At 43.7% G+C, this 114,045-nt stretch carries 113 protein-coding genes, 2 tRNA genes, 1 other RNA gene and 2 pseudogenes (2 of these 118 running past the window's edge); 63 read left to right on the top strand and 55 right to left on the bottom strand.

What is annotated here, in order from left to right; genetic code table 11:
- Positions 1–172, bottom strand: partial view of a class I SAM-dependent methyltransferase gene (locus PBT90_RS15015; protein ID WP_264811398.1) — the 5' end (the start) only. Its footprint begins 593 nt before the window's first position; only the first 172 of its 765 coding nucleotides appear in the window; it begins with the start codon at positions 170–172; the stop codon falls past the left edge of the window.
- A gap of 177 nt (positions 173–349) precedes the next feature.
- On the opposite strand from PBT90_RS15015, the gene PBT90_RS15010 reads away from it, so the two are divergent.
- The gene (locus tag PBT90_RS15010) at positions 350–1,846 is read left to right on the top strand and encodes a TolC family protein (RefSeq protein WP_264811397.1); all 1,497 of its coding nucleotides are present in this window, start codon (positions 350–352) and stop codon (positions 1,844–1,846) included.
- Here PBT90_RS15010 and PBT90_RS15005 read toward each other — a convergent pair.
- The 9 genes from PBT90_RS15005 to PBT90_RS14965 form a co-directional block, all read right to left on the bottom strand.
- Positions 1,843–2,187: a hypothetical protein gene (locus PBT90_RS15005; RefSeq protein WP_264811396.1), complete on the bottom strand. Its 345-nt coding sequence runs from the start codon at positions 2,185–2,187 to the stop codon at positions 1,843–1,845. The two genes, PBT90_RS15010 and PBT90_RS15005, sit on opposite strands and share 4 nt — an antisense overlap.
- A gap of 64 nt (positions 2,188–2,251) precedes the next feature.
- Positions 2,252–2,425, bottom strand: coding sequence for an Arc family DNA-binding protein (locus PBT90_RS15000; protein ID WP_264811395.1), 174 nt, complete (start codon positions 2,423–2,425; stop codon positions 2,252–2,254).
- Positions 2,426–2,427: 2 nt separating this feature from the next.
- Positions 2,428–2,916, bottom strand: a complete 489-nt coding sequence (locus PBT90_RS14995; protein WP_264811394.1) for a hypothetical protein — start codon at positions 2,914–2,916, stop codon at positions 2,428–2,430.
- Between the two features lie 2 nt (positions 2,917–2,918).
- Positions 2,919–3,770 carry an SPFH domain-containing protein gene (locus PBT90_RS14990; RefSeq protein ID WP_270129869.1) on the bottom strand — a complete coding sequence of 284 codons (852 nt, stop codon included), beginning with the start codon at positions 3,768–3,770 and terminating at the stop codon, positions 2,919–2,921.
- 120 nt (positions 3,771–3,890) lie between these two features.
- Positions 3,891–4,847: a signal recognition particle-docking protein FtsY gene (gene ftsY / locus PBT90_RS14985; RefSeq protein ID WP_264811392.1), complete on the bottom strand. Its 957-nt coding sequence runs from the start codon at positions 4,845–4,847 to the stop codon at positions 3,891–3,893.
- A 91-nt stretch (positions 4,848–4,938) separates the two neighbouring features.
- Positions 4,939–5,091, bottom strand: coding sequence for a DUF4295 domain-containing protein (locus PBT90_RS14980; protein ID WP_264811391.1), 153 nt, complete (start codon positions 5,089–5,091; stop codon positions 4,939–4,941).
- Positions 5,092–5,129: 38 nt separating this feature from the next.
- A complete protein-coding gene (gene rpmG, locus PBT90_RS14975) occupies positions 5,130–5,312 on the bottom strand; it encodes a 50S ribosomal protein L33 (RefSeq protein WP_264811390.1) in 183 nt (60 codons plus the stop codon).
- 31 nt (positions 5,313–5,343) lie between these two features.
- Positions 5,344–5,586, bottom strand: a complete 243-nt coding sequence (rpmB, locus tag PBT90_RS14970; protein ID WP_264811389.1) for a 50S ribosomal protein L28 — start codon at positions 5,584–5,586, stop codon at positions 5,344–5,346.
- Between the two features lie 102 nt (positions 5,587–5,688).
- Positions 5,689–5,811: a DUF5522 domain-containing protein gene (locus PBT90_RS14965; RefSeq protein WP_264811462.1), complete on the bottom strand. Its 123-nt coding sequence runs from the start codon at positions 5,809–5,811 to the stop codon at positions 5,689–5,691.
- A 110-nt stretch (positions 5,812–5,921) separates the two neighbouring features.
- Here PBT90_RS14965 and rocD point away from each other — a divergent pair, with 110 nt between their 5' ends.
- The 6 genes from rocD to PBT90_RS14935 all read left to right on the top strand — a co-directional run bounded on the left by rocD (position 5,922) and on the right by PBT90_RS14935 (position 12,570).
- Positions 5,922–7,157, top strand: coding sequence for an ornithine--oxo-acid transaminase (gene rocD / locus PBT90_RS14960; protein ID WP_264811388.1), 1,236 nt, complete (start codon positions 5,922–5,924; stop codon positions 7,155–7,157).
- 114 nt (positions 7,158–7,271) lie between these two features.
- On the top strand, positions 7,272–7,922 hold the full coding sequence (locus PBT90_RS14955; RefSeq protein ID WP_264811387.1) for an HAD family hydrolase: 651 nt from the start codon (positions 7,272–7,274) through the stop codon (positions 7,920–7,922).
- Positions 7,923–7,928: 6 nt separating this feature from the next.
- Entirely contained in the window at positions 7,929–8,900 is a 972-nt protein-coding gene (gene hemB / locus PBT90_RS14950) for a porphobilinogen synthase (protein WP_270129865.1), read from the top strand.
- A gap of 520 nt (positions 8,901–9,420) precedes the next feature.
- Positions 9,421–10,716 (top strand): ammonium transporter, encoded by a 1,296-nt coding sequence (locus PBT90_RS14945; RefSeq protein ID WP_264811460.1) that lies wholly within the window; start codon positions 9,421–9,423, stop codon positions 10,714–10,716.
- Positions 10,717–10,812: 96 nt separating this feature from the next.
- A complete protein-coding gene (locus PBT90_RS14940) occupies positions 10,813–11,994 on the top strand; it encodes a porin (protein ID WP_264811385.1) in 1,182 nt (393 codons plus the stop codon).
- A 291-nt stretch (positions 11,995–12,285) separates the two neighbouring features.
- Entirely contained in the window at positions 12,286–12,570 is a 285-nt protein-coding gene (locus PBT90_RS14935; protein ID WP_264811384.1) for a hypothetical protein, read from the top strand.
- A 58-nt stretch (positions 12,571–12,628) separates the two neighbouring features.
- On the opposite strand, the gene PBT90_RS14930 is transcribed toward PBT90_RS14935, so the two are convergent.
- On the bottom strand, positions 12,629–13,003 hold the full coding sequence (locus PBT90_RS14930) for a co-chaperone GroES (RefSeq protein ID WP_264811383.1): 375 nt from the start codon (positions 13,001–13,003) through the stop codon (positions 12,629–12,631).
- A gap of 127 nt (positions 13,004–13,130) precedes the next feature.
- On the bottom strand, positions 13,131–15,059 hold the full coding sequence (gene dnaK / locus PBT90_RS14925; protein WP_264811382.1) for a molecular chaperone DnaK: 1,929 nt from the start codon (positions 15,057–15,059) through the stop codon (positions 13,131–13,133).
- Positions 15,060–15,495: 436 nt separating this feature from the next.
- Between dnaK and PBT90_RS14920 the strand changes: the two genes are divergently transcribed.
- Positions 15,496–16,308 carry an MOSC domain-containing protein gene (locus PBT90_RS14920; protein ID WP_264811381.1) on the top strand — a complete coding sequence of 271 codons (813 nt, stop codon included), beginning with the start codon at positions 15,496–15,498 and terminating at the stop codon, positions 16,306–16,308.
- A gap of 23 nt (positions 16,309–16,331) precedes the next feature.
- Here PBT90_RS14920 and hemE read toward each other — a convergent pair whose 3' ends face one another.
- From hemE to truA, 6 genes are all read right to left on the bottom strand, one after another.
- Complete coding sequence (gene hemE, locus PBT90_RS14915; RefSeq protein WP_264811380.1) at positions 16,332–17,354, bottom strand: uroporphyrinogen decarboxylase; 1,023 nt, start codon at positions 17,352–17,354, stop codon at positions 16,332–16,334.
- Positions 17,355–17,597: 243 nt separating this feature from the next.
- The gene (locus PBT90_RS14910; RefSeq protein ID WP_264811379.1) at positions 17,598–18,125 is read right to left on the bottom strand and encodes a hypothetical protein; all 528 of its coding nucleotides are present in this window, start codon (positions 18,123–18,125) and stop codon (positions 17,598–17,600) included.
- An 80-nt stretch (positions 18,126–18,205) separates the two neighbouring features.
- Positions 18,206–18,721 (bottom strand): hypothetical protein, encoded by a 516-nt coding sequence (locus PBT90_RS14905; protein WP_264811378.1) that lies wholly within the window; start codon positions 18,719–18,721, stop codon positions 18,206–18,208.
- 121 nt (positions 18,722–18,842) lie between these two features.
- The gene (locus PBT90_RS14900) at positions 18,843–19,421 is read right to left on the bottom strand and encodes a hypothetical protein (RefSeq protein WP_264811377.1); all 579 of its coding nucleotides are present in this window, start codon (positions 19,419–19,421) and stop codon (positions 18,843–18,845) included.
- A gap of 36 nt (positions 19,422–19,457) precedes the next feature.
- Positions 19,458–21,230, bottom strand: coding sequence for an ABC transporter ATP-binding protein (locus PBT90_RS14895; protein WP_264811376.1), 1,773 nt, complete (start codon positions 21,228–21,230; stop codon positions 19,458–19,460).
- Positions 21,231–21,237: 7 nt separating this feature from the next.
- Positions 21,238–21,996, bottom strand: a complete 759-nt coding sequence (truA, locus tag PBT90_RS14890) for a tRNA pseudouridine(38-40) synthase TruA (protein WP_264811375.1) — start codon at positions 21,994–21,996, stop codon at positions 21,238–21,240.
- Positions 21,997–22,098: 102 nt separating this feature from the next.
- On the opposite strand from truA, the gene PBT90_RS14885 reads away from it, so the two are divergent.
- Positions 22,099–22,575, top strand: coding sequence for a DUF4293 domain-containing protein (locus tag PBT90_RS14885; protein WP_264811374.1), 477 nt, complete (start codon positions 22,099–22,101; stop codon positions 22,573–22,575).
- A gap of 171 nt (positions 22,576–22,746) precedes the next feature.
- Here the strand turns inward: PBT90_RS14885 and PBT90_RS14880 are convergent, their stop codons facing one another.
- From PBT90_RS14880 to PBT90_RS14870, 3 genes are read right to left on the bottom strand one after another with little or no spacing between them, the layout of a single operon-like run.
- Positions 22,747–23,505: a hypothetical protein gene (locus PBT90_RS14880; protein ID WP_264811373.1), complete on the bottom strand. Its 759-nt coding sequence runs from the start codon at positions 23,503–23,505 to the stop codon at positions 22,747–22,749.
- A 31-nt stretch (positions 23,506–23,536) separates the two neighbouring features.
- The gene (locus PBT90_RS14875; protein WP_264811372.1) at positions 23,537–24,223 is read right to left on the bottom strand and encodes a hypothetical protein; all 687 of its coding nucleotides are present in this window, start codon (positions 24,221–24,223) and stop codon (positions 23,537–23,539) included.
- Positions 24,220–24,750, bottom strand: coding sequence for an RNA polymerase sigma factor (locus PBT90_RS14870; protein WP_264811371.1), 531 nt, complete (start codon positions 24,748–24,750; stop codon positions 24,220–24,222). Before PBT90_RS14870 ends, PBT90_RS14875 begins: the two co-directional genes overlap by 4 nt.
- Before the next feature lie 158 nt (positions 24,751–24,908).
- Here PBT90_RS14870 and PBT90_RS14865 point away from each other — a divergent pair, with 158 nt between their 5' ends.
- Positions 24,909–26,015 carry a trans-sulfuration enzyme family protein gene (locus PBT90_RS14865; protein ID WP_264811370.1) on the top strand — a complete coding sequence of 369 codons (1,107 nt, stop codon included), beginning with the start codon at positions 24,909–24,911 and terminating at the stop codon, positions 26,013–26,015.
- A 1-nt stretch (position 26,016) separates the two neighbouring features.
- Here PBT90_RS14865 and PBT90_RS14860 read toward each other — a convergent pair whose 3' ends face one another.
- From PBT90_RS14860 to PBT90_RS14830, 7 genes are all read right to left on the bottom strand, one after another.
- A complete protein-coding gene (locus PBT90_RS14860; RefSeq protein ID WP_264811369.1) occupies positions 26,017–26,532 on the bottom strand; it encodes a VOC family protein in 516 nt (171 codons plus the stop codon).
- A gap of 144 nt (positions 26,533–26,676) precedes the next feature.
- Positions 26,677–27,411: an MBL fold metallo-hydrolase gene (locus PBT90_RS14855; RefSeq protein ID WP_264811368.1), complete on the bottom strand. Its 735-nt coding sequence runs from the start codon at positions 27,409–27,411 to the stop codon at positions 26,677–26,679.
- Between the two features lie 58 nt (positions 27,412–27,469).
- Positions 27,470–27,916 carry a DUF2214 family protein gene (locus PBT90_RS14850; protein ID WP_264811367.1) on the bottom strand — a complete coding sequence of 149 codons (447 nt, stop codon included), beginning with the start codon at positions 27,914–27,916 and terminating at the stop codon, positions 27,470–27,472.
- 290 nt (positions 27,917–28,206) lie between these two features.
- Positions 28,207–29,745 carry a YifB family Mg chelatase-like AAA ATPase gene (locus PBT90_RS14845; protein WP_264811366.1) on the bottom strand — a complete coding sequence of 513 codons (1,539 nt, stop codon included), beginning with the start codon at positions 29,743–29,745 and terminating at the stop codon, positions 28,207–28,209.
- 277 nt (positions 29,746–30,022) lie between these two features.
- Positions 30,023–30,388 carry a hypothetical protein gene (locus tag PBT90_RS14840; protein ID WP_264811365.1) on the bottom strand — a complete coding sequence of 122 codons (366 nt, stop codon included), beginning with the start codon at positions 30,386–30,388 and terminating at the stop codon, positions 30,023–30,025.
- Between the two features lie 29 nt (positions 30,389–30,417).
- Entirely contained in the window at positions 30,418–32,250 is a 1,833-nt protein-coding gene (locus tag PBT90_RS14835; protein ID WP_264811364.1) for an ABC transporter ATP-binding protein, read from the bottom strand.
- 60 nt (positions 32,251–32,310) lie between these two features.
- The gene (locus PBT90_RS14830; RefSeq protein WP_270129853.1) at positions 32,311–34,011 is read right to left on the bottom strand and encodes a hypothetical protein; all 1,701 of its coding nucleotides are present in this window, start codon (positions 34,009–34,011) and stop codon (positions 32,311–32,313) included.
- Between the two features lie 361 nt (positions 34,012–34,372).
- Here PBT90_RS14830 and PBT90_RS14825 point away from each other — a divergent pair, with 361 nt between their 5' ends.
- From PBT90_RS14825 to PBT90_RS14780, 10 genes are all read left to right on the top strand, one after another.
- On the top strand, positions 34,373–34,621 hold the full coding sequence (locus tag PBT90_RS14825; protein WP_264811362.1) for a type B 50S ribosomal protein L31: 249 nt from the start codon (positions 34,373–34,375) through the stop codon (positions 34,619–34,621).
- A gap of 69 nt (positions 34,622–34,690) precedes the next feature.
- Positions 34,691–35,887, top strand: coding sequence for a GlmU family protein (locus PBT90_RS14820; RefSeq protein ID WP_270129851.1), 1,197 nt, complete (start codon positions 34,691–34,693; stop codon positions 35,885–35,887).
- Between the two features lie 11 nt (positions 35,888–35,898).
- Positions 35,899–37,035 carry a DNA polymerase III subunit gene (locus tag PBT90_RS14815; RefSeq protein ID WP_264811360.1) on the top strand — a complete coding sequence of 379 codons (1,137 nt, stop codon included), beginning with the start codon at positions 35,899–35,901 and terminating at the stop codon, positions 37,033–37,035.
- A 1-nt stretch (position 37,036) separates the two neighbouring features.
- Complete coding sequence (locus PBT90_RS14810; protein WP_264811359.1) at positions 37,037–37,480, top strand: ATP-dependent zinc protease family protein; 444 nt, start codon at positions 37,037–37,039, stop codon at positions 37,478–37,480.
- Between the two features lie 175 nt (positions 37,481–37,655).
- The gene (gene rimK, locus PBT90_RS14805) at positions 37,656–38,561 is read left to right on the top strand and encodes a 30S ribosomal protein S6--L-glutamate ligase (protein WP_264811358.1); all 906 of its coding nucleotides are present in this window, start codon (positions 37,656–37,658) and stop codon (positions 38,559–38,561) included.
- Positions 38,558–39,487: a hydroxymethylbilane synthase gene (gene hemC, locus PBT90_RS14800; protein ID WP_264811357.1), complete on the top strand. Its 930-nt coding sequence runs from the start codon at positions 38,558–38,560 to the stop codon at positions 39,485–39,487. The genes rimK and hemC overlap by 4 nt, the downstream gene beginning before the upstream one ends.
- Complete coding sequence (locus PBT90_RS14795; protein ID WP_264811356.1) at positions 39,484–40,326, top strand: peptidylprolyl isomerase; 843 nt, start codon at positions 39,484–39,486, stop codon at positions 40,324–40,326. The genes hemC and PBT90_RS14795 overlap by 4 nt, the downstream gene beginning before the upstream one ends.
- Positions 40,298–41,233 carry an SDR family oxidoreductase gene (locus tag PBT90_RS14790; protein WP_264811355.1) on the top strand — a complete coding sequence of 312 codons (936 nt, stop codon included), beginning with the start codon at positions 40,298–40,300 and terminating at the stop codon, positions 41,231–41,233. The genes PBT90_RS14795 and PBT90_RS14790 overlap by 29 nt, the downstream gene beginning before the upstream one ends.
- Positions 41,234–41,276: 43 nt before the next feature.
- Positions 41,277–42,662 carry a sodium-dependent transporter gene (locus tag PBT90_RS14785; protein ID WP_264811354.1) on the top strand — a complete coding sequence of 462 codons (1,386 nt, stop codon included), beginning with the start codon at positions 41,277–41,279 and terminating at the stop codon, positions 42,660–42,662.
- Positions 42,663–43,114: 452 nt separating this feature from the next.
- Entirely contained in the window at positions 43,115–43,705 is a 591-nt protein-coding gene (locus PBT90_RS14780) for a porin family protein (protein ID WP_264811353.1), read from the top strand.
- A 61-nt stretch (positions 43,706–43,766) separates the two neighbouring features.
- Here the strand turns inward: PBT90_RS14780 and PBT90_RS14775 are convergent, their stop codons facing one another.
- The 7 genes from PBT90_RS14775 to PBT90_RS14745 all read right to left on the bottom strand — a co-directional run bounded on the left by PBT90_RS14775 (position 43,767) and on the right by PBT90_RS14745 (position 51,866).
- Positions 43,767–44,945, bottom strand: a complete 1,179-nt coding sequence (locus PBT90_RS14775) for a hypothetical protein (protein WP_264811352.1) — start codon at positions 44,943–44,945, stop codon at positions 43,767–43,769.
- Complete coding sequence (locus PBT90_RS14770; RefSeq protein ID WP_264811351.1) at positions 44,942–46,081, bottom strand: hypothetical protein; 1,140 nt, start codon at positions 46,079–46,081, stop codon at positions 44,942–44,944. The genes PBT90_RS14775 and PBT90_RS14770 overlap by 4 nt, the downstream gene beginning before the upstream one ends.
- Positions 46,078–47,214 carry a hypothetical protein gene (locus PBT90_RS14765; RefSeq protein WP_264811350.1) on the bottom strand — a complete coding sequence of 379 codons (1,137 nt, stop codon included), beginning with the start codon at positions 47,212–47,214 and terminating at the stop codon, positions 46,078–46,080. The genes PBT90_RS14770 and PBT90_RS14765 overlap by 4 nt, the downstream gene beginning before the upstream one ends.
- Entirely contained in the window at positions 47,211–48,404 is a 1,194-nt protein-coding gene (locus PBT90_RS14760) for a hypothetical protein (protein ID WP_264811349.1), read from the bottom strand. Before PBT90_RS14760 ends, PBT90_RS14765 begins: the two co-directional genes overlap by 4 nt.
- A gap of 185 nt (positions 48,405–48,589) precedes the next feature.
- Positions 48,590–49,300, bottom strand: a complete 711-nt coding sequence (locus PBT90_RS14755; protein WP_264811348.1) for a gluconate 2-dehydrogenase subunit 3 family protein — start codon at positions 49,298–49,300, stop codon at positions 48,590–48,592.
- A 3-nt stretch (positions 49,301–49,303) separates the two neighbouring features.
- Positions 49,304–51,049, bottom strand: a complete 1,746-nt coding sequence (locus tag PBT90_RS14750; protein WP_264811347.1) for a GMC family oxidoreductase — start codon at positions 51,047–51,049, stop codon at positions 49,304–49,306.
- Positions 51,050–51,176: 127 nt separating this feature from the next.
- Positions 51,177–51,866, bottom strand: a complete 690-nt coding sequence (locus PBT90_RS14745; protein WP_270129843.1) for an arylesterase — start codon at positions 51,864–51,866, stop codon at positions 51,177–51,179.
- Between the two features lie 205 nt (positions 51,867–52,071).
- Between PBT90_RS14745 and PBT90_RS14740 the strand changes: the two genes are divergently transcribed.
- From PBT90_RS14740 to PBT90_RS14730, 3 genes are read left to right on the top strand one after another with little or no spacing between them, the layout of a single operon-like run.
- Entirely contained in the window at positions 52,072–52,749 is a 678-nt protein-coding gene (locus PBT90_RS14740) for an ABC transporter ATP-binding protein (protein ID WP_264811345.1), read from the top strand.
- The gene (locus PBT90_RS14735) at positions 52,742–55,264 is read left to right on the top strand and encodes an ABC transporter permease (protein WP_264811344.1); all 2,523 of its coding nucleotides are present in this window, start codon (positions 52,742–52,744) and stop codon (positions 55,262–55,264) included. The genes PBT90_RS14740 and PBT90_RS14735 overlap by 8 nt, the downstream gene beginning before the upstream one ends.
- 48 nt (positions 55,265–55,312) lie before the next feature.
- Positions 55,313–55,714, top strand: coding sequence for a hypothetical protein (locus PBT90_RS14730; protein WP_264811343.1), 402 nt, complete (start codon positions 55,313–55,315; stop codon positions 55,712–55,714).
- A gap of 107 nt (positions 55,715–55,821) precedes the next feature.
- Here the strand turns inward: PBT90_RS14730 and PBT90_RS14725 are convergent.
- From PBT90_RS14725 to PBT90_RS14715, 3 genes are all read right to left on the bottom strand, one after another.
- Positions 55,822–55,903 (bottom strand) — tRNA-Leu (locus PBT90_RS14725).
- 89 nt (positions 55,904–55,992) lie between these two features.
- Positions 55,993–56,292, bottom strand: a complete 300-nt coding sequence (locus tag PBT90_RS14720) for a putative quinol monooxygenase (protein ID WP_264811342.1) — start codon at positions 56,290–56,292, stop codon at positions 55,993–55,995.
- On the bottom strand, positions 56,292–57,062 hold the full coding sequence (locus PBT90_RS14715; RefSeq protein WP_264811341.1) for an SAM hydrolase/SAM-dependent halogenase family protein: 771 nt from the start codon (positions 57,060–57,062) through the stop codon (positions 56,292–56,294). Before PBT90_RS14715 ends, PBT90_RS14720 begins: the two co-directional genes overlap by 1 nt.
- A 108-nt stretch (positions 57,063–57,170) precedes the next feature.
- Here PBT90_RS14715 and PBT90_RS14710 point away from each other — a divergent pair, with 108 nt between their 5' ends.
- The 12 genes from PBT90_RS14710 to PBT90_RS14655 all read left to right on the top strand — a co-directional run bounded on the left by PBT90_RS14710 (position 57,171) and on the right by PBT90_RS14655 (position 68,578).
- Positions 57,171–58,160 carry a PhoH family protein gene (locus PBT90_RS14710; protein ID WP_264811340.1) on the top strand — a complete coding sequence of 330 codons (990 nt, stop codon included), beginning with the start codon at positions 57,171–57,173 and terminating at the stop codon, positions 58,158–58,160.
- Positions 58,129–58,563 (top strand): GNAT family N-acetyltransferase, encoded by a 435-nt coding sequence (locus PBT90_RS14705; protein ID WP_264811339.1) that lies wholly within the window; start codon positions 58,129–58,131, stop codon positions 58,561–58,563. Before PBT90_RS14710 ends, PBT90_RS14705 begins: the two co-directional genes overlap by 32 nt.
- A 35-nt stretch (positions 58,564–58,598) precedes the next feature.
- A complete protein-coding gene (locus PBT90_RS14700; RefSeq protein WP_264811338.1) occupies positions 58,599–59,171 on the top strand; it encodes a DUF3575 domain-containing protein in 573 nt (190 codons plus the stop codon).
- Between the two features lie 106 nt (positions 59,172–59,277).
- Positions 59,278–61,209, top strand: a complete 1,932-nt coding sequence (locus PBT90_RS14695; RefSeq protein WP_270129838.1) for a ComEC/Rec2 family competence protein — start codon at positions 59,278–59,280, stop codon at positions 61,207–61,209.
- A 60-nt stretch (positions 61,210–61,269) separates the two neighbouring features.
- On the top strand, positions 61,270–62,046 hold the full coding sequence (locus PBT90_RS14690) for an enoyl-CoA hydratase/isomerase family protein (protein ID WP_264811336.1): 777 nt from the start codon (positions 61,270–61,272) through the stop codon (positions 62,044–62,046).
- Positions 62,047–63,969: a RecQ family ATP-dependent DNA helicase gene (locus PBT90_RS14685; protein WP_264811335.1), complete on the top strand. Its 1,923-nt coding sequence runs from the start codon at positions 62,047–62,049 to the stop codon at positions 63,967–63,969.
- Positions 63,962–64,570 carry a hypothetical protein gene (locus PBT90_RS14680; protein WP_264811334.1) on the top strand — a complete coding sequence of 203 codons (609 nt, stop codon included), beginning with the start codon at positions 63,962–63,964 and terminating at the stop codon, positions 64,568–64,570. The genes PBT90_RS14685 and PBT90_RS14680 overlap by 8 nt, the downstream gene beginning before the upstream one ends.
- Positions 64,557–65,108 (top strand): NUDIX hydrolase, encoded by a 552-nt coding sequence (locus PBT90_RS14675; protein WP_264811333.1) that lies wholly within the window; start codon positions 64,557–64,559, stop codon positions 65,106–65,108. The genes PBT90_RS14680 and PBT90_RS14675 overlap by 14 nt, the downstream gene beginning before the upstream one ends.
- Positions 65,108–65,539, top strand: coding sequence for an acyl-CoA thioesterase (locus PBT90_RS14670; RefSeq protein WP_264811332.1), 432 nt, complete (start codon positions 65,108–65,110; stop codon positions 65,537–65,539). The genes PBT90_RS14675 and PBT90_RS14670 overlap by 1 nt, the downstream gene beginning before the upstream one ends.
- A gap of 41 nt (positions 65,540–65,580) precedes the next feature.
- Positions 65,581–66,288 (top strand): tetratricopeptide repeat protein, encoded by a 708-nt coding sequence (locus PBT90_RS14665; protein ID WP_396127646.1) that lies wholly within the window; start codon positions 65,581–65,583, stop codon positions 66,286–66,288.
- A complete protein-coding gene (locus PBT90_RS14660; protein WP_270129834.1) occupies positions 66,289–67,254 on the top strand; it encodes an L-threonylcarbamoyladenylate synthase in 966 nt (321 codons plus the stop codon). It abuts the gene before it with no gap.
- Between the two features lie 124 nt (positions 67,255–67,378).
- Positions 67,379–68,578, top strand: a complete 1,200-nt coding sequence (locus PBT90_RS14655) for a phosphoglycerate kinase (RefSeq protein ID WP_264811330.1) — start codon at positions 67,379–67,381, stop codon at positions 68,576–68,578.
- Positions 68,579–68,649: 71 nt separating this feature from the next.
- Here PBT90_RS14655 and PBT90_RS14650 read toward each other — a convergent pair whose 3' ends face one another.
- Positions 68,650–69,510 (bottom strand): endonuclease/exonuclease/phosphatase family protein, encoded by an 861-nt coding sequence (locus PBT90_RS14650; protein ID WP_264811329.1) that lies wholly within the window; start codon positions 69,508–69,510, stop codon positions 68,650–68,652.
- 198 nt (positions 69,511–69,708) lie between these two features.
- On the opposite strand from PBT90_RS14650, the gene PBT90_RS14645 reads away from it, so the two are divergent.
- Positions 69,709–70,602, top strand: a complete 894-nt coding sequence (locus PBT90_RS14645) for a flavin reductase family protein (protein ID WP_264811328.1) — start codon at positions 69,709–69,711, stop codon at positions 70,600–70,602.
- A 42-nt stretch (positions 70,603–70,644) separates the two neighbouring features.
- Positions 70,645–71,721, top strand: coding sequence for an outer membrane protein assembly factor (locus tag PBT90_RS14640; protein ID WP_264811327.1), 1,077 nt, complete (start codon positions 70,645–70,647; stop codon positions 71,719–71,721).
- 98 nt (positions 71,722–71,819) lie between these two features.
- Here the strand turns inward: PBT90_RS14640 and sppA are convergent, their stop codons facing one another.
- Complete coding sequence (sppA, locus tag PBT90_RS14635) at positions 71,820–73,586, bottom strand: signal peptide peptidase SppA (RefSeq protein WP_264811326.1); 1,767 nt, start codon at positions 73,584–73,586, stop codon at positions 71,820–71,822.
- Between the two features lie 163 nt (positions 73,587–73,749).
- On the opposite strand from sppA, the gene folK reads away from it, so the two are divergent.
- Positions 73,750–74,253 (top strand): 2-amino-4-hydroxy-6-hydroxymethyldihydropteridine diphosphokinase, encoded by a 504-nt coding sequence (gene folK / locus PBT90_RS14630; RefSeq protein ID WP_270129830.1) that lies wholly within the window; start codon positions 73,750–73,752, stop codon positions 74,251–74,253.
- A 22-nt stretch (positions 74,254–74,275) separates the two neighbouring features.
- Here folK and PBT90_RS14625 read toward each other — a convergent pair whose 3' ends face one another.
- The 5 genes from PBT90_RS14625 to PBT90_RS14605 all read right to left on the bottom strand — a co-directional run bounded on the left by PBT90_RS14625 (position 74,276) and on the right by PBT90_RS14605 (position 79,450).
- A complete protein-coding gene (locus PBT90_RS14625) occupies positions 74,276–74,482 on the bottom strand; it encodes a helix-turn-helix domain-containing protein (protein ID WP_264811324.1) in 207 nt (68 codons plus the stop codon).
- Positions 74,483–74,484: 2 nt separating this feature from the next.
- Positions 74,485–75,045: a DUF2975 domain-containing protein gene (locus tag PBT90_RS14620; protein ID WP_270129827.1), complete on the bottom strand. Its 561-nt coding sequence runs from the start codon at positions 75,043–75,045 to the stop codon at positions 74,485–74,487.
- A 246-nt stretch (positions 75,046–75,291) separates the two neighbouring features.
- A complete protein-coding gene (fabD, locus tag PBT90_RS14615; protein ID WP_264811322.1) occupies positions 75,292–76,167 on the bottom strand; it encodes an ACP S-malonyltransferase in 876 nt (291 codons plus the stop codon).
- Positions 76,168–76,235: 68 nt separating this feature from the next.
- Entirely contained in the window at positions 76,236–76,676 is a 441-nt protein-coding gene (locus PBT90_RS14610; protein ID WP_270129824.1) for a thiol-disulfide oxidoreductase DCC family protein, read from the bottom strand.
- Complete coding sequence (locus PBT90_RS14605) at positions 76,673–79,450, bottom strand: gliding motility-associated C-terminal domain-containing protein (protein WP_264811320.1); 2,778 nt, start codon at positions 79,448–79,450, stop codon at positions 76,673–76,675. Before PBT90_RS14605 ends, PBT90_RS14610 begins: the two co-directional genes overlap by 4 nt.
- A 302-nt stretch (positions 79,451–79,752) precedes the next feature.
- On the opposite strand from PBT90_RS14605, the gene PBT90_RS14600 reads away from it, so the two are divergent.
- The 8 genes from PBT90_RS14600 (at position 79,753) to PBT90_RS14565 (ending at position 88,437) form a co-directional block, all read left to right on the top strand.
- Positions 79,753–80,433: a succinate dehydrogenase cytochrome b subunit gene (locus PBT90_RS14600; protein WP_264811319.1), complete on the top strand. Its 681-nt coding sequence runs from the start codon at positions 79,753–79,755 to the stop codon at positions 80,431–80,433.
- Positions 80,434–80,445: 12 nt separating this feature from the next.
- On the top strand, positions 80,446–82,380 hold the full coding sequence (locus PBT90_RS14595) for a fumarate reductase/succinate dehydrogenase flavoprotein subunit (protein WP_264811318.1): 1,935 nt from the start codon (positions 80,446–80,448) through the stop codon (positions 82,378–82,380).
- A 27-nt stretch (positions 82,381–82,407) separates the two neighbouring features.
- Positions 82,408–83,157: a succinate dehydrogenase/fumarate reductase iron-sulfur subunit gene (locus tag PBT90_RS14590; protein ID WP_264811317.1), complete on the top strand. Its 750-nt coding sequence runs from the start codon at positions 82,408–82,410 to the stop codon at positions 83,155–83,157.
- A gap of 269 nt (positions 83,158–83,426) precedes the next feature.
- Positions 83,427–84,530: a lipid II:glycine glycyltransferase FemX gene (locus PBT90_RS14585; protein WP_270129820.1), complete on the top strand. Its 1,104-nt coding sequence runs from the start codon at positions 83,427–83,429 to the stop codon at positions 84,528–84,530.
- A 296-nt stretch (positions 84,531–84,826) separates the two neighbouring features.
- Positions 84,827–86,263 carry a sodium:solute symporter family protein gene (locus PBT90_RS14580; RefSeq protein ID WP_264811315.1) on the top strand — a complete coding sequence of 479 codons (1,437 nt, stop codon included), beginning with the start codon at positions 84,827–84,829 and terminating at the stop codon, positions 86,261–86,263.
- Positions 86,260–86,700: a GNAT family N-acetyltransferase gene (locus tag PBT90_RS14575; RefSeq protein WP_264811314.1), complete on the top strand. Its 441-nt coding sequence runs from the start codon at positions 86,260–86,262 to the stop codon at positions 86,698–86,700. The genes PBT90_RS14580 and PBT90_RS14575 overlap by 4 nt, the downstream gene beginning before the upstream one ends.
- A gap of 1 nt (position 86,701) precedes the next feature.
- Positions 86,702–87,784, top strand: coding sequence for an alanine/ornithine racemase family PLP-dependent enzyme (locus PBT90_RS14570; RefSeq protein WP_264811313.1), 1,083 nt, complete (start codon positions 86,702–86,704; stop codon positions 87,782–87,784).
- 59 nt (positions 87,785–87,843) lie between these two features.
- Positions 87,844–88,437, top strand: a complete 594-nt coding sequence (locus PBT90_RS14565; RefSeq protein ID WP_270129817.1) for a porin family protein — start codon at positions 87,844–87,846, stop codon at positions 88,435–88,437.
- A 227-nt stretch (positions 88,438–88,664) separates the two neighbouring features.
- Here the strand turns inward: PBT90_RS14565 and PBT90_RS14560 are convergent, their stop codons facing one another.
- The 3 genes from PBT90_RS14560 to PBT90_RS14550 all read right to left on the bottom strand — a co-directional run bounded on the left by PBT90_RS14560 (position 88,665) and on the right by PBT90_RS14550 (position 91,686).
- Positions 88,665–89,756, bottom strand: a complete 1,092-nt coding sequence (locus tag PBT90_RS14560) for an SO2930 family diheme c-type cytochrome (protein ID WP_270129815.1) — start codon at positions 89,754–89,756, stop codon at positions 88,665–88,667.
- A complete protein-coding gene (locus PBT90_RS14555; protein ID WP_264811310.1) occupies positions 89,756–91,048 on the bottom strand; it encodes a parallel beta-helix domain-containing protein in 1,293 nt (430 codons plus the stop codon). Before PBT90_RS14555 ends, PBT90_RS14560 begins: the two co-directional genes overlap by 1 nt.
- Positions 91,049–91,122: 74 nt before the next feature.
- Positions 91,123–91,686: a Crp/Fnr family transcriptional regulator gene (locus PBT90_RS14550; RefSeq protein WP_264811309.1), complete on the bottom strand. Its 564-nt coding sequence runs from the start codon at positions 91,684–91,686 to the stop codon at positions 91,123–91,125.
- Positions 91,687–91,851: 165 nt separating this feature from the next.
- Here PBT90_RS14550 and PBT90_RS14545 point away from each other — a divergent pair, with 165 nt between their 5' ends.
- Positions 91,852–92,403: a porin family protein gene (locus PBT90_RS14545; RefSeq protein ID WP_264811308.1), complete on the top strand. Its 552-nt coding sequence runs from the start codon at positions 91,852–91,854 to the stop codon at positions 92,401–92,403.
- Between the two features lie 47 nt (positions 92,404–92,450).
- Here PBT90_RS14545 and ruvC read toward each other — a convergent pair whose 3' ends face one another.
- Complete coding sequence (gene ruvC / locus PBT90_RS14540; protein ID WP_264811307.1) at positions 92,451–93,026, bottom strand: crossover junction endodeoxyribonuclease RuvC; 576 nt, start codon at positions 93,024–93,026, stop codon at positions 92,451–92,453.
- Between the two features lie 21 nt (positions 93,027–93,047).
- Here ruvC and PBT90_RS14535 point away from each other — a divergent pair, with 21 nt between their 5' ends.
- From PBT90_RS14535 to PBT90_RS14500, 8 genes are all read left to right on the top strand, one after another.
- On the top strand, positions 93,048–94,175 hold the full coding sequence (locus PBT90_RS14535; protein ID WP_264811306.1) for a glycosyltransferase: 1,128 nt from the start codon (positions 93,048–93,050) through the stop codon (positions 94,173–94,175).
- Positions 94,176–94,178: 3 nt separating this feature from the next.
- Positions 94,179–94,430 carry a hypothetical protein gene (locus PBT90_RS14530; RefSeq protein WP_264811305.1) on the top strand — a complete coding sequence of 84 codons (252 nt, stop codon included), beginning with the start codon at positions 94,179–94,181 and terminating at the stop codon, positions 94,428–94,430.
- 2 nt (positions 94,431–94,432) lie between these two features.
- Positions 94,433–95,644 (top strand): PP2C family protein-serine/threonine phosphatase, encoded by a 1,212-nt coding sequence (locus PBT90_RS14525; protein WP_264811304.1) that lies wholly within the window; start codon positions 94,433–94,435, stop codon positions 95,642–95,644.
- A gap of 1 nt (position 95,645) precedes the next feature.
- Entirely contained in the window at positions 95,646–96,272 is a 627-nt protein-coding gene (locus PBT90_RS14520) for a polysaccharide deacetylase family protein (RefSeq protein ID WP_270129810.1), read from the top strand.
- The gene (locus PBT90_RS14515) at positions 96,269–97,375 is read left to right on the top strand and encodes a glycosyltransferase (protein WP_270129808.1); all 1,107 of its coding nucleotides are present in this window, start codon (positions 96,269–96,271) and stop codon (positions 97,373–97,375) included. Before PBT90_RS14520 ends, PBT90_RS14515 begins: the two co-directional genes overlap by 4 nt.
- Complete coding sequence (locus PBT90_RS14510) at positions 97,375–98,151, top strand: TatD family hydrolase (protein ID WP_270133184.1); 777 nt, start codon at positions 97,375–97,377, stop codon at positions 98,149–98,151. Before PBT90_RS14515 ends, PBT90_RS14510 begins: the two co-directional genes overlap by 1 nt.
- Positions 98,148–99,215 (top strand): asparaginase, encoded by a 1,068-nt coding sequence (locus tag PBT90_RS14505; protein ID WP_264811301.1) that lies wholly within the window; start codon positions 98,148–98,150, stop codon positions 99,213–99,215. The genes PBT90_RS14510 and PBT90_RS14505 overlap by 4 nt, the downstream gene beginning before the upstream one ends.
- 94 nt (positions 99,216–99,309) lie before the next feature.
- Positions 99,310–99,396, top strand: a tRNA-Ser gene (locus PBT90_RS14500).
- A gap of 547 nt (positions 99,397–99,943) precedes the next feature.
- Here PBT90_RS14500 and PBT90_RS14495 read toward each other — a convergent pair.
- From PBT90_RS14495 to PBT90_RS14485, 3 genes and pseudogenes are all read right to left on the bottom strand, one after another.
- Positions 99,944–101,077 carry a Fic family protein gene (locus tag PBT90_RS14495; protein ID WP_270129806.1) on the bottom strand — a complete coding sequence of 378 codons (1,134 nt, stop codon included), beginning with the start codon at positions 101,075–101,077 and terminating at the stop codon, positions 99,944–99,946.
- 1,207 nt (positions 101,078–102,284) lie between these two features.
- A pseudogene (locus PBT90_RS14490) lies at positions 102,285–103,187 on the bottom strand (IS3 family transposase).
- Complete coding sequence (locus PBT90_RS14485) at positions 103,112–103,633, bottom strand: transposase (RefSeq protein ID WP_264807667.1); 522 nt, start codon at positions 103,631–103,633, stop codon at positions 103,112–103,114. The pseudogene PBT90_RS14490 and the gene PBT90_RS14485 overlap by 76 nt, the downstream one beginning before the upstream one ends.
- A 660-nt stretch (positions 103,634–104,293) precedes the next feature.
- On the opposite strand from PBT90_RS14485, the gene PBT90_RS14480 reads away from it, so the two are divergent.
- The 6 genes and pseudogenes from PBT90_RS14480 (at position 104,294) to PBT90_RS20470 (ending at position 109,466) form a co-directional block, all read left to right on the top strand.
- Positions 104,294–104,824, top strand: a complete 531-nt coding sequence (locus tag PBT90_RS14480; protein ID WP_270129804.1) for a hypothetical protein — start codon at positions 104,294–104,296, stop codon at positions 104,822–104,824.
- A 4-nt stretch (positions 104,825–104,828) separates the two neighbouring features.
- Positions 104,829–106,073, top strand: coding sequence for a DUF4407 domain-containing protein (locus tag PBT90_RS14475; RefSeq protein ID WP_270129802.1), 1,245 nt, complete (start codon positions 104,829–104,831; stop codon positions 106,071–106,073).
- Position 106,074: 1 nt separating this feature from the next.
- Positions 106,075–107,031 (top strand): DUF4407 domain-containing protein, encoded by a 957-nt coding sequence (locus tag PBT90_RS14470; protein WP_270129800.1) that lies wholly within the window; start codon positions 106,075–106,077, stop codon positions 107,029–107,031.
- Positions 107,024–108,664: a hypothetical protein gene (locus tag PBT90_RS14465; protein WP_270129798.1), complete on the top strand. Its 1,641-nt coding sequence runs from the start codon at positions 107,024–107,026 to the stop codon at positions 108,662–108,664. Before PBT90_RS14470 ends, PBT90_RS14465 begins: the two co-directional genes overlap by 8 nt.
- Before the next feature lie 2 nt (positions 108,665–108,666).
- Positions 108,667–109,167, top strand: a complete 501-nt coding sequence (locus tag PBT90_RS14460) for a hypothetical protein (protein ID WP_270129796.1) — start codon at positions 108,667–108,669, stop codon at positions 109,165–109,167.
- Positions 109,127–109,466, top strand: a pseudogene (locus tag PBT90_RS20470) (DUF6804 family protein). The gene PBT90_RS14460 and the pseudogene PBT90_RS20470 overlap by 41 nt, the downstream one beginning before the upstream one ends.
- A 371-nt stretch (positions 109,467–109,837) precedes the next feature.
- On the opposite strand, the gene ssrA reads toward PBT90_RS20470, so the two are convergent.
- Positions 109,838–110,238, bottom strand: a transfer-messenger RNA (tmRNA) gene (ssrA, locus tag PBT90_RS14455).
- A gap of 287 nt (positions 110,239–110,525) precedes the next feature.
- Between ssrA and PBT90_RS14450 the strand changes: the two genes are divergently transcribed.
- Positions 110,526–111,671 (top strand): DNA polymerase III subunit gamma/tau, encoded by a 1,146-nt coding sequence (locus PBT90_RS14450; RefSeq protein WP_270129794.1) that lies wholly within the window; start codon positions 110,526–110,528, stop codon positions 111,669–111,671.
- A 155-nt stretch (positions 111,672–111,826) separates the two neighbouring features.
- The gene (locus PBT90_RS14445) at positions 111,827–112,252 is read left to right on the top strand and encodes a hypothetical protein (protein ID WP_270129792.1); all 426 of its coding nucleotides are present in this window, start codon (positions 111,827–111,829) and stop codon (positions 112,250–112,252) included.
- On the opposite strand, the gene PBT90_RS14440 is transcribed toward PBT90_RS14445, so the two are convergent.
- Positions 112,249–113,238 (bottom strand): DUF3078 domain-containing protein, encoded by a 990-nt coding sequence (locus PBT90_RS14440; protein WP_264811295.1) that lies wholly within the window; start codon positions 113,236–113,238, stop codon positions 112,249–112,251. The genes PBT90_RS14445 and PBT90_RS14440 overlap by 4 nt on opposite strands.
- 25 nt (positions 113,239–113,263) lie before the next feature.
- On the bottom strand, positions 113,264–114,045 hold the end of the coding sequence (locus PBT90_RS14435) for a lytic transglycosylase domain-containing protein (RefSeq protein ID WP_270129789.1). Its footprint extends 811 nt past the window's final position; the window shows 782 of its 1,593 coding nt (coding positions 812–1,593); the start codon falls outside the window, past its right edge — the gene reads right to left on this strand; the stop codon is at positions 113,264–113,266.

The raw sequence follows: 114,045 nt of genomic DNA, 5'->3' as shown, positions 1-114,045 counted from the left end.
CCCGGGCAATTCTCCCATAAGGAAGAAATTTTCTGTAAGAGTGATTGCAGACAGGGCATTTTACCTGGTCTCCGGAGTTTAGCTTCGAAAAGACCTTCATCACCAATGGACTTACCCGTTGCAAAAGTGGACGAGGCACAAAGCGAATAACAAAACTAATAATTGACTTCATGGGTGGTTTTTAATCGAGGTGCAAGTTAAGTAAAGGCGCAAAATGGAGCGAGGATATTAGAATCTTTTCCATTTTTAGATTTTTTAGGATTACAAATGCAATAGTTCACTTGAAAGTGCAGAATCAATCACTATTTTAGTTCATCAGTAGGTTTTATAAATTTTAATTCAACCAATCATGAATATTAGCAAGCTGCTATTTTTAAAGTCTTTTTTGATTTTTAGCATGGCCATGGTAATCAGCCTTGAAATGAATGCCCAGGAAATCCCTACCTACTCCTTACAGGAAATGGTGCAAAGAGCTAAAGATCGCTCCCCGGCTGCCCTACGAGCCAAGACAAGAAGAGAAAACCGGTATTGGCAGTACCGGCTGTTCAGGTCAAATTATAATCCGCAACTCCGGCTTACCGGTACCATTCCGCAGTTTTATCAAGAGTTTAATAACATTACCCAGCCGGACGGTTCTATAGAATTCATAGAAGTGAAGCAAAACCTGATGGATGTAGGTCTGGGGTTAGAGCAGGTGATTGCCCCTACAGGAGGCGTGGTTTCGGTGAATACTTCCACGAATAGATTTGATAATTTCCTGGCCAATCCCGGTGATCCTCAGACCAGGTACTCCGGGGTTCCAGTGAATGTGGCCCTGCAACAGCCCCTTTTTGCCTACAATCCATACAAATGGGATAAGAAAATCGAACCCCTGCTTTATGAGGAAAGTAAGCGCGAGTACGTACAGGAAATGGAAGAGCTATCCATCTACGTTACGCAGATGTACTTTGATTATCTGATCGCACAAGTAAATTATGATATCGCTTCTGTCAATCTTAAGAATACCAAGGATATTTTTGAGGTAGAAAAGAAGAGAAATGAAATAGGAGTGACACCTGAGGATGACCTTCTTCAAGTAGAACTGCAGGTGCTTACTGCGCAGCAGGAAATGGCAGAGGCGCAGTTGGCATTGGAAAATGCAGCCTTTACGATGAATTCATTTATTGGACTGAATCAATCCTCAAGGCTTAACTTATTGTCACCAACAGATATTCCTGACTTAGAAGTGGATGTAGAGCAAGCGATCCAGCTGGCTTTTCAGAATCGCTCCGAAGTGGTGACATTTGATCGGCAAAAAATTGAAGCTGAAGCGAATGTGGCCCAGGCAAGAGGGCAACGTTTTCAGGCACAATTGAATGCGAGTTATGGGTATAACAATGCCGCTTTTAATTTCACTGATATTTACAATAATCCAAATACGCAGGCTTTGGTAAGTCTGGGGCTTTCAGTTCCAATATTGGACTGGGGTAGGAACAAGGCCAGAATGTCCCAAGCTATGGCCAATCAAGAATTAATAAACTACACCGTGGAGCAGGAAAGGATAACTTTTGAACAGGAAATATTTACGAAAGTGAAGAACTTTCTGATGATCAAAGACCGGTTAAATGTGACGCAGGTTTCTGCAGATGTCGCCCAGCGGAGGTATGATATAGCACTGCAGCGCTATCAAACAGGGAATGTGACTATAACCAATCTGAATATTGCCCAAAATGAAAAAGACGCGAACAAACGCGCCTTTTATTCCTCGCTTAGAGATTATTGGGTGGCTTATTACGAGCTGAGATCACTTACGCTTTATGATTTTGAAAATGAGCAATTGCTCTATATTCCTGAAGAAGCTGACTAGGAGTTTTCAGCGATATACTCTTCTAGCTTAGCAATTTTCTTGTCTAGCTTTTCGATGGACTTAGTTTGCTTATTTAGCTTTTTGGTCATCTTTTCTACATCATTTGGAGAGAGTTTGCCAGATGCGTTGTCGCTATCGAATTTCGCTCTCATTTTGTCATGCTTCTCGATTTCCTTTTGACGCTTGGACTTATACTTCTCCAGCTTCTCTTTTGATTTTTCAACCTTTTCTTGAGTTTTGATATCCACCTCAGTGTTGATTACTTCTTGCGCAAGGGCTTCAGAAGGTGAGAGATAGGCAATACCGCAAAGGAGGAAAACTGCTAAGATTAATTTTTTCATAATTTTTAGTGGTTTATTCTATAAAGGTATGAAATTTAATACTTGAGTCCAGTTGATACAGAGATTATTCCGTTTTGTCGGGATTGTGCTTGGGAAGTCTGCCTGACTTTTTTAAAGCTTCCCGGATGATCCACTCCAGCTGTCCATTGGTGCTGCGAAATTCATCAGCAGCCCATTTTTCCAGTGCCTTCATCATATTTTCATCCAGCCGCAGCGCAAATGCTTTCTTTTTAGGCATAATTATTCCTCCATCCAATTTTCCATGAATGCCTGCATCTCCTTGGCTTTCATAGTTCCTATTCTTATTTTTTTCTTTTCGCCTACATCCAAAAGTAGGCCTTCAGTCCCCAAGACCGTGTATGCCTTGGTTGTTTTATTCCCTTTTAACCCCCATCCTCCATAGTCCATGATGGGTTGATATTCGGACACTTCCCAGCGCTTGACCTGGGCTCTGCTGTATTTCCGCCACTTTCTAATAAATGGCATGTAGCGAAAAGAGATTCCTTGATTATCTATCCTTGTCTCCAATTTAATATTGAAAATCAACGACAATGTGAGAGCCATTGCCCCCAAAACTACGCCAAGAGCTATTGCCATCTCCTGTTTTTCTTCACTGGTGAAATACAAAACCACTAGTAAGATCAGCGTCGGGGCTTCTACTAGTAGGATAAAGTACATCACCCAGGTACCTGCATAGCTTTGGCTTTCTTTAAAGACTCTGTTTGCCATGTTTATTGATTGAGTGTTCCTACGTTCAGTACAGGGCTGGCACTCTTGTCCGAGCAGAGGACGACCATAAGGTTTGAGACCATCACTGCTTTTTTCTCTTCATCGAAATCTACGATACCTTTGATTTTGAGGTCTTCCAGCGCCATATCCACCATTCCGACGGCTCCTTCTACGATTTTCTGCCTTGCGGCTACTATAGCAGTTGCCTGTTGTCTTTGGAGCATAGCAGAAGCTATTTCAGAAGAATAGGCCAAGTGCGAAATTCTGGCTTCTATGACTTTAATCCCGGCATGATGGAGACGTTCGCTGATTTCTTGCTCTAGCGAATGATTGACGTCTTCAACTCCAGAACGTAACGTGATTTCGGCTTCCTCATCTTCAAAATTGTCATAGGGGTATAAACCTGTCATTTTTCTGATAGCAGCATCCGACTGCAGGTGAACAAAATTTTCGTAGTCATCCACGTCAAAGGTAGCCTTGAATGTATCTTCTACCTGCCAAACTACTATAGTGCCAATGAGAACAGGATTACCGATTTTGTCATTCACCTTGACTGGCTTGTTTTCAAAGTTTCTTACTCGTAGTGAGATCTTCTTCTTGGTCATAAAGGGGTTCACCCAATAAAAGCCATTGGCCTTTACACTTCCTTTGTAATCTCCAAAAAGCAACAACACCATAGCTTTGTTGGGTTCTACAATGAAAAAGCCGGCAGCACATACCAATGCCGTTACCACAGATAAAATACCAACTAGTATCAGTAGTTGTTTGATAAAAAGTGCGACTGCAAAAACAATTAGTCCTAGTACAAACAGGATCATGAAGTATCCTGACATGGGTTTAATGATCTTTTCCATATTATTATGATGTTAAAATGATATCAATATAATTTACGATATTTTATTTGACTTTGTTGCTTTGAGCAAAAAAAAATGCCGTGATGCAGGTCACGGCATTGCAAATCGGCAGTTTTACTTTCATTTTTTGGTGAAAAGCGAATCCACAAATTCTTTTCTATTGAAGATCTGAAGGTCTGTCATTTTTTCACCCACACCAATGTATTTGACAGGAACTTTGAGTTGGTCTGAGATACCGATGACTACTCCGCCTTTTGCAGTTCCATCGAGTTTGGTGATAGCTAGAGAGGTGATTTCGGTCACTTTCGTGAATTCCTTTGCTTGGATAAAGGCGTTTTGCCCTGTAGATCCATCCAGTACAAGTAGGATTTCGTGGGGAGCGTCAGGAATGAATTTCTGCATGACCCTTTTTATTTTGCCCAGCTCATTCATCAAGTTGACTTTGGTGTGCAGTCGGCCAGCTGTATCGATGATAACTACGTCAGCATTGGAGTCCACTCCCTTTTTTACTGCATCAAAAGCTACAGATGCTGGGTCGGTATTCATTCCATGAGAAATCACGGGTACATTTACCCTTTTTCCCCATAGAATAAGCTGGTCAACAGCTGCAGCTCTAAAAGTATCGGCTGCGCCCAAGATTACAGATTTCCCGGCAGACTGGAACATGTTTGCCAGTTTTCCTATGGTAGTTGTTTTTCCCACCCCATTCACTCCTACCACCATGATAACATATGGTTTTTTGCCTTCAGGTAGGTCAAAATCCAAATGATCTTCGGAGTTGTTTTCTTTGAGCAAAGATGCGATTTCTTCTTTTAGGATGATATCCAGCTCGGTAGTATTGACGTACTTGTCACGCGCTACTCTTTCTTCTATCCTTTGAATGATCTTGATCGTGGTATCTACTCCTACGTCTGAGGTGATGAGTACTTCCTCGAGTTCATCGAGGACTTCATCATCTACCTTAGACTTTCCAACTACTGCTTTGCTGAGTTTGGAGAATATATTTTCGCTTGATTTCTGTAGGCCTTGATCAAGACTTTCTTTTTTGTCCTTCGAAAAGAAACCAAAGATTCCCATGTGTGTTAGTTTTAAAAGTGGAATATAACGAAAAAGTCCCTGCTGACCGATGGACAGAGGGACTTGAATACCTTAATGTTGCGAAAGCAACTTATTTTTTCAAAGTTTCCTGTACCATTGGGGCAGGAACCATCTCTTCTCTAAAGGTGTAAGCTCCGGTTTTTTCAGATCTTACTGCCTTGATTACTTTGGCGTAAGACACGCCACCTTCTTTTTTCAGGGTTGCTACTACTTTCTTAGCCATGGTCTTGTCGTTTTAAGCGGAAGTTATTCCGAGCTAAATTACTTAATTTCTTTATGAACAGTCATTTTCTTCAAAATTGGGTTGAATTTCTTCAATTCCAATCTTTCAGTCGTATTCTTTCTATTCTTTGTAGTGATGTATCTTGAAGTACCTGGCATACCAGAGTCTTTATGCTCCGTGCATTCCATAATCACTTGTACTCTATTGCCTTTCTTAGCCATCTTTAAATTGATTTAAGGGTCGTGACTTTGATTATCTGATTACAATCATCCCGTTATCCTGCGCCTTTTTCAAAACTGCAGTGATCCCGTTCTTATTGATAGTCTTCAATGCCTTAGAACAAACTTTCAAGGTGATCCATGCATCTTCCTCTGGCACGTAGAATGTCTTCTTATGAAGATTTGGGTAGAATCTACGCTTAGATTTATTGTTTGCATGGGATACGTTGTTACCTACTCGAGGTCTTTTTCCGGTAATGTCACAAACTTTTGCCATGGTATTTATAGTAAAATTGTATGCGTTTCTGTAATGAGTCTGCAAATATCGGAACTTTTTGCTAATTAACAACAATGCCTTTCAAAAATATTCCCTTTTGTATCAAGGTTTTGGATAAGGACAGTGCTTACATCCATTTCCACAGCAGTAGCCCCGCTTTAAGTGGTATTTTTCTGTGAAAACCATCAGCCCATTTTCCATAAAATAGTAATCATCTCCACTCATTGCCGCACTTGATCTCGGCTTCTTACGTTCTTTCATGGTTCGGACAGAGTCAATTGTTATATTTGAACAAATCGATTCCTTATTATATAGTATACAAAAATACACAAAACATGCAGACAATTAGTTCCAGTGCCCAAGCAATCGAGTTGGAAAACCAATACGGGGCGCACAACTATCATCCTTTGCCGGTAGTGCTCGCCCGTGGGGAAGGCGTTTATCTTTGGGATGTGGAAGGAAAGCGTTATTTCGATTTTTTGTCTGCCTATTCGGCCGTCAATCAGGGGCACTGTCACCCCAGGATCAAAAATGCGCTGATAGAGCAAGCTGGTTTATTGACTTTGACTTCCAGGGCTTTTCATAATGATATTTTGGGGCCTTTTGAAAAGTACATTTCTGAATATTTTGGATTTGACAAGATGCTGCCAATGAACACCGGGGCGGAAGGAGTGGAGACTGCACTCAAGCTTGCCAGAAAATGGGGGTATGAAAAGAAGGGTGTAGATACTAACCGTGCGAAAATCGTAGTCGCAGAGAATAATTTCCATGGCCGGACTACCACTATTATTTCCTTTTCGAATGATGAGAATGCCCGCAAAAATTTTGGCCCGTACACTGCGGGTTTTGTGAAAATCCCGTATGATGATGTATATGCACTAAAGACTGTGCTGGAAGATCCGGATGTGGTTGCTTTTTTGGTGGAGCCTATCCAGGGAGAAGCTGGGGTATATGTGCCTAGCGAAAATTACCTAAAAGAAGCCAAAGCTGCCTGTGAAGCAAAGAACGTTTTGTTCATTGCGGATGAGATTCAGACGGGAATCGCCAGAACAGGTCGCCTGCTCGCGGTGGATCATGAAGAGGTACGGCCGGACATCTTGATTTTGGGTAAAGCAGTGTCTGGTGGATTCTATCCTGTTTCCTTAGTATTGGCTGATGACCATATTATGAACGTGATCAAGCCGGGCCAGCACGGGTCTACTTTTGGGGGAAATCCCTTGGGGGCCAAAGTGGCTATGGCTGCGCTGGAAGTGGTCAGAGATGAGCGCTTAGCAGAAAATGCCGCTAAGTTAGGAGAGGTGTTTCGGCTGAGAATGCAGAAACTGGTAGAGAAGTACGATGTAGTGAGGCTGGTGAGGGGAAAAGGTTTGCTGAATGCTGTGGTGATCAACGATACCGAAGATAGCAGTACTGCCTGGGATATCTGCGTGGCCTTGAAGGAGAATGGGCTTTTGGCAAAGCCTACGCATGGAAATATTATTCGATTCGCGCCTCCTTTGGTGATGACCGAAGAGCAACTTCATGAATGCTGTGATATCATTGAGCAGACCATTTCAGCTTTTTCTAACTAGGTGGGGAAAATGTACGGTTAAATAATTGAAACCCTTCTGAGTCATGGAACTTGGAAGGGTTTTTTAGTGTCTTATGCTTAATTTTGCATTTTCAAAAAGAAAACTAAACAACGCATGTTACAAGCTGTAATTTTTGATATGGATGGCGTGATCTGCCATACCAATCCCTTTCACTCTATTGCCTTCCAGCAGTTTTTTGCGAAGCGTAATCTCAATCCCTCAGAAGCGGAATATGCAGCGCATATGTATGGTAAAAATAATGGCTACATTTTAAGTCACTTTCTAGGTAGGAAAATAGAAGGAGAGGAGCTTGCGCAGCTCGAAGATGAGAAAGAAGGTCTGTTCAGGGAGATTTATAAATCTGAGGTGAATGCAATAGATGGGTTTATGGGGTTTTTCGACTTGCTCAAAAAGGAGGGGCTAGCTACAGCCGTGGCTACCTCGGCGCCTCGTGCCAACCTTGATCTTATTATAGGCACGTTGAAAATAGGGGGGCAAATGCAGTCTCAGTTGGCTTCTGAAGACGTGTCCAAGCATAAGCCAGATCCAGAGGTTTATTTGAAAACTGCTGCAAAGTTAGGGGTGGATCCTGAAAACTGCGTGGTGTTTGAGGACTCCTATTCGGGTGCAAGCGCTGGTTTGAATGCCGGAATGAAAGTGGTGGGAGTGTTATCCAGCCACACTGAGGATGAACTTCCAGCTTGTGATTTGTATATTAAAAACTATGAAGGGTTGGTTTTGGATCAACTCAGAAATTTATTCTAACAAGAAATGCTAAGAAGACCCAGAAGAAATAGAAAATCAGAAGCAATCAGGAACTTAGTGGAGGAGACTAGTCTTTCTGTGAAAGACCTTATTTTTCCTATGTTTTTGATCGATGGACAACGCAAAAAAATAGAGGTCAGCTCCATGCCTGGGATATACAGGTTTTCCATTGACGAAATGCTGAAAGAAATGGAAGCCTGTGTGAAGCTTGGAATCATGTCTTTTGATGTGTTTCCGGCTTATCCGGAAGAGTTGAAGGATGCAGTCGCCAGCGAAAGTTATAATCCGGATACGTTTTACCTCAAAGCCCTGCGGGCAATCAAGAAAGAGTTTCCTGAGGTCTGTCTAATGTCAGATGTAGCGATGGATCCTTATAGCAGTGATGGGCATGATGGTATCGTGAAGGATGGTAAAATCATTAACGATGAAACTTTAGAAGTCCTGTCTAGGATGGCTTTGGCACAGGCCGATGCCGGTGTGGACATCATTGGTCCTTCGGATATGATGGACGGGAGAGTGGGGTATATCCGAAGCCAGTTGGATGAGTATGGTCATCAAGATGTTTCGATTATGTCCTATACGGCCAAATATGCCAGTGCGTTTTATGGGCCCTTTAGGGATGCGTTGGATTCAGCTCCGAAGTTTGGAGATAAGAAAACCTATCAAATGAATCCGGCGAATATTCAGGAGGCAATTATTGAAGCTGATCTGGATACAGAGGAAGGCGCTGACTTTTTGATGGTGAAGCCTGCTTTGTCATACCTGGATGTGATAAGAGTATTGGATCAGGAGTTTCCGCTGCCTATCGCCGCGTATAATGTGTCTGGGGAATATAGTATGGTGAAAGCAGCAGTGGAGAAAGGATGGTTAGAAAACGACCGGGCCGTTCATGAAATTCTACTCAGTATCAAAAGAGCAGGGGCTAAGGTGATTTTGACCTATTTTGCCAAAGAATATGCGGAAACATGGGGTAGGTAGTATTTGCTCTCAGTATTATCATAAAAAGCCGGTTTATTCCGGCTTTTTTTTGTTTCAAGGTTTTTTTCAAGGTCTAATTCTAAAATTTGATTGCATTTTTTTGATTGGTAGTCTGTAATAAAATCAATTTTTTGAAAATTTATATTTTTCATAATTCTTTGCTATTTGTTTCGAAATAGGAAAAATTCAAAAAATCAGAATATAATTTTTTTACACTCCTGATTTCGGGACATGAGTTTTGTTGCCTGCTGTGGATCGAATAGATCAGCGAATATTATAGATATGAACCAAATAATATTTTTAGAATCAATAAGTTTAAAAAACACCCTATTTTTCTTAAAAATTTGTAGAAAATGCAAAAAATGGATCTAAAATGACATTAAAAACTCTATCAAAATGTGAAAATCGCAAAAATGGATTTGTTTTTTTATCAATAATATAATTACATTCGGATCAAGTAATAGCTATCAGACCTATTGTAAATTTTGTTAAACGATAAAAAATTTATGTTTCACCTATGATGTATTTCGCAACCCTGTTGGCCCAAGATGCGGCCGCTACTATGGACCTATCAGCTCAGATTTCTCAAAATCTGATGACTACAAACAACGTCTGGATGATGTTGTCTACTGCACTTGTTTTTATTATGCACTTGGGATTTGCCGGTGTTGAGGCTGGTTTCGGTCAAGCCAAGAACACTGTCAACATTTTGTTTAAAAACACCATTACTCCGATTTTGGGTATTCTGTCCTATGCTTTTGTAGGATTCTATTTAATGTATCCAGGCTTTGAGACTCCAGGATGGTTTGGGTTTGATGCTGCTGGCTGGAGTATGTTTTGGTTTTCTCCCGGAGATGCCGACGTCTCCACAGGCTATGCAGATGGAGGCTATACCTATTGGACTGACTTTCTGTTTCAGGCCATGTTTGCCGCTACCGCAGCTACAATAGTTTCAGGAGCTATAGCTGAGCGTGTAAAGTTGTGGGCTTACCTGGTGTTTACGCTAATTTATGTGGGTATAGTATACCCGTTGATCGGAAGTTGGAAATGGGGTGGTGGTGCTCTAGACGCCATGGGCTTCTATGATTTTGCAGGAAGTACCTTGGTACACTCCGTAGGTGGCTGGGGGGCGTTGGCCGGTGTGATTCTGGTAGGGCCTAGAATCGGAAAGTATGTCAATGGTAAAACTGTAGACAAGCCTGGCTCAAGTGTACCTTTGGCGGTAATCGGGGTATTCCTGCTTTGGTTAGGCTGGTTTGGGTTTAATGGGGGCTCAGTGCTTTCTGCGGATCCGGCTCTTGTTTCCTTTGTTTTGGTGACTACTTCACTGGCTGCCTGCGCTGGCGGACTGGGTGGCTTCCTGGCCGGAAATCTTGTATTTAAGCGATTGGATCTAGGTATGGTTTTGAATGGGATTCTAGCCGGTTTGGTGGGGATTACCGCTGGGGCCGACGTGATCAATCCTTTAGCTGCTGTATTTGTGGGTTTTGTGGCTGGTATATTAGTAGTGTACTCAGCTGTACTTCTGGATAAACTTCACTTAGACGATGTAGTAGGTGCTGTGTCTGTACACTTGACTTGTGGTGTTTGGGGTACTTTGGCTGTAGGTATTTTCTCTACCAACCCTGATCACACCTTTTTTACCCAGCTCATAGGGGTGGCCATTTGCGGAGCGGTAGCTTTCTCTGCTGCCTTTATCATATTTCTTGTATTGAAAAAGACTATAGGAATTCGTGTGTCTGAGGAGCATGAACGAAATGGTCTTGACTCTCATGAGCATGGTATACGTGGTTATACCATTGTTTACGACGAGTAATCTTCTACAGCTCTTTCCTACCAGAGTATCGGTAGAAGATACTCTGGTGGGTTTTTAATTACTAAAACCAATTTTAAACCTATACCTAATTAAATCATGAAAAAAATTCAACTATTATTAATTGCATTGCTTGTTTTTGGCAGTGTGAGTGCCTTTGCTCAAGAAGTGATTATTATTGAGGAAGAAGAGCCGTCAAGACTGACTTTTTCAGGTTCAGTAGATGCTTATTTTAGAACTAACTTTAACGGCCCGAATAAGGGTGATAATTTCCAAGCTCCTGCAACTTCCTTTGCTAATCTTCCGGGATTTTCTCTGGGTATGGCCAATATCATCGCGACCTATCAAGGTGAAAAAGTAGGTGCTGTGGCAGATTTGGTCTTTGGTCCTAGAGGAGAAGATGCGGTTTTCGGATCTCCTATGTACGGAGGGGGAATGGCCGGTAGTTCTCAAATTGTAAACCAATTGTACGTTTACTGGAATGTGTCAGATGCTGTGACTTTGACTATGGGTAATTTCAATACCTTTTTGGGTTATGAAGTGATCTCTCCAACAGCCAACTTTAACTATTCTACTTCTTACATGTTTTCTTATGGACCGTTTTCGCACACTGGTCTGAAGGCTGATTTCGCCTTATCCGATAACTGGTCTTTGATGGCGGCAGTGATGAATCCGACAGATATGACTGAGTTCAATTTGGCTGGTACTTACACCTTAGGTGCACAGTTAGGGTATTCTACAGATGCAGGAGGGGCTTATTTGAACTTTGTGTATGGGGATCAGGATGGTAAGCTTGAAGATGATGGCACGTTGATCACGGATCAATATTCTAACGGGCAAACTTTTCAAGTGGATTTGACTGCTGGATTTGATGTTTCGGATGCTATCTATCTTGGTTTGAATACTACCTATAACACCACTGCGGCTGGAGAAATTTATTCTGGTTCATCTGTTCAAGATGCCAGTGGCGATGGTGGTGGATTTTTAGGATTTGCCGGCTATCTGCAGGCTACTACTTCGGAGATGTTCTCAATTGGTCTTCGTGGAGAATACTTCAGTGTATTCAATGGTGGTCTTGATGGTGTGGTAGGATTGAATGCAGAAGGTGATGGCAGTGTGTTTGCTGCGACGCTTTCAGGGAACGTAAGAGTTCATAAAAACCTGACTTTAATTCCTGAGTTAAGAATGGATGCTATGAGCGATGAATTCTTCACAGACAATGATATGAATGCAAGCAAAAATTTGTCATCCTTTATGCTGGCAGCGGTTTTTGCTTTCTAAAAATATAAACAGGGTCTATTGTTAATTTAAAAGCCGGGTTGATTTTCAGCCCGGTTTTTTATTTGTTGCATATTTTTTTGTGAAAACTAGTTTCTAGGATAGCTTTTTTGAGCAAAAAGTCTGTATGAATTGATTTTTTAAGTTTTAAAAAACACCGAATAAAATAAGTTATTTGTAAATTTGGAAAATTAAATTTTATCATTTGTCAATTAATAGAAATTAAATACTGATTTTTTGTAACCTTTTCTTTTCTCTCAAGTATAGGTATGTGAGTGTTAAAATATACTTGTTATGAAGAAATCAGTTTTATTAGTCGCAGTTATGTTGTCCGCTTCAGTAGCCTTTTCCCAGTCTACTTTGAAAGGACCTAAAGCAAAAAACGCTACTCCAAGTGAGCGAGTGGCACATGCATCTCCCATCAAGTTTAAGGTTGAGCCTGCAGCCGTTCAAGGCCCAGAAGCTAAAAACAAGAAAGTATGGGAGTCAGAAAAAGTAGAGACCAAGACGGTGTATGTCAGAAGAGAACAACCTCTTAAAGGTCCAAAAGCCAAGAATAAAAAAGTGTGGGAAGATTAATCCTATTCTTTAAATGCGTAATATGTAAAAGCCCGGATTTATTCCGGGCTTTATTGTTTTAAAGGTCTTGCTCTCTTTCCAGCATTAAGATGGAAGCTTGCGGGACTATAAAGTATTTTTCATTTTCATAAATCACCTCGTGAGCACCAGAAAGTAAGAAAATGGCTAAGTCACCTTCTTTGGCTTGCAAGGGGATATATTTAACCTGCTCCTCTTTTTCTAGCCAAGGCTCCTGATCTTCTGAAGCCATAGGGATAGGATATCCAGGTCCTGTTTTGATGATGTATCCCTGCTGTACTTTTTCTTTCTCCTGCACTCCAGGTGGAAGGTAAAGTCCTGAACCTGTCTTTTCACTGGGCTTCTTTAATCGGATCAAAACTCGGTCACCTACCACAATGAGGTTTTTCAATTTGTTATTTGCAGTTAGTTGCATTGCCGGTGATTTCTTGGTTGATGAAAGAAAAGCCAAGAATCCAGATACTTTGTCCTTTTCCTTGGCTTTGCAAATTAAAACGGCACCCGTATTACTACAGATGCCGTTTGAGTTGGTTTAATTCAACTTATTTCTTGTCTTCTTCGCTGACTTCTTCATAGTCCACGTCAGACACACCATCGCCAGACTCCTCTGCACCTGCATTGGCTCCAGCTTCTGGACCTGCTCCTGGAGCACCTTGTCCTGCGCCGGCAGCATTATACATTTCAGTGGAAGCAGCTTCCCAAGCTTTGTTCAATCCTTCCATTGCGGAATCAATTCCTTCTAGGTTTTGGGACTGATGAGCTGTTTTAAGGGTTTCAAGCGCTTCAGTGATAGCTGTTTTATTTCCTTCGGAAAGCTTGTCACCGTATTCTTTCAACTGCTTTTCAGTCTGGAACACTAGGCTGTCTGCCTGGTTTAGCTTTTCGATTTTCTCCTTTTCAGCTTTGTCAGTGGCAGCATTTGCTTCTGCCTCCTTCTTCATTCTGTCGATTTCTTCCTGTGAAAGCCCGGAAGATGCCTCAATCTTGATTTTCTGCTCTTTACCAGTTCCTTTGTCCTTCGCGGATACATTTAGGATACCGTTGGCATCGATGTCAAATGTAACTTCGATTTGAGGAACACCTCTCTGTGCTGGTGGAATGTCAGAAAGCTGGAATCTACCAATCGTTCTGTTGTCCTTTGCCATTGGTCTTTCACCTTGCAGTACATGGATATCTACTGCCGGCTGGTTATCCGCGGCTGTAGAGAAAGTCTCAGACTTTTTAGTAGGAATAGTAGTGTTTGACTCGATCAATTTAGTGAATACTCCACCCATAGTTTCTATACCTAGAGAGAGCGGAGTTACGTCCAAAAGAAGGACGTCCTTCACCTCACCGGTCAATACACCACCTTGGATGGCAGCTCCTATCGCTACAACCTCATCTGGGTTTACACCTTTAGAAGGCTTCTTACCAAAGAATTTCTCAACTTCTTCCTGGATTTTCGGTATTCTAGTGGATCCACCTACCAAGATTACTTCGTCGATGTCAGAAGGGCTAAGGCCTGCATCTTGCAAAGCTTTTTTACACGGCTCCATGGATCTTCTTACCAAGTCCTCAGAAAGTTGCTCAAACTTAGATCTGCTCAAGGTTCTTACCAAGTGCTTTGGCCCTGACTGAGTAGCCGTAATGTAAGGAAGGTTGATCTCTGTAGATGAAGAGCTGGAAAGTTCGATTTTTGCTTTTTCAGCTGCTTCCTTCAATCTCTGCAGCGCCATAGGGTCTTGTCTCAGGTCAATCTGCTCCTCGCCTTTGAACTCATCTGCGAGCCAGTTGATGATCACTTGATCGAAGTCATCACCTCCTAGGTGCACGTCACCATTGGTGGATTTTACTTCGAATACTCCGTCACCAAGTTCCAAAACTGAGATATCAAATGTACCACCACCAAGGTCATACACCGCGATCTTCATGTCTTGATCTTTTTTGTCCATACCGTAAGCCAAAGCTGCTGCGGTAGGCTCATTGATGATTCTTTTAACATCTAGGCCAGCGATTTGGCCGGCCTCTTTAGTGGCTTGACGCTCAGAGTCATTAAAGTATGCGGGTACAGTGATCACAGCTTCTGTCACTGCCTGTCCTACGAAATCTTCTGCAGTACTCTTCATTTTCTGAAGAATCATGGCAGAAAGTTCCTGGGGAGTGTAAGATCTGTCACCGATTTTGATGGCTACGGTATCATTTGCTCCTTTTTCTACTTTATATGAGGCGTGTTTTTTCTCTTCAGATATTTCAGAGAATTTTTTACCCATAAACCTCTTTACAGATGAAATGGTATTTGCTGGGTTGGTGATGGCCTGTCTTTTAGCCGGGTCACCTACTTTTCTTTCTCCGTTTCCGTTGTCAAGGAAGGCTACAATAGAAGGGGTAGTTCTTCTTCCTTCACTGTTTTGGATGACTACAGGTTCGTTACCTTCCATTACTGCTACGCAGGAGTTGGTGGTACCCAAGTCAATGCCGATAATTTTTCCCATGATTATATGATTTTAAGTTATTTCGAATAGATACATCTCCCTTTCTTCAAGGGATGTGCCATCAGAGAATTCAGCTGTTTTTGTGTCACATTGTCAGAAAACTTGACAGGATTTTCTTTCACTGATCGCTGAATTGTCACGGATTCTGAAATCCTGCCTTTTGGGTTGACATTTTTTCGGGAAATATGGCCAGCTCTTGCAACCTATTCCTGACCTGATGCATCTATAGTGTAGAATGAAGAATTTTTTCAAGGGAAATATGAAAGAAAGATACCGATGGCTCTGCGCTATTATGCTTGGGGTTGCGCTACTCACGCTTAATAATGAATTGGAAATCGTGCCCACCTGCTGGAAATATTTCGAAGGGCTGATTCAATTACTTTGATTTGTCCTGAGATCAAAGTGTTTTTTCGGCTAAGCTCCCTATTTTTAGAGCATGACAAACTCACTCAGCATTCAGGATATTTACGTCTATCCCATCAAGTCGCTTGGAGGGATCAGACTTGCTAAGGCTACTGTGGAGGAGCGTGGTTTTAAGTATGACAGAAGGTGGATGCTAGTAGATCAAAAGGGTGTATTTCTATCCCAGCGGACTACGGCTAGCTTAGCATTATTGCGCGTCAGATTAGAAAGTGAGGGGTTAACCGTCTTTCCGGTTTCTAATTCTACAGATCAGATCCACATTCCATTTGATCAGGTGGGTGAGGAACTCGCTGTACAAGTTTGGGACGATGAGATGCTGGCCAAAACGGTCTGTAAGCAAGCTGATGATTGGTTTAGCCGGATATTGGGGAAAGAAGTCAGACTAGTGAAAATGCCAGAATCTACGGTAAGGAAAGTAGATCCCAAGTATGCCCCAAACGGGGAGGCTGTAAGCTTTGCTGATGGGATGCCTTATTTAATGATCGGGCAAAATTCACTAGATGACCTGAACCAAAGACTGGAGGAAGAGATAGAAATGAATCGCTTTCGGCCAAATATTGTTTTTTCCGGAGGGGAACCATTTATGGAGGATACATGGGATGAAATCCAGATTGGAGATGTCACCTTTCAGGTGGTGAAGCCCTGCGCAAGATGTGTGATGATCACCATTGCGCAGGAGACCGGTGTCAAAGGTAAAGAGCCTTTAAAAACCCTGGCTACTTATAGGGCTACGGGTAAGAAAGTTCTCTTCGGACAGAATATGCTGGCTTTGAGCTCGGGTGAGTTAAAGGTAGGGGATAAACTCGTACCTATGTCCTATAAATAAAAAAGGAGCCCGAGGCCCCTTTTTTATTTAAAGTTTTTCACAGTTTGTATAAATACCTTCACCTTCTCAGGGTCTATGTCCGGATAGACTCCATGACCAAGGTTGGCGATATGAGGTGTGCCACGAAACTCTTCCATCATAGCCTCGGTAGCCTTTCGCACTTGCTCTTCTGAGCCATAAAGTGCTGCTGGATCTAGATTTCCCTGCAAAGTTTTGCCTTTTCCGATTAACTTTCTGGATTCAGCAATTCCCATGTTCCAGTCCAATCCTATGGTTTCGCAATTCAATTTGCTCATTTCCTCACGTGCGAAAAATGCGCCTTTGGCAAAAACAGTCTTAGGAACGGAAGTGATTGCATCACAGATTTGGGCAATGTAAGGCAGGGAGAACTCTGAATATTGCTTTGGTCCTAATATTCCGGCCCAACTGTCGAAAACCTGAATTAATTGAGCTCCAGCTTCGATCTGGGCATTTAGATAGTTGATCGTGCTCTCAGTGATCATCTGAAGCAGTTGGTGCGAAAATGCCGGTTGGGTATATAGCATTTCTCTGGCTTTTGAAAAAGTTTTGCTTCCATGGCCTTCTACCATGTAGGAGAAAATGGTCCAGGGGGCACCGGCAAAGCCTATCAAAGGAACTCTGCCATTCAGTGTTTTTTTGGTGATGGAGATGGCATCGGTTACATATCTAAGTTCAGATCCATCTGATACATGCAGTTTTTTCAGATCTGCCTCAGACTTCACGGTTTCAGGAAATAGAGGGCCTCGTTTTTCTACCATTTCATAAGGAAGCCCCATAGCTTCGGGTATTACCAGGATGTCTGAGAAAATAATTGCTGCATCTACTCCCAGCAAGTCAACCGGCTGAATGGTCACTTCTGCAGCAAGTTCGGGGGTTTGCGCCAGCTCTATAAAGCCACTGACGCTTTCACGGACTTTGCGGTACTCGGGCAGGATGCGGCCGGCCTGACGCATCAGCCATACCGGTGTTCTTTCTACAACTTCGCCTTTTGCGGCGCGAAGTAAGAGGTCGTTTTTCAAATGCATGCTGCAAAGATAAGTGTCAAATTAGTTTTGGCTCGGAAAATACGGACATAAAAAATACTCGTGATCCCGATTGCTTCGCAAATGGGTATGAAAGAAACATCTCCTGCGAATGAGATCTGCGTGAAATCAGCGTCTTTTTCTGCGCTGATCTGCGGGAAGCCAAAAGACTTTAAGAAAAAAAACTGGACCTGTTCAAATCACAGATCCAGTTTGCGGTAATCAGTTGGTTTAGGGTAATGTTTATTATTTTGAAGAATCTAATCTTAGGAAATCAGCATCTTCTATGTCCAGCATTTTCATGGTAGCCTCATAGTCGGAGAAATCTATTCTAGCAGCAGGGAAATCCGAAGGGACCACCACCACTCTGAAAATCTGCCCATCTGTCCAGTCAGGACCTAATAGCTCATAATCAATTGGCCCATCCATGAAAATGGAGAAATCATCCAAGGTGAAATCGAAGTTATAGATGAGCACTCCTTCCTGGAAGAAGAAGTTTTGAGGTAGCATGGTCCAAATATCCCTTCCATCATCTACACCTGCCAGGCGATAGACCAGTATTACATCGCTTTCAACATTGGCAGCAGGAAACTGAAAGAGGTCTGAGTGGTTGTTTTCAGGAGTAAAATCAATTTCTACTTCATAGGTGGTGCCCAGAATATTCACTCCATCTTCACCCGGGATTCCCTGAGGACCTTCTGGACCCATCGGGCCTTCGCAGGCTTGGAAAGTGAATAAACCGACCAAGGCTAAAACTGCTGTAATTTTTCTCATAGTGATAGTGTTTTAAGGTTGGTACACCTGCTTTCACGAATTGTGCCAGAAATAGGTTAGTTAATTATCCTTAACAAATACTATTCGATAGGGGCTATCACCTGCACTTCACTAGCTGAGATGATTCTATCAATGAAAATACCGCTCAGTTTCAGTTCATTTTCCGCTGCAAAGGACTGTAGTTTTTCTTTGATGCTTTCAGGGCTTGGCATTACCCAGCGGTTACTTTGGATGGTAGCCAAAAGGTATTTGGACTGGGTAAACTTACGGGTCTCCATATCCTCCAGAGGAAGCTGTTTGTTGATCCCCACAAAAACCACCATGGTATCATGCTTGCCGGCAGGCTCTATCTCGTAGATAGTATGTAGGTAGCTACCTGGGTTTAGACTTTTCTGCACCTCCAATTCCTGGAAGTTAGCGGCCAGTTGTTCGTCGCGTGGGATTCCTCTGAATGTTCTGCCGATGAGGGTTTCCGGTTGCCTTTCTATCAACTCTATTTTTATCGGATTATTTCCGCCCAGGAAGTCAAAAATCAAATACCCCACCACTACTAATCCCGCGAGGATACCGGATGCAATAAGTACTCGTTTTTTCATCTGTTTATCGTTTGGGTTTTTACGGCCTTAAGCTACCCCGTGGCTAGGGATACGGGATGGGATCTCCGGTAGCTTAAAATCATCACATTAGGTGCGGCCTTTGAGATGTTCGGTTTTTTGGCTAGAAAATATACCTTACACCTATTCCGCCTTGACCTTTGATATGGCCTATTCTGTCGATTAGCTCAAGGAAAAATCCGGCTTCGCCAAATACGGAGATAGGTACATCATCAAAATAGTATTCTGCACCTATAAATGCCTCGGGACCAAAGTCTCCATTAGTTCTATTGTCCTGAGCCTGGGTGGAGGACTGTCCATCCGTGTATGTGTAGGTGACTTTGGTACTTCTAAACTGTACGCCTGCCCCTCCATATGCCAACATGTAACCGCTTTCTATATTGAAAACATCTGTAATATCCTCATGATATGCGGCTCTGACATTGATGGAAATGCCTTTTTTGGCTGTATGGGAAATGTAAAAGGCATTTGAAGTAGGGAGGTTAGATTCGAATTCCTTTTGGTAATAGCTGGCTCCATTTACCCCTGCGCTGCCTATCATGCCTTCAATGGATATGTTGTCATCTAAGAAGTCTTTGAAAGTCACTGAAAAAGGTTCGCCTAGACGTATGCCTATGCCTCTTTCCTGCGCAAAACTCAAGAATGGTAAACAAACAAAGAGTAGAATTAATCTGTACTTCACTTTAATCTGGTTTTATTATGATAGTATTTGATTGGCCTAGATCGCCATGGTTTTGAGCTGCATCTGATGCAGCTGGGTGTAGTGTCCGCCCTGCTCAAGCAAGGATTCATGAGTGCCGATTTCTACGATCTCACCTTTGTGAAGAACGATGATTTTGTCGGCCTTTTGGATGGTAGATAGTCTATGGGCTATCACAATGGAAGTTCTGCCTGTCATCATTGTTTCAATGGATTCCTGGATCAGTTCTTCGGTTTCGGTATCCACTGATGAGGTAGCCTCATCCAAAATGATGATTTCTGGATTATAGACCATGGCCCGCACAAAAGAGATCAACTGCCTTTGGCCCACAGAAAGTGTCGCCCCTCTTTCCATTACATTATAGTCCAATCCACCAGGGAGCCTTTCGATGAATCGTTTGGCTCCTGCCAGCTCAGCTGCGTACATGACCTGCTCTCTGCTAATGTCAGGATTTCCAAGTGTGATGTTATAGAATATGGTATTGGAGAATAGGAACACATCCTGTAGTACAACGCCGATATGCTTGCGCAAAGTATCCAGTTCAAAGTCTTTGATGTCGTGGCCATCAATGGTGATTTGGCCTTTGTTGATTTCATAAAATCTCGAGATCAAATTGATGATGGAGGATTTACCGGCTCCAGTGGCACCTACCAGTGCTACCGTCTCTCCTGGCTTCACTTCAAAGCTGATGTCTTTTAGTACATAGTCCTCATCTACGTAGGCAAACCAGACATTTTCCACTTTGATGTTGCCCTTTACTTTTTCAGGTTTAAAATTACCTTCATTGGCTATGTGCTCACTGCTTTCCAGCAATTTGAAAATTCGGGACGAGCTCACTACGCCCATTTGCAGGGTGTTGAACCTATCAGCAATCATTCTGATCGGACGGAAAAACAACTGCAAATACATAATGAAGGAGATCAAGACTCCTATCTGGATTTCCATGCCCAACACGCCCACAGCTCCATACCAGACTACTAGCCCAATGCCCATGGCCTGGATGATTTCCGCTACTGGGAAGTAAATGGAATAATACAGAACCGAACGTATATGCGCTCTTCGGTGCTCCTTATTGATGTCCTTAAACTTTTCAAACTCCCTGTCTTCCCGGTTGAAAATCTGCACGATATTCATTCCGGTGATGTGCTCCTGGAGGAAGGAGTTTAGATTGGAAACGGCGTTTCTTACGTCATTGAAGGTGACTTTGATTTTCTCTTTGAAAATATAAGTGGAAATCACCATCAGGGGGAGCGTACACAAGCTTACCAAGGTGAGTTTCCAGTCAATGTAAAACATGACCCCTAGAATAGTCACCAGCTGGAGCAGGTCACCAATGATGGCAGCCAGTCCTTCTGAAAATACATTCGCCAGGGTCTCTATATCTGAAACGTTTCTGGTGACCAGCCGCCCAATCGGCGTATTGTCAAAGAATTTCAGGCGGAGCTTGAGCAGATGTTTGTAGAGTTTCACCCGGATATCCCTGATGATCACCTGGCCTATCCAGCCCGAATAGAACGTGTGCGCCCACTGCACTAATGCTTGAAGGATCATTAAGCCTACGAGCAGGTAGATGATTCGCAGCAAACCTGCGCCATCACCCACCGTGACATAATCATCGATCGCCACCTGGATAAAGTATGGCCGTGTAGGTGCCAGTACAGCAAGTGCAATCGTCAGAAAGACAAGAAAGTAAAACTGGGCTTTATAAGGCTTCACAAAGCCATAGAGCTGCTTGAGGACTTTCGAATCAACGATTTCTCCGGAGGATGTTTTTTCTTTTTCTAGGCTCAAGTGTCTGTTAATCTAAATAAATGTCTGCTGGATATTCGATTTTGCTAAAAAATAGTCCTTTCGCTGGAGCTGATTTTCCGGCTTTTTTTCTATCCTTCGATACGATTATTTGCTCTAGGTCTTCAGCGGTTTTTCTTCCTAGCCCCACATCCATAAGTGTTCCCACGATCGCTCTTACCATTCCACGCAAAAATCGGTTTGCAGTTATATGAAATTGCAATTCCCCGTCTTTTTGTTCCCAACTGGCATGGATTATTTTGCAGCGAAAATGCTTGACCTCGGTATGGACTTTGCTAAAGCATTCAAAATCCTCATGTTTTAACAAGATCCGTGCAGCTTGGTTCATCAAATCCACATTTGGCTGGAAATAATTCATCCAGGCAAAATCTTCCAAAAAGGGACTTTTCTGTAAAATCACCCTGTAAATATAAGAGCGCTTTACGGCGTCAAATCTAGCATGAGCATCCGACCTCACTTCACGAATGCCTGAAATGGCGATGTCCTTAGGCAAAATCCCATTGATAGCTCTAAGAAATCGCTGGTAATCCAAAGCAGCGTCTGTATCAAAGTGGCAAACCTGCATGCTGGCATGAACTCCGGTGTCTGTTCTGCCACTGCCCATGATGCCTACTGGGTGACGGAAGTAAGTCTCCAATGATTTTTCCAACACTTCTTGGACAGAAATTGCATTGTTCTGGATTTGCCAGCCATGATAATGGGTCCCTTTGTAGCTCAATTCCAGGAAATATCTTTTGCTCATGGTCATACGGGTGCAAAGATACTATTCCCGGTCAAAACTTGGCTAGAATCCTACAATCCTTGGTAATGAACTTATAAGGCCTTTTCTTTGCGGAAAAATTAATTAGAAATGATTCAGCGCGTACAATCAATATTCCTGCTTTTGGTGGCCATAGCCATGGGACTGACTTTGGGAATGCCCCTTTGGGTGCAGGAGCTTGCCAGCTCTGGTGAAACCTGGAAGCTTGATGCTTTATTTATGAACCAAATGGATGCATCCGGTGAAGTTTTGAGTTCAAGTTCTCACTGGTACATTGCTGCCATAGCTGCGTTTGTAGGACTATTGGCGATCATTTCCATATTCCAATACCGTAATCGTGCCCGTCAGATGATGATCAATATGGTCAATTCCTTGTTTATGGTAGCTTTGGTCGCTATTGTTTTTTTGACAACGAACGGAGTGAACAAAGAAATAGGTGCAGTGGACAATGGTTCCTACGAGATCGGATTTTGGGCTATTTTAGCCGCAATGGTCTGTAATATGCTGGCCAATCGCTTTATTAGAAAGGACGAAGCCTTGATCAAATCCGTGGATAGAATCAGATAGTTTTTAGATTATGGAGTCTAGATACAAGAATCAAGACTAAATTCTAAAGTCATTGCTAGCAACGAAGAAGCATGGCAATCTACTTGAAACACAACCTAAAAGAGCCAGCAAATCGCTGGCTCTTTTAGGTTGTTCACCTGCTTCTCCAGAAGCTGGCTATTGTTAAATATCCTACCAAAATCGTATTCCCACCGTAGGGTAGAAGGTTTTGAAGTTCTCTGTGCTGATTACCCCAACTTGTATGGAGATGTTTTTGCTGAGTTTTCGATTGTAATAGGCTTGCATCGTGGTGCCACTGAAAAGCTGGCTCTTGTTCTCGTTGATCAAATAACCCACCCCAAAAGTGTTTCTTCTTGGTCCTGATAGATTGCCAAATTCCCAGGCAAATTCCACATTGGCGAACCAGTTGCTATTGACTTTGATGTTGTTTTCCACTCGTTCGGGAAAATATACGGTATTGGTGATGGATCCTCCCAGTGAGAAATTGCGCCAGTTGAGGTGAGTTCTGAAGCCAACCACCGGAGTGAAATCACCACCGGTAAAGTCTAACCCTACCGGAAATGTCATTTCCAGACTGTGTACATAGGGGACATATTTTTTCTCGATCTTGTATTTCACATTCTTTAAAGCCGTAGGCTGGAAATTTTCGGCTATTCTGTAAGAGCGCGTGGTAAACTCAGGAAAGTCCGTTGCCCTGCGCAGCAGCGGCTCAAATTCCTCCGTCAACTCATCGGCTGTGAATTCTGTATTGTTAAAGTACAGCACAAGTGCACTTTCATTGGGAAGATCGAAGACCAGGGTGTCAGTCACCGGCCAGTCCCGGTCTAGCCATTCCTGAAGATTGCTTGAAAGTTCATTTTCTACATCCTGGGCCATGGTTTGAAATGTGCATAGCAATGCCAGGAAAGGAACTAGTAGTAGTCGTTTCATGATAGGAGTTAGTTATAAAATGTTTGTTGAATTAGTCTTTTTGAAACTTGATTTTGATCGAGTTATTGGTGGTATTCGCTCGGCTCAACTGAGCATTTGGGAGGTTTTCTGGAGACGGCGATCCAAAATTGGTTTTGAATTTCACACGTTCTTGAAGCCCCCAGGAAATCGCTACCTTATGATAGGTCTTCTGCGGTTCCACCTCAGGAGTTGGGGGAATGATGATGTCAGCGACCAGATTTTTTTCAATGCTTAAATCACTTACTCTCAAGGGTGGGACTTCTATAGGATCTGTACTTGCACGATTTATACTTTTTTGTTTCGGCTTTTCCTCCCCGGAGGCTAGCACTTGTTTTGGTTCTGGCGTTGGTTTCTCAGTTTCTGGCTGAGGAGGATTTTCGGTTTCTGGTATTTCTACAGCTGTAGTATTGGTGTCATTTGCTGTGATCAGTGGAACTTCCGATTCTTTTTCGCCCAGCTGTAGATATGCTGTCCCGGCAATCACCACGATGAGCGCGATGGCAGCCGCTGCCAATCCATATTTCCAAAGCGAAACCACAGGTTTTCTTTGATCCAACTCCTGCTCGATATCACTCCACAGCTCAGCCTTAGGTTCTCTTATGGGAAGATTTGCAGCATGCATTTTTACTTGGGAGTCAAAGTCCTTTTGCTTCTGGATTTTGCTCCACAAATCTGGTTTTGGGCTATATTCCTTCATGCCTGAAGCAGTTTAGTGATCCTTTTTTTTAATAGAGTTTTCGCATAATTTAACTGGGACTTCGAGGTGCTTTCCGAAATGCCCAATAGCTGTGCAGACTCCTTGTGGCTGTATCCTTCGACCGACACGATCAGGAAAACAGACCTCGCACCATTTGGCAAACTTTGAATAGCCTGATCCAGTAACTCTGCATCAAACCAAGCATCAAATTCTTCACTGGGTTCTAGATTCCTTTCGTCGATTTCTTCGAAGTGAATCTTCTTTTTGTGTTGTTGTATTGCTTTTCGGACAGTGATGGTTTTCATCCAGCCTAGCAGTGCTTCCGGATGTTTGAGTGTATGGAGTTTTTGAAAGATCTCCACATAGGAATCCTGGAGTGCATCATTGGCTTCATCTTCATCGCTTATGATCCGGTAGCAGGTAGAGTAGAGCATTTCTTTAGTCAATTCAAAAAGCCGGAACTGAGCGGTTCTGTCTCCTTGGAGGATGTTTTTGATCAGGTTGGTGTCTAGCTTTTGATTGTTCATGAAATATGCTTTCTAAAAGAGTATGATCAGACCCGAAAGGTTGGAATGGGGTAAAAGTTTTTTATGCTGTAGGCATTATACAAAATCTTTTCCGGCTAGGTGAAAATAATAGTAATTTCAGGCTTAGCATTTTGGAAGCATTAACATCACTTGATATTATGAAGTTAGAAACCTTAGCCATTCACGGTGGAAATATTGTCAGCGACAAGGAAAAGCCGGTGATCCAGCCCATCACTTTGAGTACTACCTTTGTCCACCAGCCCGAGTCGATGATCTATGCCAGGGCCAATAACCCAAACCGCCATGCGCTTGAGCAACTATTGGCTGGCTTGGAAAAAGGAGCAGATGCAGCGGCTTTTTCTTCCGGAAATGCAGCCGGCGTTTCGGTTTTTCAAGCTCTCGACCCTGGATCTCACTTGATCGCTCCGGATGATATGTATCACGGATTGAAAAATGCGATAGAAACTATTTTTAAAGGAATTCTGGAGGCCACTTTTGTGGATATGACCGATTTGGATGCAGTGGAGCAAGCTTTTCAGCCCAATACCAAATTGGTCTGGGTAGAGACTCCCTCAAACCCACTTTTGAAGATCACAGATATACGTGCTGTCGCAAAACTGGCAAAAGCCAAAGGAGCCATACTTGCCTGTGACAACACTTTTGCCACCCCGGTTTTCCAAAACCCTATAGCGCAGGGTGCGGATATAGTGATGCATTCCAGTACCAAGTATTTTGGCGGACACTCGGACATCATGGGTGGAGCACTGATTACGAAAGTGCAGGATGAGTTTTGGGAGAAAGTAAAGAATGTACAGATAGGTGGTGGAGCGGTACCTACTCCCATGGACTGTTACTACCTGTGCAGAAGTATCAAAACTTTGCCCTATAGGATGAAAGGCCATGCCGAACATGCGATGGTATTGGCAAATTTCCTCGATGGGCACCAGGCGGTAGAAAAAGTGTACTATCCGGGATTGAAAGCCCATCCAGGCCATGATATAGCCGCAGCTCAAATGACTGGTTTTGGCGGAATAGTTTCTTTTCTGGTCAAAAGTGGAGCGGACGCTGCGGACGTGGTGATCTCCAAGCTCAGGTATTTTACCAATGCTACCAGTTTGGGAGGGGTAGAAAGCTTGATCGAACGTAGGGCTGCAAGTGAGGGGCCTGACACATTGACCCCGCAAAACCTCATTCGTGTATCCGTGGGGTTAGAGCATTTGGATGACTTGCTGGAAGATTTAGAGCGGGCTTTAGCCGCAAGCTAAATCAATGCTTATCCCATCCATCCATTGCTTTTCGGTGAGCGGAGCCGGGCACTGCACCTATGAATTCAATAGGAACTCCGTCGAGATCTTTGGTGGTGCCTATATGAATGCCTGTCAGCGAACTGACTCTTGGCCCATTGGCATCTAAACCAAAATCCCTGAGTTGCTTCAGCAGGGATTCTGTGCCACTGGTTTCTAAGCCAAAATGATCCAATCCAGCTGGTCGAGATGGGGATGCCGGCACTAGTTCTATAAATGTGGTTTTACTTACCTGAAAGTATGACCAGGCAGGGTTTCCCTCTTCGTCTTTGAATTCGATTGCTAAAGGAAAGCCAAGCGTGTCTCTGTAGTAACTTGCGGATTTTTCGAAATCTTCTGTGGCTATTGCAATGTGGTTGATGCCAAGGATTTCTCCTTTCTCTATGGGCTGTAGTTTTTTGCCTAAAGTGATGCCGACTGTCAGCCCGATGAAAAGCATGACAAATGCGACCAGGAGAAATTGACTTGAGCGTTTCATGGACGATGATTTTGGGTTGGTATTGCAGTGGAATATAAAGAAAACTTCCCAATACTCGCCCGTTCACCACCCTGTCGCCTATTGGCCTGAAAAGTATCCTCCCAAAGTAGATTAGCGCGTTTCTTTGGCAGGATAGGAGCGCATTTATTGATACCAGTTTCTCAGACGAACCTCCACATCCGGGGCTGCTTCATTTACCAAGGCTTTGAATTTATCAATGTCATTAAGCCCGTCTGTTCCTCGGTAATGATAGGGGTAAACTATCTCAGGTTTGAATTCGACAACAGCGCTGGCAGCTTGGTCCACATCCATGGTATAGGGTAAATTCATGCAGACAAATGCGATAGCTATTTGCTGAAGGGAGCGCATCTCGGCAATGTCTTCCGTGTCTCCTGAGATGTAAACTTTTTTACCTCCCAAATCGAGCACATAGCCATTTCCTCGGCCTTTTGGATGTCTGGAGTCAGAGGTTTCCGGTAGATTATACATGGGAATAGCTTCAGTTTGTATCCCATTGATGGTTTTGGTTTGGCCATTTGCCATCACTTCTACTTTCATTCCAGTGCCTGCCGTGAGTTGATCTGCTACAGCCTGGGGAGCGACTATAGTGGCTGCTGATAAATCCAACCCATCTAGAGTTTGCTGGTTTAAGTGATCACCATGAATATCTGTGATGAAAACCAAAGTTGGCTTTTTTTGCTTGCTGAAAAGCTCAGCTCCTCCATAGGGGTCCACATAGATGACCTCATTTACATGCTCCAGGACTAAAGTGCCATGGGTAATCGGGGTAATGGTGATGTCGCCGTCATTGGTTGGGATTTTGTCTTGACCAAAGACATCAATTGAAATCAGGATGAGGAGGAGGGTGAAGTATTTCATTTTGAGTGGATTAATGTGTTAGAAGTTAATGAATTGCTTCGCAAAAGAAAATTTAATCTTACCCAAAGTAGCCGATTCCTTTTGCCATCAATCCCGCCAAAAGAGGAATGATAAACAATAACAACAGTTCTAACCTGAGCAGCATAAAGATTGTTTTTGGGATTTGGATAACTTCCTCCGGGTTGCCTTTTCTGTTTTTGATGAAAAAGACGGTGGGGTAAATCGACAAAAAGCCTATGCTGGCGAACAGGGAAATTTTGATATGAAAAATGAAATTGAGCGTGTAGTATTCCGAAGGTTTCCCATACCCTCCTAGCCAAAGCGTAAGCCCTACAGCCAAAAGCGTGAGAGCTGCCATTCCATAAACCCCGTCGATGGTTGCCAATCGCTTGATTTCTTTTCGTGTCAGTTCTTTTTTCAGTAAGAGGTGCTCAGAGACCAATGATCCCACAATTGCAAAAATGCTGATAAAATGAAGGTAACGTAGAATGATTTCTGGGGTCATAAAAATGTTTTTTAAGGACCGTACCTAAAGGCACGGCTGGTTCATGATGAATTCTATTTCTACCCATAGTGAGTCCCTGACGGGACCAAGTAACTAGATGGGATAAAAGCTGGGTTGATAAGGTCGGATTGCTTGTTTAGGATCATTTCCAAAACGGTTTCACTATTCTAATAGCCCCTTTAGGGGCATACTATGGGTAGCATATTTGGTTATAAATTTTTTTGGCTGTGCCTTTTGGTACAGCTCTGTTCATATTCTTTAAAATTCAAACTTTAAATTTTAAACTTTTCTCACCCGGCCCAGCCTTCTCGATCTAGACTCCTATACTGTATCGCTTCAGCCAGGTGCTCCACTTTTATATCTTCACTTCCTGAGATGTCAGCGATTGTTCTAGCTACTTTCAAAATCCTGTCATAGGCTCTGGCAGATAAGCCCAAGCGCTCCATCGCAGTTTTTAGCAGGGTTTTGCCTGCTTCGTTAATCTGGCAGATTTGCTTTACCATATGTGAAGGCATCATGGCGTTACAGAAAACCTCCGGGTTGTCTTTGAACCGCTCTTTTTGGCGTTCTCGTCCTTTGATGACTCTCTCTCGGATCTCCTTACTTGATTCTGATTTCCGGGTGGAGGTCATTTCATCAAATTTTACTGGAGTCACTTCTACATGTAAATCTATACGATCCAGAAGAGGTCCTGAAACTTTGTTCAAATAGCGCTGTACGATGCCTGGGCCACAGACACATTCCTTTTCTGGATGATTGTAGTAGCCGCAGGGGCAGGGGTTCATGCTGGCAATCAGCATAAAATTTGCAGGGAAATCCACTGAAACTTTCGCTCTGGAAATGGTGACACGTCGTTCCTCCAGCGGTTGGCGCATCACCTCCAGTACGGTGCGTTTAAATTCCGGCAATTCATCCAAAAACAATACACCGTTATGAGCCAGCGATATCTCTCCAGGCTGAGGGTTTCCACCTCCTCCCACTAAGGCTACATCACTAATGGTGTGATGAGGTGAGCGAAAAGGGCGGTTTGCGAGTAAGGATCCGTTTTTACCCAGCTTTCCGGCTACCGAATGAATCTTGGTGGACTCTAGCGCTTCTACCAGGGTGAGAGGAGGAAGTATGGAGGGGAGACGTTTGGCAAGCATGGTTTTGCCGGCACCTGGAGGACCTATCATGATTACATTATGTCCACCGGCGGCGGCGATTTCCATTGCGCGCTTGATGTTTTCCTGACCCTGTACATCGGCAAAATCAAACTCGATATCATCTAAAGAATGATAAAAGATTTCTCTAGTATCGGTAACCAGCGGATCGATCTGCAATTCTCCGGATAGGAAATCTGCTGCCTGCTGTATAGTCTCCACCCCTATGATGTCTAAATTATTGACAATTGAAGCTTCTTTGGCGTTTTCCAAGGGAAGTATGAAACCCTTAAATCCTTTTTTTCGGGCTTCTATCGCGATCGGCAAAACGCCTTTGATCGGTCGGAGATTGCCGTCAAGTGAGAGTTCGCCCATGATCACATAATCGCTCAGTGCCGGAAATTCTACCTGTTCTGAAGCCTGGAGAATTCCCATTGCAATAGGTAAATCATAGGCCGAGCCTTCCTTGCGCACATCTGCAGGAGCGAGATTGATGACTACTTTTTGCCGGGGCATTCTGAAACTGTAATATTTCAAAGCGCTCTCTACCCGCTGCTGAGATTCTTTGACTGCAGAGTCTGGAAGTCCCACCATGAAAAAACTGGTGCCTTGACCAACATTTACTTCGATGGTGATGATGTTTGCGTCTACGCCTGAAACGGCACTTCCAAAAGTTTTTGCTACCATAATGTATGAAAAAAGGAAACCGAATTGGTTTCCTTAATATAAGGTTTTCAGAAAATTTAAGTCTTAAAATCACCTGAAAATTTGTCTTTCTGCATCACTGAGGCTTAGGCTTTACCTTTTCAGCATGTAATTTTCATACCCCAATGGGGACAAGGGAGCTTCACAAGTTGAGGTGAAAACATTCCCTATGGAAGAAATCTTCGGCGATTAGCTGATCCTTTTTTTGCATGGATCTGTGGGATGTACTAGGACTTACCATACCCAAAACGAAATGGGATTACGTGATGTTTTGTCTAGGAGGAAGGTTGCTTTGATCGCTATCGGATGGTTTTGCTGGATTGGCAGGTCTAGGACTATCCGGAGTTCTAGGGTGCTCAAAGTCATAGATTTTTGCTTTGAGGCCATTCATGTCATGTTCCATTTTTTTGATGGTACCTGAGAGGCTGTTGTAGGCTGCATAGCTACTTCCCCAAGCCGCCAAAAACAAGATCAGACCTATGAGTGTGATGGTCACCATAGTGTCTGAAGTGATTTCTTCCATGCCAAAGATTCCTCCTAGCGTATCAAAAGCAATGAAGAAAATTAGAAAAGCACCAAAATAGACCAGCAGGACTATTTGAAGGATTTGGTGAAGTTTTTTCATAAGTCTTAAAATTAGTTTTAACGAATATACTAAACGGACTGAATACTAGAAAGCTTCTGGTATAAGCCTTCTGTCTGCATCAATTCATTGTGGGTTCCACGCTGCACAATTTTACCCTGCTCAATGACCAGGATCTCGTCGGCATGCTGGATGGTGCTGAGTCTGTGGGCGATCACCAGGGTGGTTCTGTTACTCATCAGTTTGGTGAGGGCTTCCTGCACCAAGTGCTCGGATTCTGAGTCTAAGGCAGAAGTGGCCTCATCCAAAATCAATATAGGAGGGTTTTTCAATACTGCCCTGGCTATGCTCAGGCGCTGACGCTGACCTCCCGAAAGTTTAGAACCTCGTTCGCCTATGGAAGTTTGGTAGCCTGACTCCATTTTTTCAATGAATTCATGGGCGTTGGCAATTTTGGCGGCTTCTATCACCTGCTCCTCTGAGGCATGATCCAGTCCAAAAGCAATATTGTTAAAGACCGTATCATTAAATAGAATCGACTCCTGTGTCACTATGCCCATGAGACTTCGCAAATCTTTGAGATCAAAGGATTTCAAGTTTTTTCCATCCAATAAAATCTCTCCTTCGCTGGGATCATAAAACCTGGGGACCAAATCCGCTAAAGTGGATTTTCCTCCACCTGAAGGCCCTACCAGGGCAATAGTCTTGCCTTTACTCAAGGTGAAATTGATGTCTTTTAGCACTAAGCTATCCTGATAAGCAAAACTCACCTGATTGACTTCCAGTGCTTTGTCAAAACTGCCTAAGTCTATGGGGTTTTGCGGAGCAGAAATTTCTGTAGGCGTATCTACTACGGTGAAAATACGCTCAGCAGAAGCTATCCCTCTTTGAATACTGCTTACAGCACGGGAGATTTCTTTTGCTGGGTTCAGTACCTGCGTGAAAATGATGATATAGGTGATGAAGTCGGATGCATCCAGGTCGGAATTTCCGCTGAGAACCAAACTGCCACCGTAAACTAATATTCCGGCCACTACGAAGACTCCCAGAAACTGTGAAATAGGTGAGGCTAGCTCATTTTTCCGGGCCATGTTCACATTTACTCCTGCATAGTAATCTGTTTCTGTGTCAAATTTTGACTTCATAAAACCCTCGGCATTGAAGGCTTTGATTACCCGCATTCCGCCTAAAGTCTCGTCGAGAATATTGACTATCCTGCCTAGGGACTGTTGACTTTGCACGGCTTTCTTTTTCAATCTTCGGGTGATTCCACCTATGATGGCGCCGGAGATGGGAATGATGAGGATCGTAAATAGAGTCAGCTTGACCGACATGAAAAACAATACCGTGAAGTAAAGGATGATCGTGGCAGGTTCGCGGAAAACCACGCGGAGGGATTGTACTATGGTGTTTTCTACTTCCTGTACGTCATTGGTCATTTTTGACATCAGGTCTCCCTTCCTCTCATTAGAAAAATACCCTATATGTAGGCTGCTCACCTGCTCGAATACATCCATGCGCATTCGCTTGATGACCGTGGCGCGGACTTTAGCCAGAACCACCCCGGCGAGATAAGTGAAGAGGTTGGATAAGAAAACCGAAACCACAATGATGGCACAGACATAATATAAGGTGCCCATTTTGCCATGTTCCTCAGCGATTTGAAGAAAATTGTAATTGAAAAGGTGAGTGAAATACTCTATGGAAAAGCTGAACTCAGGTTTGCTTGCATAAAGAGCTAAGGACTCTGGATCCACTTGCTCGAAGATCACGTCAAACAAGGGCTTTAATAAAGTGAAATTCAGCAAGCCAAAGACTATGGAAAAGAAAGCGTAGAATATATATACGGGCACGAATTTTCCGTAAGGCTTGGCATAGGAAAGAATTCGTAAATAGGTCTTCATAAACTAAAATACATAGAATAATCCCGCAAGTTACGCAAAATTGCCAGTGCGGGTTCCTTTTTAGTAATTGTAATCAGGACGGATGAAGTTCCAGCGGAATGCCAACTGTAGGTAATTGCTGGTCTCGGGACTGTCCAGATCTTGTGCAGTTCTTTGGCGGAAAGTGTGCGAGGCGTCTATAAAGAAGTTGTGCTTCAGCATATAGCTGGCGTTCAGGTTCGTTTGCACAAATTTGTTTTCAATGCCTTGCCCAATTTCATTGCCAAACAATCCTGTGGGGCTTCCTTCTAGTCTGTTTTTAAGCACATCGCCTCCCCAGTTGGTCGCCTCGTCTGGATCTGCACCGTATAGCTGATACAGGCCTTGGAATGTCAGGCTGAGTTTCGGGATGGGTTGATAGCGGAGTATCCCCAATATTTCCCGGAAATTTGCCCCTCGTGGATGCGTGAGCGGCGTTCGCCAGTTGCTGTAAGATTGATAGTCTTTTTTCTCCTGAAAGGTATAGGGTCTGGCTGAGTTGAATTCCAACTGTAAATCCAGATTCGAAAGATTGAAAGCGTTGATGTATTTGTAACCGGCCTGTATGCCGTATTTGTTTCGCTTGGAGCCCTTCCCGTCTTGGCCGAAAAACTCCGAGAACACAAATTCATCCAAAGCAAACTGGCCGTAAAGCTGCATGCCGGGGTGAAAATTCCACTTTCCATCTATTCCCAGCATGACTTTGTCCGGGGTTCCTAGAGACTGCTCCACCCAGCGGTAAAAGACGATAGGGTTGAAATAATTGAAATCCACTTTATCAGTCATTACAGACTCAAAGAACCCAAGATTCAGGTTTTTGCCTATGTTGAACCCCAGACGGTGAAAGGAAAACCACTTTTGCGGATATCTTCCGTCTGTAGGCCTTCCTCTATCGTAATCTACATCTGCGGTCATTTGCGTCCAGATATTGGTCAGCTGGAACTTCCAAACTCTAGTGTTGAACTTGACAAACATGTAGGGATTGGAAAAATCAGAGAGTAAGAAAGAGCGATACCCCTCACCGATAAAGTTTCGGTCATGGCCAACTTCCACTTCTATGTGTTTGGTGATATTATAGCTCACATGGCCCAGTGCAGAGAAATAACTGTAGCCTTCTCCATTGTATTCTTTCCAAAAGCCCTCTCCCGGCACTGCCCCGTTGTGCTCCGCATAGGTTTTGACCCAGCTTGGGAAAAAAGCTTCGGAGGTGGTAAAGTAGGTGTAGAAGCCTACTTTTTTGTCTATAGATCCTCTTAAAACCACTCCCCTCGAAAGGCGATTTGGGTTTTGCTCAAAGTCAGGTTCCAGACCACCGTTGAGATAAATCACCGGACTTACGTGAATATCAAACTCCTCACTATAATAGTGTGCAAAATCTCCAGGTCTACGGTAAAGGCCTTTTAGAAATGGCTTCTTAGATTCTGGTGTTTCTCTGCTCACAAATTCCCAGTTGTCCTGACTGAGATAAGCGATGTTAAACTGATCAGACCTGGAGCGGATCACCGGATCGTCTGCGATGCTGTCCAGGTAGGCGGCCACATCATCTCTACGATAGGGTTTGGTGGCCGATCGATACACGGGGTTATTCTGACCGCGCAATATATCGTAGCGGTCTAAGAGGTGGTAATAGTCTCTATTGTATGGGATATAGCTTCCTTGGGCATTAGCCAAAAATGGAGTCAAAACTGCGGCTGCTGCAAGGAATAGCTTCAGCAGTCTGGATTGGGCGTAAGAATTTTGCATCGGCTAAATCTAAAAAACATTCATGAAAATGAAGTTCATATCAGGTGAAAGAGAGTTGAAAATAATGGAGAAGAATTAGTTTCGTTCAGGTAATATGGGTTTTTTCAGGCCGAAAAAGATTTCGATGGAACCAGGGAAAGGCTAGCTTAGTCTAAACTCCGCATACACATTAGCAATTCTATTCACTGTCTTCCTAACGAAATCTAATGCAAAATTCGGGTTAAATTTAGGGCTTGGAAAGCTTGTTTTGGTTTTTGCTGATCGATTGAGAAAGAAATACTTGATAAAGATTTTGCGGATAATCTGAAAAAGGGTAACTTTGTGCCTCATTTGAAAAAGGTACTATATAACTAGCAATAATATGAAAGCTGATATCCATCCAAACTACAGAGAGGTCGTATTCCACGATACATCTAGCGAGTTTAAGTTTCTGACCAAGTCAACTATCGAAACAAGCGAGACTATCACTTGGGAAGATGGAAATGAATATCCTTTGTATAAGATCGAGGTGAGCTCTCAGTCTCATCCATTCTATACAGGTAAGAAAATGATGCTTGATACTGCGGGTCGAGTGGAGAAATTCAACAGAAGATACGCGAAGAAGAAGTAATTCTCTGCTATCTCAGGCTAAAAAGTCTCCCGGAGCATGGATTCCGGGAGACTTTTTTATTTTTGCCTCATGGACTCGATTTTGTTGTTTGATGACCCGGCTATCCGTGGTTCATTGCTGCCTTTTACTTTTACCAGACCGGTGGCAGAAATCCGTGTGGGAATTTTGAAGATTTCAGAAAAATGGGAGAAAATCACCCAATCCTCTGTTTCTTTTCTGACCCAGGATTATTTGCAAAGTAAATTTCCTAGGAAAAGTGGAAAAGCCCTCGCTATCAATGGGGCATTGCTGCCAGATGAAATGCTACTGTCTAGGCTGAAAAACCTGGACAAAGACGAGGCTTTGTACTTTGGCAAAACCCTCCTTGCTACTTACATAGGCGAGACGGAAAAGAATTTGGATTTTGCCCGAGACAAAAAAATCATTCAACTGCAGGCGGAGCCTTCCTTGCTGCTGAAGCCTTGGAATATATTTCAACTCAATGGAGCTGAAATTAAGAAGGACTTTGCTGTGCTGACCAAAGGGAGGCAATCAGCAAAAATCACTGATCCATTTACCAGGGTGTATGCTCCAGAAAATGTCTTCGTAGAGGAAGGGGCCGTTATCAGAGCGGCTGTTCTGAATGCAGAAAATGGCCCTATCTATATTGGCAGAAATACCGAAATCCAAGAAGGCACCCTCATTCGTGGTCCCTTTGCCCTGTGCGAAGGATCTACCCTCAATATGGGGGCTAAAATCAAAGGAGATACCACCGTGGGCCCGCAGAGCAAAGTGGGCGGAGAGGTGTCTAATTCAGTGATTTTTGGCTACAGTAACAAAGGCCATGAAGGTTTTCTGGGCAATTCGGTAGTGGGGGAGTGGTGTAATATGGGAGCAGATACCAATACCAGTAACCTGAAGAATAATTATGCGCCGGTGAAGCTTTGGGATTATACCAAAGGGGGGTATGCCTCTACCGGTCTGCAGTTTTGTGGGCTGATGATGGGGGATCACTCTAAGTGTGGGATCAATACCATGTTCAACACGGGAACGGTAGTCAGTGTAGGTGCCAATATTTTCGGAGATGGATTCCCACGCAATTTCGTTCCTTCCTTTTCCTGGGGCGGGGCTGGGCCGGTTTCTACTTATTTGTTTCCCAAGTTTCTGGAAACAGCAAAGGCGGTAATGGGGAGAAGAGGTCAGGAACTGACTGCTGTGGATGAGGAAATTTTAGCTACTATTTTCGATTTGACAAAAAACTATAGAATTTGGGAAACTTCATCCTGATCAATTAATTCATGCAATTCGCAGCTATACCGGGATTACCCGAGACCAAGGAAAATCTGATCAATGCAGTAAAGAACAACCATCTGGCGCACGCTTTACTTTTTCATGGGCCGGAAGGGTCAGCCAGCTTGACTATGGCCTTGGCTCTGTGCACTTATTTGTATTGTGAAAATCCCACAGAAAGCGATTCCTGCGGGAACTGTCCATCCTGCCAGCGGATGAGCAGGCTGGTGATGCCAGATCTGAATTTCGCCTTTCCGACTATCGCCAAAGCGAAAGAGGACGACAAGGAAGAAGATGAAAAGGTGGACCTGATGAGCAATTGGAGGAAGTTTGCCATGGATCAGCCCTATGGAAATGTCCATGACTTTATTTATTTCAATAAGTTTGAGAAAAAGCAACTGAACATCTCCAAGGGGGCGGCGAGGAAAATCATCCAAACACTTTCTCTAAAGTCCTTTGAAGGTGGCTATAAAATCATGTTGATCTGGGCTGCGGAATTTCTGCACCCATCAGCAGCTAATGCCTTGCTGAAAATCATAGAAGAACCTCAGCCCAAAACGCTTTTTATTCTGGTTACTTCCCAGGCAGACCAGCTGCTGACTACCATTCTGTCCAGAACTCAGAAAGTTTTGATCCGAGGGTTTTCAGATGAGGAGATCCAAGAGCACCTTTCAGTAACGAACCTCTGTGACTCCGAGTCTGCGGGTCAAATAGCCATGCTGGCTGATGGAAATATGCGGGAGGCTTTTCGCTTAGTGGAGCAAGTAGAGGACTTGCAAGTAAAAAAAATCCGGGAGTGGTTTCTGTTTTGCTACAAAGCAGATTTTCAAAGCCTTTTCAGTCTGGCAGATGATTTTCACAAGTCGGATAAGGAAGCTCAAAAGTCCCTTTTGCTTACAGGCCTGAATGTGGTCAGGGAGATTTTGCTCAAAAACGTGGGGCTGGATCAACTGCTTCGTACCCAAAATGAAGATCGCAAGTTTGTGGATAATATCAGTGGCAAAGTGCTCAAGGAAGACCATCTAGGAGTGCTGTATGAGACTTTTAATGAAGCTCACTATTTTCTGGAGCGAAATGGCAATGCAAAGTTTATTTTCACAGACCTTTCGATGAAAGTCACTAGATTAATGGCAAGTATCAGTTGATATGGAAAAGAAAATCATAGGCAGACGGGAGAAAATCTCACTTCCGGATCTAGAGCTAAATCTGGTTTGGGCGAAAATCGATACAGGCGCTTACACCAGTAGTCTTCATGCAGAAAACCTACAGCTGATAGAAAAGGACGGTAAAAAGCTGCTGAGTTTTCAGGCGCTGCTTCCGGGGCACAAGGCTTTTACCGGAGAAACTGTGACCTTTGAAGAATTCAGGGAGAAGAAAGTGAAAAATTCATTTGGCCAGGCCGAGGTTCGTTACCTGATCGAAACTACCTTTGAGCTTGCGGGTGAAAGCTATACGGCAGAATTTACCCTGTCTGATCGATCCAATATGAGAAATGCGATTTTGCTGGGTCGGAAGATTCTGAAGAACCGTTTTCTGGTGGATGTGGCTGGACATAACTTGGCCAAGCCGTACCGCAGCCTCGTTAAGTAACTCCACACCATTACTGAGGATTCAGAAAAACATTAAAAAGACCGACGGTTTAGCATGAAATCAACTCGCCTCAAAGCTTCCATAATCCTTGACAGACCATGATTGTTTTACTCGTTAAAGATACATCAGCTCGCCCCGACTAAACCGGGTAAGCCCTTCATTCAACTCCAGACACATGAAAATCGCCATACTTTCCCGGAATCCAAACCTCTATTCTACCAAGCGTCTGCTAGAAGCTATCCAGAAAGCCGGACATGAGGCACTTATAGTTAATCACAGTATTTGCGATCTGATCATTGAGCAGGATGGCCCTTCCATTATCTATAAAGGGGAAAAACTGACTGATGTAGATGCAATCATCCCGAGAATAGGCGCTTCGGTGACGTTTTATGGCACGGCTGTAGTCCGTCAATTTGAGCTGATGGGCGCATTTTCCGCAGTGAATTCCCAGGCTATAGTGCGAAGTAGAGATAAACTGAGAAGTCTACAGATCCTTTCAAGCGCGGGGCTGGGCATGCCAAAGACTGCTTTCACTAATTTTTCAAAAGGTGGAGAAAAGCAAATCATCGAGCATGTGGGCGGAGCACCTTTGATTATTAAGTTGCTGGAAGGAACTCAAGGTCTGGGGGTGGTTTTGGCAGAAACCAGAAAAGCGAGTCAATCGGTGATTGAAGCTTTTCATGGGTTGAAAGCAAGGATCATCGTGCAGGAATTTATCAAAGAAGCCAAAGGGGCAGATATTCGGGCATTTATAGTGAATGGGAAAGTAGTGGGCGCCATGAAAAGGCAGGGAGCCGAGGGAGAGTTTCGGTCCAATCTCCACCGTGGAGGAAAAGCCACGATTATCAAATTGAGCCGGGCGGAGAAGCAAGCAGCACTTGGTGCCGCCAAAGCACTCGGACTGGATGTAGCCGGCGTGGATATGCTGCAGTCTGCGCGAGGTCCTCTCATACTGGAAGTGAACAGCTCTCCTGGGCTGGAAGGAATAGAGAAGGCTACCGGCGTGGATATCGCGGGAGCAATAGTGAAATTTATCGAAGAAGGGGTGAATAAACGCCCAGTAAAGATTTCAAATCAATGAGTGAATTAGTGAGAATAGGAACCCGCGGAAGTAAGCTTGCGCTTTGGCAGGCTTACCATGTGGAGGAGTTGTTGAGGCAGGCTGGTCTTCAGACGGAGATTGTCCTGATCGATACCAAAGGTGATCAGGTACTGGATGTCTCCATAGCTAAAATCGGGAGTAAAGGGGTCTTTACCCAGGAACTGGAAGATCAGCTCTCTGACGGAAGAATAGACATCGCTGTGCACAGCGCAAAGGATATGCAATCTAACCTCCCTGAAGGATTTGAAATTATCGCCTTCACGGAACGGGAAAAAGTAAACGATGTACTGGTGTCTCACAAAGGTTCTGTGTCTCTGGATGGGCCTGTGGTGCTGGGGACCTCTTCTACGCGCCGAGTGGCGACCCTGAAGCATTTTTATCCTCAGGTGAAGACTGTGGAGGTGCGCGGTAATTTACAGACCAGAATCCGAAAAATGGAAGAGGGGCTTTGCGATGCACTTGTTCTTGCCTTTGCCGGTGCCCATAGGATGAACTATGACTCTATGATTGTGCAGGAGCTTGACCTCGATGAATTCACACCTGCCGTGGGCCAGGGATCTGTAGCTATAGAAGTTTCTCTAAACATAGATGAATCCTTAAAGCAAAAAATTATTGCCGCATGCGACCATGAAGAGACTTCCTATCGCCTTCGGGCAGAGCGAGCCTACTTGCGGATATTGGAAGGTGGTTGCAGCATTCCTGTATTTGCTTTGGCCACGCTAGCAGATGATGAGCTGACGCTAAAAGGAGGGATAGTGAGCTTGGATGGGAAAGAGCGCATATCCATCACCGTATCTGGGCCAAAGGAACAAGCCGAACAGCTAGGCAAGCAGTTGGCACAAGAGGTTTTTGCCGCAGGCGGAAAAGAGATTTTAGATCAAATTAAAAGCACCCTGAATAAATGAGGTTTGTAAAGATATTCACAGTTGTTTTACTCGCTGCCGTGATGCTAGGCTGTGCCGGTGGCAAAGACTATTTGGTGACCATAGAGACCAGTCATGGGGACATAGTGGCCGTGCTATTTGATGATACTCCGGCTCACAAGTCCAATTTCATAGCGCTAGCGGAGGCTGGGAGATTTGACTCTACGGAGTTTCACCGGGTAATCAAAGATTTCATGGTGCAGGGTGGCGATGTTTTTTCTAAGGAGAACCTTCCCCCGCAGGACTGGCCTACTTTGCCCGCTGAGATTCTGCCAAATCACTACCATAAAAGAGGGATGATTGCCGCTGCCCGTCAAGGAAATGGGATCAATCCCGAGCGAAGGTCGAATGGTTCACAATTTTATATTGTGCTGGGCAAAGTTTACAATGAACTGGAGCTGACAACGGACATGGAGGCCTTGCAAAAGGCTTTTATGAAATACATGGAGCTTGGAAGCCAGGATGACCTGAAAAGTGAATACGTCCGGCTTTACAACGAGCAAAAATATGACAGCCTCACCACCTTGTTGCTGTCTAAGCGAGACGAACTGGAGCAGTCACTTAACGTCAATTTGACCAAGAAATTCACCCCAGAGCAAATAGAAGTCTATACCACAGTGGGGGGTACACCGCATTTGGATAAGGAATACACTGTGTTTGGCGAGGTGATCCAGGGATTAGAAGTGGCGGAAGAAATTTCCGAATTGCCAACTCAGCGTGAAAAGCCGGTGCAACCGGTTTACATGAATGTGACCGTAGAGAAAATGTCCAGAAATAAAATCGAAAAAGACTATGGCTACAGCTATCCAGAGGGACAGTAAAAAGACCGTTTTTATCACTGGGGCAAATGGTTTGCTCGGTCAGAAACTGGTAAATCAACTGCTGGGAAATGATCAATTTTATATTGTGGCCAGTGGGAGAGGAGCCTGTCGCCTACCCGGTGAAGGCTTCGAATACATCTCGTTGGATATCTCGGATGAAGCTGAGGTCCAAAAGGTGATAGCTCATGCTGCTCCTGATATCATTATTCATGGGGCTGCGATGACTCATGTGGATGAGTGTGAGCTGAACCAGGAAGCCTGCTACGATGCCAACGTGAATGCTACCGCATACTTGGTCAAGGCTGCAGAAGCTTGCCAAGCGCATTTTATCTTTGTTTCCACCGATTTTATTTTCTCGGGAGAAGAAGGTCCTCTGGACGAAAGCGGTATTCCCGCCCCAGTCAATTACTATGGTGAGAGCAAACTCCTGGGTGAGAAAATGGTGATGAGATCCAAAACAAAATGGGCAATAGCCAGGACTGTATTGGTATTTGGGATTGCGCATGATTTAAGCAGGAGCAATATTGTGCTATGGGTTAAATCATCCTTGGAAGCTGGCAAAACCATTCAGGTGGTGGATGATCAGTACAGAACGCCCACTCTGGCAGAGGATTTGGCGGCAGGTTGTATTCTAATAGCCGAGCAAGGGGCAGAAGGGGTTTTCAATATCTCCGGGCCTGATTTTCTGACACCCTATGAGATGGCCAATACAGTGGCGGACTTTTTTGGGCTTAACAAGGATTTAATCAAAAGAGCAGATTCCACTACCTTTACCCAGCCGGCAAAACGCCCGCTGAAAACGGGCTTTATTATCAAGAAAGCGCAGGAACAGCTTGGTTTTGAGCCGAAAACTTTCCGAACGGCAATTGGTATTTTAGCAAAACAAATTATCTTAGCCCGGTCTTAAAAAGCAGTTTATACACCCTTATAATTTAACATTAAAATAATTTATGGCAGTTAGCAACGATACCGAGGAAAGAGGACAATGGGGCTCTAGTCTGGGTTTTATCATGGCCGCAGCAGGATCCGCAGTAGGCTTGGGAAACATCTGGAGATTCCCTTATTTGGTCGGTGAGTATGGTGGAGGAGCATTTGTATTTGTATATATATGTTGTGTCCTTTTGATTGCTTTGCCATTGCTGTTTAATGAAATAGCACTCGGTAGAAAGTCCGGTAAAAACCCAATTGGGGCAGTGCGTGAAACTGGAGGAAATGGCTTCTGGCAGTCCGCAGGCGTGCTTTGTGTGGTGGTTTGTTTCTTTGTATTTAGTTACTACTCGGTGATTGCAGGATGGACTGTAGGTTATATTTTTACTGAAATCATTAATATTCCTATTGATTTTGTGGAGTTTGTCAAGACTCCTATGTATGTCATTCCATTGACTTTTGTGTTTATCTTAATGACCATTCTCATTGTATTGGGTGGGGTTTCAGGTGGTATTGAGAAGGCATCTAAGTTTTTGATGCCGGTGCTCTTTATCATTATTATATTTATCGCAGGTAGATCGGTGACTTTGGAAGGAGCTTCCGCAGGTATTGAGTATTACCTCAAGCCTGATTTTGCTAAAATCAATGGAGCAGTAATGCTTCAGGCCTTAGGTCAAGCGTTCTTTTCCATGTCTGTAGGTTGGGGTTTGATGATTACATTCGGATCTTATTTGCCTAAGAAGTCCAACATTATCCAGTCTGGTGGGTGGATAGCTGGAATGGATACCTCAGTAGCACTTTTAGGTGGATTGATGATTTTCCCGGCCTTGTTTGCTTTGCTTCCGGGCAAAGATCCGGCTGCCGGTCCAGCTTTGGTGTTTGATGTATTGCCAAAAGTTTTTGATGCCATGCCAGGTGGAAATATCATCGGTGGATTGTTTTTCATTCTCTTGATGGTGGCCGCACTTACTTCCACTATTTCTATGCTTGAAGTTCCGGTTTCCTATCTGATAGATGATAAAAAGTGGGGCAGAAAGCGTGCAACTTGGACAGTAGGTCTAGCTGCTATGGCGCTGTCAGTGCCTTCTGCTCTTTCGCAGATCCCAGGTACTTTCTTTGCTAATCTCCATATCAATTTCTTTGGCAATAGACTAGAAGGGTTCTTTGGAATCATGGACTTCATATTCGGTACTTTTGCGGTGATCGTGATCTGTTTGATGCTGGCTTTGTACACTGGATGGGCTTCTAAGCTTTCGGATTATGCAGACGAACTAGCCTCGGGTGCACCGGCATTCAAAGGCCCTTTCCGTGCGGGTTGGATGTTCTTTATCAAATATGTTTGCCCGATTGTGATCATACTTTTGATCCTGAATATGCTTGGTGTAATGGGCTTTGAGCAAGCGGCATAAATAAAGCCTCATTAAAAACATAATAGTTATACTAAAGGAAGTCTTCGGGCTTCCTTTTTTTGTTTAGTGCTTTAGTATTTCCCGCTTACGTGCCCAGAAAAGGCGGCAGTTTCACGCGGGTTTCACGTTTTGAATTAGTGTACTTTGTTTTCCTTTTTTGTCCGGAAAGTGGATTGAAAGGTATAGGCATTTGGCTTGGGTGCTGAGGAGACTTGTCTCACTGAGCGGAGCCATAGTCCAAGCTGATTTTCTATGCGTATTTCCCTCTGCCCTACGCAGCGTAAGCCGACAGTTTCCCACTGATCACTGCAACTGAATTTCTGCGACTACACGCTGATAACTTTTAACATCAAACCCTAGCCTATTTTTAAATTTCTTCAGTTGGCAAGGGAATTGCTAATTTTTCTTAATTGCTAGCGTTACACTTTATACTAAACCAATAACTAGATGCCATGAAAAAGCTACTTCTCTCAGTTTTCCTCCTCAGTATGACCCTGTCGGCCTATTCTCAGGGATTTTCTATCGGGCCAAAAGTAGGACTCAGCCAGACCAAGTTGGATCTGAAAAGCGATGATTTTAAAAACGGAGATTCCAAATTTGGGTACCATGTGGGCTTGTTTGCCCGGGTAGGACTAGGGCCGCTTTACCTGCAGCCAGAGGTATTGTACACCCAGACACAAGGTCAGTTTAGTTTTGACCCGGAGGATCAGCCGATCCGGGATTATGAAGCGGATTTCAATAGGGTGGATATTCCGGTAATGGTGGGTTTGAAAATGTTCAAACTGCTGAGGATACAGGCTGGACCCATAGCTAGCATTAATGTCAACTCAGAACTGAAGGATGCAGGACAGACCGTTCAGAATGTGGATTTTGAAGATGCTACTATTGGTTATCAGGCTGGGCTGGGATTGGATATAGGCAATCTGATCATCGATGCCAAGTACGAAAGCTCACTCAACAAGATCAGTAGTAGTGTAGGTAATTTCAGCACGGACCAGCGGATCAACCAGTGGATTTTATCGGTAGGATTTAAACTATTCTAAAGCCCATGCTGTCCAAATAAAGCCCGATTGAGTTATTTCAATCGGGCTTTGTTTTGCCTAATCATTTCTGAACGAGTCGGGTTTTATAAATGACCGAATAGTCGTTTTCTGCTGCGGAGAAGTTCAGTGAAAACCAGATTTCCTCCTTGGAGACATATTTATCCAGTTGTCCTAGAAGTGCAGGTTTAGTGATGGGGTTACTCAGCGCAGTACCATCAAAAATCACCAGGCCTCCTTGGTTTACTTTACCCAGTTCATCCCATTGTTTGTCCATGTCTCCACCGGCTTTGTCCACGGCTTCATCATATTCTGCCCCTGTCAATCCTGAGAGATAGTCTATTATAAAATGCTGATTTTCCATGGCAATTATCTTGTTGATAGTTCCAGCATAAAGTTCGCTGATATTGATGTTGTCGTCTACCTGGTCACTTTTCGGTTCATTTTCTACGAAGTTTTTTATGGGTATGAATTTAGTGGAGCCCAAAGTGGATAAATCGGCAAGTGGATAGGCGAAAATTTTCGGTTCATGTCTGTAAGTGATGTACAAACTGTCATCTGCAATGGAGAAAGTAGGATAGGTTGAGTAGAATTTGTAAGCTTTCTCTGTACTACTGAATTTGGATGTGGAAGGGAATTTAATCTCTGGGCTAAATTCCTCTGACTCCAGATTGAGTACTTCTATGTGGTTTGATTTTTCTTGATAGGCTATGCCATGAGGTCCGAACTCGTCTGAACCTCTTCCGGGAAGGTTGAGGTATATTTCATCGTCATGGATTATTAAATTGTCTGCTCCAGTGATGATAATTTGAGCTCTAGGAGAAAACCCGGGTTCATATTTTTTTTGTAAAATGCCTTGACTATTGTATCTATAAACTCCGCCTGTAGTAGGAGTCAGGAACTCCTCGTTATTCAAAAACTTACTTTTTCCATATAGATTTTCTTTATACTGGTTAGGGCCTTCGCCGCTTAGTTTGTATTGATGAAGTATCTCACCTGCGGCATTTGCCAGAAGTAAGGTATCGGTATTTTGATCTCTGAGTAGATAAGATTGTCCATCTGGGCTGATGTCCATTAATGCCAGATTGCCTAGGTGATCCACCACTAGGGAATCATAAATCTCAAATTCTAGGGATTGCTCTGCGAGCGGTGTAGAGGGGCTTGTTTCCTCTTTTTCTCCGGAGCAGGCGGCTATGCTTAGTGCTAGTGTAGGTATGAGAAAAAGCTTGGTTTGTGTTTTCATTTCTGTACGAGTTTCAGTTTATAAAAAGTCAAGTAATCCTGTTCTTCACCAAGATATTCGTCATTTCGCAGGGCAAAAAACGCTTGGGTAGGATCTTCCATGGCAAAGATTTTATCAACTTTTTTAGGAATCAGGATTTCGTTTGACCAGCCTTTTTCTTCGTCATAAACCTTGAAATTAGATTGGTTCAGCGCTATCAGTTTTGGGAAATCCTCGGGGAAATTGAATTGGTTTGCGGTGAAGACTTCTTCCGATATTCCTTCCGAATAATGCACTACCACATATTTTTGATCTGCAAATACCCCGAAAATATTGCCCTCGACCAATTTTTCATAGCCATAGTTTTCTGTTTTATCTTTAAGTTCTGGTGCTTCGATAAATTTAGTCGGGTTAATATCTAAAGTCTCCGTGTGCTTCCCAGAATCTAGTAGGTTGAATCTGTGGATTTTGGGCTCATTGTTGAAATACAGCAGTAGGTCATCACCAGACAGTGTAAATGAGATTGCTGGTCTTTCGTAAAGCAGTCCTGAACTGAATTTTGAAGTGCTTGGGGTACGGATTAACGGGCTGCTTTCACCAGTCGTTGGATTTAACTTTTCGAGCAAAAAATTCTCACTTAGATAAGTTTCTGTGTAGGGACTGACCTCATCTCTACCTGGAAAGTGAAAGATGATGTTTTCCTGCCAAAACTCAAATGATTTCTCATCCATCAAACCTCCAAATGATTGGGAAGGAAAGGGTAGTTCTATGTTTCTTTTGACAGAAAGGTCTTCATTTAATTCTAAATATGGGCCTCTATAGTGGCCGATGTAGGGGTTCCCACCTGGGTGCAATTTGACAGTGGAAACATAGGAGATTGAATTAGGGCCGTCTTTAGGATAGGTGTGGGTGGCCAGCACTTGTCCTTCGTAATCAATTTTGACCAGAGTATTGGCCGTGTAGTCATAGAGCAAACCTATCCCCCCTCTGAAATCCCCGGTGGATATATCTCCTAAATAATCCACTTGGATAGAATCCAGAATCTGCAATTCCCATTCATGGGAGCTTTCCGATTGTATTTCCGATTTGTTTTGTGGGGCGGAGCAGGCAATAATTCCCAAAATGAGTAAGGAAAATATGAAGCATTGTTTTTTCATTTCTGTACCAGTTTAAGTTTGTAAAAAGTGAGATAATCTTGTTCTTCGCCTAGCCATTCGTCATTACGCAGGGCGTAGAAAGGCTGGGCGAGAGATTCAATATTGAGGATTTGGTCAATTTTATTCGGTATGGTTATTTCATTGGACCAGACGGAATCAGTATTCATGAACTTCAAAATATGCCTTTGGAATTCACCATATTTGGGAAAGTTTTTAGGGAGTTTTAATTCATTCTGAGTAAAAATATCTTCACTTATCCCTTCTGTGTAAGTAACAAAAATGGCATCGTGGCGAGGATAAAATCCTGAAATTCGTCCATCTAACATTCGACTTCCAGAAATGTACTCGTAAGCCTTGGTATGTTCTCCATTATCGAGGAATACTGATGGAGAAAAAGTAAAAGTTCTCACGTATCTGAAACCATCTGCCATATCATAGCTATGTATTAATGGTTCATTGTTTAATACTAGATATAGATGGTCGCCCACTATACCGAACCGTAAATGTGCTCTTTCATAATATTTATCAGTGGTATATCGGGAAGTGGTAGGTAGTTTTATAATCGGCTCTGCGACACCTGTTGTGAGGTTTAGTTTTTCTAATAGAAAATGATCTCTGAAAAAAAATGGGTCATATTGATCTGCTCCGTCCCTTCCCGGATACCATGCGATGAGGTGGTCATTCCAGGGTTCAAAGTTTCTACCGAAAGACATTCCATCATTCGAAATAGACAAGAAAGGCATATCGACTTGTCTTTTAAGTGTTAAATCAGGATTGAATTCATAAAGCCAGCTTAAGAAACTCATCCCATATAGTTTTCCAAATTCGTCATAGCGCAGGGTGGTGGGATAAATTACTGCTCCGGGACCTTCACTGGGGTAGGATTGCTGATGTAGAATTTTTCCGTTTTCACTAAATTCTACCAGGCTATTTTTTTTAAAATCAAAAATCACTCCTTTCCCATTTCTAAATTCGCCTCCATCTACACTTCCCAAATAATCCACCCGTATGGAGTCCATAATCTGCAATTCCCATTCGTTGGAATTCCTTGCTGCGGAAGTTTCAGAATTGTCTGAGGAAGTACAGGATCCTAGGGTGGAAAGAATTACAATTGCTATGAATCCATATCTCATCTCTCCACCAGTTTCATTTTATATACTCTCAAAAAATCCTCTTCTACATCTGGATCGGGGGTTTTTTGAAACCATGCAAAACCTCCACCGCTGGCATAGGTCCTGCCACCGGTTAGGTCAGGCTGAGTGACATGACCTAAGTAGCTTAGATCGGATAATTGATAAATCAAGGTGCCCTTAGGGACCTCAGACTCTATTTTTTGGTACATGGCGCGGGCTTCTTCCTCATTTCCACTGGTCCATAGTGCTTCTGCTTCCTGGGACTTTGCCGGCTCTATACCCGCATAATAATTCAGAAGAATCAGATCATCTAAAATATGGATGTTCCTGAAGGCAGCAGTACCACCCCGGATTTCTATATGACCTTCCTGAAATTCCGCTCTGTCTTTTCCTTCCGGAAGAATAAACCCCGGAATATCCAGCTGGATCACCGTGTCTAGCGCTGCTAGTTCAGGGCGGAGTTGATAAACGTAAAGTTTTGGGTCTCCACCATGCACAATGTAAAGTTTGCCATCCTTTGCCTCATATGCGGGAGCGTAGTCACTTTGTATGTAACCTTTGCCATTTAGGAAGTGACTCCCTTCCTCAAAAGGGATCAGCTCAGTCATGGTTTCTGCATCCGGATCTACCAGTTCTATGGCCCTGTAGGTATCATAGAACTCCTGCTCCCCTGGAAATGAATTGCGTGGGCGCACAGAGATAGGGATGAGGTATTCTTTGCCATCAAGGGTGGCAGTTTCTACGGATTTGCCAATGAAAGTCATGGATCCTGCACCTCCCAATGATTCCGGGTGAGGGATTTTCTGTTGCATCTCTCCCTCTAAATCGTAAATAAACAGGCCGTTCATGCCGAAAACGGCAACTTGCTCACCTCTGAAAAAACCAGGTCTTTCTAACATAAATCCATAAGCATCCGGTGTGTCTTCTACCTTAGAAAAGCTATGGTTTAGATTTCCTTCTGAATCTGTGATCAGAATTTTGGAACTCGGCTGGTCAAAAAACACCAGTTTGCTGCCATCTGGGCTGACATCGGTTAGCATGGGATTGCCCAGAAAGTCCAAATCCAGGGAATCAGCAATTACCCATTCGTAAGTTTTGGCAGCTTCAGAGACTTGTTCCTTGTTTTCTGAACAAGCCCAGCTAACTAGAAGTAAAGCTATGGTGAGTAGTTTAGAGAAGTGTTCTTTCATGTGTTTATAATTTTTTTTTAAGGTCACATGGAATCTTCGCATGAATTATAATCATCTCTCTGTGTGTCGCTTCGGGTCATGCTTGATTTCATAAGAGTAGGCTAGGAGCTAAAGCTTAATAAGATAGTGGAATATAAAAACAGGCACAAAAAAACCCGGACAGATTGACCGGGTTTTTAATTTATTTAACCGATGAGGTTTCCTTCATCATCCCACTGGGCTATGGTGCCCCTATCTTCTGGTTTGAGATAAATTGGGATATATTTTTCTTCCAGCTTGAAACCATGCTTGTCCATTACATTTTGAGGTACTCCATCCCATGCATTAGGTCTATTCCCTAGGTACCCGATGTAGTCCCAGCCTGCCTGCGTAGAAAAGTATCCGGAGCAAACCAGGTTTCGTAACATATTGAACCAGCGTACGGCTCCCTCATACTCAGGTGTGGCTTTGTCCGGCCAGGCCACTAGGTCTACGATCGCTATGACCTGATCCTGTGACAGTTCATTGAAAGGTTTCCCGAATTTCTCATTGGCTTCAAAGTCCAGCCACATCAGCCCGCCTCTCATCCGGGTTTGATTTCCCGGCTGGTCGTTCATCATAAAGTCTATGAAGTCCGTCACCTTCAGTGCTGTGGCAGCCGGAGATTCCTCGTCTGCCGGGCAGATGATATCCGCTAAGGTGTCTACCTTTTTTCTTTCTTCATCTGTGAAGAAGTTTTCTGCCAGCAGTTCTGCATCACGGATTTTTTCAGCTTCAGTTCTGTTACCTGGAGTTCCTCCTCCGCCTATGATGGGCTCGTGAGCGAGGCTGGTCTGCTCAGGTTCGCATCCGGTCATTAACATACCCGCTCCCAAGGAGCCAGTAAAGAGTAGTTTTAGGTTTTCTCTTCTGTTCATGGCTTAGATGTTTTTTTGTTTCAATTGATCCACAATGTACTCTGAGGTTCTCCAGGAAAGTGCCAGGATAGTCCAGGTCGGGTTCTTGTCTGCCTGAGATACAAATGAACCGGCATCCACTACGAAGAGGTTTTTGCAGTCGTGAGCCTGACAGTTCGAGTTCAATACAGAGCCATCAGGACTAGTGCCCATTCGAGTGGTTCCCACTTCGTGAATGATCCTTCCAGGAGCGTGAAGTCCGTAATTGGACTCAGGTCCAGGTTTAGAACCGAGCAGTATTGCCCCGGCATTGGTCAGGATTTCTTCGAAAGTATCGTGCATGTGCTTGGCTTGCTTCAGTTCCTGATCTGTCCAGTTGTAGTTAAATCTCAAAACCGGGATACCGTATTTGTCCACGGTGCCATTTGGATCGATCTCGCAGTAATTTTCATATCTAGGTACACTCTCGCCTCTACCGGACATACCGAGCGTAGATCCATAGATTCTACGAATGTCTTTTTTCAAACCTACACCATAGCCTCCATTAGGACTAGGGTTGCCAAATTCATCTTTCAGGTATTTTCTCATCGTATCCATACCTCCGCCGGCACCATAGGATGGCTGTCCCATTCCGCCCCAGTACTCGATATGGTACCCTCTGGCAAAGTCCAGTTTCTTATTGTCCAGCCACCAAGGGGTGTACATGTGCATTCCGCCCACACCGTCTTCATTGTACCGCTCTCGATCGAATAACTCTGGAAGAATCCCCATTCTGTCCGCTCCTGTAGAGTCGTGAAGGTATCTGCCTAGTGCTCCGGAGTCCCCGCCGATTCCATTCGGATGGGTGTTAGACTTGGAGTTCATCATGATACGTGCAGATTCACAGGCAGAGGCACCTAGCACTACCACTCTTGATTTCAGCTTGTATTCTTTCATATCCATTTTGGAAACGAAAGAAACACCAGTTGCTTTTCCAGTCTCGTCTGTAGTGACTTTTCTTACCATAGAGTAGGTGAAAAGATCGACTTTGCCTTTTTTCATTGCAGGATGCAATAGACAGGTGCCAGATGAGAAATCGGCATAAGCTTGGCAAGCTCGGTTACACTGCGCACAGAAGAAGCAGGTGCCGCGCTCGTTATTGATAGGACGGGTAAGCATGGAAAGTCTGCCCGGGATCATGGGCATTCCGGCTTTATCCGCTCCTTTTTTTAAGAATAGCTCGTGCAGTCTGGGCTTGGGAGGAGGTAGGAAAAACCCGTCTGGTTCATTGAAAATACCTTCTTTTGAACCGAAAACCCCGATCAGTTTATCTACTTTATCATAGTAGGGCTTTAGGTCATCATATCCTATCGGCCAGTTGTCTCCTAGGCCATCAATACTCGCTCTTTTGAAATCATTGGGACCAAATCTCAGGGAGATCCTTCCCCAGTGGTTGGTTCTCCCGCCGACCATTCTGGACCGGAACCAGTCAAACTTAGTACCGTCCTTACGAGTGTAAGGTTCACCCTCAATGTCCCATCCACCAATAGCTTGATCAAAATCACCAAAAGGGCGGACCTGCGTACCTGCTCCTCTCCGTGGAGATTCCCATGGCGGCCGCAACTGGGTCCTGTCTTCCTCTTTCGCTGGATCAAAATCTCCTCCTGCCTCGACTACGGCTACTGATAGTCCAGCTTCCGAAAGGATCTTGGAGGCCATGCCTCCTCCTGCTCCAGAACCTACGATGATCACGTCATAGGAATCCGGAGTTTCTTTTATCTGAAAGCTCATTTTTGAAATTTTTAATGAAGTTTAAAAATTACTTCAATTTTTTCGGAAATGAAATTTCAAATCCACAATGATGGATTATTTTCAATAAGCGGTGGAAAAGTTTGAAAATTCAGAATGGTTCTAAGCGTTACACCTTCTCTTTGAGGTATGTCCAGACTGTCTCAGAAACAATTTTGTGCCCTTCTTCAGTGGGGTGAATGCCGTCAGGAAGATTTAGTTCCTTGATCCCGCCTACATTTTCTAGTAAGAAAGGTATAAGAGTGACGTTTTGCTCTTGGGCTACTTCTGGATAGATCTCCGCAAATCTCGTAGAATATTCCGGGCCCATATTGGGCGGTATCTGCATGCCGGCCAGTATGATTTCCGTGTCGGGATACTTTTCCTGCACCTTATCTATGATTATCCCTAGATTCTTTTTGGTTTCGCTGATAGCTATGCCCCTTAGACCGTCATTTCCTCCAAGTTCCAATACAAAAATATCCGGCTTGTCCTCTAGAAACCAATCAAGTCTGCTGACACCTCCTGCAGTAGTTTCACCACTCAGTCCGCCGTTGATGACCTTGTATTCCTTGCCCAAACTATCCAGACGGTCCTGAATGAGCCCTGGGAATGCCAGATCCTGCTCTATTCCGTAGCCTGCGGTGAGGCTATTGCCAAAGAAAAGAATGATCTTCTCGTCCGTTTCAGGGGTAGCTTCTGCCTCTTTGCTGGCCTGAGCCTGGGTAGTTTCGGTTTTTTTCTCGGCACAGGAAGATGCGGAAATAACCAGTGCCAGCAGGAAAGTGAAATGATAAAGAGCTTTGAAATTCAACTTCATGTTCTTTGGTTAGGTATGATGTAAAACTATATACCCAAATGGATTTCCGGGCAAAAGGTTCGCTGAAATTAAGCTTATTGGGGTATTTTGCCGCTATTCTAAAAGAATTTGCTGCTTTCTCTGGGGATCACTATCTTCAAATCAACCAATGCAAGGGTTTCTCGTTAAGCCTTTTCAAACCCTTTATCGTCTCCCAACACAACACATGAATATTTTATCAGTTTCAAACCTGAGTAAGGTTTACCAGAGTGGCAGTAGAAAGCTTACTGTCCTAGACGAAGTTAATTTTGATATCAAAGCCGGAGAAATCATCTCCATAGTCGGCCCCTCCGGAAGTGGCAAGACGACTTTACTCGGACTTTGCGCAGGCTTGGACTCAGCCAGTACCGGAAAAGTAAGCCTGAATGGCGCTAATCTCCAGACAATGAATGAGGATGAACGGGCGGCCGTGAGAAATCAAAATGTCGGGTTTATTTTCCAGAATTTCCAATTGTTACCCACTTTGACGGCTCTGGAAAATGTGATGGTTCCCCTGGAATTGAAAAAAAGGAAGGATGCCCGGGCAAAAGCACAGGAACTTTTAGAAAAAGTGGGGCTAGGCAATCGTGGCACGCACTATCCCACACAGCTTTCAGGTGGGGAACAACAGCGGGTCTCCATTGCAAGGGCTTTTGCCAACGAACCCAAAATCCTTTTCGCAGATGAACCAACTGGGAATTTGGATACGGAGACCGGGGAGATGATTGAGAAGTTGATTTTTGACCTCAATAAGGAACAGGGCACTACCTTGGTTTTGGTGACCCACGACTTAGAATTGGCTGCCAAAACCCAGCGCATCATTCATATCAAAGGCGGTAAAATACAGGAGGGTGAACATGCCTGATTTCGGATGGATTATGAAGATGGCTTTCCGGGATTTCCGGAAAAACATCTCAAGGCTTTTGCTCTTTGTCAGCAGTATAGTAGTGGGGATTGCTGCTTTGGTGGCGATCAGCAGTTTTGGGGAAAATCTGACCAAAGATATAGATAATCAGGCCAAAGAGCTTTTGGGGGCTGATTTGGTTTTGGAAAACAATCAGGCTTTGGGTGACCAGCCTGTGGATTCTATCGCAATCCAAGCTGCTTCCGAAGTGAACTTTGCCTCTATGGTGGCTTATCCTAAGACTGGAGCGAGTAGATTGACGCAAGTCAGGGCTTTGGAAGGTAATTTTCCGTTTTATGGATTTTTAGAAACTATCCCAGCTTCGGGTGATGCGGATTTCCGAAGTGGAGGCAAAAAAGCTTTGGTGGAAAAAGCGCTTTTGGCGCAGTTTGGCGCAGAGGTAGGTGACCAGATCAAAGTGGGGAAGGTGGTTTTTACGGTCAGCGGAGAGCTTCAGGCAGTGCCGGGACAGACTGGGATCACGGCTACAGTAGCCCCGGCAGTGTACATTCCTATGGAATACCTGGAGGAAACCGGCTTGGTCCAGTATGGTAGTCGGGTAAATTATAACCGATACTATCAGTTTGAGCCAGGGACCAATGTGGATGAGCTAATCAAACCGTTTGAAGAGCAGTGGGAAATCGATCGTGTCGATGCTGATACGGTGGAAGATCAAAAAAGATCCACGGGTAGGTCTTTCGGGAATATGTCTAATTTTTTAAGCCTGGTGGCGTTTATTGCCCTGCTGCTGGGCTGTGTGGGTGTTGCCAGTGCAGTCAATGTTTTTGTCAAGGAAAAATTGGCTTCGGTGGCAGTGTTAAGATGTCTGGGTGTTTCTTCCAGAGATGTGTTGTTTATCTATCTCGCTGAGATCAAAATCATGGGATTGGTCGGTGCGATATTGGGGGCGTTCTTGGGGACGCTTTTGCAATATGTGCTTCCGGCAGTGTTTGCAGACTTTTTGCCGGTGGAGGTGAGTTTTGGGATTTCTTGGCTTTCGGTGGGTTTTGGAGTGATTACTGGGCTTTTTGTGTCGGTTTTGTTTGCGCTTTTGCCACTGCTGAAAGTTCGAAATGTGTCCCCAATGGCTACACTAAGACCGGAGACAGCCGATACAACTTTGCTCAGAGATCCGCTTCGCTGGCTGGTAATTTTGGCAATTTTGGGTTTCATCTGGGGATTTAGTTTTTACTTGTTGGATCGGGTTGATTTTGCTTTTGGTTTCACCGCTTTTGTGGTGTTTGCATTTGGGATTTTGTGGGGAGTGGCGCAGGCAATAATTTGGGCAGTTCGTAAGTTTCTTCCCATTTCTTTTTCCTATCCGCTTCGTCAGTCTTTGGCTAATCTTTATAGGCCAAACAACCAGACTGTTTCGTTGATAGCGACCATAGGATTGGGTACAGCGATGATTTCTACTCTGTTTTTCCTCCAAAACCAATTGCTTGAAGAGGCGAGATTTGCAGATAAGGAAGACCAGCCTAACATGCTGATGTTTGATATTCAGACAGCCCAACTGGCCGAGGTGAAGGGAAAGATAGAGTCCAGAGACTTGCCGATCATGCAGGAAGTACCTATAGTAACTATGAATCTGGGAGCTATCAATGGAATCGATAAGCAGGCCAATGAGGAGTTGCCAGATGAAGAGGATTATTCTAGGTGGATCTATAATCGTGAATTTAGAGTGACCTACCGGGATACGTTGATTTCGTCTGAGACCTTGCGAGAGGGAGAATTGATCCCCGTGGGGGCAAGAGGTGATAGTATTTTTGTCAGTTTCGAAAAGGGTTTTGCCGAAGGCAATGGCTTGAAAATCGGTGATGAAATTGAATTTAATGTACAGGGAAGGCCGATAAAAACGTATATCGGCAGTTTTCGAGATGTGAAATTCAATCAGGTTTCTACCAATTTCTTGGTGTTGTTTCCTACTGGAGTTTTGGAGCAGGCTCCAAAGTTTCACGTGCTGATCACCAAAACGAAAAATGACCGGGAAGCTGCTGATGTGCAGGCCGAGATTGTACGTCAGTTTCCTAATATTTCCATCATCAACCTGGGGACTATAGTAGCGACCTTGGAAGAGATTCTGGGTAAAATCAGCTTTGTGATTCAGTTTATGGCGTTTTTTAGTATTGCTACTGGGGTGCTTGTACTGATCAGCTCGTTGATTATCTCCAAATACCAGCGCATGCGTGAAAGTATCCTACTTCGGACCTTGGGGGCTAGCTCGGCAATTGTAAGTAAAATCAATACCCTGGAATATTTCTTTTTGGGGAGTCTCGCTTCCTTATCCGGGATCCTGCTTTCGTTTGGGGCTACCTGGCTGCTGAGTGAGTTTGTGTTCAATATTCCATTTAGAGGAGCTTGGCTGGAGGCCCTGGTGCTTTATGTGGCGATTACCTTGCTGACCATAGTACTGGGTTGGCTGAATGGGAGAAAAATCATCAATCAGGTACCGATGGAGATTTTGAGGGGGAATTAAAGGCTGAAATTAGAAATCTGTATTAATAAAATATAGGGCTTAGCAGAAATGGAGAAAGAAAACTGGGCTATTCGCTTATTTTTTGGTGTTTTAATTCTGGCTTTGGGAATTTGGTTAGAAAAAAGAAGAGATAAAAAAACTAAAAAATGGTATCATGGAGGGTATATAGACCTTCAGTACAAGTGGGGAATTTGGACCATAATTGGTTGTGGTCAAATTTTAATTTGGCAAGGAGCTATGATTTTGTTTGGGATTAATTGGGTTCCAATAGTAGGTGTATATATCTTATTTGGAGGAGGTTATTATTTATTTCGGTCTTTAAATTCTTATCATGAAGTTTCCTGGTATAATCGGATAATAAGAAATAAAGGCTCTGCAATTGGCCTTATGCTATTCGGGATTCTTCTTGTTGTTTTAGGATCTTACCTAAGAAAATTTACAAGTAATTAAATTAGAGATGTAAAAAATTGCAGGGCTCGCAGGGATGTGGGCCTTTTTTATGGAGGACTAATCTTTGTGGATAAAAAGAAAAAGCCCGCTTTTCAGCGAGCTTTTTGTACCCAGGGCCGGAGTCGAACCGGCACGCCCGAAGGCATTGGTGTTTGAGACCAACGCGTCTACCAATTCCGCCACCTGGGCTTTTGGTAAGTCTGGTCTTTTACCGGACTTGGCTCCGTCACTTCCGTAACGGGATGCAAATATGAGTAAAGATTTTTTTTTCTACAAACTCAATTTCCCACTTCCCGGATCTTTTTTGAACTCCAAGCCTCAGCCTTTTCTGAAAATAAGGTTTTGGTATAGCTCCAAATTGATTTAAAAAGCTCAGAATCACGATATTGATTGAGATGTGCCTCGCTTTCCCAATGACTGTAGGTAGTGAAAATATTTTTTTTGTGTTCATCCTGCCAGAGCTCCAAATGCCTGCATCCCGGGAAATTTCGAATAGCATCCTTGTTAGTATCAAAATTTGCTATGAAATCATCCACGCTTTCCTGATGGAAAGTCATTCTTACGATTCGGATCAGCATCAGCTTGCAAAATTCACATATACCACGCTATCGTATTTCAAGCCCAGTAGATTCCCTCCATGCCCATGGTAAATGCCGATTTCCAGTAGATTCAAGCTGTTGAAAAACGCAAAGCAGTCTCCGGGCTCGACCTCATCATAGCCGGTCTGAAGTCGGCTCACAGACTCTCTGCCAAATTCAATAGAAAAGGTACCTGGATTCAGTTGGTCAAATACCTCCTTGCGTATGTTGGTGATGAGGTTTCCATAGACATCTACCTTGAGCACATGGCCTATGATGTTTTGTCGAGTAGCTTTTGGTTGCCGTGACATCAGCTTCCTGAAATTGCTCAGCGGACCACCGAAGTCATGAATGGCCGCTCCACTGGCTACTTTGGCTGCTATGGGTGCCAAAATATCCTTGGCAGGGAAAGTGGAATCTTTTACATGTATGTCAGCAAACTGCACCAAAATCCCCGGATCATGATCTGCGAGCAAACTTAAAATCCCATTATTTGGGCCTATGAAAATATGTTCTTCCAGCTTGACACCGATATAGCCTTGCGTGATGCTTCCAGTGGTGTTCATGGCCACTAGGTGCACCGTGCCTTTGGGAAAATCCCTGAAAGTGGACCTTAACACGAAGGCTGCGTGTGCCAGATCGAATGTTTCGATTTTATGAGAAATGTCGATGATATTCAGCTGCGGATTGATGGAAAGCATTTTGGCTTTTACCGCCGGTACGTAGTAATCTGTGTCCCCAAAATCTGAGAGGAAGGTAACCAATGCCATAGAAGCAAGTCAATTAAAATTTATGTACTTTTGTTTTGTAGGGATTTGAACAAAAATAGAAATTTTATTCTTCTACCTTCAAGGATATTCTAATCAATAAAAAAGAGTTTGGTCGAAAAAGTAATCACCTTAGAAAACGTTCCCTTGGCAGAATTTTTAGGCGAAGCCAATGAGAACATTAGGCAGATAGCCGCTGCCTTTCCACAAAGCAAAATCATATCCAGAGGCAATGAAATCCGGATTAAGGGTGGAGCGCCTGAGATTTTGAGGATTAATGATGTGCTTAATCTGCTGTTGGAGCATATCGATAGATTTGGTCACCTCACGCCAGAAAATGTCAAAGATTATCTAGAGGTCGAGGGAGAGCCTTTCGAGGAGCAAACAAGAGACCAGGTCATAGTTTTTGGAAACAAAGGATTGGTCATCAAACCCAAGTCTTCCAATCAACGCAAGCTGGTAGAATCTGCTTTAAGCAATGACCTGGTATTTGCCCTCGGGCCTGCAGGTACAGGGAAAACCTATATCGCTGTGGCTCTAGCTGTGCGGGCTTTGAAAAACCGGGAAGTCAAGCGCATCATCATTACCCGTCCTGCTGTAGAAGCCGGGGAAAACCTGGGTTTTCTACCAGGCGACCTACAGGAAAAACTGGATCCATACCTGAGGCCAATTTATGATGCCTTGCAGGATATGGTGCCCGCTGAAAAGCTTAAGTATTACCAGGAAACCCGAGTGATTGAAATTGCACCTTTGGCATATATGCGCGGAAGGACACTGCACGATGCTTTTGTACTCTTGGATGAAGCGCAGAATACCACCAGTGAGCAGATTAAGATGTTTCTTACACGAATGGGGCCAAACTCCAAAGTGATCATCACCGGAGATCAAACGCAGGTGGACTTGCCGGTGAGGCAAAAAAGTGGCTTGTCCGAAGCGCTGAAGATTTTAAAGAATGTAAAGGGCATAGGTATAGTCAACCTCAGTGGGAAAGATGTGATCAGGCACAAACTCGTAAAGTCTATCATAGAAGCATACGAAAAAGACCAATACCAAAAAGAACAGATCAAAAATGAGTCTTCAAGTAGAAAAAATAACTCGTAACGACCAGCTGAAATCAGCCTACTGGATTCGGGAGCAGGTTTTTGTACTGGAGCAGGGGGTGAATCCCTTGGAAGAATATGATGATCACGAAAGTGAATCCATACATTTTCTCGCTTGCTTGAATGAGGAGCCGGTAGGCACAGCGAGGTGGAGATTCACCCCAAATGGAGTTAAATTAGAACGTTTTGCAGTACTTGAAAAAGCCAGAGGGAAGGGAGTGGGACAGGCCCTGGTCGCAGCGGTATTGAAAGATGTCAGTACGGATTCCCAAGCAGCTTCGAAAATAAAATACCTGCATGCCCAATTGAGCGCTGTTCCTTTGTATGCAAAGTTTGGCTTTAAAAAAGTAGGTGATATATTTGAAGAGTGTAATATTAAACACTATAAAATGCAATTGGCGTAACTATTGATGCGTTATTGAAAACTAAATCCGGAAATATGAAAAAATCAATTTTTACTCTAAGTCTCATCTTGGGCCTGATAGGTTCGGGATATGCGCAGGAAGTGATTTCCAGCAGCGGGAATCCTACCTCCACCATTGGTCCCAATACCAATGAAGTACATGTCAATTTTGTTACCTTGATATGGTTTGGATCTTTGGAAGTAGGGTATGAGCGATACCTGAGCAATGACCATTCCCTGGAATTCAAAGGCTTTATCAATGATCGCTTTGGCTTTAACAATGAAAGAAATGGTAAAAAGTATAAAACCAATTCCGTTCAGGCTTCCATGAATTTCTATTTCGGAGATGATGGGAAAGGTAGATTCTTCCTTTATCCACTTGCCAAATTCAGGTTTGGAGATTTCGAAGAGGAAGAAGGAGGTGAGGTAGTCACCACAGATATGAGCGCATTTATTCTAGGAGCTGGAGCAGGTTACAAGTGGGAACTCTCAGAGAACTTCTCCTTCGGTCCTTTTGCTAGTATATCTCGAAACTTTAGTGATGATGTGTCGGATAGGTTTTCAGGGATTGAGTTCAATGCAGGCTTTAATCTAGGCTATAGATTCTAATCACACTTTACTATAAGACTATGGAGCCCCTTTTTGGGGCTCTTTTTTTTTAAAAAAAGAAGATTTCAGTTAGAAATTCAGTATTTTAAACTTCAGTTTTTTCACTATGAAGTTTGCTGACTTTCCATTTTTACGCTATCTGCTATTCCTTTTGCTGGGTATTTTTATAGCCAGAGACATTCCTCTGCCCAGTCTATGGATTATCCTGCTGATGCTGGGCCTGACTTGGCTTACCTATTTTTTATTGGTGCTGCAAGGAAGAAAGTTAAGAGGAATGGCGTACCAAAGTTTTGTGGCCTACCTGGCTTTAATGCTTACTGGGATGTTTCTGGTACAGCATAAGACCTCTCAAAAGCCCGATGTATACCTGCTGGCGAATGCAGAGCAATACCTCGCTGAAGTCACCCAGTATGATCAGACCAAGCCCAATTCCTCAGAAAATCTATTGCAGGTCAAGTCAGTCTTCTCTAAGGGCAAATGGCATGATGCTTCCGCAAAAGTGATTGTGTATCATCAAGGAGATTCCTTAATGCCGGGGGAGCTGATTTGGGTGAATCAGGCGCCAGACCGGGTTGACCATCCTCGCAATCCGGGAGAGTTTAATTATGCAGCCTATTTGGAGCGAAAAGGAATCTATTTTCGGCAGTTCATAGGCATGGACTTTCAGGTGATTTCCACAGTTGCCGATAGAGATTGGAAGTATGCACTTACACATCTTCGGCATAAGATGGCCGTGATGCTCAAGTCCAAAATCCCCAATGAACGATCTGCTCAGATAGCTTTGGCGCTGCTGTTGGGGCAGAAAAATGAGCTGGATCCAAGGATTCGTGAGGCATATACACAGGCCGGAGTGATGCACATATTGGCAGTTTCAGGTTTGCATGTAGGAATTATCTACGCATTATTCCTTTTGATTCTGAAACCATTGAAGTTGAAAAAAGCCCAGTCAAGGCTGTTTCTTTTTGGTGTGATCTGCTTGATCTGGGGTTACGCCTTCCTTACTGGGCTTTCTCCATCGGTGGTCAGAGCTTCCACGATGTTTACCTTGCTTACGCTGGGCCAGATGCGGGAGCGAAAGCCTTCGATTTACAACATACTGGCTTTTTCTGCCATGCTCATGATCGTATCCAATCCAGATGTGATCTACGAAGTAGGTTTTCAATTGTCCTATTTGGCTGTCTTAGGCATTGTGATGCTTTATCCTTTGATTTTAAATTTATGGCTGCCTAGGTCCAAGGTGGTAGATTACTTTTGGAAGGCTGCTGCTGTGAGTATAGCTGCTCAGTTGGCCACATTTCCACTTTCAGTATTCTATTTTCATACCTTTCCAGTATATTTTCTACTCGGAAACCTTTTGATTTTACCGCTGGCTTTTGTGATAATGCAGGTGGGTGTTCCCTTGATGATTTTGGGATGGATACCCAAAGTGGGCGATGTCTTAGGTGGGGGATTGAGTTTATTGATTTGGTTGCAAAACTGGCTGGCCGGATTTATCCAAAGCATTCCGGGAGGGAAAATTGACCGGCTTACGATTAGCATGCCAGCAATGATCTTGGTCTGGAGCCTGATTATTATGGTGGCTTTTTGGGAGCGTGAAAGCAGAAAACAGCTGGTGTGGCTGGTGCTGGTCTTGTTTTTTTGCTGGGGCGGAAATAGGGCGATACGCTCCCTGAGGAAGCCAGTAGAGCAACTGATCGTCTATCAGGGAAGCTCCGGACTATTGCTTGATTATGCCTACAGCGATCAGGTGTTTTCCTGGAACGAAGGCCTGGAAGGAGATGAGATCAGCTATTCAGTAGATCCCTTTAGAGTGGCTAACCACTGGCCATTGATGCCAGCATCTCTAGCGGCTCGTGCCTTTGCTCCCGGGCAAATTGAATTGATCGGTACTGGATTGGTATTAGACCAAAAAAAGAAAAACCTGAGGTTTTTAAAATCCCCTAATTCAGTGGAGATTTGGGGAGAAAAAGGCTGGGAAAAAGTTTCACTTTCTGATTCTGTTTCCATGGATTCACTTGCCTACAGAATTCTTTTCTGACTTAGGTTTTGCAAAGCCTTTTCTAGCAAGTAAATTGATCCCTTACCATTAAACTGCCCAATGACCCAAGCTGTTTTCACAGAAGTAGCCGAAAGAATAGGATACATTACCTTAAATCGACCCGATAAACGCAATGCACTCGGGCCAGAGTTGATTCTTGCTTTACATGAAGCGTTTTTAGCCATGCGAGCAAATGATTCCGTAAAAGTGATTGTACTGAAATCCACTGGCAAAGCCTTTTGTGCAGGAGCGGATTTAGGCTATCTCCAGCAGCTTCAGGATTTTTCTTATGAGGAAAACCTAGAAGACAGTAAGCGCTTGATGGAGCTTTTTAAGTTAATATATGATTTGCCCAAGGTGGTGATCGCTCAGGTCCAAGGCCATGCTTTGGCAGGTGGGTGTGGTTTGGTTACGGTTTGCGACTTTGCTTTTGCGGTGCCTGATGCACTTTTTGGTTATACAGAAGTACGGATTGGATTTGTGCCTGCTTTGGTTTCTGTCTTTTTGCAGGAGCAAATCGGGGCAGCCAAAACACAAGAGTTGCTCCTGTCCGGAGAGCTGATCAATTCTTCAAAAGCAGCCGAACTTGGCTTGATTACTTCAGTAGAACCCACAGAATTCCTGGAGAAATCCGTGCATGATTTTGCGCAAAAACTACTAGTACAAAACTCAGGGTTTTCAATGGCAGAGACCAAGTCTTTTTTGCGCAGCCAAAATGAGCAGTCGCGGGCAGCCGCACTCAGCAGCGCTGCGGAATTAAATGCAAAAGCCAGAGCTCATGCGGATTGCAAAAAAGGCATAGCCGCCTTTCTTTCTAAAAACACACCTAACTGGTAAATGCAAACCCGGGCTACACAGATCCTTCAGGAGGTTTTTGGGCATGCGGCTTTTCGCCCGGTGCAGGAGCAGATCATCGAGTCAGTTTTGACGGGGAAGGACACGCTGGCTGTCATGCCCACGGGAGGGGGGAAATCACTGTGCTATCAAATTCCTGCTTTGGTCCACGAGGGGATCTGTTTGGTGGTGAGTCCGCTGATAGCCTTGATGAAAGACCAAGTGGATGGCCTACAAAAAAAGGGTATTAAAGCCGCAGCGGTTTTTTCAGGAATGAGCCGGCGAGAGATTGATCTTACGCTGGACAATTGCATTTATGGGGATTATAAGTTTTTGTATGTATCTCCCGAGCGATTGAAATCCGACCTTTTTATTGAACGTTTTCGTCAGATGAAGGTGAATCTGATAGCTGTGGACGAGGCGCACTGCATTTCTCAGTGGGGATACGATTTCCGTCCCCCTTACTTGGAAATAGCCGAGATCAGAAAGTATCACCCTGGGGTCTCAGTTTTGGCTTTGACCGCTTCCGCAACTCCGCAGGTTTGTGCAGATATTCTGGAAAAGCTGGAAATGAAAAATCCAGCCGAATTCCATAAAAGTTTTGCCAGGAAAAACCTGAGCTACAGCGTACGACAAGTGGAAAACAAACTGGAAAAAGGCATAGAGATACTTTCCCGGATTGATGGCACTGCGATCTGGTACGTCAGAAACCGACAGGCTACGCATCAAATCGCCAGAGCTTTGACCCAAATAGGGATACCTGCCTCTGCCTATCATGCAGGGCTCTCCATGCAGGACAGATCCATGCGCCAGGAAGCTTGGATGAAAAATGAAGTTCGGGTGATGGTCAGCACCAATGCTTTTGGGATGGGTATAGATAAGCCGGATGTGCGGGTGGTGCTGCACAGTGACCTGCCCGAAAACCTGGAGAATTACTATCAGGAAGCTGGGCGGGCAGGTAGAGATACACAAAAAGCCTACGCGGTGCTGATGGCAAATCAGCAGGACTTTGAAAAGGTGCTGGACCGGGCGGCATTGGTCTATGCTCCACTGGATTTTGTAAAGCGGGTGTATCAATGTCTCGCCAATTACTTTCGTATAGCCGTGGGGAGCAATATGCTCAGTAGCTTTGATTTTGAATGGAGTGAATTTGCCAATACCTATGATTTGGGTGTTTTGGAGACTTTTTATACGTTGAAATTGCTGGAAGAAGAAGGGTTTATAGGCTTGAGCGAAAGCTATTACTCACCCTCGAAAATCCATTTTCTGGTGGATCCATCCAAGTTATATGAAATACAAATCGCCTATGCTAAGCTGGATCCTCTAGTGAAGATCATCATGCGTACCTATGGGGGAAATGTCTTTTCGGATTATATCAAAATCCAAGAGGCTAAAATCGCCAAAGCTTTAGGCATAGCTGAGCAAGCGGTGATTTCCGGATTGAAAAAACTGGAAGAGCTGGAAGTGATGGTTTATGATCAGCGAAAAGATAAACCCCAAATCACCTTTTTGACTCCAAGATATGATGCAGGCAAATTGCCGTTGAATTTTAAGCGGATAGAGTTACGCAGGGAGCTGACTTTGGAGAAGGCCAAAAGAATGGTGGAGTATGCGGATCAGGCCACACTTTGCCGCACGCAGTACATTCAGGAATACTTCGGAGAGGAGACAGATGAGGACTGCGGAGTGTGCGATGTTTGCATTGCAAAGCGAAAAAATGCCCATCCAAACGCCACCGAAGAAAAGCTGAAACAGAAGTTTCTGGAAACTTTAAAGGCAAACGAGGGGTTGACTAAAGAGCAATTGTTTGCTGAACTCCGCCTTCCGGCTTCCGCTCAAAACCTGGGTTATCTGCGAAAATTGGAAGACCAGGGATTTATCACCTTACTGCCAAATGGCACACTAACCACCTCCGGACATGAGTAACTTTCTAGATGATTTGTTTGCTAAGATTTTCAATACATCTGGAAATACCCCCGTCAATCATAAGGAGAATATTGTGCTAAAAGATGTAGATCGGGAGAAAGTGAGGGGTTGGATGCAAACGGAAGAATTCAGGGAGCTTGTAGCTAAAATCTATAAAAGCTATCATTTCAAAAAAGCTCAAATTGAAGAAAAACCGCAGGTGCACATCTTTGATTCGATCTATGCAAAAGGCTTTGCGATCAGTTACGATGAACCCTTGAATGAGGAAACATTTTCTTTACTTTTCTTGGCTTTTGCCCAGCGAGTTTTAGCTTTGAGTTATAGGCAGGTGAGTTTCGACCGAAAGATGGAAGAGATCAATGGAAAAGTGAAGGTGACAGAGAAGTTCTACTTCAAGCCACCACTCAAAGCACTGGAAGAGGGGGAGTTGATTTCCCAGCTTTATGGACGAATCTCCGTAGAGAAAATCCTAACCGACAATCAGCCCAGTTACCTCAAGGTCTTGGCGACATTCTATTCGGATAGATTATACCAAGACCCCAAACCGTACGATCAGTTTCTAGATTTATTATTTGACGCAACTACAGATGGACAGAAGTAACTTAAAAGAGCAGCTACAGAAGTACCGCACACCGTATGAGGAAGAGGCTTGTTTTATCCCCGGTTTTTTGGAACTGACGGAGGATCCTCTGGCATATAGGAGGGAGCGTCTGGAAGGTCACTTTACTGCTTCTGCCTGGATAGTGAACCGTAAGCGAACCCACACCTTGCTGACATTGCACCGAAAGTTGGGCAGATGGCTGCAGCTTGGAGGACACGCAGATGGGGATGAAGACCTGCTGGCTGTGGCTATGAAGGAAGCTCAGGAGGAAAGTGGGCTGAAAAGTCTCTCTTTCGTAGATCAGACCATTTTTGACCTGGATAAGCATATCATCCCTGAGCGCCCGCATGTGCCAGAGCATTTTCATTACGATGTGAGGTATATTTTGGAAGCAGATCTCAAAGAGCCCTTGATCAAAAGTGATGAAAGTATTTCCTTGGCTTGGGTGGCTTTTGATTCGGTACAGGATGTGATCGGGTACAATCCTTCCATTCTCAGAATGTTGGAGAAAACCAGTAAATCAGAAATTCTACTTTAATGAAGCCGATAGATCCGGCGCAGCTTCAGCGCGATATTAATTTTTCTTTGCCTATACAGGTGAGATTCTCGGATATAGACGGGTATCTTCATGTCAATAATGGCGTTTATTTCAATTACTTCGAACATGCCAGAGCAGTATTTCTCCATGAGACTTGCAACTGGGATGTGATGGAGACCGGTTGTGTAGTTGGCAGGATAGAGATAGATTATTTTCGACCTATACATCTGGAAGATGAGGTCAATGCCTTGGTGCATTGTACCAAAATCGGGAATTCATCCTTCCATCTCGAGCAATTTTTAATCGGCAAAACTAAGCGTGGTGCAGCCTACACTTTTGCAAAATGTGTATGTGTGATGGTGACCGTGGACATGAAAAGCATGAGTACAGTGCCAGAAATCTATAGGGCAAAACTTCAGCCCAAATCCTGATAAAAAGGACTCAATTCCTATCTTTGCGCAAAATATTAGCTGTGAGAAAACTTTGGATAATTACCTCGCTGATGGCGGGATTGGTGGGCTGTAGCCCAAGTGAAGATGAATTGCTTCAGGCAGGAATCCAGAAGATGGATACCCAAAACTGGAAGGAAGCGATCACCTACTTTGATCGTGTGATAGAAATCAACCCCGCAAACGGGAAAGCACTGAATGCCAAAGGTGCTGCTCTTTTTCAAGAGGAGAAATATTCCGAGGCAGTTCCTGTGTTTACCGCAGCTATAGATGCGGATTCAGCCAGTTATAAGGCTTGGTTCAATCGTGGCAATGCCAACCTCAAGCTCGAGAATTTCAAGGATGCCGTTTCGGATTACAATATGGCCAGCATGCTGGATCCTACGCAAACGGATATTTATTACAATAGAGGCCTGGCTTTACTGGGGATGGAGGAATACGAAGATGCCTTGCTGGACTTCGATCAGGCTATTCGGGTGGAGCCCAATCAAGCTTTGGTTCACTTCAATCGTGGCAAGGCGCTTCTAGGTAATAATGATCCATTGAATGCTATGAAAGCACTGACTGATGCCATTAATCTAGATGGTCAAAATGGCGCTGCGCATTACCTATTGGGAGTGACCCGAATGTCTGCTTTGGGAGAAAAAGAAGAAGGCTGCGCTGACCTGAAAATGGCGCTTTCCTTGGGATATACAGAGGCTAAAACCTGGCTGGACGATTTTTGCGAATAAATGGCGCTCATAGGTAAGGACATAGCGTATGCAAAGCAAGTATTGGATAGTGGTGAGCTAGTCGCTATTCCTACAGAAACTGTTTACGGATTGGCGGGAAATGCCCTAGATGCCAAAGCTGTCGCTTCCATTTTTGAGACCAAGAATCGTCCATCCTTTGATCCATTGATTATTCATGTGGCCTCGGTCACGGCAGTAGAACAATACGTCAGCACATTTCCCGAAAAGCTAAAAGCCTTGGCAGATAAATTCTGGCCTGGGCCTTTGACCTTACTTTTGTCCAGAAAGGAAATGGTGCCTGACTTAGTAACTTCCGGTTTGCCGAGAGTTGCGGTGCGCGTACCTGACCACTCCTTGACTAGGTCACTTTTGTCTGAGCTGGATTACCCTTTGGCAGCGCCCAGTGCCAATCCTTTTGGCTACATCAGTCCTACTCAGCCAGCTCATGTACAGCTTCAGCTAGGAGACAAAATAAATTATATCCTTGATGGGGGAGCCTGCAAGGTGGGCTTAGAAAGTACGATCGTGGGGATGGAAGGTGAAGATGTAGTTATTTACAGACTTGGAGGACTTGAGGTTTCGGAAATAGAGCAAGTAGTCGGAAGCGTGAAAATCCAAGACCACAGCTCTTCCAATCCTCAGTCTCCTGGTTTGTTGGAAAGTCACTATGCGCCTCGAAAGCCATTTTTACTGGGCAACTTGCAGGAACTGATTTCTCGCTGCCGGTATGAGCAAAGAGACTTTGCGGTACTGAGTTTCGATCAGGAATTTCAAGAACTACCCAAGGAGAGGCAGATTGCCTTGAGTCCAACTGGGGACTTACGTGAAGCTGCCGCGAATCTTTTTGCGGCCATGAGGAAATTAGACCAAAGTGATGCAGCTGTGATTTTGGCAGAAAAAATGCCGGCAAAAGGATTAGGATTAGCGATCAATGACAGGCTGAAACGTGCCGCAGCCCAGGGTTGATTTAGGCTGAATTAACTATTCTTCTGAAATAGATCATCGCTGAAAGTCGATTTTTGATATAATCTTTGATAAATTCACCCAGATTTTTAACAATCAATTTTATCAATAGCTATTAACCTCGCTTATGAATCCTAGAATCAAAAATGTAGATAACCTCAGTTTTGAGGGAAAAAAGGCACTTGTTCGTGTTGATTTTAATGTTCCACTGGACGATCGATTGAATGTCACTGACGACACCAGGATCCAGGCGGCATTGCCTACCATCAATAAAATCCTGAATGACGGAGGGGCTGCCATTCTCATGTCCCACTTAGGTCGCCCTAAGGGAGGCCCTGAAGATAAATTTTCTCTGAAGAATATTGTATTGGCTTTGGAGAAAGCATTGGGCAGAAAGGTGATTTTCGCGCCTGACTGCATAGGCAAAGAAGCCGAAATGCTGGCGGAAGCCTTGAAGCCAGGAGAAGTATTGCTTTTGGAAAACTTGAGATTCCATCCTGAGGAGACTAAAGGGGACAAGGACTTTGCAGAGAAGCTTTCCCGCCTAGGTGATATCTATGTGAACGATGCCTTCGGTACGGCGCACCGAGCTCATGCTTCTACAGCGGTGGTGGCTGAGTTCTTTGCAGACAAAGTTTGTGGTTACTTGATGCTTTCTGAATTGAAAAATGCAGACAAAGTCTTGGGTAATCCTGAGCGTCCCTATACAGCCATTATGGGCGGTGCCAAAATCGCAGATAAAATATTGATCATAGAGCAGTTACTGAACAAGGTGGATACCTTGATCATCGGCGGGGGCATGTCCTATACCTTTGCCAAAGCTCAGGGAGGTACCATTGGGGATTCCCTTTTGGAAGAGGACAAGCTTGATTTCGTATTGGAACTGATGGAAACAGCCAAAGCTAAAGGTGTGAAACTGGTCCTTCCGGTTGACACTGTGATTTCAAAAGCTTTTGCAAATGACGCAGAACAAGGTCTGGCGAATAAGGGTGAAATTCCTGACGGCTGGATGGGCTTGGATATCGGGCCAAAAACCAGGGAGCTTTTCGCTGCCGAAATCATGAATTCTAAAACTGTACTTTGGAATGGACCTATGGGAGTTTTCGAAATGTCTTCCTTTGACAAGGGAACCAAGGCCATCGCTGAGGCAGTAGTGGCAGCGACTAAAGCTGGAGCATTCTCGCTTATAGGTGGAGGAGATTCAGCTGCTGCAGTGAATAAATTCGGGTATACAGCGGATGTTTCCTTTGTGTCCACCGGTGGAGGAGCTTTGCTAGAGCACATGGAGGGTAAGGTGCTTCCAGGTGTAGCTGCTTTGGTACCTTAATCACTACTTTGATATACCAAAAAGGGCTGGCTAAAGTAATTTAGCCAGCCCTTTTTGGTTTTGAGGTTGTATCATTTCCACTCCACTTCCACCATTACAGGAAAGTGATCAGAAGGATATTTTTTACCGTAATTGTCTGAAAGGATGCCATGTCTGATGACTTTTAGTTTTCCTTTGACAAAGATGTGATCAATGATACCTTCTGGCATTCTTTCCCAATCAAACCCTGTAAATGTCCCGGAAGGTCCATATGCTGGGATTTCAGAAATCAACCTAGCATCTTTCCAGTCTGGATTGGAAGTGATGGTAGTATATGCCGCATTTTCTGGTGTGACATTGAAATCACCCATCAAAATGGCCGGCGCATTTTCCTCGTTGATTTCAGCTACTTTTTGCATGACTAGCTTGCTGCTTTCCTCTCTCGCCTGCTGACCTCTATGGTCGTAGTGAATGTTGAACACGTAAAAAGTCTCCCCTTTTTCGTCTTTGAATTTTCCCCAGGTGCAGATTCGATTCAGAGCGGCATCCCAGCCTTTGCTCGGCTGATCGGGAGTAGGGGAAAGCCAAAAAGTACCTTCATCCAATAGCTTGAATTTTTTCTTATCGTACAAGATCGCCGCATATTCCCCCTTCTCGGTTCCATCATCCCTGCCTACGCCAATGTAATCGAACCCAAGGGAAGCGCTAAGGTCATTCAATTGATTATGTAATGCCTCTTGGACTCCCACTAGCTCGATTTGATGAAACTGAATGAGACCGCTTACATGGGGTAATCTGTCCTGCCAAAGATTACCTCCGTCATTTTGATTGGCGTAGCGAATGTTAAAGGTGGCGAAATTGTGCGTCTGTGCCTGCGCCAATCCGTGGAAGCCAAGTGCCAAAATAGCCAGGATCAGGCAGATTTTGAGGGTGTTGGATTTTGGTTTTTTCATGCTGAATTAACTTATTCTAGAAAAATGGGTTAAGAATTTAAAATTGAATCCTAATTTCATCAATTGAAGTCACGTCCTGCTGGGCAGTCATGGGTAATACCACTCCATGAACAATGATTATCAATTTGCAAGACTCCCCGATCTGTCTCTGCGGGTCTGGAGAAGCTAGTTGACAAATAAGAAAAAAAATACATGCAGATGAAAACCTTCTATCCTAAAGAGCACACATCGCTGGAATTTTATGGGCTGCTTCAGGGAGCTGTGGCACCTAGGCCTATCGCCTTTGTAAGCACCATAGACCGAGCCGGAAATGTAAATCTAAGTCCATTTAGCTTTTTCAATTTATTCAGTTCCCAGCCGCCTATTCTGATTTTTTCTCCTTTGAGGAGGATGAGAAATAATACCACCAAGGATACCCTGGAAAATGTGCTCGAAGTACCCGAAGCAGTGATTCATGTGGTTCATTACGGGATGGTGGAGCAGATGTCTCTGGCCAGCACTGAGTACGACAAAGGAGTAAATGAATTTGAAAAAGCAGGATTCACCGCAGTGAAATCCCATGAAGTCAAACCTCCAAGGATACTCGAAGCGCATGTGGCATTTGAGTGCAAGGTGAATGAAGTAAAAGCCCTTGGTGATAGCGGTGGTGCCGGAAACCTGGTGATCTGTGAGGTGCTGGCAGCTCATGTAAATGAGGATATTTTGGATGAGGCGGGTGTGATTGACCCCAGAAAACTGGATGCTGTGGCGCGACTGGGAGGCAACTGGTACAGTAGAGCAAGTGGAGATTCACTATTTCAGATACCCAAACCACTGAGAAATCTAGGGATAGGGATAGACCAGATTCCTGAAGCCATCCGGAACAGCACGATTTTAAGTGGGAATAATCTCGGTCGCCTAGGTAATGTGGAAACGCTGCCTACTCGGGACCAGATAGAGGAGTTTGGGCGGGGAGCTGAGATTCAGGAGATGCGTGTGCGTTTTCAGCACGATATGGATTCTATGCTGGACCATCTACATCTTTTGGCCAAGGAAGCGCTAGATGAAGGAGATGTCCACAGAGCTTGGCTGATTTTACTGCAGGCTACCTGATTTTATGACTATTTTAGTAAATGCAGCAAAGCTGTTTTGAAAATGATTTTTAGAAGAAAGGCAATTTTAGTATTACTGGGTATCTGCGTCTCTACCGTATTATTTGCGCAGCAAAAAGAGAGCTCAACTGATAGCACACAGGTGGAGAATAAGGTGGATTTTAATGTGATGCCATTTTTGAGCTACAATAGGAATCTGAAATTTATGCTAGGAGCGATTCCTATGGGTATGTATAGACTCGATAAGAATGATACGATCTCTCCCAAGTCCCTTTCTGGGTTGTCGGCAGTTTACACCACTAATGGCTCCTATTTTCTGGCTTTATTCAATAAGCTATACTTGAAAGAAGATACTTGGAGGATTCAGCTATTTGCCCTGAATGGCGATCAGAACTCTCAGTTTTTTATGGATGATTTTGAAGGGCCGGGGTTTTACGATTATGGCACCAAGACCTCTGTGGTCAGTGCAGGTGTGCAGCGCAAAATTATACCTAACTTATTTTTGGGCCTCACTTATACCTATGCGCATTACTACACAGAATATGAGGATGACGTGCAACCACCATCTACCACCGAGACGAATGGCCTGCAGTTGAATGCACTCTTTGATAGTCGAGATGCAGTTTATTATCCCACTGGAGGAAATAAAATTAGACTTCGCTGGATCGCTTTTCCAGAGTGGTTTGGGAATGATGTGAATGCAAATAAAATCCTTTCAGAGTACAATAAGTTCATTTCTATGTCCAATGGGGCGGATGTTCTGGCTCTGAGATTTTCGGGGAAGTTTGGTTTAGGGGATATCGCATTTGAGCAGCAAGTTACCATAGGGGGAAATGACATTCGTGGATACTCGGAAGGCAAATACAGGGGAGATGGATTGGTGGCCTTGCAAGGGGAGTACCGCTATAATTTCGGTGAGCGAATGGGATTGGTAGGATTTGCAGGGCTAGCGACTATTTATGGCTCGGATACCGAAAGTTTCAACTGGGGGTTCTATCCAGGAGCTGGGGTAGGATATAGGTATAGAGCCTTCAAAACCGTGAAGTTCAACATAGGCCTAGACGCCGCAGTGGGCAAGGATGATTGGGGAATTTACTTCCGAATAGGTGAGGCATTTTAACCTGGATTTTACATCAAATTTTGCTAATGCATTTTTCGGGTTTATTGATTTAACGCAGTAACAGTCTAAGCAAAAAAAAGCGGCCAAAGCCGCTTTTGTTATTTGATGATGAATTCCTGAGGCATCCTAGCTTGGATTCCTTCGTAAGCTTTTAACTTTTCAAGTTGCTGATAGAGTTGGTAGTTTGAGCCTAATTCGGACTGTAGGATTTTCAAACTGACTTTATCTCCAAGATCGTCCATGATGGCTTCAAACCAAGGCTTTTGGGAGGGGTAATACACGACTCGGTAATCATCCCCGGCATTGATCCGTGCAGCAGCCAGCTCAATGGTGGTTTCCAGTCCGCCCAACACGTCCACCAGGCCTCTTTCTTTGGCCTGATTTCCCGTCCAAACTCTCCCGGAAGCCACTTCTTTTACTGCTTCCGCCGACATGCCACGGCCTTCTGATACGCGGGAGATAAAAGTTTCGTACCCATCTTCTATTGTGTTTTGAATAATGTTTCGCTCCACCTCAGTAAGTGGTCGGGTCATATTCATAAAATCTGAGAGTTCCCCGGTTTTCACCACATCAGTAGTGATTCCTAGCTTGTCATTCAGTAATTCTTGCGTGTTGAACATCATCCCGAAAATACCTATGGATCCGGTAATGGTATTAGGCTGAGCCACGATGGTATCTGCCGGAGCGGAGATGTAATAGCCCCCGGAAGCTGCCACTTCTCCCATGGATACATATACCGGTTTCACCTTTTTGGCTTCGGTCATCTCTCTCCAGATCACTTCGGATGCCACCACTGATCCTCCCGGTGAGTTCACACGAAGCACTATGGCTTTGATATTATCATCTCTTCGGGCTTTACGTATTTCCTTGGCAAACTTATCTGAGCTGATAACTCCGTCTGCACTTCCGCCTACGATTTCCCCCTCAGCAATGATCACGGCAATTCTATTGGAAGAGGTAATGTTTTTGGATTTTACCGTCTTGTTCAGGTCGGTGACGTTGATGGATTTGATGTCATCGTCTTCATCCAAACCCAGTTTTTCGCGAAGCTTGGCATGCACCTGGTCCAGATAGACCAGTTCAGTGGCCAGGCCATACTTGACAGCATCTTCCGGCTTGCGCACCAGCATCTCATTGTTGATTTTGGCCAAGCTATCAAAAGCAATTCCTCTGGATTCTGAGACTGCCTGAAGGGCAAATAGATTCATATCATCCAAAAATGACTGTGTTTGCAATCTGGCTTCAGGGCTGTTTTTTTCCAGAATAAATGGTTCCACAGCGGACTTAAACTCTCCTACACGGAAAATTTCTGGCTCTACGCCTATTTTTTCAAAAAGTCCTTTAAAGAAAATTCCTACAGAGGAAAAACCGTTGAAATCAATTCCACCCAGCGGGTTCAAATAAATTTCATCCGCCACAGAGGCAACATAATAGCCTCCCTCGGTATAGGCCTCATCGTAAGCCATGATGAACTTGCCAGAAGTTTTGAAGTCTTCTAAAGCCTCTCGGAGCTCCAATAAACTTGCCTGCCCAGCGATTACCAGCCCGGTGTTTAAATAGATGCCTTGTACGTTATCATCGGTTTTGGCTGCCTGGATGGCCTTCTTTAGATTGATCAGGCCTGCGGTAAATTCCTGGCCAAAAGGATTGCCAAGCATGGATAGGTCGAGGTCATCTTCTGTGGTTCGCTCTACGATGGTTCTTCCGTTCAGATCTATATGTAATATGCTGTTTTCACTTACCTTCACCTCATCCGTGCTGGATGCAGCCAGCATCCCGATGATGCCAAACATGATGAGAAATGACAAGACGGTGAATACAAATAGGCCGACGATGACCGCCAGTACATTTCCTAAGAATTTCATGTGTTGATAATTGTTTTTTAAAGGTCAATACCTGTCCCGATACCTCGGGATGGAATCTCGCATTTCCTGTACTCATCACGGTGTGTGAATTTTCAGGTATGCTCGATTTCATAAGTTGGATAATTTGGGGCTAAAATAACTTATTTTGGGCGATGTTTACAAAATGAATACTATCCGGCCTATGACTGAAAATGCCGTTTTGATTCTGGGGGGCAATAGAGGAGCACGAGAGGAGCTTTTAAAGGCTGCAGTAGAGGCAGTTGGCGCTAGCAATACCATAGTGAAGCAATCTAAAATATATGAGACTGCTGCTTGGGGAGGTGTTGCCAAAGGCCCATTTCTAAATCAGGTGATAGAAATTAAAACAAAACTGAGAGCCGAAGAACTTTTAGAGCTAATCCAGCATATCGAGAAGCGCCTAGGGCGAAAACGGGCAGAACCATGGGGGGATAGAACCATGGACATCGATATTCTTTTTTTTGGCAAAACCATTATAGCTACAGACCTGCTTCAGGTTCCTCATCCCTTTATTTCACAAAGAAAATTTGTACTTATCCCCCTAGCTGAGATATTGCCGGATTTCATGCATCCGGTTTTGGGCAAAAGTAGCCAGGAGATGCTCAGGGAATGTGAGGATAAAAGCCAGGTGAAGGAGTATGAAAGATAACACCCCGTTTCTGAAAGAGGGCTTATTCGGCTGTATATTCCAAGATATCTCCAGGCTGACAGTTTAGCACTTCGCAGATGGCTTCCAGGGTACTAAAGCGTATGGCTTTGGCCTTTCCTGTTTTCAGGATGGAAAGATTGGAAAGTGTTACCCCTACTTTCTCGGAGAGTTCATTGAGCGACATTTTACGTTTTGCCATCATCACATCTAAATTTACGATTATGGGCATGGTTAAATGGTTAATTCATTTTCAGTTTGGATTTCCACACCTTTTTTGACTAGCTGCGCGATGACCAGCAGAATAAGAGCCAAGAACAGCCAAACGTCACTTCCGGCGATATGCAAGGCACTCAGATCGGCCGAAGCTAAGGCATTTTGACTGGATAGCCATTCGGCATACTTAAAACCAGCATGGGAGAAAAAACCTATTCCTAAGGACAAGTAAGCGAGATTTAAAATGAATCTTCTGATAGCTAGGCTAAAGGGTTTTTGCAGATTCAGTGTTTTTTCTGAAAAGAGCTTTACGATCAGGTAAAACATCGTGGATTTGAGTATCATCACTATACACATGAGGAGCACCATCGCCAGAAAATGTCCAGAATCCAGATCGAGTAGACTTGCTAAGTATTCTTTTCCTTGCCAAAAATTGCTTACGCCGGCAGGATTTATGAAAAGGGTGATGATAGAATTGACTATGACAGCTCCGGCTTCTATGCAGAGCCCTATGAAGATGATCCATGCCAGGACCTGTAGCATCAGCAGGGTATGATGGGTAGTGATTTTGATTTCCATGATTAGCATTTGTTTACATGACATTGTAAATATCAATTAAAATTTATTGATAAACAATAAAAATATCTTGTAAAAAGTAAAATGCTGGAAGCCCTGATTGGAGGTTGGGTTAAAAAGAAGAGGCTGTTTCCAAAGTACGGGGTCTCACCTAGAGAGAAGTCGAATTGTGGCCTAGATTACAGGTAATGGCCTTCGGCTCCGATCAGTCAGACAGCGAGTAACTTTTTGAGACAGCCTCTTAGGGTTTTATAGGCCAGAAACTTCTGCTGGCGGGTGGATTTTTTTCACTAGGCCTTGGAGTACTTTCCCAGGACCACATTCTACGAATTCAGTTGCGCCGTCTGCGACCATGTTTTGTACTGATTGGGTCCATTTGACCGGAGCAGTGAGCTGAGCGATCAGGTTTGCTTTGATGGCTGCTACCGCTGTCACCGCTGTGGTGCTTACATTTTGGTATACAGGGCAGCTTGGGGTGTTGAACTCAGTAGCTTCTATAGCCTTTTGTAGTTTCTCCCTAGCCGGCTCCATTAGCGGAGAGTGAAAAGCACCGCCTACGGGCAGTGGCAGGGCTCGTTTTGCGCCAGCTGCTTTCATCTGCTCACAGGCTATTTCTATGCCTTTGTTCGAGCCGGAAATGACCAGCTGACCCGGGCAATTATAGTTTGCCGGCACGACTACTTCCGCCTTGATCCCTGCACAGATTTCTTCTACTTTTTCATCTGCCAGTCCCAAGATTGCAGCCATGGTGGAGGGGTTGATTTCACAGGCTTCCTGCATAGCTAGCGCTCGCTGATACACTAGCTTGAGTCCATCCTCAAAAGCTAAGGTTCCATTGGCTACCAAAGCAGAAAGTTCACCAAGCGAGTGTCCCGCGACCATGTCCGGTGCAAAATCCGGAGTGGTTTTGGCCAGGATGACTGAGTGTAGAAAAACTGCAGGTTGGGTCACATTTGTTTGTTTCAGCTCCTCTGCGGTGCCGTCAAACATGATGTCTGTGATTCTAAATCCTAGGATTTCATTGGCCTGCTCAAATAATTCCTTAGCCTTTGGGTTTTCTTCGTAAAGTGCTTTTCCCATTCCAGGAAACTGGGCGCCTTGGCCCGGAAAAACAAATGCCTTCATTAAGTGGGTTTTATTTTGTTCGGGACAAATATAAGTCTTTTCCCCAAGAGGAATTGATCTAGGTCAAATCAAGGGAGTCTAAGGCCGGTAGCAGGAAGGGTTTGCGCTGAAAGAAACTTGGCTTGCTCCTCAGCAGAAGGCAGTCTACAGGTGTTTTTCTTGCCAAACCACTTGTACCTGTTTTGACCTATCCAGTTGTAAATCGGGTCCCGGAGGGCTTTTGGCAAAAAAATCAAAGGGTAAAGTGCAGGCCAAAGCCCGGAAAGTTTTCTGCTGATTTTAAGTGCAGCTGTACTTTTGAAGTAGATTTCCCCTTTTTCTAATAAAACCAGGGAATCGAGGTAATCCTCTTTTACATCAAATCTGGAGAGGATTTTTTTACTGAAATCGTCCTGTAATGCGCCCACCAGAAAGTGATCTTTGGGATCTCTTTGGATCACAAAATCTATGGATGCATTACAGAGGTTACAGACTCCATCAAAGAATATGATGGATTTTGCTTGTGTCATTTCAGGATTTGTATGGTTCCTTTCAGGCTTTCCTGCTGCTGGGCTGGATCCAGGACGTCAAAAGAAACCGAACCCGAATAATAGTAGGTGCCCGCAGGTAGTTCATTGCCATTTTTGTCCCTTCCGTCCCAGCGGATGTACACGTCATTTTCTGCGGATTCCAAGCTGTTATAGCTGAATACTTCAACTCCCCATCTGTTGACAATGAAGATTTCCACTCCGGTCACGAAGCGAGGACACTGCGCAAAAGGATTGTCAAAAGCCATGAAGGTGTCATTGGTGCCGTCACCGTTTGGCGTGAAGGCATTTGGCAGGTTATAGTTCGGGCAGTTTTCTACACAGACGATGTTACTTGGCTCACTTTCATTGCCCGATCGGTCTATAGCTGTGATGTAATAGCAGCCTCTGTAAGTGGTCAGGTCAGTGATAGTAGTCGATAGTTCCAGAGAAGAAAGCTCTGCGATCAGTTCAAATTGGCCTTCTTCACCATCTGATGTATAGTATAATTTATACCCGCTCAATTCATCATCACATTCACCTGAGAAATCAGGTGTCCAGCTGAGCTCATGCTCAAAAGAGTTCGTGTTACAAGGCATTCCTGCCAAGTATTCCTCGCACATTGGCCCCTCAAAAGTCAATACAGGTGGACATGGCAATCTGTTGTCATCTGGTTTCGCACAGACGATCTGGGATTTGTTTTCCAAAGGATACTCCAAACCATCCACATTGTAAGCGCCTTTGGTGATTACATAGTAGCAGTAGCTTACTTCTTTTTCTAAAGGAACCCCATTGAAGGAACCATCATCCAAAAAGGTGAATCCATCTTGGGTAACATCTACCTCTGCTATTAAGACGAAATTGTCCTCATCGGCAGCGTCGGCATCTGTTCTGTTTCTGTAAACCTCATGCTTGTATTGGGAAATGGAGTTGTTCCAAGGCACGGTGAAATCCCAGTTCAGTTCAATAGCTTCATTGATAATGGTTGGCTCCAGCCACACCGAGGATGCCTTGGAGGAAGTGTCAATTTTAGTGTTTCTGTCGAGTAGAACCACATCGTAATTGTACACCAATGCATCAGTATTCAATCCGGTGTCTGTGAAAAGTGTATCTGAAGTGACTCCCAAAGAAACTTGATCGGAATTACCAGTAAACCCTGTGCTTCGCAAAAGTTCATAGGTATATGGTCCGGGGAATTGTACCTGATCTATATCGTATGGAGGCGTCCACTTGATGAAAATTTCACCATCTTCTGTATCGGTTTCTTCTATGCTCACATTGGTGATGATAGGCACGTCTACATCTATGGTCACACAGATTTCCTGAGATACTATGCTTTCACCAAGCCTTGGCTCTGGGAATGCCGCTACCAATCTATAGCAATAGGTATTGCCTGGCGCTAGGCCCGCTCCTCCATTTTCGTCCAAGAAGTCGAAGGTTTGCAAATCTGTGGTGCCAATGAGTTCATATCCTGCCCGTATTCCAGTCTCGCAGCTGTCGGGCTCGTAGGGATCAGAATTGATTCTTCTCCATACCTGCATTTCACTTGCCGAATTGCCGCAGACATAAGGATCCCAGTTTAATTCTACGGACCTACCCGGCATTTGCTCGATCTCATTAAAGACCGGTGGAGGGCCGACTACTTTGATTCTCCAGGTTTTGATGTCCACCAGTGCAGGACCAGAGCTAGGCTGATCTGTTATACGCACTCTCACCTCGTATTCCCTTGCTCTCACATGGTTACATACAGTCTGCCAGTTAAAGTTTACAATTCCCGGTGTTGGCTGATATTCAGCTTCCGGAGAATAGCTGCCCGGGGAGGTGGTGATCTCTACAGGCTCACCAAATACCTCTATTTTAATAGGATCTCCATCCGGGTCCTGTCCTTGGATCACCTCTTCTATCAGTGTACCGGCTTCCACACAGAGATCTGGCGGCAGAATGAGTTCTGGGCGTCTATTATTTGAGTTTTCAATGATGATCTGCATATCACGGACCACCCAGCCGATTAGCTCCCATTCCCCATTGATTTTCCGGTATTCTTTGATCCGAAAGGCCACATTAAACTGTCCGGCAGTCCCGGGCGCATCCCACACCAGATCTCCGGTGACTGGGTCTAAGGTCAAAAAGGCAGGCGTACTGCCATCTTCCTGGCTAAAGCTAAATTCATCATCAGCTGGACTTCTATAGTTATTTACCGGACGCTCAAAAGCCTGCTTGGGTATATCCATTTCATAGGCCAAGCTGTCGCCATCTGGATCGTATGCACCAGGATTATGGATGTAGCGTACATTTACGGCTCCATTGTCCACAGGAGGGATAGTCAAAACAGGGGAGTTGTTCACCCCATAAAAAGGGTCAATGGTGATCGTGGTTTCTACATAAAAGGGAGTATCCACTGAATTGTCCATATTCAGCGTCCTGTCATTTCTGTTGAATTCTTGGAAACGTATGGTATAAGTTCCTGGGCCCTGAAATACATGACGGATAACATAGGTGTTTTTCTCAATAAGGTTACCCAAATCTTCGACTAATTTAAAATCACTTTCGGTTTGCAGTTCTGTTTCCCTACCGTCGCCAAAATTGATTATACCAGGGCCAAAGATGACACTGGATCGGGTGTCTGTATATCCTACTACAGTAATCTCGTATTCAAGCGTCTGTACATTGACTCGCTCTGCTATGATTTCCCCAGCTCGAATGTGCGTCGCCCAGACCTCAGTTATTCCAGCCAGTAGGAAAAATAAAAAAAGTCCAAGGGTTATTTTAAGCTTCATATTGATCAGGTTCTATGATACAAGGTAAAACAGAATGTACGGATTTATCCACTATAAAGATTTTACTTCTGGTTTTCCTTTTACTAAATAAACGGAAGTAACTCGAAAATTCATCCAAATTAAAACAATAATTCCTAGGTAATTGTTAAAACACGGCTTAACAAGCCCTATAAAGCCTAAAGTTATTTAGAACGACTTAAAATAAGACAAGTGCTTTTGAATGGATTGTTTGCTACTAGTTCCAAATGTAAATTTGGCGGTATTAATCAAAGATTTCGTTTTAAACTAATCGCAAAAATTGTATGAGCTGGGTTACAAAAACCTTGAGTAGCACAATAGGCAGGAAACTGATCATGGCGCTGACCGGACTTTTCCTGATCCTGTTTTTGACAGGTCACGTTTCGGGTAATTTATTGTTGTTCAAAAATGACGGAGGTGAGGCATTTAACATTTATGCCAAATTCATGACCACCAATCCCGCAGTGAAGCTTCTTTCTTACTTGACCTATATTTCCATTATCGGTCACGTGATCTTTTCTATCTGGCTTTCCAGAAGAAATAAGGCTGCACGTCCTGTAGGCTATGGAGTGTCCACTCCGCCATCTACCACCTTATCCTCTAGAAATATGGGGATCCTGGGTACCATTATCCTGATCTTCATCGTGGTTCACATGCAGAGCTTTTGGGCTCAGATGCACTGGGGGGATCTGCCAATGGTAAGCTATGACGGTGAGCAGTATAAGGATTTGTACAGCATAGTGACCTTTGCTTTTCAGAATGAACTGATGGTGATAGGCTATGTAGTGGCCATGGCATTCTTGGCATTTCATCTTTCTCATGGCTTTGCCAGTGCCTTCCAGACGCTGGGACTGAATCACCAGAAGTATTCTCCAGCCATTGCCCTGATCGGAAAAATCTATTGCATTCTGGTGCCAGTTCTTTTTGCCAGCATGCCAGTTTATATCTATTTCACCCAGAGCTAATCCATAGTCCCTATGATACTAGATTCAAAATCCCCAATAGGCCCTTTAGCCGAAAAGTGGACTAAACATAAATTCAACAGTAAGCTGGTCAATCCGGCGAATAAAAGAAAATACGAAGTGATCGTGGTGGGTACCGGTCTTGCCGGGGCTTCAGCGGCTGCTTCTTTGGCAGAACTTGGCTATAAAGTAAAAGCTTTCTGCTTCCAGGATAGTCCTAGACGTGCGCACTCCATCGCTGCACAAGGCGGAATCAACGCTGCTAAAAACTACCAAAATGACGGTGATTCGGTTTACAGATTGTTCTATGATACCATCAAAGGTGGAGATTATCGTTCCCGTGAATCCAATGTATATCGTCTTGCAGAGGTTTCTGTAAATATCATTGACCAGTGTGTGGCACAGGGTGTTCCGTTTGCCAGAGAATACGGCGGATTGCTTGCCAACCGTTCCTTTGGTGGAGCACAAGTGTCCAGAACCTTCTACGCCAGGGGCCAAACGGGACAGCAGTTGCTTTTAGGAGCCTATTCTGCCTTGAGCCGTCAGGTAGCCAATGGTAAAGTGAAGCTTTACCCGCGTACCGAGATGATGGATGTAGTCACTATAGACGGACATGCGAGAGGTATTGTGACCAGAAACTTAATCACTGGCGCTATCGAAACTCACGCTGCTCACGCGGTGCTATTGTGTACTGGTGGTTATGGAAACGTATTTTTCCTTTCTACCAACGCGATGGGTTCTAATGTGACCGCGGCTTGGAGAGCGCATAAGAAAGGTGCATACTTTGCCAACCCTTGCTACACTCAGATTCACCCTACTTGTATTCCAGTATCAGGAGATCATCAGTCCAAGTTGACTTTGATGTCTGAGTCTTTGAGAAATGATGGTAGGGTTTGGGTGCCAAAGACTAAAGAAACAGCAGAGAAACTTCGCAAAGGTGAGATCAAGCCTAGAGATATTAAAGATGAGGACAGAGACTACTATTTGGAAAGAAAATATCCTTCCTTCGGTAATTTGGTCCCTCGTGATGTGGCTTCCAGAAATGCGAAAGACGTTTGTGACGAAGGTCGCGGTGTGAATGAAACCGGTCAGGCAGTATTTCTGGACTTCCGTGACGCAATCGAACGCGACGGAGAAGATGCGATCCGCGCCAGATACGGCAACTTGTTTGACATGTATCAGCAGATCACTGGAGAGAATCCTTACCAGACACCAATGAAAATATATCCAGCTGTTCACTACACCATGGGTGGACTTTGGGTTGATTATAACTTATCTACTACTGTTCCAGGTCTTTACTCTCTTGGAGAGGCGAATTTCTCCGATCATGGAGCAAACAGATTGGGAGCTTCTGCATTGATGCAGGGATTGGCTGATGGATACTTCGTGGCACCTTACACAATCGGGGATTATTTGGCACAAATAGGAACCGCTCCAGTAGATGCAAATCATCCTGAATTTGCAAAAGCTGCCCAGGGAGTAAAAGATGCGATCCAGAAGCTTTTGAGTATCAATGGTACCAAAACAGTGGATTACTTCCATAAGAAGCTAGGCCATATCATGTGGGAGTACTGCGGTATGGCCAGAAATGCTGAAGGACTCACCAAGGCTAAAGGCATGATTCAGGAATTGAGAAAGGAGTTCTGGAAAGATGTGAAAGTGCTTGGCGCCAACGAGGAACTGAATCAGACCTTAGAGAAAGCCAGTCGAGTGGCAGACTTCTTAGAGCTGGGAGAGCTGATGGTAGATGATGCGCTGAACAGATCTGAATCTTGTGGTGGTCACTTCAGAACAGAATCTCAAACTCCGGAAGGGGAAGCTTTGAGAGATGATGAGAACTTTGCTTATGTGGCAGCCTGGGAGTTCAAAGCTGAGAACACTCCAGAGGAGCTGCACAAAGAGCCGCTGGTGTTCGAAAACGTGAAGTTGACCCAAAGATCCTATAAATAAATTCAAGACTTTAATTCATAATTAGATATGAAACTGACATTAAAAATATGGAGACAAAAAAATGCCAATGATAAGGGCGGTTTTGTCACCTATCCAATAGATGGAATTTCCACGGACATGTCATTCCTAGAGATGATGGATGTTTTGAATGAGGAACTTTCAGCCAAGGGAGAAGATCCAGTTCACTTTGATCACGATTGCCGGGAAGGTATCTGTGGCATGTGCTCACTTTATATCAACGGGCATCCACACGGTCCTAAGCAGACTACTACCTGTCAACTTCACATGCGTTCTTTTTCGGATGGAGACACCATCACCATAGAGCCTTGGAGAGCTGCGGCTTTCCCGGTGGTGAAGGATTTAGTGGTAGATCGGGGTTCTTTTGATAGAATCATTCAGGCGGGTGGATACGTATCGGTGAACACAGGTGGTGTGCCTGACGCAAATGAAATTCCTATTCCGAAGAGAATCGCGGATGAAGCCTTTGATTCGGCCACTTGTATAGGCTGTGGAGCTTGTGTAGCGGCATGCAAAAATGCCTCTGCCATGCTGTTCACCTCAGCGAAAATCTCTCAGCTGGCTATGCTACCGCAGGGACAGGTGGAAAGAATGTCCAGAGCAGAGAAGATGGTAGCACAGATGGATGCCGAAGGTTTCGGTGCCTGTACCAACACGGGAGCCTGCGAGGCAGAATGTCCTAAAGGAATCAGTTTGACAAACATCGCTAGGATGAACAGGGAGTTCTTCTCTGCTTCTGTGAAAAGCGAAAATGTTTAATTAAATACAGGTTCATAAATATTTAGAAAGCCGGCGAGAGTCGGCTTTTTTTGGTTTTGGGGAAGGGAGAAGGTTGTGAGTAAGGCGTACTAAGAGCACTACCTACAATAGCATAACCTATTCTGGCCTGAATAGCAAAATCAAGCACCAAGCATTTTCTCGCACTTCATCCTGATTTGTTGCCATGCTCACTTCTTCCAAAACATCCCATTGGATTTCAGATTGCGTGCATGATTCTTTAATTTCGCGCCAAATATGCAAGAAAAGGGATGATTTGTGATTTAGAGCCAAAGGAAATCGAAGAGTTTAAGAGTACCAGTATCCTACCACAGACGCCATTTTGGGGACGGGTGAAAGAGAATCAGGGCTTTGTACCTCAGGGTTTTGAGCTGACCATTTCCAAAGATATTTTATATGCTGAGGCAGATCCTTCAGGCAGGATGAGTGAGGATTTACTCGTATTGATTAAGTACATAGATCCGTATACCTGCTTTGCCTATGTACCCTATGGTCCAAAAATGGAACCTTCCTTCGAAAACCAGGGGCTGTTTTTAGAATACTTGGCTAATTCCATCCAACCTAAGCTTCCTGCAAACTGCATATTTATTCGCTTTGACCTAGCCTGGGAAAACCAATGGGCGGTAGAAGAGGAATATTTCGACGAGAGTGGCAACTGGGTTGGGCCTCCTCCCAATCAAACTCAGGAATATAGGGTCAACTTCAATACGGAAAACTGGAACCTACAGAAAAGCATCTCTGATAATTTGCCCAAAAACACTTTTTTCCTGGACCTGACATTAAGCGAGGAGGAGCTGCTTTCCAATATGCGATTTAATACCAGGTATAATGTCCGAAAAGCCAACAGAAAAGGGATCAGAGTTCGTGAATATGGGATGGAGCATTTGGAAGATTGGTATCGCTTATACCTGGACACCGCTACACGACATCACATGCAGATCCAAAATCAGGATTTCTTTTCTACCATATTGAAAAATCAGGACAATGGTAAGAAAGGAGTCTCGGTAAAAATGCTGATGGCTGATCGGGATGGGGAGTTCCTGTCTTCTATGTTTTTGGTGTTGTCCAAAGAAAGGGGAACCTATTTATATGGAGCTTCCACTTCCCAGAAGAACCATATGATGGCTAGTTATGCGCTGCAGTGGGAATCTATCAAGCTTTCTAAGAACTGGGGTTGCAAGGAATATGATATGTTTGGCTCGGCTCCGAATTTGAACCAGAGCCATCCTTTGCATGGCGTACATATTTACAAAAAAGGCTTCGGGGGAAATCTCTACCATAGGATGGGCTGCTGGGATTATCCTTTTGACCAAAAACTGTATGATATCTACCAGATGCAAGAGGTGAAAAAATGAAGATTGGCTAAGGCTGTTGCAATAGGTGGGAACCCAATGGAGTATTGAGGTCTTCTGAGCTTTCTGTGAATTAGGATTGGGTTTTAATCCAGGTTTGCTTCATTTTTTTGGAAGGGATGCTTGATCCTCTACTTTTTCAATCCAAAAGATTTAGGTTTTAGAATTATTCCAATCTTCAATTGCACTGAATGATCAAATTTATCTTTTGAACCCAATAAAATTTTGAATGTGAGCCATGTTGCTTACCTTTGAAAAATTATATTCTAGAGAGATTTTGTTACAAATAGAAAGACGATATGAGTTATATAGATCTGGGGATCTTTGTGGCCTACATGCTGGCGATGCTGGGTGTAGGATATTTTTACATGAAACAGAACTCAGGTCAGGAGGATTATTATGTGGGGGGACGCAGCATCGGGCCTTGGCACATAGGCCTTTCTGTAGTAGCCACTGATGTAGGCGGAGGATTTTCTATTGGTTTAGGGGGGCTTGGATTTGTCATGGGCTTGTCTGGTTCCTGGATGCTGTTCACGGGACTTTTGGGAGCTTGGCTGGCCGCAGTAGTTTTGATTCCCCGGGTAAAATCTGATTCTGCCTTTGCCCAGTTTTTCACCTTTCCACAGATCATCGGACATCTGTATAATTCTACTACAGCGAGAGTGGCTGCAGTAATCTGTTTTCTAGGTTACCTGGGATTTACTTCCTCACAGCTACTGGCAGGAGCCAAGCTCGCTTCAGGGACCTTTGAGGCGCTGGACCTGTCCTATGCGCTGCTGATCATGGGAACCATAGCGGTGGTGTACACCGTGATGGGCGGACTGAAAGCAGTGATCTATACCGACACCATACAATGGATCATTTTGATGGCGGGATTGATGTTTATCGGGATTCCGATTTCCTATAATTATGTAGGTGGTTGGGAAGGTATTCAGAGCACTTTGCCACAGGAGTTTTTCTCCTTTTCCAATCTTACCTGGCAAGATCTTGCCAATTGGGGGATCACGATTATTCCCATTTGGTTTGTGGGTATGACGCTTTACCAGCGGATCTTTGCAGCTCGGGATGTGAAGTCTGCCAAGAAGGCTTGGTTCATCGCAGGATTATTTGAATGGCCGATTATGGCACTTTTAGGCGTTTCTTTGGGTTTACTATCCAGAGTAGCGGTGGAGCAGGGTGCTTTAGAAGGGTTCACGACTGCTATGGATCCGGAGATGGGGCTTCCTGTTTTGCTCAGTCAGATCTTACCGGCCGGTATCTTGGGACTGATGATGTCAGCCTATTTCTCAGCGGTACTTTCCACGGCAGACTCCTGTCTGATGGCGGCGTCTGGTAATCTGACCACTGATATTCTAGGGAAGTTCTTTGTAGGCAAATCTCTAAAAGAAGAGATGCGGATCTCACAACTGCTCACCTTGGCCATTGGAGTAGTGGCGATAATTATTGCCTGGCAAATGACGGAAGTACTCAGTTTGATGTTATATTCCTATGCGTTTATGGTTTCAGGCCTATTGGTACCGGTAGTTGGAGGCTTGTTCTTTGGGCAGACCAGTCCCAGAGCAGCTACTGCATCTATGATTACGGGCGGGAGTTTGACGGCAGGATTGATTATCTCAGAAGTCAGTTTGCCGCTAGGCTTGGATGCCAATTTATTTGGGCTTACGCTCTCTTTTCTGACTTTCGTGTCAGTGATTTATTTCGAAAAAAATAACAGTTCAAAGTTAAAATCTATATGATCAAACTAGAAACTCTATCTACTATAGATTCTGCGACATATTTGCAGAAAAATGAAATTGCCGATTTCCTTTTTGAGCACTTAGGGAAATATGGTGATCCCAAAGAGGATATCATGAAATGCCTAGACTATGCCCTTGACCAAAGTCTCCATGCAGGAGGTTTTGTGGTGATGGCCAGAGAAAATGGTAAATTGCTGGGTGCGCTGGTGATGAACAAGACCGGTATGTCTGGCTATATTCCTGAGAATATTTTGGTTTATATCGCTGTAGATGCTTCGCAAAGAGGCAAAGGAATAGGCGGAAAAATCATGGAAATGGCAATCAAGATGGCCAATGGTTCTATTGCTCTGCACGTAGAACCTGATAATCCTGCTAAAAATCTGTATGAAAGAATCGGCTTTACGAACAAATACCTTGAAATGAGGTTGACCAAGTAAAATGGCTTTTCTCACCTTAAATAAAGCAAAGCTCAAAGAGAATTTTGAGTTTCTTAGAAGTACATTCCAGGAGAATGATGTTTCTTGGGGAGTAGTGTCCAAGCTGCTCTGCGGAAACAGACTTTTTTTACAAGAATTAATTAACCTTGGCGTGAAGGAAATTCACGATAGCCGGATCAGTAATCTGGCTATGGTTAAATCACTCAATCCGGAGATTCAAACTGTCTACATCAAGCCGGTGTCCAAAAGGAACATCAGTAAAATGGTGCAGTTTGCAGATGTCAGCTTGAATAGCGAGCTGGAAACCATACGCTGGATCAGTCAGGAGGCGGTAGAGCAAGAAAAGAAGCACAAGATCATCATCATGGTCGAAACCGGTGACCTTCGCGAAGGTGTGATGGGCGAACAATTGGTGGAATTTTATTCCCAAATCTTCCATCTTCCAAACATCGAGGTGATAGGGCTGGGAACCAATCTTAATTGCCTGAACGGGGTGATGCCTTCGGCAGACAAACTGATTCAACTGTCCCTTTACAAGCAGATCATTGAACTTAAGTTCAACAAGAAAATCCCTTGGGTATCTGCCGGTACCTCAGTGACCATCCCGCTGATGCTGACACATCAGTTGCCAAAAGGAATCAACCACTTCCGCGTAGGAGAAACCTTGTATTTTGGCTTGGATCTGTTTGAGGAGAAAGTTATCGAGGGCATGAACGGAGATGTGTTTGAGCTACATGCTGAGATTATAGAAATGCAGGAAAAACCCTTGTTACCCGTTGGGAATCTGGCGTCTAACCCGCAGGGGGAAACAGCGGAAATCGATGAGTCGCTCTACGGTAAAAGCTCTTTCAGGGCGATTATTGACTTAGGCTTGCTGGATGTGGATCCCAAATACTTGCTTCCCAGTGACGACAAATACGAGATTCTCGGCGGTAGTTCTGATATGTTGATTATTAATTTGGGAGAAAATCCGAATGGTTACCAAGTGGGCGATACCTTAAATTTCGATATGAAATATATGGGGGCTTTGAGCCTGCTCAATTCTAACTACATCGATAAGAAAGTCATCGATACTTTGGATTAATAATCCTCTTTTGGCATGGTCATGGGAATACAGTTGCGAAAACCAACTTGTATTTGACTATGAAAAAAGTACTTTTATTTATCGCCTTTGGACTGGGAATGGTCCAGCTTTCTCAAGCCCAATCATCCGAAAAATTAGGAGGATTCGGTGTCCGTGGAGGGGCCAGTCTTTTCAATTTTGGAGGAGATGATGTGTCAGAGAATGATTACACCAATAGAGTAGGATTTCACCTGGGCGGATACACCATGCTGTTTATGACAGATCGCTTAGCACTGGAGCCAGGAGTTTATTATTCCGTAAAAGGCACGCAGAATGATGATTTTGTGGATAGCCGGGCTATTCTAAACTATGTGGATATTCCGGTGCTTTTCAGAATGTACCCTACAGAAGGTTTTAATCTCTTTGCCGGACCGCAGATTTCCTTCCTGGCCAAATCAAAATTTGAAGGGGATTTCTTTGGAGGAACGGTTTCTTATGACTCTGATGCGATTAAGGAAACTGATTTTGGACTAGTCCTAGGTGTAGGGTATAACCTGCCAAAGGGATTCAATGTGCAGGCCTCTTATGATTATGGCTTTACGCCGATCTTTAAAGACAGTGATGCCGATGTGTACAACAGAGGGTTTAAGCTTTCTGCCGGCTATACTTTCTAACAAATAGGAATTCACCTAAAAAAATGCCTCCGACTTGGGTTGGGGGCATTTTTTTATCCACTGAGTTCACCGCACAATTGTAGCGCGGTTCTTTTGTTCCAGAGGGACAGCTGGTTGGTAGTCCTGGAGTATTGGATTTTTGTTTTACGTTCCATAGGAACGTTTGATTATAATTACCACTCGTTCCTATGGAATGAAAACAGCCGCCTGAGTTTTGAGAGTAAGCCCTACTGCATGCTATTAATCCAATCCTTGATCAGCTGGACGCCTTCCTTGTGGACGGTCGTTCTCCCAAGCTCTGGCATCGCAATCCCAACTTCAGTAGAATTCATTCTGTGCGTGAGGATTGATTCATCAGCTTTGCCCGGTACAATGTCAAAATCGAAGGTGCCAGCTCCATTTCCTGCAGCTACCGGGATTTTATTTACACCAAGCTTACGCGGGTCAGTTTGATCGTAGGTAAGGAACAGTCCCGAAGTACTCGCCGGGCCTTCTGCGCTGTGGCAGTGCGAGCAATTAATGTCTAAATATGCCATGGCCCGATCGTCTAGTGGTAAATTTTTGTCCTCATAATTGATCATGGAGGGATGTGCCGCAGCCCCTTCAAAACCCTCCAGTTTTCCTAACTCAGCCCAATGTGCGAGTTGGTTGGATTTTCCTGACTTAAACTCCAACTCATTATTAAGATGCTGTACTTTCACGCCTATAGGAGCGAGGGATTCGTTTTTGTTGTGACAGGTTTTACACTGGTTTTTGTTGGGGACCAGGTAATTGATCACTTGATCCTTTCCTTCATGATCAATAAAATCTACCTGGATTTCTCCGCCCACCACTTTGAGAATAGCCTCCGTCTGGCTGTCGTTCCAGATGTAGGGAAAAGCTTCCCAACCTGTTTCTGAATTGATCAAAAGCCTTGTTTCTATGATTCTTCGGCCTTGCTCGGGTTTGCTGAAGTCAACGGGGTAATAGAAGTTTTTGATCAAAACTGTGCCTTCAGGAAAGTCTAGTTCGTTGGATGCTAGAATCGCTTTTTCCCCAGCAGGGAAAAACACGAAGCGGCTCTTCAAGGCATAATCAGTAAAGAGCGAAGAGGCAGGTTGATAGGGTATTACCTCATCTACAGGTGTCAATTCCTTCAATTCTCCGGCAAAGAAACCATAAGTGGATAGTCTTTGATAGGGAAATTTCCCATCTGCCAATTCCTCCTCTAAAGCAGGTACTGGGCTAGAAGTCGTGGAAGGCTCGCTTTTGCAGGCAAGCACTAGCATCAGGATTGCCAGCGAAATACTGAGGCTCCAGGTAATCTTAGTTCTCTTCATCACATTTCAGCAATTGCGCTCACGTTTGTGGCTACGGGAACTGTACAGTTTTGGAATGGTGATGCATCAGCAAAGCCTTCAATATTGTCTTCTCCGTCCATCAGTGAAAAACGCGTGAAATACAGTTCGGAAAGGTTGCTTTCTGACAGGCAAATCCGCATAGGGTTAGTGCTGATGTCCTCGCTGATGGATTCGTCCCAGATCCCGTCGTAGATGATGTCTTGGGTTTTAGCCTTGCCATGCGCGTTATAGATGCTGATCAATTGCCCCAATTCTCTGGAGAGATCAGGAAAGCCTTTAGTCCGGTCATACTCATTGTCATGAATGTATATGTCGGTGGTGAATGGAGACCAGTTTGGAGCCTCGCTAGGGAAACCTGTGATCTGATAGCTGGCGATGGCCACGCCGGTGGTTTTGTTTCGAAGAATCCGGTTGTTGTAAATTTCCACTTCTTTGGCAGCCAGTAAAATCACTCCTGAGCCCGGAGGGATCATGGTCACTGTATTGCCATTGGGGCCTTCTCCCATAGCTGTCGCAAAGTTTTCGTGGTTGTTTTCGATGATGTCATTGTCGTAAATTTTGGTTTTGGCACCGTCTGCTTTTGGTAAGCCCGGTAAGTTGAAAACCAATATTCCGCCTGCATTGTCACGGGCTACATTCCCAAAAACCTCCGCATTGTCACAGTTCTCGATTTCGATTCCGGCCACATTTCCAAAAGCCAGAGAGTTTTTGACTATGATGTTTTCTGATTGGCCCACGTAGATACCCGCATCTCTGGAGTGAGAGGCGATCACTTCGTCAATCATTACATTTTTACACTGCACCGGATAGATGGCGTAAGTTCCGTTCTTTGACTTGTCTCCGTTTGTCCAGGTGACGTTGATCCTGCGGAAGGTGATTCCATCGGTGTGTTGCGCTTTTACTCCATCACCTGGCGCATCTTCTATGGTCAGGTCCTGGATGGTAATGTTATTTCCTACCAGTTTGACGCCTTCTCCCCCAGTTTTGAGGTTTTTGAAGGAAAGTACCGTTTGTTTTAGTCCTGCACCTTTGATGGTGATGTTTGACTTATTGTCTAGGATCAGCTGGGTGTTGAATTCATAAAATCCGGCCGGGATTTCTATGGTAGCTCCATCCTCAGCCATGATGAAATCTTCCACTACTTTTTCTGTTTGCTCCAGGCTTACTCTTGGGAGTTCAGAACTGTCGAAGGTTTGCTCATTGGAAGAGCTACTGCAACTGTAATAGAAGACAGAAAATATGGCGAATAAGATGACTTGTAGTTTTTTCATGGGGTGGGAGTGGATTAGGCTTTGCCAAAATTACCTATAACCTGAAAAAGTGCCCCTTGACTTTTGTCAATAAATCAGATTTTAGCGCGAATTCGGCTCAGGGTTTCTATGGTCATGTCCAGGAACGAAGCGATCTGCCCTACGGAGGCCTTTTGGATCACCTTGGGTCGGTACTGCATCAGTTCTAAATAGCGATCTCTGGCCGATTTGAATTTGGTGAAAATCTGCTGCTCTTCTAGCACTATGTAATACTGCTCCAAAATCATTCTGTAGGCGCGCTCCAGCTCGGGAAACTTCAGGAAGCAAGCCTGTAAGTCATCATGGGAAATTTTATAAATGGTACTTCGCTCTAGGGTTTCTATATTTTCAAAAGAAGGCTTTCTGGTAATAAAGGAGTGCATAGCGGTGACAAACTCCTCATCTAGGGTAAATGAAACCGTGATGTCACGATTGTCTCGGGTGTAGTAGCTTCGGGCAGCTCCTTTGGCGACGAAAAACAATTGATCACAGATTTGTCCTTCACGAACCAAGAAATGGCCTTTTTCTACTTCAAATTCAGTAAGATGATCAGCAAATGCCTGCTTGGCTTCGTCGCTGGTGGTGGGGAATTTGTTAAAAAGATTTGAGAATTTTTCCATTAGTTTTTTACTAAAAGTCTAATTTGGCAAGGTTTTTACCCTTGGTTAGAAAGAGTTTGATCACTTAATTTAAAAAGATCTTGGTTGAACTACCCGCTTTTAGGCTAATTTAATCAGCATTTCGACGAAACTAGAACTATTTACCGTACCATTTAATCCATATTTATGAAAAAGCTATTGATTTTATTCTTCGCTATTGGACTGTTCAGTACTGCTGCTCATGCTCAGTTTGGTGTACGTGCAGGCTATAGCAGCCCTAATTTTACAGATTTTGCATCTACAGATGCGAATCCGGGATTTCACGTAGGTGCTTATTATAAGTTTGGCGCAGGTTTCATCGCGCTGGAGCCTGGAATCCAGTATGCGCAGAAGGGGTATAAAAACAATGCAGCACCGGGTGGAGCGACTACCGAGCGCTTGAATTACATAGATGTGCCGGTTTTGCTTCGATTGAATTTCCTTCCTTTTCTGAATGTATTTGCAGGGCCTCAGGGCTCAGTATTGGTTTCTAGAAGCTATGAGGAAGGTGGTGATACCAACACCAATACAGACGGTGTGAAAGGGTATGATATCGCTGGTGTAGCAGGTGTGGGTGCCAATCTGCCCCTAGGTCTAAACGCCCAGGTGAGTTACGATTTCGGCTTGCAAAACCTGAATTACTTTGGCCAGGACGTAAAAAATAACGTGTTCAAAATCTCCATAGGATATGATTTCTAACCACAGATTTTGAGGAAAGTCCCAAAGCCTGGCTACTAGCCGGGCTTTTATTTTTTTACCCGGCCGGGATTTTCCTCTATAAAGGATTTCCAGCCTGCACTTCTGCCCCGGCTTTGGATTCTGCCCTCGTGAAAATGATGACAGAGTGCTACCGCCAAAGCATCTGTGGCATCCAGCATTTTAGGGAGTTCATTCAGTGTGAAAAGGGTCTGTAGCATGGCTGCCACCTGTTCTTTGGAAGCATTGCCGTTGCCGGTGACGGACTGCTTTACTTTCTTTGGGGAGTATTCTGTGATCGGAATATCTCTGGCCAAAGCCGCGGCCATGGCCACGCCTTGAGCCCTTCCCAGCTTTAGCATAGATTGGACGTTTACCCCAAAAAACGGAGCCTCCAATGCGACTGAATCGGGCAGGAACTCCTCGATGATTCCAGTGATGCGTTCAAAAATCTTTTTGAGCTTCAGCTCATGCGAACCATATTTTTTCAGATGGATCACCCCGTATTGAAGCAATTTGTATTTTTTGCCTTCAGTCAGAATCACCCCATACCCCATCACATTGGTTCCTGGATCGATTCCTAGGATGATTTTTTCTTTTGGTACTTTTTCTAGTTCTTTGCTCACCCCCGCAAGTTAGCTTAAAACATGCTAAGTTTTTACCTGATCTGGTCATTGAGTTACTTACTTTTGCTTGCATGGCTGGCTCGTTTTTGGCCTGCAAAAAGCCAAAAAGAAGGGCAGGGGCAACTAGGAGAAATTACCCTCTTGATTCCATTCCGAAATGAGATCCGGAATGCCGGAAAGCTAGCCAAATCCCTCATTCACCTCAGCAAATCAACTGTGCAAATCCTGCTGGTAGATGATCACAGTGAGGATGAATCTTTCATTTTTCTTTCTGAAGCATTGAAAGATTACCCAAATATCAGGCTAGTGCGTAGCCCTAGGCCAGGAAAAAAAGCTGCGGTAGAATTTGGGGTGAGTCTGGCTCGTACGGAGTTGATTGTGTGCTCAGATGCAGATTGCAGCTGGTCAGATTTCTGGCTCCCCAGTATGGTTCTGCCCTTTCAAGATCCTGGGATTCAATTTGTGGCAGGGCCGGTATTGGTGCAGGCAAGTCCTGCTTTTCTGTCTCAATTTCAGCAGTGGGACTGGGGGAGTATTTTGTTGCTGACTCAGGCAGGCTTTGCAAAGCAAAATCCGCTCATGTGTAGCGGGGCAAATATCGCCTATAGAAAGTCTGCTTTTGCAGGAGTGGAAGGATACGCCGGTAACCGTCATTTTAGCTCTGGTGACGATGAATTCCTTCTGAAGAAAATGGTAGAGCGATATGGGGCAGCTTCCTGCGTTTATTTAACCCATACTGATTCCTTGGTCTTCACAACTCCAGAGGAAAACTGGAAAGCCTTACTGCGGCAGCGTGTCCGCTGGGCAGGTAAGTGGCGCGCCAAAGGTAGCTTGTCCAATGGAATAGCAGCTGGGCTGGTTTTTGTGATACAGATGCTTTGGATTGGAAGCTTTGGACTTTTATGGCTGGGGCTGCACGGGGTTTTGGTTTTTGTGTTTGTATGGGGGATCAAGTTTTTGGGAGAAAAATTGGCATTGGGAAAGGTCTTAAGTTCTTTTAAGGTTTATCCGGGCTGGTTTAGCTTAATGAAAACTACATTTGCTCACCCGTTTTATGCTTTGGCAGTAGGATTAGGGGCGATAGGAGGAAAATTCACCTGGAAGGGTAGGCAGAACGCTAGAAGTGTTAATTTAGAGTCTGAAATTTGAGTTATGAGTGAAGCAGAATTTGACCTTATGGATGAGTTGTACTTTGTGCAGCCCTTTTCCTATTTGAAAGAAAGTTTGGACTGGGAGGACTCCTTGATTTTATCCACCCTGAAGTCCCTTTATACCCAAGGCTACATCAAGTGTCTGGATGATCCCGACTCGGAGCGCTTCGGAGCTGTGGATATGGAATCTGAAGGGAAGGATTTGTTTTTTTTAGCCACTAAAAAAGGCCTGATGGCACATAATACACTGTGAGTTTGACCACGATTACACATAAGTATCAACGCAAAGAACTGGAGCTCAAATCCCTGCTGGAGATCACGCAGGCGATCAACGAGAATCAGTCTGAAGCTGTGCTGTTGAATATTTTTAAGTTCACCTGCCTGGTCCACCTCAATATCAAATCCCTGGTACTGTATGTGGCTAAGGAAGGTGCCTTCGAAAAGAAAGTGGCGCATGGTGTGAAGGGAAATGTGCCGGAACTCATCCCCGCCGACCAGGTGATGGATGAAAAAAAATCGGGTGAGCTGAGGTTGGAATTGGAAGAAGAATATTCCTTTCAGGAACTGGAAACCTACCTGCCGGTCTACCATAAGGACAAGATGCTGGCGATATTATTTCTCCGGAGGAAAGATCAGGAAATGGATCTGGACCTGGACTTTACCCAGGCCTTGACCAATATTTTGGTAGTGGCTTTGGAAAATAAGCGTTTTGCCAGAAAGCAACTGCAGCAAGAAGTATTGAACCGGGAGATTGCCATAGCCTCTCAGGTACAGCAAATGCTATTTCCTGCTGAGCTGCCTATGGACAAGGAGTTGAAAGCCAAGGTGACCTACCTGCCACACAGCCGTGTGGGAGGCGATTACTATGACCTGATCAGGAAGTCTGAGGAGGAAGTGTATTTCTGCATAGCGGATGTTTCCGGTAAGGGGATTTCGGCAGCACTTCTGATGTCCAATTTCCAGGCAGCACTGCGTACCCTACTTAGAAGCGATGCAGACCTGCCAATGGTGGTGAATCAACTGAATTATACGCTTTTTGAAAACACCCATGGGGAGCGCTTCATTACCTTTTTTCTAGGGCATTTTAATTTTAAAACCCGCAAACTACAATTTGTGAACGCGGGGCATAACCCGCCCTTGCTCTGCCGGGCCAATGAAAAAAAATGCGAGTCCCTCGATGCGGGAACTACTATTCTCGGGGCATTTGATGAATTGCCTTTTTTGCAAATAGGAGAGCGGGAAGATCTAGGGGAGTTTTCCCTTCACCTGTACACAGATGGAGTCACCGAGGCGATGAATCCTGCACAGGAGGAGTTTGGGGAGGAGCGCCTGGAGCAGTTTGTCAATAAAAACAGCCGCATGGATCCAGATGATTTCCACAGGAAATTTCTCAAGCAAATCCGGGCGTTTTCACAAGAGGAGCCTTTGAGAGATGACCTGACGATGTTGAGTTTAAGATTTCAGTAAAATGATTTGGCATACCGTCCCCAGGTTGGTTCAGTATTGTTTTCCAAACAGGGTTTGGAGCAAGGAAGGGGAAGGAGAAGAGATTTACCTCACCTTTGATGACGGGCCTGTACCGGGGGTGACGGATTATGTGCTCCAGGAACTGGCAAAGAGAGGGCAGAAAGCCACTTTTTTCATGGTAGGGGATAATGTGCGTAAGCATCCTGAACTGGCCAGAGCGGTGCTGCAAGCCGGGCATGGAATAGGAAATCACACCTTTCATCATATGAATGGCTGGAAAACAGCACGGGATCAATACCTTTCCGATATCAGTGCATGTGCCCGTATTTTTGAAGATAAGCTGGGTGTTACCACGACCTTGTTTAGACCTCCCTATGGCCTGATCAATCCTAAGCAAGCTCAGGAGGTTAGTGAAAATTATCAGGTTATCATGTGGTCCATGCTGTCCGGGGATTATGACCGGAGTTTGCCTCCTGAGCGGGTGCTAGAAAAGTCCATAAAGCATACCAAGGCTGGGGCTATAGGGCTCTTTCATGATCAGCAAAAGACCAGCGCGGTATTGCCTAAAGTATTGCCCACTTATTTGGATTTTTTAGATGAAAGAGGACTGAAAACCGCCTTGCTGTGATTCTGGTGATTACCATAGCGGTCATGCTTATGCTGGGCTTACAGTATGTGGGGATGATTTTTCATCTCCGGTATGCTTGGAAGGATTATAGCAGGCCAGAGCGAGGCACTTGTCCCAAAGTTTCGGTTTTGGTAGCGGCTAGGAATGAAGAAGATGATCTTCCCAGGCTGCTTCAGTCTTTTGAGAACCTGGATTACCCCCAGGCCCAGATTGAAATTTTGATTGCCGATGATCAAAGTGAAGATTTGACCCCGGTTTTACTGGAGAGCTGGTGTGCCGGACATGCTAACCGTGAGTTTGTTACCGTGCAGTCTTCCGAATCAGGCAAGTTTCATCAGAATGGGAAGGCCAATGCCCTGGAACTGTTAAGTCATAGAGCGACTGGTGATTATTACTTTTTCACGGATGCGGATTGTGCGGTGAATCCTCAGTGGATTTGGGAGGGAGTGAGCTGTTTTACAGAGAAGGTGGGGATTGTCTTGGGCGTGACTGCAGTGCGGGGGCAGGGAGTTCGGGAAAGACTGCAGCGATTGGAATGGTGGTTGACCCTGGCCTATGTCAAGGTGGCTTCTGATCTCCGTATTCCCAGTACCGGACTGGGTAACAACATGGTGATCAGCAGAGAAGCCTATGAGGGAGCAGGTGGATTTGCGAAGCTTCCTTTTACGCTTACCGAGGATTTGGAGATTTCCAGAGCGATCTGTGCCAAAGGATATCAATTGGTGCACCAGGTAAGTCCTTTTATGCTTTTGCAGACCAAAGCTGAAGCAAGTCTGCAGAAGTTATTGGAGCAGAGAAAGCGCTGGATGGCTGGGGTGGTGACTTTGCCTTGGTATTGGCAAGCGGTACTGGGGTTACAGGTCTTGTACTTTCCGGCTTTGATCTATTTGATACTTACTTTACCCGGGCTAGGCTTGGCTTTGGCAGCCTTCAAGATGCTTGCACAGGCTGTTTTTCTGCTTCGCTTTTCAGCAAAGGCTGGAGGTAGAATCAATGCGCTGGAAGCCTGTTTTTTTGATTTATATAACTTCCCCGTCGTCCTCCTTACTATTCTTTACTATTTTTGGCCTGGCCAAATCAAATGGAAATCCCGAAAGTACTGATGAATTACATAGAAACACACGCGCATATATATTCTAGAAAGTTTGACTCGGACCGTGATCAGCTCATACAGGACATCAGGGATGCGGGCATCGAGCGGGTTTACATGCCCAATGTGGACGTGGAGACCATAGATGCAATGCTGGCCTGTGAGGAGAAGTATCCGGGATTATGTATTCCCATGATGGGACTGCATCCCTGCGATGTGAAGGAGGATTTTAAGGAGCAGCTAGATGTGATGAAAAAGTGGCTGGATAGGAGAGACTTTGCTGCTGTGGGAGAGATCGGTTTGGATCTGTATTGGGACAAAACATTCTTTGAGCAGCAAAAAGAAGCGCTGCGGATACAGATCGCCTGGGCTAAGGAAAAGCAACTGCCAATAGTTTTGCACTGCCGGGAATCCATGGATGAAACCATCAAAATCGTACAGGAAGAGCATGATGGACAGTTGCGCGGGATCTTTCATTGCTTCACAGGAAATCTTGATCAGGCCAAACAAATTATCGAGATGGGCTTTTTGCTGGGGATAGGAGGGGTAGCCACCTTCAAAAACGGAGGTTTGGACCAGGTGATTCCTGAGCTGGGGATAGAAAACCTAGTGCTTGAGACGGATGCACCATACCTGGCGCCGGTACCTTTTCGGGGGAAAAGGAACTCTCCGGCCTATTTGCCCATTATTGCTGAGAAAATAGGCGATTACCTCCAAATGTCCAAAGAGGAGGTAGCGCTTCAGACAAAACAAAATGCCCTTAACCTATTCCATGAATTTAGCTCATGAATTATAAAATCGTAAGATTAAACACCTCTGCCCGTACCAGTAAAACTTCTTCCGTGTTGATTATCTACACCGGGGGCACACTGGGGATGGCTTATGATGACTCCGGGGCTTTGGTTCCCTTTAATTTTGGTCAAATCCTGGAAAAGATCCCTATCCTATACAGTATGGATGTGGCGATAACGGTGATTTCTTTTCCGGAGCCCATTGATAGTTCCAATGTGTCCATGGTCCACTGGAAGGATATGGCCTACATCATTTATGAAAACTACGACAGTTACGATGGTTTTGTAGTCCTACATGGTACAGATACCATGGCTTATTCTGCATCCATGCTGAGCTACATGCTTCAGGGATTGAATAAGCCGGTCATATTTACAGGGGCGCAGCTGCCGATTTCGGCCATGCGCTCCGATGCGCGGGAGAACCTGATGACTTCTCTGGAGATCGCCACTGCCAAGATCAATGATCGGCCTATAGTACCCGAAGTCTGTGTGTTTTTTAACCATATGCTGCTGCGGGGAAATCGGTCCAAGAAAGTGCAAAGTGTACACTTCGATGCCTTTGAGTCGGAAAACTATCCTCCCTTGGCGGAATCAGGAATTGTGATCGATTACAATACCCAGGCGATCCGACCGCTGGAGTCGCATAAAAAACTGGTGAATCGAAATTCCTTGGACAACAATGTTTTGGTGCTGAAGCTTTTCCCAGGGATTACCAAAAAAGTGATAGATGCCTGTCTGAACATCCCAGGTTTGAAAGGGGTGGTGCTGGAGACTTATGGATCAGGCAACAGCCCAAGTGAGAAATGGTTTATGGATTCCCTGCAGCGGGCAATAGATAAGGGCGTGATTATCCTGAATGTCTCCCAATGCAACGGGGGGCGAGTCATACAAGGCCGCTACGAGACCAGTAAGGAATTGCTGGCGGTGGGTGTGATCAGCGGAAAAGACATCACCACGGAGGCTGCGGTGACCAAGATGATGTTTCTGCTAGGTCAGGAGCGCAGGCATGAGGACGTGATCGCCAAGCTAAAAGTCCCATTGGCGGGGGAGATGACCGCATAAGAAAATACCCCTAATTTCCGGGAAAGTTTGGAAAGAGCGAAAGGAATGTTTTTCTTTGCACTCCGATTTGCAATGGCAGATCCAAAAGCAACACAGAGAGGTGTCCGAGTGGTTGAAGGAGCACGCCTGGAAAGCGTGTATACCCGTGAGGGTATCGAGGGTTCGAATCCCTTCCTCTCTGCAATTAAAAGCCAGTTCTAACAAGGACTGGCTTTTGTTTTTTGTCCCAAATCGTGAATTAGACAGAAGGGATGAGAACCCTCGATAAGAAACAATGGGTTCGAAATCGACCGAAGGGAGATTCGCGAGGGGAGGTGCGGCATGGCGGTGGGTAGGAGCAATCCCTTCCTCTCTGCATTTTTAAATCCTAACTGTCCGAAATAATGGTGGTTAGGATTTTTATTTTTTAATGGGGTGTTTAAAGGGGTGTTATTTATTCACTTTTTCTCTTAAAGATGAATCTTAACTTCCTCAGAAATCATAACTCCATTCAATTTCCTTTGAAACCGAAATCTTTGACTTAAGGGCCTTAGTTGAGATTTTTTTGTTGTTGGCAAAGTCATTCGCCATTAGAAATTTATTTCTTGGCTTGTAGTCTCGTTAAATACATGGTAGAACCATTTGTTTTTATGGATTACAGATGAGATAAAAGATACACTTTTGTCTCATATAGATTGATTTATGAGATGCAAATGAGTTTGTGCATATTTCATGATACACAAGTTTCCCTATTGGTTTACGATATCAATCAATGGTTCAAAAATGTACAGAGATGCTCTCCTGCCAGATCCCTTCTCAATACATTTGATTATCTGATTGGCTTCCATTGCGTTAAGTAGCCGAGAGGCAGACGCTCTTGGCACTCCTGACTCTTTATAAAATCTTCCACTATTGAAAACTGGATGATTAAAAATAAAGTCCAAGCAATTTACAGCAAACTGAGAGTGCGTTGCCGTCACTATTTGCTCTTTCATAGATGCGTAAAGCGCCACTATTTGGCGGGTTTGATCATTGTTTTTCTTTGCCTGGCTAATAATCGCTCCCAGAAAAAACCTAATCCAATTTGTCCAGCTTCCTGTATCAGTAATGTCCTTCAGCGCATCATAGTAATCCCGGCGATGATTCTCCAAATAATCTGAAAGATAAAATACAGGTTCACTGATAATATCTTTATCAAACAGGAATAGAGGAATCAGAATTCTTCCTATCCGTCCATTTCCATCCAAAAATGGATGTAATATTTCAAACTGAGCATGGATAATTGCCAATTGAACAAGCGGATCTTTTTCTTCAAAATGAATGTACTTCTCCCAATCACCCAAGCCCTGAATCATATCCTGAACTGTGGGAGGAACAAATCTTGCGGTATCCATGGTGCTTCCCGGAGCTCCTATCCAATTTTGGATTTTCCGAAATTCACCTGGAGCTTTATTCTCTCCACGGACATCTTGCATTAGCACCGCATGCATTTCATGAATCAATCGAAGAGAGAGGGGTAGGGAGTCAAGTCTTGATTTTGCTGAAAATAAGGCTTTCCTATAATTAATAATTTCCTTAATATCCCCTTGTTTTTCTGAAGATTGGACTTTTTCAGCCTCATATTCCAACACTTCTTTTAGCGTAGCCTGTGTACCTTCTATTTTTGAAGACAGTACGGCTTCCTGAGTGCGAAGAGGTGAAAGCAAAACCTCTGGATTGATGATAGACTGAAGTAGTCCGTCATACCGGGCAAGCTGGCGATTGGCAGTACTCAGTAAATCAACAATGGCTGCCCAGTCTAAGTTGGTCGAAAGAAGTTCTTGTGGTTTGTAAGGCTTCATTTGTATCTCATCTATGCAATACAAGATAGTGTTGTGTCTCATTATTTCAAAAATATGATACACAAATTGTTTTGTGTGTCATCCATAAGATGCTAAACTCTTGTTCCAGCACTACGCTAGGTTTTTTTTATCACGTAGATGTTTAAAAAAAATGACTGATTATCAAAGGGTTAAAAATTTTAACCGGACTATTGTCGCATGGTCATCGCATTGACCCTTTCTGGCATTCGGATTTATCTTTTTATTTGTTTTCACAGCAAAAAGAAAAAAGGGGCTTGATCGAATTCTGAAGGACTTTTCATGGAATTTATTTTTAGCCAATTCATCGCTTGGTGTTTTTACCCAAATCATCAAATAACCGTTTATTTTTAACTCCTTGATTTTCAAGCTATTTACCATTAGTCTCATTGTCTTCAATGAGATTTTTACTTCTAAGAAGGAGTGTTCCTTGAATTTCTGAATTCTTAGCGAAGGTCTAGAAAAATGATTCTATCATGAGTATAATGAAGGTGTTCGAATTGACTTGAATAGAATTAGGAATAAATCGTTCGGTATTTATAGGAATGAATTGGACTAAAAATGTCCGGTACGCTGGGCCGAGGCCAGGACTTTTGGATACTTTTGCCTGTCCGCCGAAGGAGGAGTCTTCAAAAGTATCGAAGCCTATCATACCAAGGCGTCAAGAAGCAAGTTACCGCACAGAGATCCTAGTTGAGATTTTTTGGTGTTGGCAAAGCCATTCGTTGATAGAAAATTTGAGTTTTGGATTGTAGTCTCACTTAATACAGGATAGAACCTTCTTTTTTTCGCCCAACTGATAAATATACCCGAAGGGAGATTCGCGAGGGGAGGTGCGGCATGGGGGTGGGTAGGAGCAAAGGATCTACGTTTTTTGAGATAAAAAGAACCACAGCGTAACTTTTCCCTGATTAAGTTCCTTTTATCAACTCGTACATTCGTACGGTACGAGAGGTACGAGGGGTACGAATCGTACGAACCCATCTTTCAAGCTTTTTAAGCACTTTAACGCATGCCTTGGCATAGGAAAGCCAAAGTAAAAACCCCTATTTCTTATGACTTGGAAACGGGCTGAGAAATGCCTGGAAATGGAGGATAGGAAATGAATGAGCAGGTCTGATCTCTACAGTATAGCTACAGAAAAACTCCTTTTGAGCCAAGTTTTTTCATTTTCGCCTCAAAAAATACCCTGTACTAGACTAGCCCCAGATTTTTGGACATTTTTTTCTTGTTATGTTGAATTTAGTGAATGGATTCGATAACTCACTGGACTCATTCCATTCAGGTTTAATCGGATTCTTTTGTGATTATAATAATGGATGTATTCTTTGATTTCTTTTTTCAGCTCATTGATTGAATTTTACTTTTTTAGATAGAACAATTCACATTTAAGGGTTCCAAAGAAATTTTCTATTATCGCATTGTCCAAGCAATTTCCTTTTCGGGACATACTTGGGACAATGTTCTTTTTGTGTAATGTATCCTGATACAATTTCATTTGGTAGTGCCATCCTTGGTCTGATTGCATAATTACCGGTTTTTCCTTCGCAATAGGGCGTTCCACTTGCTCTAACATATCAATTACAGGCTTTAATTTGGCATTTTCTGACATGGTATAACTGATGATCTCTCCATTGAACATATCAATGATCGGAGACAAGTAGAGTTTCTTGTCAGTGACTTTAAACTCCGTAATATCGGTAGCCCATTTTTCATTTGGCATAGAAGCTTTAAAGTTGCGTTCTAAAAGATTTGGAGCGACTTTACCCATTTCCCCCTTATAGGATTTGTATTTTTTTGTCCGAATCAAACTCTGGATTCCCAATTCCTGCATCAATCTCAAAACTGTTTTATGGTTGAGAATCATGCCTTCGTTTCTAAGTTGAAATTTGATGCGCCTGTAGCCCATTCGCCCTTTATGTTCCTTATAGATCCTGGAAATAGCCTTTTTGGCTTCCAGATATTTATCCGGCTTTCTGGATTGTTTTATGTGATAATAAAAGGTACTTCTGGCCATCCCAGCATGCACTAACAGATCTGATAATGCATGAGACTGCCTTAATTCCTGGATGACTTCCGCTTTTCTTCTTTCTCTTTGTCGGCTTGAATTAAGGCATGGAGCTTTTTTAAATATGCATTTTCAGCTCTCAGGGAAGCTAATTCCTTCAGGAGCTCTTCTTCCTTGGTTTTGGGCTTTTTGATTCTTTTGGCCATGGGAAATTTTGGTTCACTTTGTTTCCTTGCTAAACCTTCAGAGCCTTTTTCATCATAAAGAGCTATCCATTTGACCAAGGAACCAGGACTTCGAATATTAAACTGAATACAGGTCTCCAATAAAGATAACGACTTCTTTCGCATGGTCTCAATAGCCTTGACCTTGAATGCAGGAGGATATTCTCTATTTGAAATAGGCATAAGGCCCATAATTCCGTGTTTTTGATACAAGAGAACCCATTTACGAATAAGAGATTTATCAACTCCTAAATCCTGACCTACTTTAAATACTGATCGCTTATCGTGGATCACTTGATCAACTGCCTCTTTCCTAAAGAGGACAGAATACTTCTTTTTACCTTTCATAAAATTGCCTTCAAATAGTGTCTAACTTTTTGGGGCTATTTCAGTACTGGGTATTTTTTTATTTGAAATATTCCTTTTCTTGCAAATGCTTTTTAGGTGAAGGAGAGTAATTCTGGGCTGACATTTATTGTGTCGCTGCATTTTTCCGACAGGTTTTGGGAGGGAAAAAACAAATAGACAAAAACCAGTCTGAATTCTTTGGACGAATGCCCTTCACCATTCCCTATACCTGTATAGGAACAAGAGAAGGAGATTGGGAGCATTTCGGACAAAGAACAACTTTATTCAACACCAGGTTAACCACAGACAATGGGTCACTGACCATATCCGTGGTTAACCATTGTACGTTGGTAGCAAGTTTAAAAGACGACACAGCAAGAATGAACGACAGAAATACACATAAAGTAATGGGACAAATGAACCATCAGACATCCAACCCCAAAGCCAACGCTCCTGTATTTTTTTGCCCAAAACACATTTTTGAAAACAATTTTAGCCAGCCGCTCAAATGACACATTTGCAAAACCACACAAGCCAACGAACAGTCCAAGTTCTGCAAAAGAGCCATTTTTTGCCAATGCGCAAATGAATAATAAAAATCTGTAAAACACAATCAACTAAAAACTATATGTTAATTCCATTAATAACTAATAATTCTAAATGACTTTCAATCTCAAACAGAAAATTAGTAACATATTTATCCGTTTACAGTGTTCTTTGCTGTTTATGAGAAACTTGGTTTTTGCCAAAAAAATCACATTGAAGCAGATTTCATACGTTAAAAATTTGGTTGTTTCAGGAAATAAATCTGAACTATTATGGATTGTTTCGGGATGCCATAAAATTTATATTAAAGGCTTTGGGATAATTCCCGGAAATACTTCAGGTATCAACTTTAAATATCAATCTCAGCAAAATTCCCTTAAGATTACTTTTTTTGGAATAAGGCATAAGGTAACTAAAGAAGTACTACTTGAAGCCTCTTCATTAGAAATAACCAATAAATTTATTCATATAACAATTATCTCACAGCCAATATCAATCCCACTTGCCCATCAAAAATTAAGATGCGTATTAGCCGAATCGACAAATATTATTATCGATATGAAAACTCCTAGAATAACCCCGCAAAATTTGAAAATTCAGCACGAACCGTTTGAAAAGTTTAATTATCTAACCAAAAAAAAATAACAATATGGAAAGAGATTTTTATCAAAGCCCAAAATCATCAAGTATCATGCGGTTCTTTTGGAAGGCTGCAGGAGGTGATCGATACATCTTGGAACGTTCAACTTATTCAGACCAAGTAAAATATATGTGTCTTGGGGGTATCATTGTTGCTACAGGATTAATGGCAGCTTTGGCTGGTGGATATGCTTTTTATACAATTTTTGAACCAAGGGGGTCAGCTATTGAACGAGAAAGCGTTAGCTGGACAATAACTATGCTTTCACTGGTGTTTGGGGCTTTTTGGGGACTGATGATTTTTAATCTAGACCGTTTTATTGTTTCAAGTACAGGGGTAGGTGACGGAACCGAAGCTATTACTTGGGGTGAGCTTAAAGGCGCTATTCCTAGGCTACTAATGGGGGCTATTATTGCATTAACAATCTCAAAACCTGTTGAAATTCGAATGTTTAAATCAGAAATTGATGCGGCTCTACACGAAGAACAGCTTAAAACAAGAAAAGAATATGAAGGACGAACAAGAGCTAATTACGAAGATCGCTTGTCACTAATTGATATTCAACTTGAAGAAATTTCAGAAAATAGAAAGGATATAATTGAAAGAATAAAGAAAGCAGAACAGGATTATACTGACCAACTAAATGGGAAGGTGTCTGGAACAATTCCAGGTAATGGTCCACTTGCCAAGGCTTTAAAAGATAATGTTGACAGGTTAATTGCAGAGCAGAATATGTTTGATGAAACCAATGAAGAGCGTATTACGGAATTAACAAATAACAAAAGAAAGCTAATCTTAGAAATGGATGAAGAACTGGCTAAAAATCAACAAGTAGCAGCTGGCCTTGATGGTTTATTACAACGGATTAAACTTGCTCACAAAATAGCTGGAGTTTGGATATCCTTATTTATCACTCTCCTTTTCTTAGCGATTGAATTGACTCCCATTTTCTTTAAATTAATGTTAATAAAGTCTCCCTATGATTTCCTTAAACATAATGTTGAGGAACTGATTAAAGCTGAGCAGGGAATTTACATACAGTACAACTATCACAAAGATAAAAATGGGCAGGAGAGGGATTTAATAACTCATCTAAAATCAGAAAAATTACTTGTAGAAAAGAAATCATTACTCAAAACTCAAGAAGAATTAACCCAATATGCTATATCCAAATACAAAGAGAATATGATGAAAAAGATTGATGCAAATCCACAAGAATTTATTAAAGTCCAAGATTTTCAAAAAGAAGAATAAAATGAATTTTAATCATTTTTTTTGGAAATTAACTGGAGATGACTTTAACGTAATAGGAAAATGTGGCCAACGAACAAAACGTCATTTTACAATAATTGGTTCACTGGTTGCTTTCATTTTCTCATTCTGTTTTCTTAGTTGTTATTTGGCTTTTTCTCAGTTATTTCGAAATATATATGTAGGTGTTCCAGTTGGATTATTCTTTGCTTGGATGATTACAAACATCTACCTTTTCCTTCTTTATACACTATCGAAGACGGGATTTCCATACATTCCAAACAAAACAGCTCGATATATCTCAACTACAATTAGAGTTATTTTCATTGGCTTTATTGCAATAATTGTATCTAAACCAATTGAGAGACTTGTTGTTTCAGAACAATTGGAGTTGGAATTAGAGGCGTTTAAAAAGGATAAACTTGAACGATATAAGAATTCTACACAAGAATATTTTGAAAAAGAAATTATTGCAATTAAAAAATTAGGTACACAAAAAGAGGCCTTGAATAGTGAGATAGATGAAACAGAAAAATCAAATTTTGAAAAGTTGATTCATTCAAGAGAAGCTGAAAGAGATCGGCTGATTAAATCAATGGAGCAACTGGTCGAAGGATCTGACTACTATATTCAAGGTATTGTTATATTAAACAGAAAATTCCCATTTTGTTGGTTTTTTACCTTTTTAGTTATTGTAATTTTCATTATTCCAGCTTATCTTAAAATATATATTCATAAAGATAGTGTTTTTTATAGAACCAAGCACTATGTAGAATCCCACTTGGTAAGGTCCGAGTATGAATTGTTTAAAGAACGATATAGAAGAATTTTCAGGTATAGGCATGGGGTAGAAGTTCAATATACCGAGCTTTATACAGACCCACCTTTTAATACTATAAGGAAAACTGACGATAAAAAAATCTTAACAGAAAGCGACCTGCTAGACAGCCTATATGCCTAAGTATGAAACAATAGAAATGCAAATTGAACGAAGAACTTATATAAAAGGTGAGTTCAAAGGGAAATTTATTGGTTATTTCGACCCAAGAAAATCGGATGGTCAACACGAGAACTTTTATGACCTTGAGGTAATAAGTGGAGAGATCAAAACAACTAAGGACAAAGACCACATTAGACATTGGGAAACTGGGGAACCAGAGGAATTTCAACCCATTGAAAAGTTCCTTACCAATCTTCCTGGAAACTTGCCCATAGAGGTAAGGGATGAAAACGGTAGTGTTAAAACCTACACTGTAAACCTAAACGAGACAAAATTAAGCAACTTTAAGCTCTCGAATCAGATTTATGAAGACAAAAAGGTTTTTGGTGATATTATTGGAGACATTTCAGGGTATATAAAACATTATAATGTAGAGTACATCCAAGTAGAAGTTCCCGAAGAAGTTACTAAAGTACCTATTCCTAATCCTGTTTCAACTAAAGCCAAGACGTATAAACAAACGGGTAATACCGAGACATCTGGAAATTATAAGCGTTGGGAATATTACTTTTCCGATGGCTCAATGTATTGGGGACCTTGGGAAAAGCAAAGTAGTTATGGTTCCGGTTATTCGTTGTGGGAGATTTTAGGAATATTGATTCAAATCCTTTTTGTGGCAGCTATTGTCATTCCACTGTTAACTTACGGATGGGAGATTATTTTGCCCATTGCCATTGTGATTGGATTAGTTTATCTATTGTCCACGTTTGGTGATGTCATTTTCAACCTCTTTAAATGGTTATTTAGGCTTGCCGGAATTGCGTTCTTTTTATTTTTAATCCTTGGTGTCATTTCGCTTTTCATAACCACCATTAAATCGCCAGTAGTAAAACGAGACGTTGTTACAGATACAGAAAAGGAAGGGAGGGAGGCAAAACCCGACCCTATAACGGGAGAGAGTATAATATCGCATCACAGGATTTGGCAAGACTATTCCAAACAGGAATATGCAGCAAATATTGAAGTAAGAGTTACCGATTATCGCAACGCTACACAACTAAGGAATAATCTGCCGATTCCTTTGCAAAGTACATCCCAATACAATAGAATTGTGTCCACTATTTACGATTACGACAGGAATAAATTGGACTTGATGTACTCAATGTTAGATAGTTTACAAGTAGAAAACAATTTAACCCAAATCGAATTGGCAGAGGTTATCGTTACTTTGATTCAGGACATACCTTATTCCCTAATATTGCCTGATGCTTGTGATTCCCGCATTTATAATGATGATTTTATTAGGGAATATTTGAGTACAGGGGGCAATTGCCAAGGTCATATCAAATATGGATTGCTTTCGCCCGTTGAGTTTATGGCAAGTTTGGTGGGGGATTGCGACACCCGGACACTTTTACTCTTCACGGTTTTAAACCATTATGGCTATGAAGTCGCAATGCTGTCCAGCGAACTATATAAACACTCAATTATTGGAATAAACCTACCCTACAACGGTTTGTCAAAGACAATAAACGGTAAACGATACGTAGTTTGGGAGACTACTTCACAGGGCGTACCGCCTGGAATTATCCCACGTGAAATCTCGGATATGCGGTTTTGGAACGTATCATTAATTTCAAACAAAAACCTTTAATTATGACAAATATTATAATCTCACTTGCTGTATTGGTTAGTTCAGCGCTTACGCTATATCTTTTAAATGGGCTTGTTCGTTTCAAATTGAAGAACAAATTATCAGAAAACGAAAACCCGATAACTGTCCCACTTTTTAAGGGAGTGTTGTTCATTTCTGGTGGATTATTATTGAGCGAACTTGTTCCATCTTTTCAGACCCTTACCAAAATCCTCCCGGGGCAATTCGAGGGAAATGATTTGATTATCAGGGAAATATCGTTTTACTGTATCTTTTTAGCGATTGTTTTAATTTTGTTTAGTGGGCTATTATGGTTTTCCACATTATTGTTTAGCTTGTTCCAAAGGGGGGATAATATTTTTGTAGAAGTTGCAAACAACAATCTCCATTCTCTTATCACTTTCTCAGCGATTTTATTAACCTTGACATTAGCTTTAAAAACAGGTATAACCCCGATATTAGATGGATTTATTCCTTATCCTACGATGCCGGTTTACAGATAAGAAAGTTATGGGCAAATTTATTAAGCTTAGTTTAGCCACATTATTTTTCCTTTGTCTGGTTGATATGCCTTATGGATTTTACCAGTTTGTCAGGTCTAGTTGGTTTTGCAATTTTAGCCTATCAAGAAAAAGAACAAGGCAGACAGACATAAATGAGAATTTACGGTGGACATGCTTTACTATTTCAACCTTTTTTCAAAATCGCACTTGGCAGAGAGATTTGGAACATAATTGACGTAGTTGTAGGAATAGGACTTTTAATATCAATATTTATGAAACCAAAGGAAAGCCAACGATAAAGCAAGCACATTTGCAATTTGAGAAAGCCAACGCACAGACCACAAATTGCAAAAGAGCTTGCTTTGCCACCGCAGACAAAATTGTTTTAGAAAAATCCCCCAACGCTTCAAAAAAAATAAAAATACACCGATACACATCCCGAAAAACACAGCAGAGAATGACACCGAAACTCAATATTGACAAGGCTTACAGCGACACGGGGGACAGAAGGCCAGCAGGTAACAATTTCGTTCCATGAATAATCAAAAGTTCATTTTCTAGCATTTTTTCTTGTTTGGGCTGTTTTTGAGGTGAATGCTATAAGCATCTGCTGGATTGCCCTTCAAAAAAACAAAGGCACAAATCCTTTAAAATCAGATTTGTGCCTTTTCCGTGGAGCTGGCGAGATTCGAACTCGCGTCCAGATAAGGAAACAACGTACCGTCTACATGCTTAGTCACCTGTTCGGTTTTCGACCGAGATATGCTGGATGACACACCTTGTCTCGGCTTAGCTATTGACCTTAGACCTGCTTAATAGCATCACAAGCCGCAACCCGATCAAGTCGACACCTCAGATCCACCCGGATCAGATAACGGGCGGTGAGATGTGGCCGGGGAATCACTATCGTGACTCAACCCTTTAAGCAATCTATCCTATGAGGTTAGATTAGGCAGCCATGGCGTAAGAATTTTCGCCATTTATAGTGTGTATGAATCTTTCAAGGCCGTACATACTCCAGCCTGCATGCGAGCCCGATATTCACACTTACTGTCAAAACCGGTCAGCCCCATTTTCGTAGTGGGATGACAAAAGTAATCCAATTTTAGTTCCTAGGAAGAAAATCAGGTAGTTTAAAATTTAAATTGAAAAGTTTAAAGTTTGAAAAAAGCAGGTGGCTGTCCTCAGTGGTCCGTGGACATCTGCACTGAAATACTGAATGCCGACCACTGATTCCTGATTACTCTTTTTTCATTTCTTCCAAAAGATGGCCTTCAAACTCAATTCTTTACGGAAAATCTTTTGAATAGCTCGGATTTCAGGCTTTCTGAGTAGGGAGTTTTTTATATCTTGCAGCGATGGAAAATTTCGTCGTTTCGGCAAGAAAATACAGACCGGCAGATTTCAGAAGTGTAGTGGGGCAGCAACATATCACCACCACCCTTCAAAATGCGATCAAAAACAATCACTTAGCTCAGGCTTTTTTGTTTTGTGGTCCACGTGGTGTGGGCAAGACTACCTGTGCCCGTATCCTCGCTAAGACGATTAACTGTGAAAACCTGGGTGCTGACTACGAAGCCTGCGGAAAATGTGAATCCTGCGTTTCTTTTCAGAACAACAGCTCCTTCAATATCTACGAGCTAGATGCTGCCTCGAATAACTCCGTAGATGATATCCGTAACCTGGTGGATCAGGTCCGCTATGCCCCTCAAAAAGGACAATACAAAGTCTATATCATAGATGAGGTGCACATGCTTTCCAATCAGGCTTTCAATGCTTTTTTGAAAACCCTGGAGGAGCCTCCTAAGTATGCCATCTTCATTTTGGCGACTACCGAGAAACATAAGATTATCCCCACCATTCTTTCCCGCTGTCAGATTTTTGATTTCAATAGAATTCAAATCAAGGACATCGCGGGACACTTGCAGCACATCGCTGAGAAGGAAAAGGTGGATTACGAAGAGGAAGCGCTTCGCCTGATTGCCACAAAAGCCGACGGAGCCCTGCGCGATGCACTTTCCATGTTTGACCTGATCGTCACTTATTCCGCCGGAAAAAAGGTGACTTATCAGGAAACCATAGGGAATCTCCATATTCTGGATTACGATTACTACTTCAAAGTGGTAGATGCGCTGGTGGGGGAAGACTTGTCACAGGTTCTCCTGATCTTCGATGAGATTTTGAAAAAGGGCTTTGATGGCCATAATTTCATAGTGGGACTCTGTGAGCACTTTAGAGACCTTTTGGTGGCCAAAGACTCCGCTACAGTGGAGCTGATCGAAGTGTCTGAGGCGGCGCGTGAGCGATATTTGCAGCAGACTGAATCCGCATCCGCTTCTTTTTTGCTTTCCGCACTGAATATTGCAAATCAATGCGATATCAATTATAAGACTTCCAAAAACCAGCGACTGCATGTAGAGCTTGCGCTGATGAAAATGGCCAAACTCCCGCAGGCATTCAAACTGGCAAGCCTGGCAGCGGCTGAAGCAAAAAAAAAAGTCTGACGGACGCAGCTGAACCGGAGGCTAAAGATCAGGCAGCACCCATTCCTATCCCTACTTCCAGCACTTCCAAAGCAAGTCCGCTACAGAAGACTATTGCCATTCCCAAGAACCTGGGCCAAACCAAAAAACTGGTTGACGACAGGGCCAAGCAGGAGGTGAATGCCGCTCAGGATGCCCAAGAAGAGGTGAAGCCAAAATTTGTAGACCAGGGGATTGCTTTGAGTGCGAAGGTGTTTGATGAGACTTTACCCAAGGTAAAAGCCCATTACCAGGGGCTGGGCAAAGGAATGGAGCTGGCCATACTAGGTCAGGCAATGTGTGCTCAGGAAGGCCTGCTGGTCTTAGAGGTCATGGGGCATGTGCAGGAGGAAATCGCTCAGAAAATGAAACCGGAACTGATGCAGTTGATCCGGGAAATATCCGGGGCTTCGGGCTTTAAAATTTCTATAGAACTCAAAGAAGAACTCGAGCAAAAGCAAAAAGTATATTACACCGACACGGATAAGTTCATGCGCCTGAAAGAACTTCATCCTGCCCTGACTGAGTTTCAGCGGAGGTTTGGCTTGGAGACAGACTTTTAGAAGTCCAGAGAAATCCCAAAATTTATCAGGTTTTGGAGTTGGATGGCCTGTTTGGAGGTGCCGTCATCCTGCTGGATAAATACACTTTCATCGTAAATAATCACGGTTTCTATTCTAGTAGAAATGAATTTATTGACCCGCATACGGATGATGGAATTGAAGTTTACCACCATATTGCCAAACACCTCATAATTCGAAAAGAGGTTTAGGTCGGATTTCCAAGTGACATTTTTCATCAGCTGAACCTCTGCTACAGAAGCAGCCAGGGACATTCCTGCCTCGGCCCGTACATTTTCACCGGGTACCACCCCAAAAGCCCCGGCTCTGCTCAGGGAATCGTCTAATACTATGGTGAACCTTCCGGTAAAAGGAGAGAGAATCACGGAGACCTTACTCTTGTCTTTGTAGGTTTTCCTGTAGTTCAAACCCGTGGAGGATTGTACATAGCCGGGAGATAACAAATCTGAAATTTTCGTCCTGATTTCCTGTTCACTTCCGGAAGGTTTCGAGTATTTATACCCAGGGAGAAGCTGGGTTCTGGCATCCAGCTGAGTGGACAGGTAGAAGAATTCTGACAGTTCCCGCCCATAGTTGCTGACAAACTGGAAATTGTCGTTGGTTTTACGCGTACGGAAATCCCTGTCGGCTTGTCTGTTAAAACCCAGGTTGACGTTCAGCTGGGTGTCCCAAACCTTGTTTTCCTTTTTATAATTAGCATAGAGCGAAAGTCCAGAATTCATGGCAAAGGTGCTGGATCCCCCCGCTGCCCAGTTGGATAGGGTGACTTGCTGGATGTTCAGGTTGTAATTTCCCCCGGTTTTCCAAAAGATCTCCTTTTTAGGTTCTTCTATCAATAAGGAATCACCGAGCATGAGCAAGGTGTCTCCATTGATCAGTACAGTATCGGGAATGTACTGTCTGTCTTGAGCCAGCGTGCTGAGGCTTAGGCCTAGAAATAATCCTAAAAACAGGAGATACTTTGACATTTAAAAAAGACTTGGGGATTGCAAATTAGGGCTGAAAGATAACCAATTTCTGACCAATGGATATGATGTTTTGGCTACCTATGTTATTCCATTCCTTGATCTGGTTTACGGAGACTCCATACCTTTTGCTGAGTGCAAATAGCGTGTCCCCTTTGCTCACGGTATGCGTGGTGCTTCCCACATTGCTCGAGGTACTCTGCGGAGGTGTAGGGCTGGCTGCAGGAGTAGCGGGTCGAGTAGCGGAGGTGGAAGCCACTTGTCGGCTAGGGGCGGGGGCGGACTGTACTTTGACTATAGGAATGTCTTCGCCTCGCTTGCGGTGTTCCTGAAGGTTTAGCACCATGCCCACTTTAAGATCTCTGTCCTTTCTGATCCTGTTTTTAGCTTTTAGGGAAGAAAGTTTGATTCCGTATTTTTGGGCAATACTCCATAGTGTCTCACCTGCTCTCACAATATGTGTTTCTACGGCGGCGCTGCCGTTTTTCTTCTCAGTATAGTAATACTTACCTGCCTCGATGCGCTCACCTTTATCCAGGTCATTTAGCCTTCTGAATTTATTTTTCCGAATGCCAATTCTGTCTGTGAATGCCTCTTGGGTGGTGGTGTTGCTGGCTTGCACCCCTTCCAGGTTGTTCACCGTGATTTGTTCGGGCTGACTGGCCTGAGTCGTGTTTCCGGCGATTCTCGGGTATGAATCCGCTTGCTTGTAAGCCGCATAGTCCTGGGTATTGCCTGGGTTTGTCTTTGCCGGGGTTTTGCTGGGTTGCGTGGAAGTGATGATGGCCGGCTGTACCGGAATGTTTCCTT

This window comes from Algoriphagus sp. TR-M9 (assembly GCF_027594545.1).
In the GTDB taxonomy this organism is placed as follows: domain Bacteria; phylum Bacteroidota; class Bacteroidia; order Cytophagales; family Cyclobacteriaceae; genus Algoriphagus; species Algoriphagus halophytocola.
The sequence above is the reverse complement of the archived record's forward strand: the minus strand, read 5'-3'. Positions and strand labels throughout refer to the sequence as shown.

Excerpts from the sequence above, each read along its gene's own strand:
- PBT90_RS15010 (WP_264811397.1), top strand. The coding sequence starts at position 350 with ATGAATATTAGCAAGCTGCTATTTTTAAAGTCTTTTTTGATTTTTAGC.
- PBT90_RS15005 (WP_264811396.1), bottom strand. The coding sequence starts at position 2,187 with ATGAAAAAATTAATCTTAGCAGTTTTCCTCCTTTGCGGTATTGCCTAT.
- PBT90_RS15000 (WP_264811395.1), bottom strand. The coding sequence starts at position 2,425 with ATGCCTAAAAAGAAAGCATTTGCGCTGCGGCTGGATGAAAATATGATG.
- PBT90_RS14995 (WP_264811394.1), bottom strand. The coding sequence starts at position 2,916 with ATGGCAAACAGAGTCTTTAAAGAAAGCCAAAGCTATGCAGGTACCTGG.
- PBT90_RS14990 (WP_270129869.1), bottom strand. The coding sequence starts at position 3,770 with ATGGAAAAGATCATTAAACCCATGTCAGGATACTTCATGATCCTGTTT.
- ftsY (WP_264811392.1), bottom strand. The coding sequence starts at position 4,847 with ATGGGAATCTTTGGTTTCTTTTCGAAGGACAAAAAAGAAAGTCTTGAT.
- PBT90_RS14980 (WP_264811391.1), bottom strand. The coding sequence starts at position 5,091 with ATGGCTAAGAAAGTAGTAGCAACCCTGAAAAAAGAAGGTGGCGTGTCT.
- rpmG (WP_264811390.1), bottom strand. The coding sequence starts at position 5,312 with ATGGCTAAGAAAGGCAATAGAGTACAAGTGATTATGGAATGCACGGAG.
- rpmB (WP_264811389.1), bottom strand. The coding sequence starts at position 5,586 with ATGGCAAAAGTTTGTGACATTACCGGAAAAAGACCTCGAGTAGGTAAC.
- PBT90_RS14965 (WP_264811462.1), bottom strand. The coding sequence starts at position 5,811 with ATGAGTGGAGATGATTACTATTTTATGGAAAATGGGCTGATGGTTTTC.
- rocD (WP_264811388.1), top strand. The coding sequence starts at position 5,922 with ATGCAGACAATTAGTTCCAGTGCCCAAGCAATCGAGTTGGAAAACCAA.
- PBT90_RS14955 (WP_264811387.1), top strand. The coding sequence starts at position 7,272 with ATGTTACAAGCTGTAATTTTTGATATGGATGGCGTGATCTGCCATACC.
- hemB (WP_270129865.1), top strand. The coding sequence starts at position 7,929 with ATGCTAAGAAGACCCAGAAGAAATAGAAAATCAGAAGCAATCAGGAAC.
- PBT90_RS14945 (WP_264811460.1), top strand. The coding sequence starts at position 9,421 with ATGTATTTCGCAACCCTGTTGGCCCAAGATGCGGCCGCTACTATGGAC.
- PBT90_RS14940 (WP_264811385.1), top strand. The coding sequence starts at position 10,813 with ATGAAAAAAATTCAACTATTATTAATTGCATTGCTTGTTTTTGGCAGT.
- PBT90_RS14935 (WP_264811384.1), top strand. The coding sequence starts at position 12,286 with ATGAAGAAATCAGTTTTATTAGTCGCAGTTATGTTGTCCGCTTCAGTA.
- PBT90_RS14930 (WP_264811383.1), bottom strand. The coding sequence starts at position 13,003 with ATGCAACTAACTGCAAATAACAAATTGAAAAACCTCATTGTGGTAGGT.
- dnaK (WP_264811382.1), bottom strand. The coding sequence starts at position 15,059 with ATGGGAAAAATTATCGGCATTGACTTGGGTACCACCAACTCCTGCGTA.
- PBT90_RS14920 (WP_264811381.1), top strand. The coding sequence starts at position 15,496 with ATGACAAACTCACTCAGCATTCAGGATATTTACGTCTATCCCATCAAG.
- hemE (WP_264811380.1), bottom strand. The coding sequence starts at position 17,354 with ATGCATTTGAAAAACGACCTCTTACTTCGCGCCGCAAAAGGCGAAGTT.
- PBT90_RS14910 (WP_264811379.1), bottom strand. The coding sequence starts at position 18,125 with ATGAGAAAAATTACAGCAGTTTTAGCCTTGGTCGGTTTATTCACTTTC.
- PBT90_RS14905 (WP_264811378.1), bottom strand. The coding sequence starts at position 18,721 with ATGAAAAAACGAGTACTTATTGCATCCGGTATCCTCGCGGGATTAGTA.
- truA (WP_264811375.1), bottom strand. The coding sequence starts at position 21,996 with ATGACCATGAGCAAAAGATATTTCCTGGAATTGAGCTACAAAGGGACC.
- PBT90_RS14885 (WP_264811374.1), top strand. The coding sequence starts at position 22,099 with ATGATTCAGCGCGTACAATCAATATTCCTGCTTTTGGTGGCCATAGCC.
- PBT90_RS14880 (WP_264811373.1), bottom strand. The coding sequence starts at position 23,505 with ATGAAACGACTACTACTAGTTCCTTTCCTGGCATTGCTATGCACATTT.
- PBT90_RS14875 (WP_264811372.1), bottom strand. The coding sequence starts at position 24,223 with ATGAAGGAATATAGCCCAAAACCAGATTTGTGGAGCAAAATCCAGAAG.
- PBT90_RS14870 (WP_264811371.1), bottom strand. The coding sequence starts at position 24,750 with ATGAACAATCAAAAGCTAGACACCAACCTGATCAAAAACATCCTCCAA.
- PBT90_RS14865 (WP_264811370.1), top strand. The coding sequence starts at position 24,909 with ATGAAGTTAGAAACCTTAGCCATTCACGGTGGAAATATTGTCAGCGAC.
- PBT90_RS14860 (WP_264811369.1), bottom strand. The coding sequence starts at position 26,532 with ATGAAACGCTCAAGTCAATTTCTCCTGGTCGCATTTGTCATGCTTTTC.
- PBT90_RS14855 (WP_264811368.1), bottom strand. The coding sequence starts at position 27,411 with ATGAAATACTTCACCCTCCTCCTCATCCTGATTTCAATTGATGTCTTT.
- PBT90_RS14850 (WP_264811367.1), bottom strand. The coding sequence starts at position 27,916 with ATGACCCCAGAAATCATTCTACGTTACCTTCATTTTATCAGCATTTTT.
- PBT90_RS14845 (WP_264811366.1), bottom strand. The coding sequence starts at position 29,745 with ATGGTAGCAAAAACTTTTGGAAGTGCCGTTTCAGGCGTAGACGCAAAC.
- PBT90_RS14840 (WP_264811365.1), bottom strand. The coding sequence starts at position 30,388 with ATGAAAAAACTTCACCAAATCCTTCAAATAGTCCTGCTGGTCTATTTT.
- PBT90_RS14835 (WP_264811364.1), bottom strand. The coding sequence starts at position 32,250 with ATGAAGACCTATTTACGAATTCTTTCCTATGCCAAGCCTTACGGAAAA.
- PBT90_RS14830 (WP_270129853.1), bottom strand. The coding sequence starts at position 34,011 with ATGCAAAATTCTTACGCCCAATCCAGACTGCTGAAGCTATTCCTTGCA.
- PBT90_RS14825 (WP_264811362.1), top strand. The coding sequence starts at position 34,373 with ATGAAAGCTGATATCCATCCAAACTACAGAGAGGTCGTATTCCACGAT.
- PBT90_RS14820 (WP_270129851.1), top strand. The coding sequence starts at position 34,691 with ATGGACTCGATTTTGTTGTTTGATGACCCGGCTATCCGTGGTTCATTG.
- PBT90_RS14815 (WP_264811360.1), top strand. The coding sequence starts at position 35,899 with ATGCAATTCGCAGCTATACCGGGATTACCCGAGACCAAGGAAAATCTG.
- PBT90_RS14810 (WP_264811359.1), top strand. The coding sequence starts at position 37,037 with ATGGAAAAGAAAATCATAGGCAGACGGGAGAAAATCTCACTTCCGGAT.
- rimK (WP_264811358.1), top strand. The coding sequence starts at position 37,656 with ATGAAAATCGCCATACTTTCCCGGAATCCAAACCTCTATTCTACCAAG.
- hemC (WP_264811357.1), top strand. The coding sequence starts at position 38,558 with ATGAGTGAATTAGTGAGAATAGGAACCCGCGGAAGTAAGCTTGCGCTT.
- PBT90_RS14795 (WP_264811356.1), top strand. The coding sequence starts at position 39,484 with ATGAGGTTTGTAAAGATATTCACAGTTGTTTTACTCGCTGCCGTGATG.
- PBT90_RS14790 (WP_264811355.1), top strand. The coding sequence starts at position 40,298 with ATGGCTACAGCTATCCAGAGGGACAGTAAAAAGACCGTTTTTATCACT.
- PBT90_RS14785 (WP_264811354.1), top strand. The coding sequence starts at position 41,277 with ATGGCAGTTAGCAACGATACCGAGGAAAGAGGACAATGGGGCTCTAGT.
- PBT90_RS14780 (WP_264811353.1), top strand. The coding sequence starts at position 43,115 with ATGAAAAAGCTACTTCTCTCAGTTTTCCTCCTCAGTATGACCCTGTCG.
- PBT90_RS14775 (WP_264811352.1), bottom strand. The coding sequence starts at position 44,945 with ATGAAAACACAAACCAAGCTTTTTCTCATACCTACACTAGCACTAAGC.
- PBT90_RS14770 (WP_264811351.1), bottom strand. The coding sequence starts at position 46,081 with ATGAAAAAACAATGCTTCATATTTTCCTTACTCATTTTGGGAATTATT.
- PBT90_RS14765 (WP_264811350.1), bottom strand. The coding sequence starts at position 47,214 with ATGAGATATGGATTCATAGCAATTGTAATTCTTTCCACCCTAGGATCC.
- PBT90_RS14760 (WP_264811349.1), bottom strand. The coding sequence starts at position 48,404 with ATGAAAGAACACTTCTCTAAACTACTCACCATAGCTTTACTTCTAGTT.
- PBT90_RS14755 (WP_264811348.1), bottom strand. The coding sequence starts at position 49,300 with ATGAACAGAAGAGAAAACCTAAAACTACTCTTTACTGGCTCCTTGGGA.
- PBT90_RS14750 (WP_264811347.1), bottom strand. The coding sequence starts at position 51,049 with ATGAGCTTTCAGATAAAAGAAACTCCGGATTCCTATGACGTGATCATC.
- PBT90_RS14745 (WP_270129843.1), bottom strand. The coding sequence starts at position 51,866 with ATGAAGTTGAATTTCAAAGCTCTTTATCATTTCACTTTCCTGCTGGCA.
- PBT90_RS14740 (WP_264811345.1), top strand. The coding sequence starts at position 52,072 with ATGAATATTTTATCAGTTTCAAACCTGAGTAAGGTTTACCAGAGTGGC.
- PBT90_RS14735 (WP_264811344.1), top strand. The coding sequence starts at position 52,742 with ATGCCTGATTTCGGATGGATTATGAAGATGGCTTTCCGGGATTTCCGG.
- PBT90_RS14730 (WP_264811343.1), top strand. The coding sequence starts at position 55,313 with ATGGAGAAAGAAAACTGGGCTATTCGCTTATTTTTTGGTGTTTTAATT.
- PBT90_RS14720 (WP_264811342.1), bottom strand. The coding sequence starts at position 56,292 with ATGCTGATCCGAATCGTAAGAATGACTTTCCATCAGGAAAGCGTGGAT.
- PBT90_RS14715 (WP_264811341.1), bottom strand. The coding sequence starts at position 57,062 with ATGGCATTGGTTACCTTCCTCTCAGATTTTGGGGACACAGATTACTAC.
- PBT90_RS14705 (WP_264811339.1), top strand. The coding sequence starts at position 58,129 with ATGAGTCTTCAAGTAGAAAAAATAACTCGTAACGACCAGCTGAAATCA.
- PBT90_RS14700 (WP_264811338.1), top strand. The coding sequence starts at position 58,599 with ATGAAAAAATCAATTTTTACTCTAAGTCTCATCTTGGGCCTGATAGGT.
- PBT90_RS14695 (WP_270129838.1), top strand. The coding sequence starts at position 59,278 with ATGAAGTTTGCTGACTTTCCATTTTTACGCTATCTGCTATTCCTTTTG.
- PBT90_RS14690 (WP_264811336.1), top strand. The coding sequence starts at position 61,270 with ATGACCCAAGCTGTTTTCACAGAAGTAGCCGAAAGAATAGGATACATT.
- PBT90_RS14685 (WP_264811335.1), top strand. The coding sequence starts at position 62,047 with ATGCAAACCCGGGCTACACAGATCCTTCAGGAGGTTTTTGGGCATGCG.
- PBT90_RS14680 (WP_264811334.1), top strand. The coding sequence starts at position 63,962 with ATGAGTAACTTTCTAGATGATTTGTTTGCTAAGATTTTCAATACATCT.
- PBT90_RS14675 (WP_264811333.1), top strand. The coding sequence starts at position 64,557 with ATGGACAGAAGTAACTTAAAAGAGCAGCTACAGAAGTACCGCACACCG.
- PBT90_RS14670 (WP_264811332.1), top strand. The coding sequence starts at position 65,108 with ATGAAGCCGATAGATCCGGCGCAGCTTCAGCGCGATATTAATTTTTCT.
- PBT90_RS14660 (WP_270129834.1), top strand. The coding sequence starts at position 66,289 with ATGGCGCTCATAGGTAAGGACATAGCGTATGCAAAGCAAGTATTGGAT.
- PBT90_RS14655 (WP_264811330.1), top strand. The coding sequence starts at position 67,379 with ATGAATCCTAGAATCAAAAATGTAGATAACCTCAGTTTTGAGGGAAAA.
- PBT90_RS14650 (WP_264811329.1), bottom strand. The coding sequence starts at position 69,510 with ATGAAAAAACCAAAATCCAACACCCTCAAAATCTGCCTGATCCTGGCT.
- PBT90_RS14645 (WP_264811328.1), top strand. The coding sequence starts at position 69,709 with ATGAAAACCTTCTATCCTAAAGAGCACACATCGCTGGAATTTTATGGG.
- PBT90_RS14640 (WP_264811327.1), top strand. The coding sequence starts at position 70,645 with ATGATTTTTAGAAGAAAGGCAATTTTAGTATTACTGGGTATCTGCGTC.
- sppA (WP_264811326.1), bottom strand. The coding sequence starts at position 73,586 with ATGAAATTCTTAGGAAATGTACTGGCGGTCATCGTCGGCCTATTTGTA.
- folK (WP_270129830.1), top strand. The coding sequence starts at position 73,750 with ATGAATACTATCCGGCCTATGACTGAAAATGCCGTTTTGATTCTGGGG.
- PBT90_RS14625 (WP_264811324.1), bottom strand. The coding sequence starts at position 74,482 with ATGCCCATAATCGTAAATTTAGATGTGATGATGGCAAAACGTAAAATG.
- PBT90_RS14620 (WP_270129827.1), bottom strand. The coding sequence starts at position 75,045 with ATGGAAATCAAAATCACTACCCATCATACCCTGCTGATGCTACAGGTC.
- fabD (WP_264811322.1), bottom strand. The coding sequence starts at position 76,167 with ATGAAGGCATTTGTTTTTCCGGGCCAAGGCGCCCAGTTTCCTGGAATG.
- PBT90_RS14610 (WP_270129824.1), bottom strand. The coding sequence starts at position 76,676 with ATGACACAAGCAAAATCCATCATATTCTTTGATGGAGTCTGTAACCTC.
- PBT90_RS14605 (WP_264811320.1), bottom strand. The coding sequence starts at position 79,450 with ATGAAGCTTAAAATAACCCTTGGACTTTTTTTATTTTTCCTACTGGCT.
- PBT90_RS14600 (WP_264811319.1), top strand. The coding sequence starts at position 79,753 with ATGAGCTGGGTTACAAAAACCTTGAGTAGCACAATAGGCAGGAAACTG.
- PBT90_RS14595 (WP_264811318.1), top strand. The coding sequence starts at position 80,446 with ATGATACTAGATTCAAAATCCCCAATAGGCCCTTTAGCCGAAAAGTGG.
- PBT90_RS14590 (WP_264811317.1), top strand. The coding sequence starts at position 82,408 with ATGAAACTGACATTAAAAATATGGAGACAAAAAAATGCCAATGATAAG.
- PBT90_RS14585 (WP_270129820.1), top strand. The coding sequence starts at position 83,427 with ATGATTTGTGATTTAGAGCCAAAGGAAATCGAAGAGTTTAAGAGTACC.
- PBT90_RS14580 (WP_264811315.1), top strand. The coding sequence starts at position 84,827 with ATGAGTTATATAGATCTGGGGATCTTTGTGGCCTACATGCTGGCGATG.
- PBT90_RS14575 (WP_264811314.1), top strand. The coding sequence starts at position 86,260 with ATGATCAAACTAGAAACTCTATCTACTATAGATTCTGCGACATATTTG.
- PBT90_RS14570 (WP_264811313.1), top strand. The coding sequence starts at position 86,702 with ATGGCTTTTCTCACCTTAAATAAAGCAAAGCTCAAAGAGAATTTTGAG.
- PBT90_RS14565 (WP_270129817.1), top strand. The coding sequence starts at position 87,844 with ATGAAAAAAGTACTTTTATTTATCGCCTTTGGACTGGGAATGGTCCAG.
- PBT90_RS14560 (WP_270129815.1), bottom strand. The coding sequence starts at position 89,756 with ATGAAGAGAACTAAGATTACCTGGAGCCTCAGTATTTCGCTGGCAATC.
- PBT90_RS14555 (WP_264811310.1), bottom strand. The coding sequence starts at position 91,048 with ATGAAAAAACTACAAGTCATCTTATTCGCCATATTTTCTGTCTTCTAT.
- PBT90_RS14550 (WP_264811309.1), bottom strand. The coding sequence starts at position 91,686 with ATGGAAAAATTCTCAAATCTTTTTAACAAATTCCCCACCACCAGCGAC.
- PBT90_RS14545 (WP_264811308.1), top strand. The coding sequence starts at position 91,852 with ATGAAAAAGCTATTGATTTTATTCTTCGCTATTGGACTGTTCAGTACT.
- PBT90_RS14535 (WP_264811306.1), top strand. The coding sequence starts at position 93,048 with ATGCTAAGTTTTTACCTGATCTGGTCATTGAGTTACTTACTTTTGCTT.
- PBT90_RS14530 (WP_264811305.1), top strand. The coding sequence starts at position 94,179 with ATGAGTGAAGCAGAATTTGACCTTATGGATGAGTTGTACTTTGTGCAG.
- PBT90_RS14520 (WP_270129810.1), top strand. The coding sequence starts at position 95,646 with ATGATTTGGCATACCGTCCCCAGGTTGGTTCAGTATTGTTTTCCAAAC.
- PBT90_RS14510 (WP_270133184.1), top strand. The coding sequence starts at position 97,375 with ATGAATTACATAGAAACACACGCGCATATATATTCTAGAAAGTTTGAC.
- PBT90_RS14505 (WP_264811301.1), top strand. The coding sequence starts at position 98,148 with ATGAATTATAAAATCGTAAGATTAAACACCTCTGCCCGTACCAGTAAA.
- PBT90_RS14495 (WP_270129806.1), bottom strand. The coding sequence starts at position 101,077 with ATGAGACACAACACTATCTTGTATTGCATAGATGAGATACAAATGAAG.
- PBT90_RS14485 (WP_264807667.1), bottom strand. The coding sequence starts at position 103,633 with ATGAAAGGTAAAAAGAAGTATTCTGTCCTCTTTAGGAAAGAGGCAGTT.
- PBT90_RS14480 (WP_270129804.1), top strand. The coding sequence starts at position 104,294 with ATGACTTTCAATCTCAAACAGAAAATTAGTAACATATTTATCCGTTTA.
- PBT90_RS14475 (WP_270129802.1), top strand. The coding sequence starts at position 104,829 with ATGGAAAGAGATTTTTATCAAAGCCCAAAATCATCAAGTATCATGCGG.
- PBT90_RS14470 (WP_270129800.1), top strand. The coding sequence starts at position 106,075 with ATGAATTTTAATCATTTTTTTTGGAAATTAACTGGAGATGACTTTAAC.
- PBT90_RS14465 (WP_270129798.1), top strand. The coding sequence starts at position 107,024 with ATGCCTAAGTATGAAACAATAGAAATGCAAATTGAACGAAGAACTTAT.
- PBT90_RS14460 (WP_270129796.1), top strand. The coding sequence starts at position 108,667 with ATGACAAATATTATAATCTCACTTGCTGTATTGGTTAGTTCAGCGCTT.
- PBT90_RS14450 (WP_270129794.1), top strand. The coding sequence starts at position 110,526 with ATGGAAAATTTCGTCGTTTCGGCAAGAAAATACAGACCGGCAGATTTC.
- PBT90_RS14440 (WP_264811295.1), bottom strand. The coding sequence starts at position 113,238 with ATGTCAAAGTATCTCCTGTTTTTAGGATTATTTCTAGGCCTAAGCCTC.